Raw genomic sequence first — 110842 nt, forward strand, 5'->3', positions numbered from 1 at the left:
CCACAGATATTCTATCAGATTTTAAAAAGACTGTCGACAGTCACTTTGTCAACAGTCTGTTATGACTAGTCTATACTAGTCATTTTTTTTGAAAATTTACAAGAATTTGACATGAATATGATACAATATTCTTTAGTAGAAAGTAGGTGGAAGCATGTCTCCAGACCCGAGTTATTTTAATGATAAAAAAGTATATATGTTCGGAGGCATGGGATTTGTCTTCGTTTAAATATAAGGAGGACAAATTGTGTTAGAGTTTTTTAAAACATTTGAAGATGGAACTCGCAAGATTCAAGAACCAGAACCAGGGTGTTGGATCAATGCGATTGCACCTACAGAAGAAGAGAGAAGTTATTTAATTGAACAAATCGGTGTTTTGCCGGAGTTTGTGAAATCTTCACTGGATGAAGAAGAAAGTTCGCATATGGACTATGATGATGATTTTAGACAATTGTTGATCATCTTTGACTATCCAAGTGCTGAAAATGAAGATGATGATTCGATTGACTCTACATATTCTACTTTACCAATGGGAGTTGTTATTTTAAAAGGATATGTAGTGACAATTAGTTTATATGAAAACTGGAGTCTTTTAGAAATGTCACAAGGACGCATAAAAGGAATGGATACACGTCTGAAAACGAGATTCTTCTTGCTTTTGGCTTTGCGTATTTCGCAAAGATTCTTGATTTGTCTACGTCAAATCGATCGTTTATCGAGTCGTACAGAGACACGTTTACATCAATCTGTAGAAAATGATGAATTAATTGAAATGTTAGGTTTGGAAAAATCATTGGTTTATTTTTCAACCTCATTAAAATCGGATGAAGTAACATTAAATAAGATCATGCGTGGAAAGCAGATTCAATTGTATGAAGAAGATGAAGATTTATTGGAAGATGTGATGATTGAAATTCACCAGGCTATTGAGATGTGTAATATTTATTCAAATACAATGGCAGGTACCATGGATACATTTGCGAGCATCATTTCTAACAATATGAATATAGTTATGAATAAATTAACGGTAATTACGATTGTTATGGCAATTCCAAATATTATTTTTGGCTTTTATGGAATGAACGTACAACTGCCATTTCCATTTGTATGGTTCCCAAGTTTTGTTGCAATATTATCCTGTGTAATTGCAACAGCATATTTTTTCAAACACAACATGTTTAAGTAAGGGTTTGATGTTTTAAACCCTTTTTTCTTTGGGGTAAAAGAAAAAGAGCATATTCTAATTTTATTTTAGAATAATGCTCCTAGTGCTCCAAATAATCCCATGCTCGCAAGAGCCATGATAATACCTGCAAGTATGACGCCTAACATAACAGCTAAAACGCTTGATTTAAAATCCATATCCAAGATACTTGCGGCTAGTGTTCCAGTCCAGGCACCTGTTCCTGGTAATGGAATACCAACGAATAATAGTAGGGCAACAAATAATCCTTTACCAGCAGTGGCTTGTAATTTTTTTCCGCCCTTTTCTCCTTTTTCTAAACACCAAGTAAAGAATTTTCCGATAACGGGTTTATTGGCTCCCCATACTAAAATTTTTCTGGCAAAGAAATAAATAAAGGGAACAGGAATCATGTTTCCGATAATCGCAATTATATAATATTGTATAAATGGTAATCCCATTCCAGCGGCAATAGGAATGGCTCCACGAAGCTCAATTAGTGGTACCATTGATACAAAAAACACAATCAAGTATTTTTTTAACATTTAAAATCTCCTTTTTTGTAACATGTTAAAGTTTACCATTGATACAGTGAATTTACAATATTAGACAGATATTGAAATGTGTCTAGCACTGTTATATTGAAAGTGCTAAAAATAGTGTTATACTGAAGCCATAAAGGAGATGTTAATATGAAATGGTTTGATTCAGATTATGATTATATTGACGAGTTTACTACACAATGGAATGAAAGATATAGAAAGACAAAAAGAATGGGTATAATATTAAGTGTAGTATTGATTCTTATTGGAGTCTTATGCTTTGCATTTCCGGAAAAAGTATTTACGACCATTCAAATCATTGCGGCTATTGGCTTAATTGTTTGGGGTGCTTGTGAAATCTATTCGTATATCACAACAACATTCTTTTTTAGAGATGCGATGTGGCTAGCTAGTGGTATCTTGAATATTTTATTAGGCTGTTTATTATGTACAATGCCTGTCACAATTACTGTAAGTACTTTAACTTTCTTGTTTGCGTTTGTTTTATTGGTAAATGGGATTCAAAAGATTACTTGGGGTTCAAGATTAAGTTTCTTTAGAGTTATCGATACAAAATATTTAAGCTTAACTGGCTGGGTCAATTTATTGTTAGGTATTATTTTTCTAGTAATGCCATTTCAAAGTGCGTTAATCATCAATTATGTGATTGCAGTCTATTTAATTGTGGCTGGAATTAGCTTGTTGATTGAAATGGTTTCAATGAAAAAGATTTAAAAAGGGGTTTATATGGAAAATTTTAAGTTTTATGCACCAACAAAGGTTTATTTTGGAAAAAATGAAGAAAAAAATGTTGGAAAGATTCTAAAGGGATATCATCCAAAGAAAGTGTTGATTCATTATGGAGGAAACAGTGCAATCAAGTCGGGTCTATTGGATCGCGTAAAGAAAGCCTTGGAAGAAGAAAATATTGCCTATTGTTTATGTGGTGGAGTGGTTGCCAATCCATTACTTTCGAAGGTGAATGAAGGAATTGAGCTGTGTAAAAAAGAAGAAGTGGACTTTATCCTGGCTGTTGGTGGAGGCAGTGTTTTGGATTCAAGTAAAGGTATTGCGTATGGTGTTTATAATGAAGGCAATGTCTGGGATTATTATGCAAGAAAGAAAAAGGTAAAAGGGGCATTACCTATGGGATGTATTTTAACACTTTCGGCAACCGGTAGTGAAATGAGTAATTCGAGTGTTATCACCAATGAGGATGGAAATTTAAAAAGAGGTTTAAGTAGTGAATTTGGATATTTTAAATTTTCAATTTTAAATCCAGAATTAACATATACAGTTCCACAATATCAAACGATGTGTGGATGTACAGATATTATTATGCATACATTTGAAAGATATTTTACTCCATATGAAACATTGGATTTAGTAGATCAAATGGCTGAAAGCTTGGTTCGTACAGTTATTAAAAATGCGAAAATTCTTATGGAAAATCCAACAGATGAAAAGGCTCGTGCTGAAATTATGTGGGCAGGTAGTGTTTCACATAACGATATGACAGGAGATCGATCATTAGGGGATTGGGCTTGTCATCAATTAGAGCATGAATTGAGTGGAATGTTTAATGTAGCTCATGGTGCGGGGCTAGCAGCTATTTGGGATAGCTGGGCAAAACATGTATATATGGAAAATCCAACACGATTTGCCAAGCTTGGACATCGTGTATTTGGTTTGGATGATACAGATACATTGGCTTGCGCTTTAAATACAATTGAAAAGATGGAAGAATTCTTTAAATCAATTGGTATGCCTACAAGTATTCAGGAATTATTGAAGCGTAAATGTACAGAACCAGAATTATATGAATTAACTTACAAATGTAGTTTTGAACATACGCGATCAATTGGAAAATTTAAAGAATTAGGTGAAACGGATATGCTTGAAATTTATCGTATGGCAAATGAAAAGGAAGTCGATTGACTTCCTTGTTTTAGTTAAATAAGCTCTTTATGAAATTAATAATTTTGTCTAGCCATCCTTCAGATTGTGCTTTGTTGAAAAGACCAGATAGTTGATTTTTAAGACTGCCCGATAATTTGTTTAATTGATCTAAAACTTCTTGTGAATCAATAGCAGAAGTGTTTTGGTATTTCTTTGCGAATGCAATCAATTTATCAATGTCATCTTGAGAAATAATATCACTTAAATTAAATTTATTTAAAGCATCCTGTACAACTTGTTCAACTTGCTCTGCTGTTGCAGCGCTACCTTGATTTTGTTTGATTTCAGCAAGCTTTTGCTTAATTTCAACGATGGCTTGATCTAGATTGCTTGAATTAAAATTTGAGTTATCTGAATTGTTTTCAGCAATTTCATTTGTTGTTTCCAATTCATCTTGAGCAACTTGTGTACGATCCGCATCCAAAGTTTCACCGTTTGCCTCTAGTGCTTTATAAACACCTGTTAACGCGGATTCACCCGTTACTTTTGATACAGCGGCGACATCAATTTCAACATCACTGACACCTGCAGTAATAGCAGCGTTAGCATATTGATTTGAAGTGATTTTCGTGATGTTTTCTGGTGTAATGATCTTTACCTTTAGACCTGTTCCAGCATCTTGTTTTTGTACCATGACACTTGAAATCAAGATTAAATTATCAGCACCTGTAACACCGAGATATGTGAATAAATCATTCGCATCTACACTGGTTTCATATACGTTGTTTGTATCTTGGATATCAAACAATTCTCGTGTATTTTCGATTTGTTCATCATTTAGCCCGCTGCCATATACAACTGTGGGTTTACCCCATTTTTCATCTATAACCGAAGTGTCAATTGCGAATACGTTAGATGCGCTTGCAGAAACGCTCATAACAGCGGCAAGGGATACTCCTAACAATTTATTACATTTAAACATTTCTTTTTTCTCCTTTGAATAAATTTACTTTATAAGTGTATATTAACTTTAATTTTTGTGCAAAAGTTTTGAATCTTATGTGAAATTTTGTTATACTCATATGGTAAGTTAAAACTAACCGGAGGTGTGTCTATGCAGCTAACACAATCGCAAGAAGATTATTTAGAAACAATATATGTGTTGAAGTCTCAACAAGAACATGTGCGTGCTATTGATGTAGCCGCAGCTTTGGGGTTTTCAAAGCCTAGTGTTTCGCATGCTTTAAAGGATTTGAAAGAAAAAGAGTTGATATATACAGATAAAACGGGATATATCTTTTTCACAGAACAAGGACAAGTGAAAGCAAGTCAGGTGTATGAAAGACATATCTATTTTAAAAATCAATTGCTTCATGCTGGGGTAGAACCTGTGCTTGCAGAAGAAGAAGCTTGTCGAATGGAACATACAATAAGTGAGGAAAGCTTTAAAAAGCTAAAAGGAAATAAATGCGATCGCTCTTGTATTGATTGTAAGGGAGATGGATGTAAATGAAAAAAGCGCAGTTGCGCTTTTTTTAGTCTCTTCTTTGAGGAATGAATGGCATTAGTGCATCGGCTAATGAATGTAGGTTACGTGATTGGATGTATACTTTGCCGTTGCCGTGGAAGACATTGACTAAGCCTTCGCCAGTTGTAAATCCAAATGTTCCAGAAGCGATCTTGATTTCATAATCTAATGAATCATCCCATGCGACAACGTGTTCGTTATCAATTGTGATTGGGTGTGCATCGTCGACATTGATTTCCATGATGTCTCCGTATGCGTTGATTAAAAGGTCACCTTGGCCAGAGGTATGCATAACGAAGAATCCACCAGTTCCGCCAAATAAGGCTTTTCCTATATTTTGCGTTTTCATTTCATAAGCTACGCTTTGATCACAAGCTAGAAAAGCACCGTTATTTAAGTAATAGTGACATCCGGGTTGTACTTTTAAACATACGATTTTTCCTGGGATTGAAGGAGCAATACCTAATAATCCGTCGTAGCTTGTTCCGGTAGCTTCTGTGATAAACATACTTTCACCACTGGTTACACTACGTCCTATGGCGCCTAATACGCCTCCAAGACCTTTTTTACTACTGTTCATTTTTCCTTCAATCACAACATTGGACATGTATGCCATTGAGCCTCTTTCAATTTTTACTGTTTCATTGTTTTGTAGATTGATTTCTACGATTGGGCAATCTGAATCCCCTTTAATTTTGTAATCCATAATATAATCTCCTTTTATTACTTTTATTGTAACAAGTCTATGTGAAATTAACATTAAATTCCGAAAAAAATTAAATCGACATTTATAATGTCTGTATGAGAGATATTGTGTAGATAAAGGAGGTTGCACAAAATGAAAGGCAGAACGAAAAATTTATACAAATTAATTTACTTTAAAAAATAAAAAAATCGGTTTCCCTTATATAAAGGTCAAGCATTATTTTGTTGGATTGTAAAGTCTTGTTTTAGAAAAAAATATAAGTATACTTAAGATAGTCAATAAAAATAGTTGAACCTTCAACTATTTTAGGAGGAATTATATGAACGTTATTAAAAGAAGTGGAGAAGAAGTCATTTTTGATGCGTCGAAAATTGAAAATGCAATCAAAAAAGCAAATAAAGCAACAACACATAATCAAATGACAGATGAGTTGATTCATTCTGTTACGCAAAGTGTGATCGATAAATGTGAAAATTTAAAAAGAAGTCCAAATGTAGAAGAAATTCAAGATATGGTTGAGGGCGAATTGATGGAGCATCGTTGTTTTGCGGTAGCTCATAACTACATTACATATCGTTATGAGCGTGCATTGGTTCGTAAGGCAAATTCAACAGATAAACAAATCATGTCTTTGCTTGAGCGTAATAATGAAGAGGTAAAACAGGAAAACTCAAATAAGAACCCATTAGTAAACAGTGTTCAGCGTGATTATATGGCTGGGGAAGTTTCTAAGGATATCACAAAACGTTTCTTGTTGCCTCAAGATGTTATGGAAGCACATGAAAATGGTATTATTCATTTCCATGACTCAGATTACTTTGCACAGCACATGCACAATTGTTGTCTGGTAAACCTAGATGATATGCTTCAAAATGGAACTGTTATCTCTGAAACAATGATTGAAAAACCACATAGTTTCTCTACCGCATGTAATGTAGCTACACAAATCATTGCACAAGTCGCAAGTTCACAATATGGAGGACAAAGTATAACACTTTCTCATTTAGCTCCATTTGTGCAGGTTTCAAGAGAAAAAGCTCGTCGTGAAGTGAAAGAGGAATTGGAATCATTAAATCTTGATTCATCTGAAGATACAGTAAATAAAATGGCAGAAATGCGTGTTCGTAAAGAAATTGAAAAGGGTGTACAGATGATTCAGTATCAGGTCATTACTTTAATGACTACAAATGGACAAGCTCCATTTGTGACTGTATTTATGTATTTGAATGAGGTGCCTGAAGGACAAACACGTGATGACTTGGCTATTATTATTGAAGAAATGTTGAAACAAAGAATTAAGGGTGTTAAGAATGAAAAGGGTATTTGGATCACACCAGCATTCCCTAAATTGATTTATGTTCTTGAAGAGAACAATATTGAAGAAGATTCAAAATATTGGTATTTAACAGAATTAGCAGCTAAGTGTACCGCAAAACGTATGGTTCCAGATTATATTTCTGAAAAGAAAATGTTGGAACTAAAGGTAGATGCAAATGGAGAAGGACATTGTTATCCATGTATGGGATGTCGTTCATTCTTGACAACATACCTAGATGAAAATGGTAAACCAAAATATTATGGTCGTTTTAACCAAGGTGTTGTTACATTGAACTTAGTTGATGTAGCTTGTTCAAGTAAACATGATGAAGCTGCATTCTGGAGAATTATGGATGAAAGATTGGCTTTATGTAAAAAAGCATTGATGTGTCGTCATGAAAGATTATTAGGAACACCAAGCGATGTAGCTCCAATTTTATGGCAAAATGGTGCATTGGCTCGTTTGAAAAAGGGTGAACCAATCGATAAATTATTATATGGTGGATATTCTACAATTTCTTTAGGATATGCAGGATTATGCGAATGTGTATATTATATGACAGGGCACCCTCATACAGAGGAACCAGGAACTTCATTTGGATTAAAAGTTATGCAGTATCTAAATGAGGCGTGTGCTAAATGGAAGGCAGAAGAAAATATTGATTTTTCATTGTACGGAACGCCAATGGAATCAACAACATTTAAATTCTCTAAACATCTACAAGAGCGCTTTGGCATTATTCCACATGTAACAGATAAAAACTATATTACGAATAGTTATCATGTACATGTAACTGAAGAAATTGATGCGTTTACTAAATTAACTTTTGAATCGCAGTTCCAAAAACTTTCTCCAGGAGGAGCTATTAGCTATGTAGAAGTTCCAAATATGGAAAACAATATTGATGCAGTTTTAGCTATTATGAAACATATCTATAATCACATTATGTATGCAGAATTGAACACAAAATCAGATTATTGCCAGGTATGTGGATATACAGGAGAGATCAAAATTGTGGAAGATGAAAACCACAAATTAGTTTGGGAATGTCCAAACTGTGGAAATCGTGACCAGGAAAAAATGAATGTGGCACGTCGTACTTGTGGATATATTGGAACCCAGTTCTGGAACCAAGGTAGAACACAAGAAATAAAAGAAAGAGTATTGCATTTATAATCATTGGACAAAAGCCGGAGCAGGATATACTTTCTGGATCGGAAACTTTTTTGTTCAAAAAGCTTGGAATAAAACCCAAGTTCTCAATGTAAAAAGTATTATACTTGTAAGAGCTAGTATCCTAGCTCTTTTTCTTCAGGAGGCATTAATATGTATTATGGAAATATAAAAAAGAATGACATCGCAAATGGTAAAGGTGTGCGTGTAACACTGTTTGTATCGGGATGTACAAATCATTGTAAGAATTGTTTCCAACCAGAAACATGGAATTTTGATTATGGTAAGCCTTATACAAAAGCGACAGAGGATGAAGTCATTGAAGCTTTAAAGCCCAGTCATATTGCCGGCTTGACATTGTTGGGTGGAGAGCCATTTGAACCAGAAAACCAAAGAGAATTGGTCAAGCTTTTACGTCGTGTTCGCAAAGAATTACCTGAAAAGAATATTTGGTCTTTTACTGGATTTATTTTGGATCAGGATTTATTAGATGGTGGTAGAAAACATTGTGAAGTAACCGATGAAATGTTATCTTTATTAGATGTTTTAGTGGATGGTCCATTTAAAGAAGAAGAGAAAGATATTACACTAGCATTTCGTGGGTCAAGAAATCAAAGAGTGATTGATATGAAGAAATCCTTAGAAGAAAAGGAGATTGTATTGTATATGGAATAAGTTGGAAGTTGAATCTTCCAATTTTTTTATCAATTGTTAAGAAAATTTGATATAATGATTCCATGAACTATAGTGTGATTGTTTTAGCTGCAGGAAGAGGCAGCCGAACGAATTTAGATTACAACAAAGTATTTTATACTTTTGAAAATGGGCAAACTGTTCTGAATAAGAGTCTGTCTGTTTTTTTATCAGATGATGATTGTAAACAAGTTGTACTTGTTTGTGCAGATTATGAAAAGGATTATGTCACTGAAAAGTATCTGTATGATTCTCGAATTCAAATTGTAACAGGAGGAAAAACACGACAAGAAAGTGTATACAATGGATTACAGATTGTAAATCAGGATTACGTCATGATTCATGATGGGGCTAGACCTTTTGTTGAGAAGAAATGGATCTTTGAATTGAAACAAACATTAGAAACTGAAGATGCATGTTTATTAATGGTTCCAAGTGTGGATACTACTAAAATTGTTGTGAATGGCTATGTTAAGGAGTCGTTGGAAAGAAAGCTTGTATATCATGCACAGACTCCGCAATGCTTTAAAACAGATTTAATTAAGGAATGTCATCAAATCGCAAGAAATAAACAAGTAGAAGCAACGGATGATGCCCAGCTTGTAGAGTGGTTTGCGGATGTGAAAGTAAAAGTAGTATTATCAAGTTTCACAAATAAAAAAATAACTTTGCCAGAAGATTTAAAAGGATAGAATAGAGGTATAAAGATGGAATATTCAGCGTTGGTATTTGATGATTGTAATGAAGTAGAAGACACGTATGACATGCTGCTAGAAACAATTGATTTGTTTGCGAATGATGAAAATTGTACACAAATTGTTGTGAGCTGTAAAAGTGTATGGACATTAAGACTTGCGACTGCACCAAAAAACAAGGTGATGCTTGTACAGAGACCGGATCGTCCTTATGTTGCTTTATTGAATGGCTTAAAGGCTATTAAACAGGAAAATGTAGTTGTGACAGGAATTTCGACAAAACATACATCTGAAAATATTGACGAACTTCTAAATCATTTATCAAAGTATCCTGCTATACAATTTGATAAAGATTTACAGGCATTCGATACAAGATTATTGATGTTCTGTTTACAAAAGGCAATTGAATCCAATTTAGCAATTACATCTTATGCTGAGGCGGTTACACTTGCGGATACACCACTAGAATTTATTTAATGATACGGCGATTGTCGTATCATTTTTAATAAAACTTTAATAATTAAAAAATATAAAAGGTAGTACAATAAGAATATGCATAAAAAAAATACAGTAGAAGCCATAATCTCGAAAAGCTATCGTGAAATTATTCAGCAACATGTATTCACATTGTTTAATGGAATTAATGTGATTCTAGCCATTTTTGTCTTCTTTACTGGATCTTATCGCAATATGTTATTTATGATTACAGTAATCTTGAATATGCTGATTGGCTTGTTTCAAGAAATACGCTCGAAACATATGCTAGATAAGCTTTCCTTATTAAATCAGGCAAAGATTCACGTTCTTAAAGATAATCAAGAAGTTGAAGTTTATATTCAAGACGTAGAAGAAAAGGACATTCTTGTTCTTCATGCAGGGGATGAAATATGTTGTGATGGTCATATTTTGTCTGGAAACATTGAATGTAATGAATCGATGTTGACTGGTGAAAGTGATGCCATTTATAAAAAAGAAAATGATACATTGCTAAGTGGTAGTTTTGTGGTCTCAGGAAAATGTTATATGATGGCAGATAAAGTAGGACAGGATACCTATTCTTATTCAATCTTAAAGCATGCCAAACGATTTAAACGATATCCAAGTCAATTACGAGATTCTATTGATACCATTATTAAATGGTGCACCTATATCTTGATTCCACTTGGCTGTGCCTTATTTATCAAACAGCTTATTAAGACAAATTATACAACAGCTACATTGAATACCGTAGCTGCTGTTGTAGGTATGATTCCTGAAGGACTTGTATTTTTGACAAGTGTTGCCTTGGCAATCAGTTCGTTTAAGCTAGCTAAACAAGATGTTTTAGTGCAAGAACTCTATTGCATAGAAACATTGGCTCGTACGGATACATTGTGCCTAGATAAAACTGGTACATTAACGCAAGGAAAATTAAGTGTATGCCATGTAGAAGCCTTAGAAAAGGTAGATGGAATCATTGGGGATATGATGCAGGCTTTGCCCGATGATAACGCAACAGCCGTAGCATTGAGAACCTATTTTAACAAACAAAATCATAATAAAGTGATTTCATTTGTGCCTTTTTCCAGTCAAAGAAAATATTCAAGTGTTACATTTGAAGATGGGGAATATAAATTAGGGGCGTATTCTTATATCGCAAAAAATAAAAGTATTCGTGTTGAAAAACAAATCGAAGAGTATACAAAACAAGCCATGCGTGTGGTTGTATTAATGAAAAATGATTTTGTTCTGGCATATATATGTTTACGAGATGAATTAAGGCCAGATGCTAAGGATACGTTAAATTTCTTTAAAAAGCAGGGTGTTGATATAAAGCTGATTTCTGGGGATGATCCCAAAACAGTACAAGCCTTAGCTAAAAAAGCAGGTTTTGAATCTGAAAGTATAGATATGTCTTGTGTTCAAGATGTAGAATCTGTAGTTGATTCCTATTCTATTTTTGGACGTGTTACACCTGAACAAAAGAAAGAGCTCGTTCTGGCATTAAAGAAAAGAAACAAAACAGTTGCGATGACAGGGGATGGCGTAAATGATGTTATGGCTTTAAAAGAAGCAGATTGCTCCATTGCGATGGGAAGTGGTTCACAAGCATGTAAAAGTGTAGCTTCTTTGGTGCTGTTGGAAAATCAAATGAACGCATTACCTGTTATCTTATATCAAGGTAGATGTGTTATTAATAATATTCAAAGAACAGCTTCTTTGTTCTTAGTTAAAACATTGTTTTCCATTGGATTATCCTTATTAACACTTGTCTGTTTGAAGAATTATCCATTTAAACCCATCCAATTAACTTTGATTTCCGCTTTGGCAACAGGAATACCTAGCTTTATATTGACCTTAGAACCCAATGGAAGCATCGTGAAAGGCGATTTTTTAAAGAATGTTTTTTCAAAAGCCATTCCAGGAGCTGTCTGTGTTATTTTAAGTGTCATTGGAGTATCAATTGTAGGACATTTTGTACCAGTTTCTTCTAGTCAATATTCAACAATGTGTACCATCCTTGCCGGTGTGAATGCACTAGTCGTATTGATACGTGTCTGTGTGCCGATGACGACACTAAGAAAAACACTTGTCGTTGTGATGTGCTCTATTTTCTTATGTGCTATGGTACTATTTAAACATTTCTTCTACATAGTAAATTTAACATGGTATCAAGTTGTATATGTTGTGATCAATATATGTTTGATTCCATATATATTAAATGTAGTATCCTTTTGGGTAAAATATAAAATACGGAATTTTAAATAAAAAAAGTCTGGTATTCCAGACTTTTTGTCTATTCCCAGACTTCTTCCGCAATTTCTTTAACTAATTTCACTTTAGCCCATTGTTCTTCTTCAGTCATGACATTACCTTCTTCAGTAGAAGAAAAACCACACTGTGGACTTAGGCAAAGCTGTTCTTTTGGCACATATTTTTCTGCCTCTTTAATTCTATTCTTAACCTCATCTTTATTCTCTAATTCTGGAAATTTTGATGTGATCAAACCCAAAACAACCTTTTGATCTTTGACATAACGAAGTGGAGAAAAGTCTCCTGATCTTTCTGAATCATATTCTAGAAAGAATCCATCCACTTTACAATGACCAAATAAAATTTCTGCCACAGGTTCATAACCACCAGATGAGAACCATGTGGATCTGAAGTTCCCTCTACAGATATGCATTGTGATTGTCATATCTTCTGGCTTCGCCTCTAATGCAAGATTAATCATATCCACATAAGCTTTTGCGATTTCTTCTAAATCTAAGCCTCTTTCTTTATATGCTTTTCTTTTGTTTGCATCACAAAATTCACCCCAAGATGTATCATCTAGCTGTAAATATCTGCATCCGGCATCATAGAATGCACGAATAGCTTTTTGGTAAGCGTAGGCAATATCGTGATATAAGACGTTCATGTCTTGATAACAATCAATTGGTGTATATTCTTCACTACGCACGCAACAAATCAAATGTAACATAGATGGAGATGGAATAGTCATTTTACAAAGTGTGTCTTGCGCAATGCTTTTCAAATATTTGAAATGTTCTAAAAATGGATGATTTCCAAAATCAATTTTATCTACAATCTTTAATGTTGCAGCCTTTGGTTGATGCCCTTTAAAATGCACAGACCAATGATCAGCCTTAATTTCTTCTACGCCATCTAAATCGGCAAGAAAATCCAAATGCCAATATCGCCTTCTGAATTCTCCATCCGTAACGGCTTGAAGCCCTACTTCTTTTTCTTTTGTGACTAGCTCCTTGATGGCTTTATCTTCAACGGCTTTTAATTGTTGCGTATCAATCGTTCCATTCGCAAATTCTTCTCTAGCTTTTTTAAGGTAGTCAGGACGCAAAAAGCTTCCGACTACATCATATTTAAATGGTGCTTGTACTGTCATATTCAAATCCTCAACTTTCGTTGGGTTAAGTCTACCATATTTGTAGAGTATAGAATAATCAAAAAAATCTTTATGTTGTTATAGCTAAAAACTATAAAGAAAAAGTCTGGATTTCCAGACTTATCTTATCCCCAGACTTCTTCAGCAATTTCTTTGACTAATTTTACTTTAGCCCATTGCTGCTCTTCTGTTAGTTTATTTCCAATTTCACATGACGCAAAACCACATTGTGGACTTAGACATAAGTTTTCTAAAGGTACATATTGACTTGCTTCTTTAATACGAGCAATAACGGCATCTTTGTCTTCTAATTCAGCAGATTTTGTAGTGACTAAACCAAGAACAACTTTTTTATCTGATGTTATTTCTTTTAAAGGTTCAAATCCACCAGAACGAGCATCATCAAATTCTAAGAAGTACGCATGTACATTTTCTTTTGCGAATAAAGTTTTTGCGACGGCATCATAAGCACCACTTGAAGCATAAGTCGAGTGAAAGTTACCACGACATACATGGGTGTTGATAACTAAATCTTCTGGCTTTCCTTCAATGGCTAGATTGTTGATACGTAAGAATAACTCTTGCACCTTCAACAAACCATCTTGATCTGTTTGGAAGAATAAAGGTGCTTTTTCATCCACTAACATGCCCCAAGAACAATCATCGAATTGAATGCATCGACATCCTGCATCATATAATTGTTGAATAACTACTTTATAGCCATTCGCAATATCTTGAACCAATTCTTCTGTATCTGCATAATATTTTTTAGTATTTTCCATCGCAAAAGGAAGAATCATTTGTTCTAAAAACTGTGCAGGAGCTGGAATGGTTTGTTTGGCAATTGTGTTTTCATCTTCAAATTGCTTCACAAATTTAAAATGTTCAACAAATGGATGTGTCCCATTCACACCTACTTTTCCCGTAATATAAGTGTCATCAATCATGGCAGCCTCACCGTGGAATGGAAGGCCAGTCTTAGTTGGGGTATGAGATACGCCATCAAATCCCCACATGAAATCTAAGTGCCAAGTTGCACGTCTGAATTCTCCGTCGGTAATAACATGAAGTCCTGCTGCTTTTTCTTTTTGAATCAAATCTGTGATGCATGCATCTTCAATTTTTGTAAGTTCATCCTTTGTGATTTTTTTTGCCTCGAAATCTTTACGAGCCTGTTTCAATTTTTCAGGTCTTAAAAAGCTTCCGACTACATCATATTTATATGGTGTTTGTACTGTCATAATCAAATCCTCAACTTTCGTGTGTGTTCAGTCTATCATAATTGTAGAGTATAGAATAATTGAAATATTCTTTAGATTGTTATAACTAAAAGCTATAATAAAAGACCAAATTATTTGGTCTGTTCAATATATTGTATTAGGTGGTTTAAGTAATTTTTAGCCATACTTGATAATGAGCCGTCACATATATATCCAATTTCCATAACTTCATCACTTTCAAGAGGAATGGAAACAATATTGTCTCCATTTAGATCCGTACTTAAAATACCAGAAGAAATGGTATATCCATTCAATCCTATTAATAAATTAAATAAGGTAGCACGATCGGAAACAATAATACTCTTTTTCGAGGGTTGCGTACTATGTAATTCTTCTGAGAAGTAGAAGGAGTTGTTGATTCCTTGTTCATAAGTAAGTCGTGGATAGTTTTCTAAATCTTCCATCTTTACTGTTTTTTTTCTAGATAGAGGATTTGTCTTAGATACAAATACATGGGGCTTTGCTTCAAACAACTTTGTAAATGTTAGATGTTCTTTCTTTAAAATACTTCGAATGACTTCTTTATTGAAAAATGAAAGATAAAGAATGCCCAATTGGCTTCGATGATTTTTTACATCTTCAATAATATCATTGGTTCTTTGTTCTCTTAAAGAAAATTCATATTCATTTTGATTGTATTCTTTTACTAGAGCAACAAAGGCATTAACGACAAACGCATAATGCTGGCTCGAAATCGCAAATACAGTTCTGGCTGGTGCTGCGTTTTTGTATTGTTCTTCTAAAAGATTAGCTTGTTCAATGACTTGCCTTGCATAACCAAGAAATTTTTCGCCTTGTTCAGAAAGCAAGATTCCTTTGTTTGTACGTGTAAATAAACAGATGGACATTTCTTCTTCTAAATCATGAATGGATTTAGAAAGAGAAGGCTGAGATATATATAGGACTTTGGCTGCGGAATTAAAAGATCCAGATTCAACAACCTGGATCACGTAGCGCAATTGTTGCAACGTCATTAGTCAACAAGTGTGATTGTTTCAATCACTTGAGGATTTCTTGGACGGTCGTTGAAAGTTGTTGGAGTTTTTGCAATTTTATCTACATTTTCCATACCTTCAATAACTTTTCCAAACGCAGCATATTCACCATCTAAATGAGGAGCATCCTGGTGCATAATGAAGAATTGACTTCCAGCACTATTTGGATCCATAGCACGAGCCATAGATAAAACACCGCGAGTATGTTTTAAATCGTTTTTAAATCCATTGGATGCGAATTCACCATGAATTGTATATCCAGGTCCACCTGTACCATTTCCAATAGGGCATCCACCTTGAATCATAAATCCTTTAATGACACGGTGGAAAGTAAGCCCATCATAAAATTTCTTTTCGATTAAGTTCAAAAAGTTTTGAACTGTTTCAGGAGCAATCTCAGGATACAATTCAGCCTTGATTTGATCTCCATTTTTCATTGTGATTAAAATGTTTTTTGTTTCCATGTCTAATTTTCCTCTCTAATATATTGGATTGCGATACAACGTAAACCAGTATGTACGGCAATTACGGAACTAATATAGTTTATATGAATATTCTTTTCGGGTACACCCTTTTCGATAAAACATTTTTTAAAGTGATTGGCCCCCTCTAAAAAGTCTGAGTGAATAATATAAATATGTGTATGTTGTACATCAATCTTATCAATGATTGTATCCATCGCATATGCATCCGCTCTTTTTTCTGTACGCACCTTGTTTAATACATCAATTCTTCCTTCTGTACTTTTGTTTATATGTAAAACTGGATATATCTTTAATAAACCTGCAAGTGTAGCGGCCATAGGTGTTAATCGTCCGCCACGTTTTAAATGTTGAAGGTCTTTGACTAAAATCAAAGAATTTGAATCGTCAATGACAGGTTGAATGATGCTTAAAATCTCTTCGGAAGATTTATTCTTGTCAACAAGTTTTTTGATCCAAATGGCCACATGCTTTTCTAGTTCACACGTACTATAAAGATCAATAACATGAACATTCATTTCTAATTCGCGTGCAATACTTTGCATAGTTGATGCATTTGTAGATAATCCATTTGTCAATGGAACCGCAAAGACTGTATCATATTCTTTTTTCAGCTCTTCAAATAAATCATAGATTCTCTGGTATGCTACCATACTTGTTTTTGGCATTTTACCCTGCGCTAATTCTTTATATATATCCTGTGTAGAAATCTCAAGAGTATCTTGATAAGTTGTATCATCGATAGTGATCTGTAAAGGTAGCAGGTAGATACCTAATTCTTTTGCCTCTTCAAAAGATAGATTTGAACCTGTGTCTGTTACAACGGCAATTTTTTCCATTCTAGAATCCTCGAATGGTTTGGGCATCGATGTTTGTGATGATTTCAACTGCAAGCTTTACGGCGTTTTCATAGTCTTCTTGTGAACAAATGCCAAATGAGGCATGCGCAAAACGAACAGGAATACCAATGATAATGGTTGGTATGTTATAGCGATGTGTAATACCTGCGTTTGTTCCTCCACCTTTTCTTACACTTTCTTGAACAGGAATGTTCTTTTCGTGTGCTAAATCAATCGCATAACGCATAAAACGAGGGCTTGTGATGTAAGAACGATCGAACCAACGTAACATAGGACCTTTTTTCAAGGCAGATTGAATCATGTAGTCAGGTTCAAATGTATCATCACTAGGACAGCCTTCAAAACAAATCGCAATATTTGGATTTAATGTTTTAATAGCTGTATCCATACCTCTTTCACCAACTTCTTCTTGTGTTGTCAAAGTGGCTTCAATATTGTGATTTACATCCTTTAATTGGTGTAAAACATCTAAAACGGCTGCACATCCAATACGGCAGTCAAAAGCTTTACCTAAGAAAATTTTGTGAGCTTGATCATATTGACAAGTTACGGCAGGACACATAAAATTTCCAATTGAAATATGGAAATCTTCTTTTACTTCTTTATCACTTGTAGCACCTACATCGATAACTAAATCATCAAAGTCAACTTTTCCATTACGCTTTTCTTCGGATAAGAAATGAACAGGTTGGCTGGCGACAATACCCGTTACTTTTTCACCCTGATTATTTAAAATCCATACTTCACCAGATACGATATTTTTTGGATCCCATCCACCAAGTGGTAAAAAGCGAATTGTACCATTTGGTTTGATGGCCTGCACAATAAAACCAACTTCATCCGCATGGGCATCCAACAAAATTGTTGTTTCATGTTTTTGATCTTGTTTAAAGTGCATATACGTATTACGCATTGTATCGTCGTGAACGTCACAAATATCTTTGACATCTTCCACCGCAAGTTTAGACACTTCGTCTTCCATGCCACTTGGACCAAAGGCAGTAGATAAGTCAATAATTCGTTTTATTTTTGAATTCATATACATTTCCTCCATAAATTTGTTAATATTATAGCACAGATACATAATTGTGGATGTGATTCTAGTCAATTGAAAGAAAATGTATTTGGACAAAGGACTGGGATAATTGTATCTTACTCAAAAAGGAGATTTTAAATGAAAAAATTAATGTCAAAATTCCAATTTAGAAGTATATATAAAACAATCGTATTAACTTTAATTTTATGCTTTTTATACAACATCGCATACTTATTCATGAGTGCTTCAGACATGAATGTATATGTAAGACAAAGTCTAGAAGTTGGGTTGAGCTTATTATCAAGTCTAGGCTGCTATTTTATTTGTACAAGAATTTGGAAAAAGAAGAATTTTTCTTTTCAGACAATATTTAAAGTGCTATTGCTTCAAGCCATCTATATTTTAATTGTGAGTGGAATTCTTACAAATTTAGTGAATATCTGTACAAAGAATATGGGGTTAATGTTGGTATTGCAGCTTATGAGTGCATTTTGTTTAGTCGTAATGGTGCCGTTCCAATTGATTTTTTATTATGGTCTGATCCATGATAAAAATTTAAAAGAATTCATTCCTATGGCTATCAAGAAACATCAAAAATCGATGTTGAACTGGTATTGTACATTATTAATTTGCATTATTATATTTGATACAATGACAGGTGGCTTATTTAGTGCAGCTCAAGGCTTTAATGCACAAAGTATTTTGGTTGGATCTATGTATATGGGCAATCCAATGATGTCATGGATGATGTATTTATTTTTGGGTGTCAGTTTTTCATCCACTTTGGCATCGATGTTTACTTATTTATTTATGAATTTTTTAATGGGCTTTTTCTATTGCATTCTAGAATTAAATTATGTTTCATATGTAGGAAGTCTTTTAGATGCAGATTAATGAGTTAAAAATTACAAGTCGAAGACTAGGTTTACTTGTAAAGATGAATATTCTAACTGTAGAGGATCTGTTGAAATATTATCCTTTACGCTATGATACAGTTCAGATATTACCATATGCAGAGTGGAACGAAAAAGAAAACGTTGTATTCCAAGGCTTGATCTGTTCACCAGCTCGTGTGATTCGCTTGTCAAAGAATCGTTCAATGACAAAATTTAAGGTGATGTCATGGAATGAAGAATTGAATATTACTTTGTTTAATCGTCCTTGGCCATCTCAATTTGGCTTTGGTAAGACTGTTACGATTTTTGGACAATATCAAGGGAATAATAATGTGATAGCTACTACATATAATTTTAAACCACTTGATCAACAATTGGGTTTACATCCTGTATATCCATTGATTGAAGGACTGAAACAATCGGATATTCAGGCTATTATGAAGGAAGCTTTAAATCATGTGGATGTTATGCCTCAGCGAGTTCCTCAAAGATATATTGAAAAGTATAAATTGTTGGATATTTCTACAGCCTATAAGTGGATTCATTTTCCGGAAAATGAAAAGCAGCTGCATGCAGCGATTCGTACTTTAAAATATGAAGAATTTTTATGTTTTCAATGCGTAATGCAGTCGATGCATGAAAAAAAGGAAATCAAGAAGGCGAAAAAATTCCCAGTTCGTACAGTGAAAAAATGGATTTCAGATTTGCCTTTTGAATTAACGAAGGATCAGCTTTCGAGCATCGATGATATTCTATTGGATTTAAAAAGTACAAATGTTATGTTTAGACTTGTCCAAGGAGATGTTGGCTGTGGAAAAACTATCGTGGCTCAAATTAGTATGTTTGCCAATCAGCTGGCAGGGTATCAATCGGCATTGCTTGCGCCAACGGAAATTTTGGCAAGACAACATGTGGAAAACATGCATAAATTAGGCTTAGAAGCAACTTTATACGTATCAAGTTTACCTGTTAAAGAAAAAAAGGAAATATTAGAAAAGCTTGCGGATGGACACATTCAAAATGTAGTTGGAACTCATGCTCTATTTCAGGAAAATGTAGCCTTTCATAAATTAGGTTTAGTGATTGCGGATGAGCAGCAGCGTTTTGGTGTGAAACAAAGAAGATCTTTACTAGAAAAAGGTAAGTGTGTGGATTTTTTAATGATGTCCGCAACACCAATTCCTAGAACATACGCTCACTTTTTATATGGCGATATGGATATTAGTTCCATTCATACGATGCCTTCAGGAAGAAAGCCGGTTGTCACAAAGTATTTTAAAACCTCAAGTATGAAGCCTGTATTAAAGGATGTCTTAGACTTTATTCATGAAGGTAGACAATGCTACGTTGTGTGTCCAGCTATTGAAGAGAATGATGAATATAAAATGCGCAATGTCTTTGAAATCTATGAGGGAATGACAAAAACATTGAAGGATGTACGTATTGGTTTACTGCATGGAAAAATGTCGAGTCAGGAAAAAGAAGAAACAATGGATAAGTTTTCAAGACATGAATTAGATATATTGGTTTCGACTACGGTTATTGAGGTAGGAATCGATGTTGCGAATGCGAGTGTCATGGTTATTTATGATGCACATCGCTTTGGATTAAGTACGCTACATCAGTTAAGAGGGCGTGTAGCACGTGACAAAAAACAAGGCTATTGTTATTTATTGTCGGCTTCAAGTGATCCGCAGGCCGTTGAGCGTTTAAAAAAGATGGAAGAATTAAAAGATGGGTTTGAAGTATCCAATTATGATTTGCATATGCGAGGCCCAGGTGATATCTTAGGAATAAGACAGAGTGGAATGCCTTGTCTTGTGTTTGGTGATTTTGAAAAAGATCAGGCTATGATGGAAACGTGTATTCATGATGCGAAAGAGATCATACAAGATCAAGTGGATGTAGATCTATTGTTGTATATTTCAAAGGCAATTGAGAATGCGCAATATTTTGATTAGGAGTTTGAGAATGGATAAACAGAAAATTGAGAATAAAACAATATATTTTATCAGCTTATTAAGCATGGTATGTATCCTTGTTTTGATCGCATATTTCTTTTTTATGCGTAATGTTGAAATTGACATTATGGAAAATGCACAATATAGCTATGTAGGTGAAAATGGCAATGCGAGTGTTGCCGTTAATCCAAAACAAGGGGATTTAAACCAAAGAATGCAGGATTTTTTGAATTCTGTAAAGTATGAAGTGAGTCCGAATACGGATTTATCAAATGGAGATACCATTCATGTTACGGCAACCTATGATGAGGCTTTGGCCAATCAATACCATTACAAGCCTAAAAGTGTAGAGGCAGACGTTAAGGTGGAAGGACTTGCCAATCGATATAAGGCATTAGAGGATATTCCTAAGTTTTTGATTACAGATGGAAAAGATGCCGCTATTGAATATGTAAAGGACAATGATGATTCTATATATAGCTTGGAGGGTAAAAAAGAAAAGACGCCAAGTCTTGATAAAGTGAAGATTGTCTATTCTGCCTATTTAAAATCGAATCAAAAAAATAACAGTGATCGATTTGTATATATTGTGTATATGAATTATTCTTCAGAAGTTCTTTACTATATGGTTTGTATTCCAAATATCAATGATTCAAATGAAATTGATACGCATAATATATATGGAGAAAAGGCGTATCTTACTCAAGATGAATTGGATGGCAAGGATTTTGCAGAATATGTGAATCGTGTGTATTCATCGAAATATCAAATCGAGGAAAATAAATAAGAAGCCAAGCGGCTTCTTATTTTAGTTTATTCATTAATTCTTCAAAATCTGGTTTTTCAATTTCATGAAATTCAATCGTTACACTATCGTTTTCTTTATAACGAGGAATCAAGTGAACATGGAAATGATTCACACTTTGTCCGGCAGCTTCATGTACGTTAGTTAAAACGTTAATGCCATCGCAATGTAAAACAGTTTCTAATTTGTTAGCAAGCTTACTTGCGACTTCAAATACATGGTTGCGTGTTTCATCCGGACAATCTAAGAAAGAATCGCAGTGTTCTTTAGGGACAACTAGAGTGTGTCCATAAGAAGTTGGATTGATGTCTAGAAAAGCAATGACGCTTTCGTCTTCATAAATTTTATTGCTAGGAATTTCACCTTTAGCGATTGAACAAAAAATACACATAATTTAAAGTCCTCCTTATTTAAAATGATACATCGTTTTATAAAAAATGAAAAGCCAGACTAAGGGGGTGTCTGGCTCTTCAATAAGGGGATAGAAAATAGTATGAATACCATTAACTGATTTCATACCGGCAAGGTCTTCAAACTCCTTGCTTGTATAGAAGTATATCATAAGTTGTGTCAAATAAAATGTGAAAATTGTGGGAAAATATGTGATATTAAATAAAACTAGTAAACCACCCCCACTTTTGGTGCTTTTTTGTCTTTTTTTGGAAGAATGTATGAGCTTGTAAAGGATAAAAATGGGAAAATTTGGTTTTTTCATGAAATATAAATATTGAGAAGTAGATTTATGCTATAATGTAAACTAAGCGGAGGTTTTGAGATGATTGTAAAAACCATTCATGAAATAGCAAATATGATGCATGCAAGTGTGCATGGTGATATTGATGATACAAAAAAAATCCATGGTGTTGTGATTGATTCACGACAAGTGACAAAGGATGTTTTATATGTACCAATTATTGGTCAAAGAGTTGATGGACACACTTTTGCTAAACAAACAATAGAAGATGGTGCTTTGATTAGTTTGTGGCAAAAGGATCATCATCCATATCCAGATTTTCCCGTTATCTTAGTAGATGATACATTAAGGGCAATGCAAGAACTTGCGAAAGCCTATCTAGATGAATTACATCCATTAGTTATTGGAGTTACGGGATCTAATGGAAAAACAAGTTGTAAAGATATGTTATATAGTATTTTCTCACAGGAGAAAAAGACGCAGAAAACATTGGGAAATCGTAATAGTGAAATTGGCCTTCCATTAACTATTTTTGAGTTCGATGAAGATATAGAAGTAGCCATTTTAGAAATGGGAATGGAAAACAAGGGTGAGATTACTCAGCTTACATCGATTGCGCGATCAGATATTTCTGTGATTACATCCATTGGTTCGGCTCATATGGAAAATTTGGGCGGAAGAGTGCAGATTGCTCAGGCTAAATGTGAGATTTTAGAAGGCTTAAAAGACAATGGCTTATTTGTTTATAACTATGAAAGTAAAGAGATGCAAGAGGTGCTTCCTACATTAAATACGGGAAATAAAAAAATTGTTTCCTTTGGACATGGTGGAGATGTTTCTATCACAAGTTCAATTGAATATGGGAAGGATGGAATAGTTTTTAACTGCAATATTTTAGATGTGCCTGTACATTTACATGCGTTTGGTGATTTTCAGGCAATGAATGCATTGCCGTGTATCTATATCGCAAAGGCATGTCATCTTAAGGAAGAATCAATTCTTAATGGATTGGCGCACTTAGAAATGACTAAGATGCGTACACAGTTGATTCCAGTTCAGAATGCTTATATTTTAGATGATACATATAAATCGAATCCAGAAAGTGCAAAAGCAGCCATTGATACGCTGATGGTATTGCCGGCTAGAAAACATATCGCTATCTTATCGGATATGCTGGATTTGGGTAGTGAAGAAAAACAGTTGCATTATGATGTAGGTGAATATGCCAAAGAAAAGGGTGTAGATGCATTATACTGTACGGGGCCTCTTTCTAAAGAAACAAGCGATGGTTTTAATGGAAATTGGTATGAAACAAAAGATGAGATTTATGAAGCCGTTAAACCTTTATTAGAAGAAGATTGTGTGATTTTAATTAAGGGTTCAAGAGCGATGAAAATGGATACATTAGTAGATGCTTTTAGGGGGAATGACAATGAGTAAATTACGTTTAGGTGTCGTATTTGGAGGACAAAGTAGTGAATATTCTGTTTCATTACATTCAACAGCTTCCTTTTTACGTCAGATTCATGCAGACAATTATGAAATGACATTGATTGGTATCAATAAAAATGGACATTTCTATTTATATAACGGAGATATTGATTCAATTGAACATGATACATGGGAAAATGAAACAACATGTGTATCATGTGCATGGGTAAATGGGGGAATCATGCCTTTAGATGGTTCTAATTCAGTGATTGAGCTAGATTGTGTTTTCCCTGTATTACATGGAAAAAACGGAGAAGATGGATTGATTCAAGGTTTACTTGAATTAATGAATATCCACTATGTTGGCTGTGATGTTATGTCAAGTGCGATGTCTATGGATAAAGAAATCATGCATATTTTATGTAAGGAAGCAAATATTCCTTGTGCAGATTATGTTTGTTTACACGCAAATAAAGAAAATCCAACATTTGAACAAATTCAAGAAGAGATTCCATTGCCATGGATCGTAAAACCATGCAATGCGGGTAGTAGTTATGGTGTACATTTTGTCAACAACAAAGAAGAGTTCGAAAGTGCATGTAAAGATGCTTTCTTCTATGATGGTAGAGGCAAGATCTTAGTTGAAAAAGTAATTAAGGGCTTTGAGATTGGTTGTGCAGTCATGGGAAATGAAGAAATCTTTACAGGTTCAGTTGACGAAATTGAAATTACGGGTGGATTCTTTGATTTTGAAGGTAAGTACGAAATGAAAGGAGCCGCTATCTATTGTCCGGCTCGTATAAGTGAAGAAACTTTTAAACAAGCTCAGGATTTAGCGCGTAGAACATATATTGCCATGAATTGCTGTGGTATGGCACGTGTGGATATGTTTGTAACAGAAGATAAAGAAGTTGTATTAAATGAATTGAATACCATTCCAGGATTAACCGCAACATCTCGTTATCCATCAATGATGAAGGAAGCTGGTATTGAATTTGCGGATTTAATTGATAAGTTGATTGATTTGGCTATGCAAAGGACGATTGGAGCATGCTAGAAGCTTATAGTCGGGCTTGGACAGAAATCGATTATGATGCGATCAGTCATAATGTGAATGAGGTTCGAAAGCTTGTAAAGAAAACAAAAATTATGGGTATTGTCAAAGCTAATGCGTATGGCTTAGGTGATGTAGCCTGTGCGAAGGCTCTACAAAAATGTGGTGTGGATTATTTTGGCGTTTCAAGTGTAGATGAAGCTTTGAATTTAAGAAATGCAGGTATTCAGGATAATATTCTAATTTTAGGATATACACCAAGTATGCATTTTCATTATCTTCATGAACAAAACATTGTTCAATCTTTAGTATCGATTGAATATGCAAGAGAATTAAATCAATATGCTAAAGACAATGGAGTAAAGATTCGTTGTCATTGTAAAGTAGATACGGGTATGTGTCGTACTGGTATCGTATATCAACAACAAGATAAGCATATTGAGGATATCTATGAAGAATATCGTATGGAAAATCTATGTGTAGAAGGCATCTTCTCACATTTTCCAGTAAGTGATTGCTTAGATCAAGATTGTACAGAATTCACGACTCGACAAATTCAGCTTTTTGATGAAGTTGTTGAGTTACTAAAATCACAAGGTATTGATCCAGGTATTCGTCATATTCAAAATAGCTATGGAATCTTAAATTATCCAGAATTAGAATATGAATATTGTAGACCCGGATTACTTTATATGGGTGTGACAAGTGATGATCATATTGATATAAAGACCAATCCAGATTTTATTCCTATTATGTCCATGTATGCCAATGTGAGCTTAGTAAAATGGATCTATCCAGGTCAAAGTGTTAGCTATGGACGTCATTTTGTGGCTGAAAAACCAACAAAAGTCGCAACTATGAGTATTGGTTATGCGGATGGATTACCACGCTTATTATCGAATCAAGGATTTGAAGTATTGGTACATGGAAAAAGATGTAAATTGATTGGAAATCTATGCATGGATCAATGTATGATCGATGTTACGGATGTTGAAGATGTAAAAGAGGGCGATGTTGTTTGTATTGTGGGCCATCAGGGAAATGAAGTGGTTACAGTTGATCAAATTTCTCGTACGGCTAAGACAATCAATAATGAAACATTGACTTCGATTTCTTCGCGTGTTCCTAGATTAAAGGTGCGCTCATGAAAAGACAATATGCGTCAATTGATATAGCGCGTTATGTTTCAGCTTTATTGGTTGTATGCATTCATACATTTCCTTTTTTAGAAATATCTGAAACATTTAACACGTATTGGATTCATACTGTCTGTCGTTTGGCGGTTCCATTCTTTTTTACAACGAGTGGATTTTTCTTTTTTAGAAATTATGATGCGAAAAATGAACAAGCCAATTCGAATCGCTTAAAAAAAGCTTTGTTTCGTCTTTTAAGAATTTACTTGATTTGGACCGTCATATATTTGCCTTATACGATTTTTGATTATACGCACAATGGTTTTTATGTTACATATTTATTCACATATATAAGAGACTTTCTATTAAACGGAAGCTATTATCATCTATGGTTTTTACCAGCCTTGATGCTTGCAGATATTATTGTGTATTATTTGTATAAGAAAAAAGGCTTGAATTTCACATTAATGGTAACATTTGTATTATATTTTATAGGCTATTTGATTAATGTTTATACACCAATATGGGAAAGCTTACCTTGGATTTCATTCTTTTTTGGATTCTTCACAAAAGCATTTTCAACCGCAAGAAATGGAATTTTCTTTGGGCCTATGTTTATTGCGATAGGGTTGTTGCTGGCAAGAACTCGTCGTTTACCAAAAAAGGTGAGCCTTATTGGATTTTTGATTAGCTTTATATTATTATGCGTTGAAGTGATTTTATATAGTCGTCTTCACATTTTGCGAGATCTAACAAGTATGTATATTTGTTTGATTCCTGCTATTTATTTCTTAGTGAATTATTTATTAAAGGTGAACATGCCATATCGTAGAATGTATACGATTTTAAGACATGATTCATTAATGATTTATACTTCACATATTCTATTTGCGAAAATATTCTTGATATTGATGCCAAATGCTCATCTAGTTGTTTATTTCTTAACATTAGCATGTGCTCAATGTCTTGCTGGTTTTGTAACGCGTTATCAGGATCAATATCCGATTTTAAAGAAATTACTGTAAACTTATGATTCGATTATTTCAAGTGAAGTGTGCTCATGAAAGTGAAATTGAAGCACAGATCTTAAAAAAACTGCGAATCCGTAAAGAAGACCTTTTGCAGTGGCACGTACATAGAAAAAGTGTGGACGCACGTCACCAGAAGGTCTTATTTTCGTATGTCGTAGATTGTAAAGTAAAAAATGAAAAGAGACTTTTAAAGCTAAAAGATGTTTTACCAACGCCTGATGAAACATATCATCCTGTAAAAAGTGGCGAACATACTTTAACAGGACGTCCTGTTGTGGTTGGTTTTGGACCTGCAGGTATGTTTGCGGCATTGATTCTTGCACAAGCCGGCTATAAACCTATTATTTTGGAAAGAGGCTCTAAGGTGGATGTTCGTAAACAAAAGGTAGATACGTTCTGGGAAAGTGGAAAGTTGGATGAAGAGTGTAATGTTCAATTTGGTGAAGGTGGTGCTGGTGCTTTTAGTGATGGAAAGCTAACGACAAGATCAAAGGATTCCTTGTGTCGTAAAGTATTAGAAGAGCTTGTATCTTTTGGTGCCAAATCTGACATATTAATTGATCAGCATCCACATATTGGAACAGATGCCTTCTTATCTATTATTAAGCATTGTCGTGAAGAAATTGAACGATTGGGGGGAACTTTCTATTTTGATACGAAATTAGAGGATATCAAGGTAGAGGATGGTACCTTGAAACAAATCTATTTCAATCGTCAATGGACGGATTGTAATGCCTTAATTTTGGCAACAGGCCACAGTGCAAGTGATACCATTTTAATGCTTCATCAGCGTGGTATCCATGTTGAAAATAAACCTTTTGCGGTAGGCGTGCGTATTGAACATAAACAAAAATATATCAATGAAGCCATGTTGCATGAATATAGTCAGGATGAAAGATTGATTCCGGCACGTTATCAATTAACATACACAGCTTCCAATTCAAAGGGTGTATACACATTCTGTATGTGTCCAGGTGGATATGTTATTCCTAGTTCATGTCAAAAAGAACAATTGGTTGTGAATGGTATGTCTTATGCGAGTCGTAGTGGAGAAAATGCCAATAGTGCCTTGTTAGTACAAATTAATGACTCCGATTATGGAAATGAATTATTTGCAGGATTAAAATATCAGGAAGACTTAGAAAAAAAAGCATTCCAGATGGGACATGATTATAAGGCTTGTGTGCAATTGGCTAAGGATTATTTAGAAAATAAAGTATCCAATCAATTTGAGTCCGTGTTACCAACGTATTTTATTGGAACAACCTTCTGTGATTTGAATGATTTATTCTCTAATGAGGTAAATCTAGCTTTGCATGAGGCTTTAGTGCATTTTGAAAAGAAGGTACCAGGCTTTGTATCCAATGGCGCTATACTTAGTGCAGTGGAATCAAGAAGTAGCAGCAGTGTACGTTTGGTTCGTGATAAAGCTTGTGTTTCAAATATTCAAGGCTTATATCCAAGTGGAGAAGGCAGTGGATATGCGGGTGGCATTATGACAAGTGCTATTGATGGTATTCGTTGTGCTGAGCATTTGATTCAATTTTATGCGAAAGAGGAATTTTAGATGAATCTTTTTGCACCAGATTATTATGTAAAGAGTTTTAAAACTCTAGATCTTCAAAAATTACATGAAAATGGAATTCAGTTATTATTATGTGATATCGACAATACGTTGGTAGCTTATGATGAAGCGATTCCTAATCAAGATGTGGTTGATTTTGTTGAAAAGCTAAAGAAAAATGGAATTGAGATTGCATTATGCTCAAACTCTCCAAACGTAAGAGGGGAAGAATTTGGTAAGCATCTTTCAGTTTCTAATGTGTATACCTTTGCGTGTAAACCATTTCCATTCTGCTTTAAAAAGGCAATGAAAGATCATGGCTTAAAAGCCAATCAGATTGCCATATTAGGGGATCAGATGTATACCGATATACTAGGTGGAAATATTTGGGGCCTGTATACAATATTGACGGCTCCTATTGCGATAAAGGATCGAAATATCACAAAGGTATTTCGTTTCTTTGAAGAATTAATATATGGTTATTTAGAAAGAAAGAATATATTGAAACGAGGTGAATTTGATGACTAAATATTGTAAGGGTTGTGGTGTTTTACTACAAAATGAAGATGAGAAGGCACTTGGTTATGTGCCAACTTTAGATGCTTCTTATTGTCAAAGATGTTATCGTATTCGTCACTATGGAGATGTGACGATCAATATGCAGCAGGGAATTGAATCGAATGCAACATTAGAAAAAATCAATAAAATTGATGGTGTTGTATTTTGGGTTGTTGATTTATTTGCGTTTGAAGCAAATTTGATTTCGCGTTTGAATCAAAAGCTTCCTGGAAAAGATATTGTGATGGTTTTAACGAAGCGTGATGTCTTGCCTACGACTTTAACCGATGAAAAAATCATCAATTTTGTGAAGTATCGTCTTCATGAAGAAAATATTGTAGTGAAAGATATCGTAATTTGTGGTTATCTATTAAAGGAAAATGATAAATCTAGAGAGTATTCATCACGCATCGTAAATGCAATCTTAAAGTATCGTAAGAATCGAAATGTGATTTTTATGGGTGTTGCCAATGCAGGAAAATCTACTGTATTGAATCATTTATTGGCATCGAAAGATTTAACAACTTCTCAAAATCCAGGAACGACACTAGATTTAGTTCCAATTCCTTTTGAGGATTATACAATTTATGATACGCCAGGTATTGAGAATACACACTCTTTATTAACGCATTTACAACCTAAGGATTTAAAGACAGTTATTCCAACGAAGCCAATTCGTCCGTTTATTTCGCAAATTTTTGAAGATCAATCTTTTGCGGCTGCAGGTTTGGCAAGATTGGATGTTGTAGTGAGTGGTAAAGCAACTGTGGTTGGCTATTTCTCTCGTTCTTTATCTATTCATAGAGGAAAATTAAGCAATGCAGATGCGTTGTGGCAAAAACATTTAAATGGTATGTTAGTGCCTTGTGTAGACACTTCATTATTAACGATGCACACGTTTCATGCGCCTAATCTTGAGGGTGAAAAAATGGATGTTTGTATTCATGGTATTGGATGGTTCTGCATTAGTGGACAAGTAAAAGATGTATATGTAAAGGTACATAAAGGAATTCAGGTAACATTTAGAAAGGCGATGATTTAATGTTAACAAGTCAAAATAAAAAATATTTAAGAAAATTAGGAATGGATTATAGATCATTATTTCAGATTGGAAAAGATGGTTTAAGTGATAATTTAATGGATACTTTATCTGATTCATTAGAAGCACATGAATTAGTAAAATGTAATTTATTAAAGACATGTCCAGTGGATGTGCGTGAAGCAGCCATTGAGTGTGCAAGCGCAACTGGTAGTGAAGTAGTACATATTGTTGGACATACTTTCTTATTGTATAGAAGAAGTAAAGAAAATAAATTGGGGCTTAAAAAATGAGAATTGCCATTGTAGGAGGTTCTTTTGATCCTATCCACGATGGACATATTCAAATGGCCAATCAGGCCTTACAGTCATTAGGTGTAGATGAAGTATGGTTTATGCCTACGGCAAGTACACCTTTAAAGGATCATGAGTTAACTTTAAACCAGGAGCGTTTGGCTATGATTGATTTGGTGGTTAAACAAAATCCAAAATTTAAAGTATGTACAGTCGAATTGGAAAGATTGGGAAAAAGCTATACGTATGATACGTTAAAAGAATTGATTGAAACGTATCCAGAACATGAGTTTTATTGGATTATTGGCAACGATCAATTGGAGCAGTTTGACAAGTGGTATCATGCGGATGAGCTTGTGAAAATGGCACATTTTGTGTGCTTTGACAGAGATGGAGAGCTGGCAGAATCAAAATACGATATTATGTGTATGACTATGCCGGCTGTGCCTGTTTCAAGTTCAGAAATTCGTGTGGGAAATAAATTGAATTATTTACCAGAGGAAGTATTGCGATATATCTATCGTAATCGTTTGTATGTCAAAGAATTTGTAGCAGCTAGATTAACAGAAAAAAGATATGAGCATTCTTTGTCGGTTGCGAGACTTTGTGAAGAGTTTGCCTTGAACAATGGATATGATATGCACATTGCGTATTATATCGGTTTGTTTCATGATATAGCTAAGTATATGCCTAAGGATGAGATGTTGAAATGGATGGAGAGTGTATGTCCAGAAAATATGGAGTATCCTGTAGCTGTATGGCACGGATTTGTAGGAGCTGCCGTCACAAAGGAAATATTCTTAATAGATAATCCTATTATTTATAATGCGATTTATCACCATGTATTAGGTACGAGTCGAGATCCGTATGCGATGATGGTATTTTGCGCAGATAAATTAGACCCTTTACGTGGATATGATTCTTCTGAGTTGATTGAGACTTGTAAAAAGAATATTGAAAAAGGCTTTGATTTAGTAGTTCAACAAAATCGTGAATATTTAAAAAGAGGTTAAAAATGGAAATTTTAGATGTAGTAGTGCATGCAATCTGTGAAAAAAAAGCACAGGATGTACGTGTATATGATGTAACGAGCTTGACTCCTTTTATGGATTCTATGATTGTTTGTTCGACAACAAATATTCGTCAAAATAATGCGATTGCGCAAAATATCAAGGATCGCTTAAGAGAAGCTGGATATATGGGGGATATGCATATTGAAGGTGATTCAGGTTCAAAGTGGCTTTTGATCGACTTAAAAGAAGTTGTAGTGCATTTGTTTGTGAATGAGGAAAGGCAGGTTTATAATCTGGACCGTTTATATTCGGATGTTCCAGTAAAAACTTATGATTTATAATACGTTAGCACATTATTATGATGCTTTAGTTAAAGATGAAGAGGCATCTAGAGAATGGGTATCTTGGATTGAGAATGAACTTGCACCTTGTGATTGTCTAGAACTAGCGTGTGGTAGTGGTGAAATTACAGAGATGCTCGCAAAAAAAGGCTATACGATGACGGCACTTGATTTGAGTGAGGAAATGGTAAAGCAGGCTAAGAGTAAAAACTTAGAGGGTTCGATTCAATTTTTATGTCAGGATATGCGTGATCTTCATAATTTGGCATCATATTCTGGTATTTTCTGTTTGTGTGATAGCTTTAACTATATTTTAGAAAAAGAAGAAATTGATGCATTCTTTAATGAAGTTAGCCAGCATTTAAAGCCAAATGGTCTATTTTTCTTTGATACACATTCGATGGATCGTTTAGAAGAATTCGATTCTGAATATAATGAGACTGGTGCTTTTGAAGACGGTTGTCAATATCAATGGTCGATTATGGCTGAGGATGACTATGTCTATCAGGATTTTGCGTTTTATATGAAAGACAAGGTTGTTCAGGAGCATCATATTCAAAGAGTATATGATCCAAAATGGTTGAGTGAGACTTTATCAAAGTATTTTGATATTTTGAAGGTTACAACTGATTTTGATATTGAGGGTATTGCGCCTGGTGAAAAGTATTTTTATGTATGTAGAAAGAAGGTACAGGAATGATTGGTATTGTAGCGGCAATGGATGCTGAAATTCTTGAGTTTGAAAAGCGTATGGATTCTGTAGATCATACGAAGACAATTGCGGGATGTACATTGACATATGGAAAATGGCAAGGTAAAGATGTAGTTTTATGTAAGAGTGGTGTAGGTAAGGCTATGGCTGCGATGTCTTGTACGATTTTGTGTATGCAGGAAAATGTAGACAGTATTATTAATGTTGGTACAGCTGGTGGATTAACGCAGGATGAGCAAGTATTGGATATCGTAATCAGTGATAAGGTTGTACAGGCAGATTATGATACAAGTCCATTAGATGGTCCTTCTGGTATTGGATTGGTGTATAATAGTCATGAAAAATTAAGTCAAAGCTGTATTGAAGCTGCAAAGGATATGCAGATTCGTTATCATGTAGGAACGATTGCTTCTCAAGACTTGTTTATGTCTAGAGATGAGGATTTTGAAAAGTTGATGGAACGCTTTCCAGACTCAATTTGTTCAGAAATGGAGGCAGGCGCTATTGGTGCTGTCGCAACTAATTTCAACATTCCATTTGTGATTGTGCGTTGTTTAAGTGATGTCGTTCATCATAACGAAAATCCAATGGAATTCTCAACCTATGTTTCAAAGGCGAGTGCACAATCGGCAAAATTGATTGAAAACTGGTTGATGCGTATATAAAAAAGGAGGAGTAAGAATGGGGCTAAAGCGTAAACGTAAAAAACAGCATGGAACAATAACGACAATGGCATTGGTCATCATTCTTGTTCTTGTATTGATTTTGATTTGGTCTGAATTTATAAGTGGGCCGAATCGTGTTAAAGAGCAGATTTATGCGCAAAGAATTGAAAAGATAGAAAAAAAGAATAAGGATATTCAAGGAATAAGTGAACATATCTTTGCGTATACAACATATCAGGGATATGATGATACGACATTATATTGGTATAATGCGAAGTCGAATCTAATCACAACGCGCGATATTGATACTTTGAATTATAAAAAAGCCAAACGTATTGCGAAAAAGAGTTATAAAATCAAATGTGATTCCATTGTGCTAGGATATGGTTATAATAATCCAGTCTATGAGATTCGGGGATCTAATAAATTGATTCTTTTAGATTATGATAGCTTTGAGCGTGTGTATGAAAGGGAGATAAAATAATGGCAGATTTTGATTTTAATGCACCTTATGTCGATCGTAGAACTTGGATCATTGATCATTTGCAGGATTTGAGTTTAGAACCTAAAGAAATATTAGTCGTATTATTAATTGATTTTTTCAATCAGCAGCATATTTCTATTGATCACGAATTAATTAGTGAAAAGTTAAAAATTAGTGTAGATGAAGTGGAAGATATCTTTACTGAATTATCCGATAAAGGATATTTAACTTTAGATTATGCGAATGGTTCATTGATTTTTAATATTGAAGGTATTTTTGAACTCTCTAAAGCGAGTGATACTTCAATTGATCGTTCTTTATTAGAGCAATTTGAAATGGAATTTGCACGTCCACTTTCTTCATCTGAAATGCAAAGAATTATTGATATGGCAAGTATGTATGATGAACGTCGTGTAATTTGCGCGTTAAATGAAGCTGTATGCAATGAGGTTAGTGATTTAAATTACATCGAAAGAATCCTGCAGAATTGGCAACAAAAGGGCTTATCAACTGAGGATTTGGAGAATGGCAAGCGATGAATGCGAATGAAATTCTGGATGAAATGGAAAAGATCTTTCCGAATGCCAAGTGCGAATTGTATCATGAATCCCCATTTCAATTGATTGTTGCGGTCGTATTAAGTGCACAGACAACGGATGCGATGGTCAACAAGGTAACGCCAGCATTATTTAAGGCGTATCCTACGGCAGATAAAATGGCTGAAGCGGATGTTTCTGAATTAGAGCCATACATTAAAAGAATTGGATTGTATCGAAATAAGGCTCGTTCCATTTCCAATCTAAGTAAAGATTTAGTCAATAGATATCATGGTGAAGTACCATATACATACAAAGACTTAATGTCTTTAGCCGGTGTTGGTAGAAAGACGGCCAATGTTGTTCGTAGTGTTGCCTTTGATATTCCTAGCTTTGCGGTGGATACCCATGTCAATCGTGTCAGTAAGCGTTTGGGTTTAGCAAAATATAATGATTCGGTTGAAAAGGTTGAGGAAAAACTAAAACGTAAAATCGATCGTTCAAGATGGAATCAAGGACATCATGACTTTATATTTTTTGGTCGCTATCTTTGTCATTCAAGAAATCCAGAATGTGAAAGATGTCCTTTTAAAAGCTTTTGTAAGAAAGATAAATATGAGAAATAATAGCACTACACTTGTAGTGTTTTTCTATATATAGGAGAATAAGAATATGATTATAAACACAGAAATTGTGGATGCTTATTTAAATGGGGAAGATATTAGTAAATACTCATCTTTATTCATTTATAAGCAGGCCGATAGAAATATATTTCAAGAGCCTGAAAAAGATAAAGCAGAAATCGTTTCTAAGATAAAAGATGAAATCATACATCATGTGAATGATTTTGTTCCTTGCAACAAAAGAATTTGGGATATCTTGTTTAAAGATTGGCAAAATGATTTAGATAATATTGTCTTGGATTTAGTTGTAGGATGCAAAGAACCCAATGATGCGTTTGTACTTACAGATTTGAATGGAAGACACCATATGGTTTTTGATTTGTTGTGTTGGGAAAAGTATGTTGGAAAGATTTCATTATCTAAACTTTCGCAGAATCTTTTAACTCATGAATTATTTCATGTGCTGATTGGGAAGTATTATACAGATATTGAAGAAAGTGAACAATTTGGAAATTATATAAATAAACTCGATGCGATTACATTTAATGAAGGCTTTGCACATCTTGTATCCTATAATCAACAAGAAATTGATAGTGTTGAATGGGAAAAGTTAGAAGATGTTTATATTCAATCCATAAATAAAATGAAGTTAGCTTTAATGGAAACAAATCCACAATCACAAGAACAATACATTTATGAAGCCAACTTTGGAAATTATTATGATAAATATGCTTGTATGTGCGGAATGATTTATTTAGCTAAAGAGTGGCAATTAGGTGGATATGCTAAATTAAAGGAATTGTTTGATCAAGGGTATCATGGATTTGCGAGAAAGTGTATATGAAATAGATTTACATAGTAAAGGAAGTATGAATATGAAGATTATTAAAGTTATAAATGATGAAGAAAAAAAGAAAATCACAAGAGCTATATTAGAAGCGTTGCCTGAGTGGTTTGGGATTGCAGAAGCAAGAGAAGAATATATTCTTGATAGTGTAGGAAAAGATTTCTTTTGTGCTATAGAAAAGGATAAGGTTGTTGGATTTTTGTACCTTAAACAAACAGGTAAAGATACAGTTGAACTAGCTGTAATGGGTGTATTAAAAGAATATCATCGAAAAGGAATTGGAAGAGCATTATTTGAATACGCAAAGGAAAGTATAAAGAAAAGTGGATATTCGTTTATCCAGGTAAAAACAGTGAAGATGGGAATGTATGAAGATTATGATTGTACAAATCGATTTTATATTTCACTTGGATTTAAAGAATTTGAAGTCCTGAATTCGTTGTGGGATGAAAATAATCCTTGTCAAATCTATGTGATGGCATTGTAAAGTTGACAAATAGTTGGTAGAGCAACCGCAATGAATTACCGTATAATGATGGTGAAAAGGAGGAAATATGTATTATGAAGGCAACTGTATTTATAGCTTATATTCTTTTGTTGATGTATTTTGTAGTTGGTGTCGCATTCATATACTTATTTGTGTTGGTTGTTAGGGCATTAAAGAAATATATTAAATCTGAACCTGTTAGAAAAGAGAAAGCAGAGAGTGCAAAGTCACTTGGAGAAGTGATTAAAAGATATCGTACGCAACGTAAAATGACTCAAGAATTTGTGGCAGAGTCTTTAGGTGTTACAAGACAGGCTGTATCAAAATGGGAAAGTGGTGCATCGGATCCAAGTACAACGAATCTAATGGCTTTAGCTAAGCTATTTGGAGTCACTGCTGAAGAAATTTTAAAGGAAGTTAAATAAATTCTTCACTGATTGATAGATATCTATTGGCATAGATACTTTCTTTTTGCCATATGATGTCAAAGTCGTGTTGTAACTTAAAATCATCTAAAGTAATTTCTTTTAGTTCTTTTGATTTTAATTCTTTTTCTACTGCAATCTTATATAGGAAAGAGATTCCACAATCTTTCTTCAATAGATTCATGATGGTATGCATATTTTCTACTTGTGTATAATGTGTGAAATTTGAAATATGTAAACCATGGGCAATTAGGCTTTGTTCAAGAATGTTTCTTGTTCCAGAACCTTCTTCACGCACTAAAAGATGTTCAGATATTAGATCATGAATAGTATGGGGTTCTTTTGTAAACTGGTGAGATGTAGCACAGACGGCAATATAGTCTTCTGTGCTATATTTTATATGAGAATAGTTTTCTTTTGGATAATTTCCTTCGACAATGGCCATACTGATTTGTCCATGGTCAAGTAGTTCGAGCAGTTTAGATGTGTTGCCATAATGAAGGTGGATGTTGATTTCTGGATGATTTTGAATAAAGTTTGCCAATTTATCTACAATTGCATATTCACCGATGGTCATAGTTACTCCAATGGAGAGTGTTTCAATGTTGGATGTGATATTGTTGATTTCATTCATTAAGGCTTGTTCATTATTTTTCATTGTTAATAAATGTTTATATAGTATTTGACCAGAAGGAGTTAGTGATAACTCTTTATTTTTGTATGCAAATAATGTGGTATTGTATTGTTTTTCTAAGAAATGAATGTGTTGAGACACAGCAGGTTGAGTGATATTTAATTGTTTGGCGGCCGTTGTAAAATTTAAAGTCTTACATACAGTAAGAAATGTTTCTGTTCGATAATCTAGCATATGTACCTCTATTGATAAGAAAATATTATTATTCGATAGAATTATATAATTTTACCTTATCATTGTATAGTGATACAATTCTTCGCATGGAGGGAATTTTAAATGAATTTTGTAAATAAATATGGAAAAGGCATTTTGGTTTGTCTTTTGATTGCGATTCCATCATGGATCATTGGAAAGATGTTTCCGGTTATTGGTGGTGCTATCATCGCGATTCTTGCGGGTATGATTATTGCGATGTTTTGGAATGATAAAGGAAAAGCAGAAGCCGGTATAAAATGGACTTCTAAAGTGATTTTACAGACGGCTGTCGTATTACTTGGATTTGGGATGAATCTAGGTGTTATATTTGAAACAGGGAAACAGTCTTTACCAATCATTGTTTGTACAATTACTACTTCACTTGTGCTTGCGTGGATTATGAAGAAGGTTTTAAAAGTACCTTCAAATACTTCAATTCTTGTCGGTGTTGGTTCTTCTATTTGTGGTGGTTCTGCCATTGCGGCAACAGCCCCTGTAATTGATGCGGATGATGATGAGATTGCCCAATCTATCGCGGTTATCTTTTTCTTTAATGTACTTGCAGCTATTTTCTTTCCCATTCTAGGAAAAGCTTTGGGTTTTGATACCATGCATGGGGATGCGTTTGGTATTTTTGCAGGAACAGCCATCAATGATACATCAAGTGTAACAGCAGCGGCTTCAACTTGGGATAGTATGTGGAATTTAGGTAGTGCCACATTAAATAAGGCGGTAACAGTAAAATTAACTCGTACACTTGCGATTATTCCAATTACACTCGTCCTATCTTTTATTCGTGCTAAAAAAGAAAGACAAGCTTCAAACTTTAGTTTTAAACGTGCTTTTCCAATGTTTATACTTTATTTTATTTTGGCAGCTATTTTTACAACAATTTGTGTAAATGTTGGAGTAGACTCTAGTGTGTTTGCACCACTTAAAGAATTATCTAAGTTTTTGATCATTATGGCTATGGCAGCCATTGGACTTAACAGCAATGTAATTCAGTTGATCAAAACGGGTGGAAAGCCAATTGCGGTTGGTGCAACATGTTGGTGTGGCATCACAATTGTAAGTTTAGTGATGCAGCATGTGATGCATATTTGGTAAACTTTGAATTATAAAGAAAGCGTATCAATAAATTTTTGTGTGGCAATATTGGTTGCTCGACTTGCATCCTGGACAAGAAGAATATCTCGTTCAGGATTTTTAATATTTATGTGAATTTCAAAAATATCAGAATCTTTTGGATAGAATCCAATGCCAAGGTTGTGTTAGACTAAGGGAAGGATTGTTAAAAAGATTATGAATATGGGGCAAATATATGAAAAATAAAACCGAAATTAGTAAATATATTGCGTTAATATTGAGACATAAACCTGAAACAATTGGAATCAAATTGGACGAACATGGTTGGGCTAATGTTGAAGAACTCGTAAAAGGAATTAATGTACAATATAATTTCTCTAAAGATGATTTGAAAGAAATTGTTACTACTGATAATAAACAAAGATATTCATTTAATGATGATAAAACATTAATTAGGGCAAATCAGGGACATTCAATTTCTGTAGATGTAGAACTAAAAAAAGTCACTCCACCTGATATTCTTTGGCATGGAACCGCAGAAAAATATGTGCACTCTATTGAACGGGAGGGTTTGATTCCAAAGTCTAGATTATATGTTCATTTATCAAACGATATGGATACTGCAAAAAAAGTTGGTGCAAGGCATGGAAAAGTAGTGATTTTTCAGATTCACTCAAAACAAATGCATGAGGATGGGTATGAGTTTTATAAATCTGTAAATGGAGTCTGGCTGACAAAAAAAGTCCCACTGAATTATTTGCATAAATTAAAATAATGAGTGGCACTTTGGTAAACTTTGAATTATAAAGAAAGCGTATCAATAAATTTTTGTGTGGCAATATTGGTTGCACGACTTGCATCCTGGACAAGAAGAATTTTTCGTTCAGGATTTTTTATGTTAGTATGAATTTCAAAAATATCAGAATCCTTAGAAATTAATTCTTTAGGATAGAATCCAATGCCTAGATTGTGCTTGACTAATGGAAGTATTTGATCGGCGGTAGCCACTTCTAAATCGGTAGGAAAAGGGATTTGGTGATTTAAGAACAAGTTTGAATAATAGGTATATGTACTTGTGTTTTTGCCTAAGGTAATAAATGGATAATGCGAGATTTGTTGAATGTCTAGAATTTCATTGCTTAAGCTTTCATATTCTTTTCCACCAATTAATACTTCTTCAAAGGAATAGAGTGAAGTGGCATGTAATGGCTTTTTGATGTCTATTGGACTTGTGACAACCGCAATATCGACAATGCCTTTTTCTAAGGCGTCAACAGCTTGAATAGAGGAATGGTTGGATAATTTGATTTTGACTTGTGGATAGGCTTTGTGGAATTGTTCAAGTTTGGATAATAAAAAGATATTTAGAGCTGTTTCACTTACTCCAATTGATATATGTCCATGTTCTAAGGTTTTATTTGAAAGAATTTCGCTTTCTCCTTGGTAAAGTTGTTCAATCGCTATCGCAACATGTTCAAAGAGTTGTTCTCCTTCGGGCGTTAGGGTAATACCTGAATGGGAGCGTACTAAAAGTTTACATCCAAATTCACTTTCAATGTTGTTCATAGTTCGTGAGATATTGGGTTGGTTGTTATGAAGAATTTGAGCAGCTTTTGAAAAGCTTTTATATTTAGCTACATAATAGAAAATACGGTAATAGTCTAGTGTCATTGTATAACCTCCATATAATTTTTGTATAATATATATTTAAAATATATATTTCACATATTTTATAGGTGCTAGTATAATACATTTAGTCTGAGTAGGCAAGCCATCAAAACAGATACAAAGAGTGTGTTGAAGGAAGACTTCTTGTATCTGTTTGCCGAAAGGATTAGAAAAGAAGTGAGAATCATGCCAACAATTTTTCCTAGGGAAGAAAAGGCTGAGGCTTTGTTTGATAAAATTGCCAAGGATCCTAGAGCCTGTAAACGATTAATGGATGCCTTTTATGAAGGTATAGCCTGTGATGATGATTCAGGTGTAGAAGAGGAAAGGGTGCTTGTGGATAAACAAGTATTTACCAATGCTCTATTTACTGCATACAAGAATAAAGATTTATCGGCATTTTTAATGGCTGTATGTGGTAATAGTATGTTTGACTTATTGCGAAATGCATTTTTGATTCCATTACGATTTAATGATAAGGGAAAAGAGAACCCGATTCTTTTAAGTGATGAGGATGGAAATATTATAGAAAGTGATATTCATATTCCGGATTTAAAGAAGCATATGTTTAATAAAATAGTGAAGAAGAATTTGTATTTAGCGTATGGTTTTTTAGAGCAGCATAGCTTTAAGGAGGACATGTCCATTCAAACTATTCAAAATGAATCGCATTTAGGTATCTTAGTTGTCCAAGAAATGCCTGAAGAGGTTCATGAAAAGTTAAGTGATGCACAAATCTATTCTGGTTTGTGGGATTCTATGATGAAACTAGAAGATTTATTATATAATGCGTTTTTCTATTGTGGGGATTTTAAAGGAAAATATTGTGTAGGTGTATTCTTACCATTTACACATTTTGAACATAATTTAGAGAAGAATATTGAAGTTTCAAATGGTATCTTATATGAATGTGTACAAAAAATGCTGGGTGATTAAACTCAGCATTTTTATGTGCAATAACGAAATGAGGGATCGGTTATGATACGGGCAAATATAAGTCCCATTGGAAGGGCCAAAACAATCAACAAAGATTGAATAAACCAATTTGCTCCAATTGACATGGTGGAGGTAAGTTCGAGATTATAAATAGCCCTATACATATATAGGCCTGGAACCATAATCACAATGGATGGTACGGTTATGGCGATTCTAGGATATCCTGTATTTCCTTTGATCATGGAGGCGAGTAATCCAGCAGTTAGTGCGCCAATAAAGGCTGCGGCTGCAGCAGGTAAAGATAAATCGACAAGTGTTAGTCGTAAAGTGTTTGCGATGGCTCCAATGCATCCGGCACTAGCGGCTATTTTTTTGGAGCTGTTAAACATAATGGAGAATCCGAATACGCCTCCAAAACTGGTTAATAGTCTTAGAAGTAATTTTGCTGACGTTGGAATATGTAGTTTCACAAAGTCTACCGGTTGAAGATGTAAGACTAAAGCGCAGATCCAAGCAGTAAGTGTGGCAGCTAAAATAATGATAATGGCATAGGCTAGTCTTTCTAAACCGGATCGTAAATCTAATTTAGCTAAGTCAATACCGCTTGTAATGAAGGGAAAGCCTGGAATGATGAAAAGCATAGAACAGATGTATCCGGCTTCGTGTTGTGTGGCTATACCAAAACAAGCTTCTAAGAAATTAAATAATAAGGCATACGCAAGACATGCCAAAGAAACACTGGCAGCTACATTTAAGAATAAGGTGTAGTTATGTTTGATCAGTTTCATTCTAAGTGTATTGCCTAGTCCTGCACCCACAAAGGCACAAAGCATTTCAATGGGGCCCCCTCCAAGTAGAAAGGTAAAGCAACTACATGCAAGTGCTGCAGCAAGTCCTAGAATAATAGGGGAGTAGCTGGAGTGAATACTTTCGATTTGATCCAATTGATTGTGTATTTCGTTGCATGTGCATGTTTTACATTCGTCTTTAAAGTGATAGACAAAGTCTTCCATACGAGCAAGTTTGGATGTATTTACACTTGTATTATGTAAAGACAAGGATTGGGCGTGAGATTCAATGCCGTCAATGCATGTGTAGGAAATATTTGTGAGTCCAATGTCGGCAATGCATGTAATATTTAATTCACTGGCAATGGTGTTCATTGAACTTCTAACTCTCCAGGCACCTGTACCACAGGCTAGAAGCATCAATCCAATTCTTCCTATAACGGAGGATTTTTCTGTAAGACTTGCATTTTCAATCTTAACTTTTGAATCTTTTTTTGTATATTCATGCCATGGAATCTCCATGTGGTTATTCATAAAATCATCTCCTATATCATTTATATATAATGAACATAGTATATATATATATTCGACATTTAATTCCATGAATAGTATAGTCAACTAAAAAAAGAAGTCAAATTAATCGACTTCTTTATGAATCCATGTCATTAATACTTTAACGATATAGGCCTTTTGTCTAGGGCCTAGTGGCTGATTTGGCTTGATCTTATGCCATTTGCATAAACATTGTCTACAACAACAGCCAGTAGCGTGTTGGGCAATGAATATGGGATGTCCTTTGAATGGTGTTTGTTTACCGTCGTTGGGTATATAGGCTGGAGCCAATCTTTTTTCGACAAAATCTATCGCATGTTTTTCAATGGTATCCATTCCTTTGGCTTGTATATAATCTACATCTTTTTGTTTCAGATGAAAACTGCTCCTAAATTTGGAGTGGGATAAGCGATTAAAAAGTTGTTCAAACCATTCGGATTCTGTCATAACTGCTCCTTATATATAATAAAAAAAACCAGCATTGCTGGTTTTATAATCAAGTGGCGCCTGAAACAAGACTCGAACTTGTGACCTGCCGGTTAACAGCCGGATGCTCTACCGACTGAGCTATTCAGGCATTTGTTTTTCACTTGACTGCCTAAACATAATACCAAAAGAATTAGAGTTATGCAAGCACTTTTTTTATTTTTTTAGACAAACTTTTTATTTAGAAATAAAAAAACCAGCTAAGCTGGTTTCATAATCAAGTGGCGCCTGAAACAAGACTCGAACTTGTGACCTGCCGGTTAACAGCCGGATGCTCTACCGACTGAGCTATTCAGGCATTTGCTTTTCACTTGATGCCTGTATATAATACCAAAAGATGTTGTGTTATGCAAGTACTTTTTATAAAATTATGATATATTATTTTTTAAATGGAGGGATGGACTATGTTAGATGCGATTGTAATGGATATGGATGGAACTTTATTGGATCCAAATAATAAAATTTTACCTGAGACAAAGGAAGCTTTGATAGAATGTCAAAAGCAGGGGACAAAGCTAGTACTTGCGAGTGGAAGAAGTTATACAAGATTATTGCCATATGCCAAGGAATTAGAGATGGATGTATATGGTGGCTATTTGTTAGAGGTTGATGGAATTGCATATTATGATGTTCAAAAGGATGAGCGTCATGTTTTAAAACAGATGTATAAGGAAGATGTTGAGCCTGTCTTTGCGTATTTGATGCATAAAAATTGTGAAACGATGGCTGTGTTTAATGATGGATTATTTGATTATATTCCAGATCATATTATGGAAAAGAAAAAAGCATTAAGAAATTCACAAGAATATCCAGAGGATTTTCCTTGGACGGGTGGTCCTTGGTCTTGGCTTGCAGATATGCGTGATGGCTATCCTAAGATTACTTATATTAAGGATCTTAGTGAAATTCAATATCCTGTAAATAAAATTCAGACAATTGAGGATGAAGAGGTTACTACGCAGTTGGCTTTGGATATTCAAAATGAATTTAAAGATCAATATGAAGTGTTCCGTACTTGTCCTAGAGAACTTGAAGTATTACCTAAAGGATATAGTAAGGGAGCTACTTTAGTTCGTATGATGGATATGTTTGGCTGGGATAAGGATAAAGTTTTCACATTTGGAGATGGCGAAAATGATGTGAGTATGTTTGGTGTTGTAACTCATAGTTTTGCGATGGGACAGGCTATGGATTATGTAAAAGAAAAAGCAGCTCATGTGACCAAGTCCAATGTAGAACAGGGTATTGTGGCTGCTTTAAAGGATTTTAATATTTTGTGATATAGCTAACGACAAGCTTCATTGTGTTTTCTACACCATCATAGTGTGTTCTTTCCATTCCGTGGCTTGCATGAACACCAGGGCCAATCAAGGCTCCTTTGATGTCGTTGCCACCGCGTAATGCGGCACTGACATCTGAACCATATTGTGGGTAGATATCAACGGCATAATTAAGCTTGTTTTCTTTTGATAGTTCAACTAGACGTGTAATCATTTCATAGTCGTATGGTCCGCTTGAATCTTTCGCACAGATTGAAACGTCTTGTTCTGTACAAGCAAGATCTGTACCGATACATCCCATGTCTACGGCTAATAATTCTTCAACTTCTTCTGGAAGACAACTTGCTCCATGACCAACTTCTTCATATGTACTAAACATAATGACTAAGTCTCTTTGAGGTGTGATGTTGTTATCTTTTAAGTATTTTAGTACGCACATTAAGGCTGTAGCTGAAATTTTATCGTCTAGGAATCTAGATTTAATAAATCCACTTTCTGTAATCTGTGTTTTTGTATCAATACATACAAAGTCTCCGTTGCAGATACCTAATTTTTCAACATCTGCTTTTGAGTGAACAACTTCGTCGATACGAACTTCCATTGTATCTTCTTTTCTTTCTAATGTAGAAGCATCTGGATATACGTGAACGCTTGGAGAACAAGAAAGAATTGTTCCTGTATACACCTTTCCATCACGAGTATAGATTTTACAATATTCTCCGTCTAATGTTGGTAAGCATGGGCCTCCGACTTTAGTAATGGCAAGCTTTCCGTTGTCTTTGATGGAACGAACCATAAGTCCTAATGTATCTAAGTGAGCACTCAATCCTAATGTGTGTTCAGAATCTTTTCCATCTACATAGATCAACAAGTTTCCTTTTTGGTTACGTCCTGTTGTATATCCTAATTTTTTAGCTTCTTCGTCCATGAAGTCAATGGCTCTTTTTGTGTATCCTGTTGGTGAATCAATGTTCAAAACTTGTTTGGCAATGTCACAAACATATTCTTTATCAAATGGTTGCATTTTTAAAACTCCTCCTGTATGTATTATACGCTTTTATACAAATTCTAAACAATGTATTAAACTTTTTTTTGAAAATTGTGCTATTGTACAGAAAAAGGAGGCTAATTGTATGGAAGTAAATGTAAGAGAAGAAAGTTTGAAGGATTTATTTAAACAGTTTCAAGTGGAACATAATGAAAATTGTAAGACAGTATTTATTGATAATAATGATCCAGAATTAGAGAATTATTTAAAAACAGATTATATTGTATATTTACATATGGTGGATAAGGAAGTAAGACATCTTGATTTGAGTAAAGTAAATACGATATTTGTGAATAAAGAGTATGCGAGTAATTTAGAAAATGGAATTCAGGATGAACAGAGAATTCTAGAACTTTTATTAAAGAAATATCCGAATCTTAGAGCCGTTTTAATTACCGATAAAAAAGGTGCTTATTATAAAGACAAGGATCTATTGATCTATCAAAAGGAGCTTACGCCAAACTTTGATAAAGACTTATTCTTAGTGAAATATATGGCTTCAGAATTAAAGGGAAATTCAGAAATGACATCTTTATATCGAGGTGTAAATCAGTAAGTTGATATTTATTATCTTTCTCGTTATAATACAAATACAGAAAAGACTACTAGATATGGTGGTCACTCTGGATTAGGTAGAAGCGCTAATCCCGTTGTGAGTGGGTGGTTAGCGCTTTTTGTTTTCTTCATGAATAATAATGATAACTCGTATGAGTTGTAAAATAGCTATTAAAACAATAGTTACATCAATATTAACTTGAGTTTGCATACGCCTATTCCTCCATCCCGGGGATCGAAAGTCTCAAGGATTTGTCCAGAGGAAACCACCTGCCATATCTAGTAGCAATATCTATTCTAAATGTCCAATGTGAAAAAGACATTAAACCTCAAAATTTTTTTAAAATACATGTGTAAATCGGTAAGTTGATATTTATCATCTTTCTCGTTATAATACATGTACAGAAAAGACTACTAGATATGGTGGTCACTCTGGATATTGCGAGAGCGCTAAATCCTTTGTGAGAGGTGGTTAGCGCTTTTTGTTTTCTTCATGAATAATAATGATCACTCGCACGAGTTGTACAATAGCTATTAAGACAATAGTTACATCAATATTAATTTGAATTTGCATACGCCTATTCCTCCATCCCGGGGATCGAAAGTCTCAAGGATTTTCCAGAGGAAACCACCTGCCATATCTAGTAGCAATTTCAATTATAAATGTCCAATGTGAAAAAGACATTAACTCTCAATACTTTTTGAAAAACTTAAAATTAACCTATGATGATGTTGAATAACGTCTTTTGCGGTGCAAAGGTGAAATATAACTTAAAAACATAAATTCTGCTTTATATAAAGTGTATGCTGCGAGCATACATTTTTGTTTTTTATATAGAAATTTATAGGAAACGGCTTTCATAAGTGATATAATGCATATAACATAATCACTTTATGGAGGGTATTGAAATGGATAATAAGTATGTATTAGGCCTGGATATTGGAATTACGTCAATAGGTTGGTCAATAATTGATGTAGTTAGGGGAAAACTATTAGATATGGGAGTTCATATGTTTGAACAGGCAATCCCTGCTCAAGAAGCAAGATTAAATCGTTCGGCAAGAAGAACATTGAGAAGAAGAAATTGGAGAAAGAAACAATTAAAGAATGCGTTTGTAGAATTTGGATTGATTTCAAAAGAGGAATTAAATCAAAGAGACTATTTGAGTTATACTGCAAATTCAGATACATTTTCTCGTCCTGAAGAGGATACGGTTTACCATTTAAGATTGAAAGCGTTGAAGGAACAAGTATCTTTAAGAGAACTTTTGTTGTGTCTATATAATATTTGTGGGACTCGTGGACATTTTTTGATGGAGAATATTAATTTTGCTTCTAGTGAACCAATTACTTTTGAATTCTTTGTTGAACAGTTTTATGAGTTTACTCATGCATATGTTAATTTTGAAGGAGATACAAAAGAATTTGAGCAGACAATACTAAAACCAATCTTTGAAAAAGGGAAAGTAAAGTCTAATGAATTAAAATCTTTGTTAAAGGATGAATATACAGTAGAAGCTGAGGATAATGATGCATTACTGGAAATTTTAAAATTGATTTGTGGATTTAAATGTGATTTGAAGAAAATTAGTGAGTCTGTTGTACTTGTTCAAGAGGATAAGACAAAAGATTCTGTAAAATTAGACGAGTTGTTGAAATTGGATAATCTAAATGAATTCTTAAACAATGCGGTGGAGCTTCATGATGTGATTGCAGTTTCTCAGATTTTAAAGGATCATAATTATATTTGTGAAGTGGCTGTAGAAAAATTAAATGAAGTTCTTAAAGTTCAAAAATTAGAACATTCGGATCCAGATAAATATAAAGAAGAAAAGAAGATAATTCAGAGTAAAATGAGTAAGGCGATTGGAGAACGTTTACGTGTTGTAAAGAATATGGAGAATAAATATCCAAATGGCTTGTATGTAAAAGAAGCTAGTGATATTTTGCATAAACAACAACAATTTTATCCCGATTTGATTACTGATAATTTCATTGAAGCATGCATTTCAACGATTAAAGCACGTATTCCTTACTATATTGGACCTTTGTCTTCACAAGCTAAAAATAGTTGGATCAATCGAAAAGATGGAACTTTTAAGTATGGATATGAGTATTGTAAGGATGCTTTAGTTAATGAAGAAGAGAGCATTCAAAATTGGAAATTAAATATGATTTCGCATTGTACATATTTACCTGAAGAATATGCACTTCCAAAAGGATCGTTTATTGCAGAGACATTTAGCTTATTAAACGAATTGAATATTCTTACTGCAATTGATAAGGATGAAAACCGATATTATTTAACTCGTAAAGATAAATTAAAAGTATTTGATGAATTATTCTTGAAGCGTACAGATTATGTTTCGCATAAAGAAGTTGCACAACTATTAGATTTAAAATCTTTTGGTCCTAAAGATTCTCATAAGGCTGGTAAGTTTAAAAATAGATATACTTTATATCAGAATATAATTAGTGTATTTCCTCAATTTGAATTGCATTCTATTATTGATTTATTTGATGAGAATGAGAAAGAAAAAGTTAACAAAATTGAAGATATTATTTTGAATTTAAACTTATTTGATGAAGAACAATCAAAAGTAAATTATTTTACTAAGAAGTTGAATTTGGATAATGAAGACGCGAAGAAATTAGCTAGATGTAAATCAAATGGATTTTATGCGTTCTCTAAACAATTTATTATGGAAACTAAGATGAATGTGGATGGAGAAACATTGCTTGAGGAAATGTTTAGGGATAATACGGAAAATCAAAAGAATGAACAGATGACTTTGATTACTGAAGCAACGGACTTGGATGGAAATCGAATTAATTTTGATTCTAACAAGTATATGACTTTATTAAGGGATACGAAGAAGTTGTCTATTGATTTATTGATACAAGATGGTAAACCATTTATTCCAATTGCTAGACCTGTAATAAGAGCTTTAAATGAATGTTTTAAGCTATATGAAGAAGTTGTTAATACTTATGGAGTTCCTGATCGAGTTGTGATTGAAACGGCAAGAGATTTGAAAGATAGTGCTCATGATGGTGATGAACCAGCCAAGCATTTTGATCAAATGAAAAATTTGTATGATTACTTAACTAAACAAATGAAGGAGCAGAAGAAAAAAGCTAAGCTTTCAAAACAATATATGGAAGACTGGGATGTTATTGAGCCTTATTTAGAAAAGAATAAACGTAAAGTTGAACTATATATTCGTCAAAATGGTCGTGACATGGTTACTGGTGATGAGATCGATATTCAAAAATTAGAAAATTATGAAATGGATCATATTTTACCTCGTGGCTTTGGTGATAATTCCATGGATAACTTGATGTTGATAAAAAAAGAAATCAATGGAAAAAAGGCAGATAGACTTCCATTGGAATATATCGAAGCTGAAACTGTAACGAACAAAGCTGGTAAGCGTATTATTTCGAGTGATTTTAAACGAAGATGTTATGAGTTGAATGAAATGAAATTGATTTCAGATAAAAAATTAAAACGTTTATTACTAGCAACTACAGATGAAGCTATGGGATTTATTAATCGTAATTTAGTGGATACTCGTTATATTATTCGTGAATTGATGGCTATTTTAAGAGCTTATAATCAAGTGAATAATTATGATACTCATATTGTTTCTTTACGTTCTTCATTTACAACTGTTTATAGAAATGCGTTTAACATGAAGAAAAATCGTAATATTGGGGATCAACACCATGCTCATGATGCTTCAATTGTTGCGATTGCAGATATGGTCTTATCAACATATTATCCAAATTATGATGAACGTGGTAATAATAAGTATTATCAAGAATTCTTGAAGAGAATGAAGGAAACACAAGAACCGGATAGTGATAAATCAGAAAATCAGAAACTATATAATTTCATAAGATATGCCTATAACAAACGTTTTGCCAACTTCCCAAATGATAATGATTCATTGGTTTCTCAAGTAAAGGCTACAGTACCTTTATATTCTTTAAAAGCAGAGAAAAACTACAAAGGTGCATTCTTTGATGCAACAATTTATCCACAGAAAGATAAAAAGAAGAATATTGCTAGAGAAAAAGGTGTGTTGGGTCTTTTAGGTGTGAATAATGATAAACGTATCTATAGTTCGATTAACTGTGTTGCAGTAGATTTCTATAAATATGTGAAGAAGAATGGAAGAAAAGCATATGTTGGTATACAAATCCCTAAACTTATTGTAAATAACAATGGTGAAATTAATAAAGAACAATATGTTAAGTTAATAAAAGATTACTATAAAGTGCCTGAATTATTAGATGAGAATGGAAATGTGAAGGAATATTATTTCCGTATGCGTGTATTTAAAAATGATTTATTTTATGAGACAGAGTCTAATACAATTTTAAAATTCGGTATAGGTACAATAACTAGAAAGATTTTAGAGCCTAGCCATGTGTATTGTTTTAGTTATAATGATATCTATAAAGATTTAAATTATTTGAAGAGAGAATTAGCGGATAAATTTGATTTTAAAGAATATATAGTGAATCCAACTGGGCATCACAAATTTACTGATTATACAATCGATGAACTGTTGGAATTTTGCTTAGATAATTATTTGGATTTTGATAATCCAGAAAAACAAACGAAATTAGTGGTTAATAAATTTATGGAGATGATGAATAAGCAAAAATCTAAAGAAGGAAAAATTGGTTATCAATGGTTTTTAGAAACTATTGTTTATTTGAATTTGATTGTTAATAGAGAATGTTCTCCATTAGATCGATATAGACCTGGTACAGATATTGTGAAAAAGAAGAATAATGAAGATGCACAATATATCAAAATTAAATCAAGTATTCTAGGTATTCGTTACACATATAATGAAAACGGTAAGTTATTAATATCAGGTCCTAGAAAGGCTCCTGGAAAGTATTCTAAGATTAAAAAGGAAAAGTTTTCTTGGAAAATTTGTAGCGACGTGCTACAATAGGTGTGTCAAATAATACAAATGAATTTAGTCTGGAAGAATAAGATTTAAATTCGAAAACTATTAGAGATAGCTAATTGTGGCTATCTCATTTTATTATAGTTTTTTAATATGGGCTGGAAAACAGTAGTAATTGGAACTGAGTGTACAGTGTCATTAACATTAAATCGAATGAAAATTACAATAGGAAATGAATATCAAAATATACCATTATGTGATTTGGATACAGTGATTTTTTCACATGATCGAATTACAATGACAATTCCTATGTTGTCAAAATTGGTAGAGAATAATATTAATGTAATAATTTGTGATTCAAAGAATGATCCAATTGGTATATTTCAACCGTTTAACAATCATTCTTTGGTGTTTAAGCAATTGAATAAACAAATTAATTGGAAAATAACTCGTAAGAAGAAATTATGGAAATTTATAGTAGAACAAAAAATACAATCTGAAATAGATGTGTTGGATTTGATTTACGAGGATTGTGATGAATTAGAAACTTTAATTGGCTATAAGAATTCAGTTTATAACGATGATCAAACAAATCGAGAAGCGGTGAGTGCAAAGTGTTATTTTGGAAAGATGTTTGGAACAAAGTTTTATAGAGATGATAAGAATGATGTAAGAAATTTTGCGCTGAATTATGGATATAAGATTCTAGCTAGCTATATTTCAAAATGTATAACAGCTAGAGGATTATTAACTCAGTTAGGAATTCATCATATTGGCGAATCGAATGCTTTTAATTTAACGTATGATTTTATAGAGCCATTACGAGTAATAGTAGATGTATGGGTTGAAGAAAATATTAAAGATAGTTTCAGCGTAGCACAAAAACAAGAATTGATTGAATTGTTAGAAACGAAAATTTATATAGATAAAAAATGGATGCGGTTAAAAGATGCGGTTGAAGATTTAATTGATTCTTATATTGGTTTCTTGAATGAAAAATCAGATGATATTTTGAAGATTGATTATTCAAAAGGAATTCGTTATGGAGGGGAGTAGTAGATTTGTGCGATTAGTATTATTCTTTGATCTACCCCAAGAAACGAAAACAGATCAAAGACATTACAGACAATTTGTAAAATATTTAAAAACTGAAGGATTTATACGAATCCAATATTCAGTTTATGCAAAATTATGCATAAATAATGACTCGGCTAAAACGATTCAAAAAAGACTGAAAAACAATGTTCCTGATAATGGGGATATACGATATTTAATAATAACTGAGAGGCAATATCAAAACATTGTGAATATGAATAGTAATTATACTTTACAAGAAAATATTACGACCACAGATCGTACTTTAATTATAGGAGGACTAAATAGTGAAAATAATACATGAGGAATCTGTCTACTTGATTCCAGAAGATAATAATATAGTAGTATTAGCAGGTGCTAAACAAAAAGATATAATAGATTGTTTTACAAATCAATTCGTTAAAAAGAAAAGAAATTATTGTAAAGTATTAGATTCTGAAAATCAGCCAGTTAAACCAACAGAACTTAATTTCATTTATTATCCATATGGTAGTGATATTAATTCTAATTTTGAATTTGGAGCAAAATCTATATTCAATATTGAAACTACAAATCTCATACAAGAAAATGAAAATGATTTTAAAGCATTTGAATTGATTAGAGAAGGACTTAGAAGCTTAACAACTGATCATGGCATGTATAAATTGAGAGAAATATTAACAAGAAATATGCAATGTAATATCGATTTTGAAATGTCTGATTTTAATATTTCTAAGTTTATATCAATGCTAGATATAAATGTAGATGATATTTCAGCAGATAAACAATACATTATGGTTTACAACTTGTTATTGTTTGTGAGTAGAAATCAATATAATGTTGTATATATTGATTTTCCAATTACACAAACCGTATTAAAATGGATGAAATCGTTTGATCAAGATAATATGATGTTTCTCTTGAATAATGATTATATGGCATGTGATTCTTATCAAGAATTAGAAAAATTTGCCATGTTGATTGTTTCTAATAAAGATTACATTGAAAAATATGAATATGATTTAAACCAATTTAATAACATTTCCTATATACAAAATCCTTATACTATGCTTCATAAGCAACAACAAACAGAAAAAAATATTCGATTAATGGAACAATTTGAAGATAAAAATACAACTTTTTATCTAACTTTTAATGATACATATACTCAAGATATACTGTAAATAAAGCACAATTATGCTATAATAAGGCCGACAGTTCTTGAGGATTGAATTTATTTGTATTATTTGAACGGTTCTGTTCGTTCGCGTTCAAAATGGCAGTTCTTGAGGATTGAATTTATTTGTATTATTTGAACTGGGGTTCAAAGGGGTGAAACCCCTGCCCGTTCTTGAGGATTGAATTTATTTGTATTATTTGAACACTAGTAAAAAAATAAACGAGTTAGTTGGGTTCTTGAGGATTGAATTTATTTGTATTATTTGAACTATATGAATGTCATATGATTGAAGCCGTTAGTTCTTGAGGATTGAATTTATTTGTATTATTTGAACATGCCAGCCCCTTTTCTAAAATTATTTTCGTTCTTGAGGATTGAATTTATTTGTATTATTTGAACCAGACGAGGTGATTGCGGGTGCTTGGGGAAGTTCTTGAGGATTGAATTTATTTGTATTATTTGAACTATTGAGATGTGCCTTCCTGTGTTGGTCAGTTCTTGAGGATTGAATTTATTTGTATTATTTGAACCCGAAAAAACTGGAATTGTCAAGGGTTTAGTTCTTGAGGATTGAATTTATTTGTATTATTTGAACAGTACCGTCACCAACAGCACCGAAATTTTCGTTCTTGAGGATTGAATTTATTTGTATTATTTGAACAACACGGGGTTATGGTATTCAATTGAAATGTTCTTGAGGATTGAATTTATTTGTATTATTTGAACATCTTTTCCACTATCACGCTTTATGAAAGGTTCTTGAGGATTGAATTTATTTGTATTATTTGAACATTCATGCAGTAACTACATCAAATTTATCGGTTCTTGAGGATTGAATTTATTTGTATTATTTGAACATAGTGGAGCTACTGAAAATGATCTTACGGGTTCTTGAGGATTGAATTTATTTGTATTATTTGAACTTTATGCTTATGACATACAGACACTCTCGGTTCTTGAGGATTGAATTTATTTGTATTATTTGAACACGTGAAACAGTAGAGATAGAAGGTCGTGAGTTCTTGAGGATTGAATTTATTTGTATTATTTGAACTTTTCTAATTCTTCTTCAACGCTTTTCATGTTCTTGAGGATTGAATTTATTTGTATTATTTGAACGAATATGATAGATATTGTCAATTACATTCAGTTCTTGAGGATTGAATTTATTTGTATTATTTGAACAGCAATAGTTGTGATATCTTTCTTTGCTGGTTCTTGAGGATTGAATTTATTTGTATTATTTGAACCCTTGATTGATTGGTCTAATACAGGTCTTGTTCTTGAGGATTGAATTTATTTGTATTATTTGAACAGATGTAGAAAAGAGGTAGCAAAGCTACCGTTCTTGAGGATTGATTTTATTTGTATTATTTGAACTTCCTTTTGAATTAACTGGATACTTAGTGCGTTTTTGAGGATTAGACAATAAAAAGAAATATTGCTACTTCTTAGGTGTTACATTAACTACCACATACTCACATATACCCTCTGTTCTTATTGGAAACCCCCAGCCAACAAGGCCTGAACTTATGATTTTTTTAGTGCTTGAATGTTTCTTTGCCGTAATTACCCGCAAAATCGGGTTGTAAATGGTAAGAATAAGAGAGTGGAAACATTTGTCCGTTATGAGTATGTCCACTGAGTTGAAGGTCAACGTTGTTTTTAATGTTTTCTTTTGTTCTTTGTGGTTGATGGTCTAGGACGATGTTGTAGGTTTTGTTTGTAAGGTTGTAGTTCTTTGTTTTCTTTCGGTTTTTGTTTGTGTAGTCTTTTCTTCCAATAAGGATAATGTTATTTAAATGTACTTCTTGATCATTTAGAATGGTAATGTTGTTTTTTGTGATTACTTGATTGAGCTTGGTTCTTGTGAATTTTGTCTTGTTTTCGTGATTACCATATACAAAATAAACAGGGGCTACTTTAGTAAGTCTTCCGAGTTGTTTAAATAGGATTTCCATATCTTCTTTGGATGTGGATTCATCCACGAAGTCTCCACCAAGTAGATAGAAATTTGGTTTTACTTTTAATAATGTATTTGTGATTTTTTTTTAATCTTTCTGGATTATTCGCATTGGGATAGTGGACATCCAAAATGAAACAAATCTTAGTTGGAGTTATGTTTTTTTCTGTTTTTAGATTATATGTGGTTTGATGGGTCGTATACATATTGACATAGCCAAATGTTACGATGGATGTGGATATGATAGCTGAAAGGATTATGCAGATGATTGGTTTTCTTTTTTGAATACGATTACTAATACTAGTAAACAGAATAATGTATGTATAGCCCACATGGCTTGATACGTACGCATATTTCAACAATTTAATAGTAATGCGATACAGATGGCGTATCGTATTTTTTGTTGAGTTTATTCTTTAACAGTTGATTTAATAGGATGCATAACACTATTTCTAAAGTGAGGATTCCCATTTGAAGATAGATTATACTATCACTTCCTTTTGTTCTTATCTTACAGCATTGTTAGAAAGATTTCCTGGCTTATGCAGTATAATAAAATGGGTGAGATTATGTATAAAGTATTGATTGTAGAAGATGATGAACTCATCTCAAAAAAGTTAGAATCGTTTCTTGAATCTTGGAATTATTCAGTTTGTCGAGTTACTGATTTTTATAATGTGATGGATGCATTTCATTCCTTTAATCCAGACTTAGTATTAATGGATATAACACTGCCTTATTTGAATGGATATTTGTGGACGGAAAAGATTCGTGAAGAATCAAAGGTACCTATTATCTTTATTTCAAGTGCTACAGACAATATGAGTATTGTGATGGCTATCTCTAAAGGTGCCGATGATTTTGTATGCAAGCCATTTGATTTAAATGTTCTAGCTGCTAAAATCACAGCTATATTAAGACGTAGCTATGACTTTGTATCCAATCATAATATTCTTGAATATCAGGGTGTACGCTTTAATTTAGATGATAATACAGTAAGTTTTCAATCTTCTCAAATTGAACTGAGTAAGAATGAGGCTAAGATACTTCGACTGCTCATGGAAAAGAAGGGAACGATTGTATCTCGAGATAGTTTAATGGAATATTTGTGGAAGACAGATTTTTATGTGGATGAAAATGCATTAAGTGTAAATGTGAATCGTTTGCGCAAGAAGTTAGAGAGTATTGGCATTGTGGATTTTATCCAAACAAAAAAGGGATTGGGATATAAGATATGAAATTATTTATTCATTATTTAAAAGATCGATGTTTGTTTATAGTTATATATGCTTTTAGTCTTTTGACATGTTATGTTGTATTTAAACTCTATAATTTAGAACTTGAAGCTTTTACATATGCATTCATGATTTTATGTGTTTTGTTGGTGGTATGTTTCTTTTGGGATTACCACAAATATTATAAGAAACACCAAACCTTATTAACACTTCAATCCAATAGTAATGTTTCTTTGTCTTGTGATCTTCAAGATTCTTCATTGATGGGAGAGGATTATCATAAAATCTTAGTGGCTATGAAAGACTATCATGATGAATATGTTATTTCTTCAGAAAGTAAAATGCATGATCTAGAAGATTATTTTACGATGTGGGTACATCAGGCTAAGCTTCCCATTGCTGCTATGAAATTGTTGCTTGAAGATGAGAATTTGAGTCGTAGTGAAATTAAGCTGCAGTTATTACGCATGGATCAATATACAGATATGGTTTTAGCATATCTACGCTTGAATAGTACGCATACCGATTTCTTATTTAAAGAATTAGATTTAGATGATTTAATTCGCCAATCCATTCGTCGTTTTTCCACAGAATTTATTCGTAAACACATTCAGTTGAATTTTAAAGAAACCGGGGATGTTATATTGAGTGATGAAAAGTGGCTTGTGTTTGTGTTGGAACAGATTCTTTCGAATAGTCTTAAATATACAAATGAAAATGGTTCTATATCTATATATATGAAGACTAAACATGTCTTAGTTATTGAAGATACTGGTATTGGTATTAGTGCAAGTGATCTAAATCGTGTATTTGAAAAGGGATATACAGGTATGAATGGACGTAGCGATAAAACAGCCAGTGGCTTAGGTCTATATTTATGTAAGAATATTTTAGATATGTTGAATCATAAAATAACGATTGAATCGAGTGTTGGTAAAGGGACTTGTGTATTCCTTGATCTTACGCATTTTGAAGGAAGAATCGAGTAATCTTACAATCTTGTAAGATGAGTGTTAGCTGAATCGATGGCTGCATTTTTGAATTCTTTGTAGAATTTTGGTGTACATGGAGGTAATGAATATGGCATTATTGGAAGTAAAAAATTTGAAAAAAGTATATACAACAAGATTTACACAGAATCAAGTACAGGCATTGACCAACGTAAACTTTAGTGTGAATAAAGGTGAATATGTCGCTATTATGGGAGAGTCTGGTTCGGGTAAGACAACATTATTAAATATCTTGGCGGCTTTAGATAAACCAACAAGTGGACAAGTTTTATTACATGGTAAGGATATTACGCATATTTCAGAAAAGGAAATTGCAAACTTTCGAAGAGAACATTTAGGCTTTGTATTTCAAGATTTTAACTTATTAGATAATTTTAATAATCGCGATAATATTTTCTTGCCTTTGGTTTTAAGTAAGAAAAAATATCCAGAAATGAAAAAACGATTGGAACCTATCGCAAAACAACTAGGTATTGAGAGTATTTTAGATAAGTTTCCATATGAAATTAGTGGGGGACAAAAACAGCGTGTAGCTGTTGCTCGTGCCATCATCACAAATCCAGATCTAATTTTGGCGGATGAGCCAACAGGAGCATTGGATTCAAAGAGTACAGAGGAACTTTTACATCTATTTGGAACCATCAATGCGAATCAACAAACAATCGTGATGGTAACTCATTCGACAAAGGCGGCTAGCCATGCTTCTCGCGTATTATTTATTAAGGATGGAAAGATCTTCCATGAAATTTATAAGGGAAATAAAAATTTAGATCAGATGTATCAATGTATTAGTGATACGTTGACACTACTAGCTACAGGTGGTGTTCATCATGAGTAGAGCTTTCTATTTAAATTTAGCTGTAGATAATTTGAAGAAGAATGCGCGCACCATCATTCCTTATATATTAACGAGTGTCTTAACGACAATGATGTTGTATATGGTCGTTTCTTTGGCAAATAATCCGCATTTAAATGAAATCGTAGGAGGAACTTCTATAAAGCAGTTATTAGGCTTTGGCACTGTGATTATTGAAATCTTTGCGTTTATCTTCTTGTTCTATACACATAGCTTTTTAATTAAAAGAAGACAAAAAGAATTCGCATTATTCTCTATATTGGGAATGGAAAAGAAACACTTAGCTCGCGTCTTGTTTTATGAGACATTAATAACTCTACTTGTTTCATTAATTTTAGGAATTGGATTAGGTGTTTTATTGGATAAAGCGATGTTCTTAATAATCGCAAAAATGATTGGTGCAGATATTGTACTCGGCTTCTACTTTTCTTTTTTTGGCATGAGACAATGCGCTCTTGTGATTGGATTGATTTATGTATTGATCTATTTCTATTCTATGATTCGTATTCATATTTCAAGTCCGATTGAATTACTTCATTCCAATCATATGGGCGAAAAAGAGCCTAAGGCCAAATGGTTTCTTTCCATTGTTGGTATTCTTTGTCTAGGTATTGGATACTATTTATCAATTACGACTAAAAATCCTTTAAGCGCACTCTACGTCTTTTTTGTGGCTGTAGTACTTGTCATTATTGGAACCTATTTATTATTTACATCGATTTCGGTCACTTTCTTAAAATTAATGAAGAAAAACAAGAATTACTATTATAAGACGAATCACTTTATTAGTATTTCTGGCATGATGTATCGTATGAAACAAAATGCCGTAGGACTAGCCAATATTTGTATTCTTTCAACAATGGTTTTAGTGATGTTGTCTACAACCCTTAGCATGTGGTCAAGTATTGATCGTGTTGTGGATTCACAATATTCAAGAGATTTTATTGGAAGTGGATATGGGGATGCAGCCAATATTGATTTTGATGAAATGAGTGAAGAATTAATTCGTATGGGCATTGTTCCAAAGAATCTTCTTGCGTATAAAGAACTAAGTTATGCTGGATATTTAAAGAATGGAGCTTTGATTACGGATTATCGTAATGAGGGCATGAATGCCGTAAATGAGATTCAAGAATTTTATTGTCTTCCATTAAAAGATATTCAAGATTATGAAAATATTAAGGGGTCTTTAAAGCCAAATGAAATTTATGTATATTCTAATGTAGAGAAGGTTAAGGAGAAGACTTTATCTTTATTTGGAAAAGAATATGTTGTAAAGAAACAATTGGATCACTTGAAGATGGATGAAAATAATCCGAATGTGACAGAGCATTATTATATTATTGTGGATTCAGAAAAGACTTTAGAAACGATGCAACAAGATCAATTGAATGTATATAATGATAATGCGAGTACAATATATGCGAGTTATTCATTTGATTGTGATGCGAATGATCGTAAGGTGATTGAAAAGTTAACTCAGAATGGAAATATAAATAATTTTATTTGGACAAATAAATCGGATCAGAAACAAGGCTTGATTGAATTATATGCAGGAATCTTATTTATTGGAATCTTCTTAAGCTTCTTATTTATCATGGCAACCATTCTAATTATGTACTACAAACAAATTACTGAAGGCTATGAAGATAAGGATCGTTTTGAAATTATGCAAAAAGTGGGCCTAGAACAAAGTGATGTAAAGAAGGCTATTCACTCGCAAGTATTAACCGTATTCTTTATGCCTTTACTTGTTGCAGGCATTCATATAAGCTTTGCGTATCCAATGATTGAAAAGCTACTTCATTTGCTGTTTGTGAGTGATGCATGGCTTTATATTCGAACAACTGCTATGTGTTTTGTGGCTTTTGCGCTAGTCTACATTGTGATTTATGTATTAACTTCAAAAGTTTATTATGGAATTGTAAAAAGAAATGCTTAATTGGATATTAGGATTTATCTTGATTGGATTATTTATCTATATATATTATGTGAATCACCATGGAATTTAGTACTCGATTAGAGTACTATTTTTTTAGGTGATATATATGTTTATAAATGGATTTGACATCTTGTGGGATGAAATTGATGATTATGTGGCCGATATTAAAAGTATTCGAAGTATCGATCAATTCACCTTTACTAAGCCCGTAACTTTCTTTTGCGGAGAAAATGGAAGTGGTAAATCGACCTTATTAGAGGCTCTTGCGATTAAAAATGGATTGAATCCAGAAGGTGGAACAAAAAACTATCATTTTTCTACGTATGATTCATATTCTAGTTTGCATAAACATATGCGTTTGTGGCGCTCTAGGAAACCGGATTGGATGTATTTCTTGCGCGCAGAAAGCTTTTATAATGTTGCGACAAAAGAAATGGAATATAGTGGTGTTTTTTCTGAAAGATATCATGATCAATCACATGGTCAAAGTTTCTTTTCTGTATTGATGAAACAAACAAATAAAAATGGATTATACTTTCTAGATGAACCAGAGGCAGCTTTGTCTTGTCAGAATCAATTGGCATTATTATACTTGATTGAGGAATGTGTGAAACAAAATTGTCAATTTATCATTGCGACACATTCACCTATATTATTGGGTTTTCCCAATGCACAAATCTTATCATTTGATGAAGATAAGGTAGAAGAAGTGGATTATAAATCTACGTCTAGCTATCAAACAATGAAATTATTTTTGGATCGGTATGATTATTTTGTGAAAGATATCCAAGAGAATAATGATGGAGGGGTATTGTGATTAAATTAATTGCGATTGGAAAGAATAAGGATAAGGCGTTACAGTCTTTAGAGAAAGAATATATCAAGCGTTTGTCGGCTTTTTGTAAGTTTACTGAAATGGAAGTCAAGGATGAAGCAAATGAGCATGTTTCTAGAGAAGCTGAGGTTTTTCTTGTTAAGGAAAAAGAGGGGAATCGTGTTCTAGAAAAATTATCGGATCAAGATTTTGTGGTATTACTTGATCTTCATGGAAAGATGATTGATTCTGAGACATTTGCGAAGAATTTGGATATGTGGCAAATGAAGTATTCAAATATTGTTTTTGTGATTGCGGGAAGTCTAGGACCGAGTGAAAAATTAGTTTCTAGAGCGAATTATCGTTGGAAATTATCGGACCTTACTTTTACGCATTTAATGACGCGTGTCTTGATGTTGGAACAGATTTATCGTGGTTTTATGATCAATAATGGTCGTAATTACCACAAGTAAGTGATGTAAGCGCTTTTTGTGAAATATTTTACTTGTGAAAAACTAGTCAATCAATTTATGTAGTGATATAATGGATGTGCAAAAAAAATGACAGTAGGAGGAATATACATGACAAAGAGAACTGTTAAAGACCTTGATGTAGCTGGAAAAAAGGTCATCGTACGTTGTGATTTTAACGTGCCAAGAAAAGATGGTGTTATCACTGATGATAACCGTATCGTAATGGCTTTACCTACAATTAAATATTTAGTAGAAAACAAAGCTAAAGTTATTTTGATGTCTCACTTAGGAAAAGTTAAGACTGAAGAAGACAAGGCTAAAAACAACTTGGAATGCGTAGCCGTACGTTTACAAGAATTGTTACCAGAAGTAAAAGTATCTTTCTGCCCAGTAACTCGTGGTGAAGAATTAGAAAACGCTGTTAATGCATTAGCTGATGGAGAAATCGTGTTAATGCAAAATACTCGTTACGAAAAAGGCGAAAGCAAAAACGATCCTGAATTAGGTGCATATTGGGCTAGCTTAGGTGAAGTATTCGTTGAAGATGCATTCGGATCTGTTCACCGTGCTCACGCTTCTACTGTAGGTATCCCTACAAATATTAAAGAAAATGGATTAGGATTCTTAGTAGAAAAAGAAGTTACAATGTTAGGAAAAGCTGTTGATGAACCAGCTCACCCATTCGTAGCTATCATCGGTGGATCTAAAGTATCTAGTAAAATCGATGTTGTTGACAACTTGTTGAAAAAAGCTGATAAAGTTATCATCGGTGGTGGAATGGCTTATACATTCTCTAAAGCTGTTGGTGGTTCAATCGGTACTTCATTAGTTGAAGATGACAAATTAGATTTAGCTAAGGAATATTTAGAAAAAGCTGGAGACAAATTAGTTCTTCCTGTAGATAACGTAATCGCTGATGCTTTCAGTGAAGAAGCTAACACTTCTGTTGCAGACGCTGGACAAATTCCTGATGGATGGATGGGATTAGATATTGGTCCTAAATCAGTTGAATTGTTCAAAGAAACTATAGCAGGTGCTAAAACAGTAGTATGGAATGGACCTATGGGTGTATTCGAAATGCCTAAATTCGCTAAAGGTACTGAAGAAGTATGTAAAGCAATCTCTGAATTACCAGATGCTATTACAGTAATCGGTGGTGGAGATTCTGCTGCTGCTGCAAAACAATTAGGATATGCAGACAAGTTCTCTCACGTTTCAACTGGTGGTGGAGCTAGTTTGGAATATATGGAAGGTAAAACATTACCTGGTATCGCTATTATCAGCGAAAAGTAATAAGGAGATGTATTTAAAATGAGAAAACCTATTATCGTTGGAAACTGGAAAATGAATAAAAACAACGCTGAAACAAAAGCTTTCTTTGAAGCTGTTGATGGTGTTGCTGCTAGCGAAAATGCTACTTATGGAATTGGATGTCCATTTACTGATTTAAGAACTGCATTGGATCACGCTAAAAACTTAGTTGTAGCTGCTGAAAACTGCCACTTTGAAGACAATGGCGCTTTCACTGGTGAAGTTAGTGTTCCTATGTTAGAGGAAATGGGAGTTAAATACTGCATTATCGGTCACTCTGAACGTCGTGAAATGTTTGGTGATACTGATGAAACAGTTAACAAAAAAGCAAAACGTTTAATTAAAGCTGGAATCACTCCAATCTTATGTGTTGGTGAAACTGAAGCTGATTACGATGCAGGAAACTCAGAAAAAGTAATTCGTGAAGAATTGGCTGGTTCTTTAGCTGATTTATGTCCAAAATGTGTTGGTGAAATGGTTATTGCCTACGAACCAATCTGGGCTATCGGAACAGGAAAATCTGCTTCTGTAGAAATCGCTGAAAACTGCTGTAAAATTGTACGTGACCAAGTTAAGGTTATGTATGGTGAAGAAGCTGCTGAAAAAGTACGTATCCAATATGGTGGAAGTGTTAAACCTAACAACATCGTTGAATATATGGCTCAACCAGATATCGATGGTGCGTTAATTGGTGGTGCTAGTTTAAAAGAAGATAGCTTCACAGAAATCATTGAAAAAACTAAATAGTTGATGATAAATCAGGCCTCTTTGAGGCCTTTTATTTTTAGTTAAATCTAACCGAAAATAAAATTTAGGGTTGTTTGTGAGTTTGTTTCGTGGTAAACTAATCATGAACTATTTTTAATAGGGGGTAGAATATAATGAACTTTGTAGAAAATAATGGTAAAAAAGTCGCGGCGATTCTTTGTGTAGCATCTGCATTCCCTGTTGTAGCAACAGTTGTTGCAGCTAAGGAAGAACCAGGATGGCACGGTGATCGTTACGTGAATGAAGATAAAACTGTAGCTAAAGGATGGCAAGAAATCGAAGGAAAATCATATTATTTTTCAGAAAATGGAACAGTTAATTCTTCAAAGACTGAAAAGGCAACTACAGCTAGCGTTTCAAGTAACATTACAGGGAAAGTGAAAGAAACAGTAGCTACAGCTAGTCAAGAAGCAGTAAAAGAAGTAGTGGAAGAAAAAGCAGCAGAAGTTGTCGAAACTCCAGCTGAAACAACAGAAGCTCCTGCAGATACAACAGAAGCTCCAGCAGAAACACCTGCTCCAGAACAAACTGAAACTCCAGCTCCTGAGCAAACTGTAACACCTGCTCCAGAACAGACTGAGACTCCAGATCCTGAGCAAACTGTAACACCTGCTCCAGAACAAACTGTAACTCCAGCTCCTGAGCAAACTGTAACACCTGCTCCAGAACAAACTGTAACTCCAGCACCTGAGCAAACTGTAACACCTGCTCCAGAACAGACTGAGACTCCAGCACCTGAGCAAACTACAACACCTACAGCTACAACTTTAGGTCAGAGAATCTCTGCTGAGGCACAAAAATTAGTTGGTGTAACTGATGGTTTATGGTGTACACAAGTAGTACAACAAGCATTGGCTAATGCTGGTGTAAGTGATGCTTACCAATTATGGCCAGATCAATATTGTGGTCAATACGGATATTACACAGATAGTCCTGCAGAAGGTGACTTGATCTATTACAACAATGGTGGACGTGGTGTGGATCACATCGCAATCTACATTGGTAACGGACAAGCAGTTCATGGAAACTATGATGGTAAAACTGTAATTGCCAGTGCAACTTCACAATATTTAGCTTCACCTCAATACATCCGTGTTAACAGATAATTTGAAACTATAAGCTTGGCTTTGCCAGGCTTTTTTTTTAGTGTATAATACATAGTAGTTTTGGAGGCAAAATTTATGAATGAAGCTTATAAAAATCTGATCGAAAGAAGAAGTATTAGAAAATATAATAACACAAAGGTGAGTCATGATTTGATGGAAAAAATTGTTCGTGCCGGACAATTTGCACCAAGTGGAATGAATCGCCAAATCTATGCCTTTGTAGTAGTGGAAGATGAAGAATTAGTCGCACGACTTTCTAAAATGAATGCAGATGCAATGAATTCATCATCGGATCCATTTTATGGGGCAAAGAGCTTAATTATTGTTTTTGCGGATACAAATGCTCCAACCTATTTATATGATGGAGCTCTGGCAATGGGGAATTTAATGAATGCTGCCAATGCGTTAGGGGTTGATTCATGTTGGATTCACCGTGCAAAAGAAGTTTTTGAAACTCCAGAAGGTAAAGAGATGAAAAAAACTTGGGGCTTGCCAGAATCCTATGAAGGGATTGGACATTGTATTTTAGGCTATCGCGAGGAAGAACCAGATAAACGCGCTCAAAGAACTTCTAAGGTGATTTATGCATAACATACGTATTGGACAAGCAGTTGATATCCATCAGCTTGTAGAGGGACGCAAATTGATTCTAGGTGGTGTTGAAATTGAACACACAAAAGGCTTGTTAGGACATTCTGATGCGGATGTATTAGCACATGCGATTGGAGAAAGTATTTTAGGAGCTCTTGCCTTAGGTGATTTAGGAAAGCATTTTCCGGATACAGATCCTAAATATAAAGGGGCAAATAGTTTAGTATTATTAGGTCATATCTATGATATGATGGATGAAATGGGATATCAGATTGGAAATGTGGATGCGACAATTTTAGCAGAAAGACCTAAAATGGCACCACATATTATGGCTATGCGAACAAATATTGCGAATGTTTTACATTGTGATATTGTCGACATTTCTATCAAGGCTACGCGCGGAGAAAAACTAGGCTTTGTAGGAAATGAAGAAGGAATCGTTAGTTTAAGTGTTTGTGTGTTGGAGAAAAAAGCATGAGAGTTGTTATTCAAAGAGCGAAAAATGCAAAATGTATAGTAGACGGTTTGATTACGGGTCAAATTGATTATGGATATTGTATATTTGTTGGTTTTAATAATGAGGATACAGATGAAATCATTGATAAAATGATTCATAAAATATTATTTTTACGTATTTTCGAAGATGAAAATGGAAAAATGAATAAATCCATCCAGGATGTAAAAGGAAGTATTTTATCTATATCACAATTTACCTTATATGCGGATTGTAAAAAGGGAAATCGCCCAAGCTTTACTAATGCAGGGAAACCAGATTTGGCGACTTCACTCTATGATCAATTTAATCAAAAAATTAAAGATCAAGGTATTCATATAGAAACTGGAATATTTGGGGCAGATATGAAGATAGAATTGTTAAATGATGGTCCTGTGACGATTGTATTAGATTCGAAGGAGTTGTTTTAATGGAAATTATATACGGAAATACGCTTGCCGACAGAATGAAGGGGTCAATGAAACAAAAAATTGATGATATTCAAGCTGAAGGGACAAGACTACCTTTATTAAGTGTAGTTCTTGTGGGAAATAATCCTGCAAGTATGTCTTATGTTCGTGGAAAAGAAAAAGCATGTTCATCGATTGGGATGCTTCAAAAAACGATTCATCTAGATGAAAATGTATCTCAAAAAGAATTGAGTGATGTGATTACAAGCTTAAACTTGGATCCTGAAGTGGATGGAATCTTAGTTCAAATGCCTTTGCCTGAGCATTTAGATGAGACGGCAGCACTTGAATTGATTGATCCACAAAAGGATGTGGATGGATTACACCCAATGAATGCCGGATGCTTATTGACAAATCGTCCTGGCTTTATTCCTTGTACACCACAAGGAGTTATGGCTATGCTAGATTCGATTGGATATAAAGACCTTTCTGGTAAGCGGGCTGTTGTGTGTGGAAGAAGTAATTTAGTTGGAAAACCTGTTGCGTTATTGCTTCAAAATCGCAATGCGACAGTCACAATTGTCCATTCTAAAACACCAAATATTGAGGAAATTGCTTCGCAAGCAGATATATTAATTGTAGCGATGGGAGTTGCGAAAATGGTTAATGAGAACTGGGTAAAAGAAGGAGCTGTTGTGATCGATGTAGGTATCAATCGTGTAGAAGGAAAGCTTGTAGGAGATTGTGATTTTGACTCTGTAGCCAAAAAGGCAAGCTTCGTAAGTCCAGTGCCAAAAGGGGTTGGACCAATGACCGTTTGTATGTTATTATCGAATACGCTGGATGCATATTATATGCATATGCAAGGAGAATAATTATGGAATATGGATTAAATGATATTGTAGAAATGAAGAAAGAGCATCCTTGTCATAAGTCCAAAGAATGGAAAATTATTCGTATGGGTGCTGATATAAGAATTAAATGTTTAGGCTGTGGAGCCAGTGTTTTGATGCCTAGACAAAAATTTGAAAAGAAACTAAAAAAAGTAATTAGACACGAAGAAGAATAGAGAGGATGTATTAAAATATGCCATTAACTGCTGGAATTGTTGGTCTTCCTAATGTTGGAAAGTCAACTTTATTTAACGCAATCACAAAATCACAGGTGGAAGCTGCAAACTATCCATTTGCGACAATCCAACCAAACGTAGGAGTTGTAGAAGTTCCGGATTATCGTATTGATCGTCTTGTAGAAATTTTCAACCCTAAAAAGACAATCTACACAACTTTTGAATTTACAGATATTGCAGGATTAGTAAAGGGTGCAAGTCAAGGTGAAGGATTAGGAAACCAGTTCTTATCAAACATTCGTTTAACGGACGCGATTTGTCACGTTGTACGTTGCTTCGATAATCCCGATATTACACATGTTGAAAATAGTGTGGATCCAATTCGTGATATTGAAATCATTAACTTAGAACTTACTTTAGCTGACTTACAAACCATTGAAAACCGTCGTAGTAAGATTGAGCGTAAGGCTAAGACAAATAAGGATAAAGAATCATTAGATGAATTGGCATTGTTGGATCGTCTTCAATCTGTTTTGGAAGAGGGAAAACCAGCTCGTTCTTTGGAATTAAATGAAGAAGAACAAATTTTAATGAAGGGATACAATCTTTTGACTGCAAAACCTATGATTTATGTTGCCAACCTAGATGATGAAGGAATTATGGATCCAGATGCATGTGAATACTACAATCAGGTTAAAGAATATGCGCAAAGTCAAAATAATCAGGTTGTTGCCTTATGTGCACAAATGGAAGAAGAATTGTCTGGATTAGACAAAGAAGAAAAGGATGCTTTCTTGGAAGAGCTTGGTGTTGAAACTTCTGGATTGGATCAATTAATTCAAAAGGCTTACTCTGTATTGGATTTATGTACATTCTTAACAGCTGGAGAAGATGAATGTCGTGCATGGACATTTAAAAAAGGTATGAAGGCTCCAGATTGTGCCGGTGTTATCCACACAGACTTTAAAAAAGGCTTTATCCGTGCTGAAGTATATCGCTTTGATGATATTGATGAGCTTGGTAGTGAATTAGCTATTAAAGAAGCAGGACGCTTACGTCTAGAAGGAAAGGATTATGTCGTTCAAGATGGCGATGTAATGCACTTTAGATTTAATGTTTAGTATTTCAGATATAATCTATTTAGCAATTGGAGTTATTCTGTCCATGTCCATTCATGAAGTAGCACATGGCTTGGTTTCTTATTGGATGGGAGATCCGACTGCTAAACTGGAAGGAAGGCTAAGTTTAAACCCATTTAAACACATTGATTGGGCTGGACTTGTTTGTCTATTGTTCTTTGGTTTTGGATGGGCAAAACCAGTACCGATTGATTCACGTTATTATAAAGATGCGAAAACTGGAATTATTTGGACAAGTTTTGCAGGTCCCGTTGCCAATTTTCTTTTAAGTTTTATTTGTGTGTTCCTATTTTATGCATTATATAAATTTGCACCACAATTCATATTTACGGCTGCCGGAAACTTTATTTCATCTGTATTATCCTATACAGGATTGATTTCGACTGGATTTGGAATCTTCAACTTAATTCCAATTCCACCGTTGGATGGGTCAAAGGTTGTATTTTCTTTCTTGCCAGATGATAAATATTACAAATTTATTGAAGGGGCACCATGGATGAATTTTCTATTTATTGCGTTGATTTTTACAGGTGTTTTAAATTCGCCTTTAGGTATGTTACGTACACAAATGATTAGCTTTTTTGAAATGGTCGCAAAGATGATTTTAGGTTTCTAAAGTCATCTTTTTTCATTTTTTGGTAATAGGATGAAAAAATAATACTGAAAATTATAAAAATATATACATTTAACTAAAAATTAACACAAATTTAATATTGTTTTGACATTGTTTTTATTGCATAATAAAGACGTCGCAATATGATGTGTGTATTGTGTTAAAAATTGAAAATATTCATTTTATAAAGGAGTTCAAGATGGAAATAGTTACAATGGTCTTATCATTACTAGGAGGCATTGCGTTATTTTTGTTCGGTATGTCTCTAATGGGGGATGGACTAAAAAGTGTAGCCGGAAATAAGTTAGAAGCATTCTTATACAAAATGACAAACACAAGCCTAAAAGGTGTTGCTCTTGGTGCAGGTGTTACTTCAGTTATACAATCTAGTAGTGCTACGACAGTAATGGTCATTGGTTTTGTTAACTCAGGTATGATGAAACTAAGACAAGCAATCGGTATTATTATGGGGGCCAATATTGGTACAAGTATTACCGGATGGATTTTGTGTTTATCGTATGTTGGTGGATCCAATGGAATCGCAAGCTTATTCTCAACTGCAACAATTACGACTTTATTTGCGTTTATCGGTATTTGTTTAAAAACATTTGGAAAACGTACAACGCATAAAAATGTTGGAAATATCATGCTTGGATTTGCGATTTTAATGACAGGTATGCAACAGATGAGTGGTGCCGTTTCACCTTTAAGAACAAACGAAACATTCATTAGTATGCTTACAATGTTCTCTAATCCAGTTATGGGTATTTTGGTTGGTATTTGTTTTACGGCGGTTTTACAAAGTGCAAGTGCTGCCATTGGTATTTTACAAGCATTATCTATGACTGGTTCATTGACATTTGCCGCAGCCTTCCCAATTAACTTAGGTATTGGTATCGGTGCTGCATGTCCCGTATTGATTTCGGCATTAAGTGCAAACAAGAATGGTAAACGTACGGCATTAGAGTATTTGATCAATGACTTATTTGGTATGATTATCTGGTCAATCTTATTCTATGGATCGAATGTATTTATGCATTATGATTTTGTAAATAAGGTGATGTCTCCAGTGAATATCGCATTAATGAATACAGTGATTCGTTGTGGAAATGTATTGGCATTATTCTGGTTCATTCCTCAAATTGAAAAATTGTTGATGCGTTTGATTAAGGACAGTCCAGAAGATTTGGCAGAACAAGCAGACTTTGACTTATTAGAAGAACGTTTGATTCCTTATCCTGCCTTAGCCATTGCACAATGTCATCGTGTTATGAATGGTATGGCTAAAAAGGTTCGTAATAACGTGAATCGTTCTATGAACTTGATCAATGAATTTAGACCTGAAAAATATGAAAAGGTTCACCGTAAAGAAATTTTGATTGATAAATATGAAGCGCGTTTAGGATCTTATTTGATGTTACTGACAAAGCAAGCATTAAATACAGAACAAACTCGTCAAGCCTCTTTATATCTTCACACAATTAGTGACTTTGAAAGAATTGGTGATCATGCGGCAGATATTGCGGAAATGTCAAAGAGTCTTAATGAAAACCGTATGGAAATGTCAGAAGCGGCTATGGATGAGTTAAATTTAGTTATGGAAGCCGTTCGTGAATCTATGAATATGACGTACCATGCCTATCTAGATGATGATTTGAATTTAGCAAGACGTGTTTCACCATTAGGTATTGTGATTCGTGGACTTTGTGATGAAATGAAATTACGTCACGTTGAACGTTTGTCACAAGGAAATTGCGGATTGGAAGAAGGAACTGTATTTAATGATTTATTAAATAGCTTAAACCGTATTGCCACACACTGTGCAAGTAGTATGGTAGCGTTGATTAAGATTCGTGAAAAAGACACTGATATTCATATCCATGATTCTAAGGTATATGCGATCGATGGAGATGATTATAAAGCAACGTTAGCTGAATACCATGAAAAATATGATCTTGGGCAAAGAGAAGGTCGTATTGTTAGTATGGAAGACGAACAAGTTGAATAAAACGATAAAGGCCTGAGAAATCAGGCCTTTGATGTATTAATTTGTATATTACATTTATCGCTGATGGAAAAAGTATTAAAATAAGCTTCTTCTAAAGGAATCCATTGATGAATAAAGTTATTGATCATATTTGGATTTCTTTTTTTTAGTCTTAAAATTTGTTCCTCTTTATCTAATGTCAGAAAAATAGAGAAATCATAATACTTTTGAAGGTCAGGATGCATGGAATAGGATCCTTCAATGATATTCATTGGTTTATATGGAATCAAAATAGAAGGCTGTATAGACATGGTGGAACAATCAAATTTACTGAATTTTACATCTTCATATCTAGATAAGGGAATTAATATTTCTTCTTTAAAGCGTTCATGATCCACATTTTCTCCAGGCCTTGCAAGTCTTTCCTTCGTCCTTTGATGTGGCTGCAAGAAAAAGTCATCCATAGAAAAGACGTTACAGTCATATATTTCAGATAGTAAATGGGCTAATGTTGTTTTTCCCGAAGCGCAACGACCGTCAATAGAAATAATGGAAGGGTGGTTGTTGTCTATATATTTGAAAAGTTCTAAAAAAGGAACAAACTTCTTATGAATCAAACGATACGATGGATGATACAACTGATTGAATGTATTTGAATGATGCATGGCTGGATATCCATCTTCTTTCCATTTTAAAAGAATGGCTTTTGATTCTTCTAATGAAAAGGGAAGCTCTTTATTTGAAATTAAGTCGATAAGAACATTGGTTTTATCTTCTAATTTATCTTTTGCGTTTAAGTTAGGCATAGCCGATCGAATAAATAAGGAAGCCAGTGTACTTGCACTTAAGCCATAGCTTAGAGGAAGTCGTATATAGTCTCCATCCAATTCTTCAATAGAACTTGAAGGGTTTATCGGTTCCTTTTCAATACGTTTCTTAACCGCATCATAATCTGAAATTAAGTGTTCACAGCCATAACTGCTTTGATAAATAAATTTTAGAATATCCTGTAGCTCAAGCTTAGGATATGTTTTATATTGATTGAATATATATTCTTTTGTGTTCATAGACTGATTTTAACATATTCTAGATTTATGTATATATAGATAAAAACTATAACAGGTGCATATTATTAAATATTATCAATAATCACTTGAAAATGATAAAATAAATTCATCGGAGGAAATTTACTTATGTTGAATATTAAATATGATATTGTAGGTTCTTTTTTAAGACCTGCTGAAATTAAAGAGGCTCGTGCCAAATTTAATAATAATGAGATTACATATGAACAATTACGTGATGTAGAGGATGAACAAATCGCAAAATTAGTTGCGAAGGAAGTACAGCACGGATTGAAGTTTGTGACAGATGGAGAATTCCGTCGTCGTTGGTGGCATTTGGATTGGTTAAAAGAATTTGATGGTTTTACCACAAAACATTTAGATAAATTTATCAATGGTAGAAACAATCATATTGAATTGGGTATGATTGAAGGAAAGATTTCTTATGATCCAAATAAAGCACATAAAGAAATGTATGCTTGGGATTTCTTGAAGAATGAAGCGAGTAAATATGGTGTTCAGGCAAAGAAATGTATTTCAGGACCAAATATGATTTTGATTGATCACTTTTTACAATTAGGAATCAAGGATACACCTTATTATGGTACAGATATTGAAGCTGTTATTGAAGATATTGGACAAGCATATCAAGCTGCCATTCGCAATTTCTATAACCATGGTTGTCGCTATATTCAAATTGATGATACATCGTGGACATATATGATTGATGATACTTTTGTTTCAAAAGTAGAAGGTTTAGGATACACAAAAGCACAAGTGTTGGATTGGTTTGTTCGTGTAAGCACAAAGGCATTAGAAAATCGTCCAGAAGATATGCAGATTGCGACACACTTCTGTAAAGGAAACTTTAAGGGAAATCCATTGTTCCATGGATTCTATGATACAATCGCAAAATCGGTTGCGAGCATTCCTTATGATGGCTATTTTGTAGAGTATGACGATGCACGTAGTGGAACTTTTGATCCTTGGGCTGTTTTAAAGGGGACAGACCGTACATTTGTGGCTGGCCTGATTTCAACTAAGCGTCCTGAATTAGAAGAACACGATGCGATTAAAGCGCGTTATGAGCAAGCGAAGGCTGTTGTAGGTGATAATATTGCTCTTTCTCCACAATGTGGATTTGCCTCTGTAGAAGAGGGCAACTGCATTGATGAGGAAACACAATGGAAAAAGATTGATTTATTGGTATCTTGCCAAGACTTTATTTAAGAGAAATCGTTTGATTTCTCTTTTTTTCATAAAAAAAGGAACAATTACTTGTTCCCATAATATGATTTTAAGAAAGATTCTTTAAATTCTTTGAATGTACCATCTAAAATGGCCTGTCTAGCCTGTTCTGTTAAACGAATGATAAAGCGAAGATTATGCATCGAAGCCAATTCAAAATATTTTGCGGATTCATTGCGATCCTGTGATTTCCAAAGTCGTCTTAACTCACCTAAAGTAATCTTGCTTTGGCATGTTGGACAATCACATCCTTTATCAATCAATAAATCACTGTCTCTATATTTTGATAAGTTGATAGGACCATGCATTGTATACAGTCTTCCATGTCTTGCTTCTCTTGTAGGAGCTACACAATCAAATGTATCAGCACCGTTTTCTGTACCAATCAAAATGTCATCAGGATGCGATAGACCTAATAAGTGTCTTGGTTTATTTTCAGGTAATTCTTCGTTACACCAAGTTAAGATATCGCCTAGTGTTTCTTTTAGAAAAGCTCCACCTAAGCCGTAACCATCAAAATCCATTTGAGCATACTTTTTACAAGTTGATCTTCTAAGATCTTCCCAACGACCACCTTGGATAACACCATATAAAGATTGGTGGTAACCTAAATCGTCACAATGCTTTTTATGTTCATCTAGACTTCTTTTTGCCCAACGCTCTGTTCTTGCCAAAGATTCAACGTTATATTCATAGGTATCGGCTAGAGAAGTTAATTCATCGTATGCCATATGGATATCGGCTCCAATGCGACATTGAATCTGCATGCTTTCTTCGGGACCGATAAAGTCTTCCTGACCTGTAAATGGATCGTGGAAATGAACGCCATCTTCTGTTACGTGAGCTAAACGCTTTTCTTCTTCTGTGTTTTTCATATTGTCTTCACGTTTCATGCTGACAACTTTACCGCAGCCAGAACCTAAAGACATAACCTGGAATCCACCTGAATCCGTTAAGGTTGGTCCGTTCCATTTTGACCATGCAGATAGGCCGCCATTTTCAGCAATTTCTGGTGAGATGTTTCGTAAATGATATCCATTACTTAACATGGCTTGTGCATTAATGCTCTTTAATTCTTCCATAGAAACAAAGCGAACTTCACCATGCGTTCCTACACACATGAATGCAGGTGTTTTAATATCTCCATGAGGTGTATGTATAATTCCGGCTCTGCCTAAATGGCCAGGAATTCTTTTTTCTATTTCAAAATAAAATTTATTGTCATTTTTATATTCCATAAATTCCTCCAACTTCTTTATTTTAACATAGATTAGCGTCGTCTTATATAGAATATTACACTGAGTATACCGATGATGCCGGCAATATAGCCAATGGACTGAATGTTAAGTATATTGATGGTTTGTCCACCAATAAAAGATCCTAGTCCGATACCTAGATTGAAAATACCAGAGAAAATCGACATGGCGATTGAACTTGTTTGTTCGTTTGTCACAAGGATTGTTTCGGATTGGCAGGCCACATTAAATGCAGTTGAGCTCATGCCCCATACAACACAAATCAGCAGTAGCGTAATAATAGATGCTGTGCTTGGTTTTAGTACAAATAGAACGATTGTAAGGCAGAATAGGGAAATTAAGATAAATCTTTTTCTGTTTAGATTGTAGAATTTAGAGAATAAATAGCTTCCGCCAATGCCAGCCACTCCAAATAAAGAAAGAACAAGTGTGATAGAATTGTTGGATAGTTTTGCGACTTGTGCAAGAAAAGGTTCAATATAGCTATAGGCTGTATAATAGGCACTCGCAAATAATAAGGATATCCCATAGATTGTGATGAGTTGTTTATTTTTAAGTAAGTCAGGTAATTCATTTAATGTAAAGGCTTGTGTAGTTTGAAGTTTTGGAAGATAAATGGTTTGGAAAATCAAAAGTAGAACACTTATGATTCCTACCATTAAAAATGTAATTCGCCAACCAATTAAAAGTCCGATCATTCTTCCTAGTGGTAAGCCGACAATCATTGCGACACTTGTTCCTGTGACAATCATGCTCATCGCAAATTCACGCTTATCTTCATGAACAAGTCTAACAGCTACGACGCTTGCGATTGACCAAAAGATGGCGTGGGCACAAGCAACTACAAGTCTTCCTATTATTAATAAAGGAAAGCTAAAGGCGATAGCACTAATGCCTTGTCCTAGGGCAAAAAGGAAAAGTGTTGTGAGTAGTATCTTCTTATAGCTATATTTAGAAGCTAAAATCATAAGTGGTAAAGAAAGCAGCATAACAGCCCAGGAATAAATGGTGATCATAGTACCGGCAGTTGTTTGTGTGATATGGAAAGTCTGGGCAATGTCAGTCAATAGGCCGATGGGCATAAATTCAGAAGTATTAAAGATAAAAGCGGCTATTGTCATTCCTATAAGTGGAAGCCATTGTTTCTTATTCATAATAAAATCATCCTTTCAAAAAAAACGTATATTATTTTAGCACATGTCTTATTGAAAACCATATTTTTTCTTTCTATAATATATATCGGTGATAAATGATGAAAAAAATAATTTGGATTGCGACAAGTAATGCGCATAAGGTAGAAGAATTTCAAGCAATGTTGAAGGATTGTGAAATTAAATGTTTAAAGGACTTAGATCATAAAATCAATATTATTGAAGATGGTACAACATTTGAAGAAAATGCGTTGATCAAAGCTCGTACTTTATTTAATGAACTACATGAACCAGTTATTAGCGATGATTCTGGTTTGGAAGTGGATGCGATGGATAAAAAGCCAGGTGTCTATTCGGCTCGTTTTCTTGGTGAAGATACAAGCTATGATATTAAGAATCAATATATTATAGATCAGGTAGAAGGAAAAACACGTACGGCTCGTTATGTGTGTGTCATCGCATATATTGATGAGAATGGAGAAGAACATGTATATCGTGGAGAATGTGAAGGCTTGATTCACGATAAGCTAGAGGGAGAGAATGGATTTGGGTATGATCCAATCTTCTATTATCCGCCATTCAACACAACACTTGCCAATGTGAGTGAAGAAAAGAAAAATAGTGTATCGCATCGTGGTGTAGCGTTAGAAAAATTTTTAAAGGATTGGAGTAAATAATTATGTTGCACGTTGTATTGTATGAGCCTGAGATTCCACAGAATACAGGTAATATTATTCGAACTTGTATGGCTACAGGTTCCCGTTTACATTTAATTGAACCATTGGGCTTTTCATTGGATGAAAAACACTTACGTCGTTCAGGAATGGATTATATTAAGGATGCAGATATTCATATCCATAAAGATTGGGATGCGTTTGTGGCTGAAAATCCAAGCGAGCATTACTATTTTATGACTCGTTATGGTAAAAAGGCTCCGAGTGAATTTGATTTCACAAAAGAAGAAGGAGATATCTATCTAGTATTAGGAAAAGAGAGTACAGGTGTAGATAAAAAGATTCTTCAAGAACATTTAGATACTTGTATGCGTCTTCCTATGGTTGCGAACGCAAGAAGTTTAAATCTATCCAATTGTGCTGCCATTATTGTATATGAAGTGTTACGTCAGCTTGAGTATCCAGGCTTGAGTACGCATGAAGAATTAAAGGGAGAGGATTGGCTTGAAAATCTTAAGGTCGATTGATAAATATTTAGATTCGTTTGAAAAGCGGATCTTTCTTTTTATTTTGTTTATAACTTTTTATTGGTTATGGCAGAATATTTGGCAGCTACTTTTATTTTTTAAATTGATTTTTATAACAGATTACGAGAGTTTATTTAATTTGCAGGCAAAATTAAGTGCATATGAATCCAGTGTGTTTATTCGCATTATATATTGTGTGATTTCTAACCCGTCATTGACGATGCAAATGATTCTAAATTGTATAACTACGATAGACATTTTGGGATTCTTTGGGTTGATGTGTTTCATTAAAAGATATAAGAAAATTGTTTTTTTGATGCTATTTAAATATGTATGGTGTTTGTTTTGGCTTATAAAAGGGCTAAATTCAATGAGTGTGTATTTGGTAATTAATTGCTTAAAATGGCTTTCTTTAGGCGCTTTTTTAAGCGTGGGGATGATGTTATTTTTTTGGTTGTATCAAATGATTGGAGATATTCTTGAATTTGGTAAAAGTGTTCATGAATCGTAGACAACAATGTACATTTTAAGAATTGTGTGTATTTTTTTATAAAATCACATAATATACCACAATTCAAATTGATATCCTTTAAATAAAGGAGATTAAGAATTTTTTAAGAATTGAATTACTAAAAAGTGCAAATGTTTTTTTGGCGAAAATTTGCATCAAAAATGAATCCATGTTAAATTTCAGATGTTGTAACGAAGAGGTGATATGATGAATTTTATAGAAAAGCACAGTAAAATTTTAGCCGTCAGCCTATGTTTATTAACTTCAGGACCAATTGTTTCGACAATGTATGCGAAAGAAGTTCAACCTGGATGGCATGGTGAAGGCGCAGATCGTTATTATGTTTTAAAATCAAATCGTCAAGCAGCTACTGGTTTAACAAAAATCGATGATCAACTTTATTATTTCAATAATAAAGGGGAAATGCAGTTTGGATGGCAGACTGTTTCAAATGAAACTTACTATTTCTTAAAAGACGGAACTGCAGCAACAGGTTCTGTAACAATTCAGGGAAGTGAGTATAATTTCCAAAAGGAAGGTGTCCTTCTTCATGGTTGGAGTGATGATGGTAAATCATTCTACGATGAAAATGGAAACAAAACTTCAACAAACTGGGTTGAAGAAGATGGTGTTAAATATTATTTTGATGCCGATGGAAATTGTGTAACAGGATGGCAGGAAATCGATGGCCAGAAGTATTTCTTCGGTGAAGATGGAAAGATGGCTACAGGTCAATTTGAAGTAGACGGAAAAACATATTTCACTCAAGAAGACGGTATCTTCCGTACAGGATGGCAAGAGATCAACGGTCAAAAATTGTATTATGCAGATAATGGTGAAGTTACTAAAAATCAAATTGTTGAAATTGAAGGTACTAAATATGCTTTCGATGAAAACGGTGACTTAATTAAAAATGCAGAAAAAGATGGATACAAAACAGATGAAAATGGTGTTGCGACAGAAGTAACTCCTTCTCAAGAGGAAACTAAAGCAACAGAACAAGCTCCAGCTCAAAACACAACAACAACTACTCAGGCTCCAGCACAAAATACAACAACAAGTGCTCCAGCTCAAAGTACAACAACTACTACACAGGCTCCAGCTCAGAGTGCCCCAGCACAAAGTGCTCCAGTACAAAATACTCCAGCACAGAATGCGCCTGTAGCTACTCCAAGCGTTAGCAATTCTGCGATTGCTTCTGCTGCATTAGCACAAGTTGGTGTTACACAGGATTGTACAATGTTAGTAACAAATTCTTTAAGAGCTGTTGGAATTAACTTCCACGGTTGGCCAGAAGATTATTTGAGTTTAGGTACTATTACATCAAGTCCAGTTGCAGGTGACATTATTGTTTATTCAGGACATGTCGCAATTTATATTGGAAACGGACAAGCAGTTCATGGCGGATGGAACGGATGCCAAACAGTTGTAAGTTCAGTTTCTTGTGCAAACGCATTGATCGCATATGTACATGTAGGCTAGAATTCAATTCTAGCCTTTTTTTTTATTTTGATGTAAAATCATTAATATATTTTCAGGAGGTTTTTTCTATGAACTATATACAAACGCAAAAATTCAGTGATGTCTATGTTTCTTGTAAAACAATGTTGCCTTTTAAACGAAACACGATAAGTGCTTTAAATGTGCTTGTGTATATGATGAAGGCAAAAACTGAAAAGATGGATTCTAAACAAAAATTAGCTTCTACGCTCAATTTGGCTTATGGTACAAAGGTTTCATATGGCTTAACTTCTTATGGGGATCTTGTGACTTTAGATGTACGCTTTCAATTTGTCAGACCCGATTGGATTGAGGATACTAGCTATGTAAATAAAATTAAAGAAATTATGAATCAGGTTTTATTTCATTCGGTTTTGGATGAGGAAAATTTTAAAGAATCTGTTTACCTTTTAAAAAATAGATTGTTGGCACAAATGGATGATCCAGCCAATATGTCGTGTATGTATGCATTTCAAATGGCACATGATTTACATTCGATTTCCATTCCTGTGCAGGGTGATTTAAAGGATTTAGAGACACTGACATTAAAAGATGTCAAATCTGTGTATGAACTTTATATGGATATGGCTAAGCATTTCTATATTTGTGGGAATATCACCCAAGATTTATATGAATATATTGATTCATTCGATTCACATTGTGCGTGTATTTCAGAAAGAACCTTATTGCCTCGCGTAGAAACAAGTTACAAGACATTTGAAAAGGATATTTCGCAAACATGTATTTCACAGGTATATTCAACAGGTGTGGATATTTCAAGCGATGATTATGAGGCTCAATGCCTTTTGAGCAGTATTCTAGGACAAAGTCAAAAGAATCTTTTGTTTGATGAGATTCGTGAGAAAAATAGTTTATGTTATTCGATTAGCTCTTCTTTGATTCGTTTTGATGGAGCTTTGCTTATTCATACAGGTGTTAATCGTAAGGATGTAAATAAGGTGTTGAATTTGATTGAAACACAAATGGATCGCCTATTAAATATGGATTATGATGATCATTATTTAGAAATTGCGAAGATGGATTTTAAGAATCGTATTATCAGTGGTTTGGATCATCCTCTATCATTGATTGCACAAGCCTTTTTAGATGATTTGTTGCATCGTGATATAACACCAGAACAAAGAATTGAACGTATTATGCAGGTGACAAAGGAAGATATTTCGCGTGTTGCCTTACAAATGAATTTGGCGTCAGTGGCCATCGTTGCGGAGAAAGAAAATGAATTATAATTTGAATATCAAAAAGGAAACCTTATCGAATGGACTACAGGTGATATTAGTCCATAAACCAGATTATCATAAATCCCTATTTCTTTTGGGTGCTAAGGTAGGGGGTTTTGACATTGAACAAAATGTAGATGGATCTCTTGTCCATTATAAAAGCGGTCTTGCCCATTATTTAGAACATCAAATGTTTTATTTAGATGGAGAAGATGTGAGTGATTTATTTGCAAATTTACAATGTGTGACAAACGCATATACATCATATACAGAAACGGCGTTCTATTTTTCAACAACGGCAGATATAAAGAAGCCTCTGAAGCTGTTATTTGATTTTGTTGAGAATTTGGATGTGACAAATGAGACAATTGAAAAGGAAAAAGGAATCATATTAAGTGAATATGATATGTATCAACAGTCGCCTGAACAGCGCTTGTTTAAAGAAACATTAGTTTCGCTTTATAAATATCATCCAATGAAGATTGATGTACTTGGATCAAAAGAAGATATTCAAGCTATGAATATAGAGGATTTAAGGCAATTTTATGAGCTAAACTATGATCCTAGTAAACTATGTTTAGTGGGGGTTACAGGTAAAGATCTAGATGAAATCACAGATTGGATTTATGAATGTCAAAAAGATGTTGAAAGTAAGTTAAATAAAAAAATTGAACGTGTTATTCCTGAAGAACCGGAAGAAGTAAATCGTGAAATTTTTGAGGATACAATGGATATTCACCAGCCTTTTGTATGTGTCGCTTATAAGATGAAGCCTTGTGCAGATAAAATGGAAGCCTTTGAAAAGGATTTTGCGGTGAATACATGGCTAGATTCAGTGTTAGGGCCTTTGAATCCTAACTTTCAAGAATGGCTTGATCAAAGAATATTTACGCAGTTTGTAGGGGCAGAGGCTGATTTTACAACGGATCATAGCTATATTCTTTTTTATGCACAAACAACAAATCCCAATGCGTTTATTGAACTTGTGAAAGACTTGGTTAAACATACGTCGCTTTCTAGTGAGGACTATCAGTCTTTACATGCACAAGCTGTTGCGAATAATCTAAGGGGGTTGGATCATTTTGATGGTTTGGCCAATGACTTATTAAGAAGTCACTTTGAGGGGCAGGACTATGTGGAAAGCTTGAATTGCATTCAAAATATGCGATTGGAGCAGGTAAAAGAATATATTTGTGATTTAGACTTCTCGCATATGTGTGTGACAAAAATTCTTCCAAATGAGTCTATCTGATCTAATTTAGCTTTTTTTGGTTAAATTAGATGCTAAAAATACATGATTTATATGAAAAAGAACGACCTATAGAGCAGATAGGTCGTTTGTTTTATAGTATGGATATTTTGTACAATACAAAGGAAAGAAGGATGGTGATGAAAATGGTGGTCAGATTTGAAGGAGGATAACTAAATTATGAATACGTTTAGCATAGTGGGAAAGATTACGGATATGCCAATTTTAAAGGAAACGACAAATGGATTGAAGACTTGTGAGCTTCCATTGCGTGTGCAGCGTAATTTTCCAAACTCAGAAGGTATTTATGAAAATGATGATATGGTCATTGAGGTATGGAGAGGGCTTGCGGAAACGGTGAGTGCTTCTTGTAAGATAGGTGATTATGTAGGCATCAATGGGCGTATGTATTCACGTAAATACCAGAAAGATGACAGGGTCTACTTGAATTATGGTTTTGTTGCTGAAAAAGTAGATTTCTTGCGTTAGCAAATAGATAGAAATACATGAATTAAAAAAACATCCACAAAAAAAAGAAGCGAAATCTCGCTTCTTTCTTGTTTTATGTCAACTATTAACGGTTGTAGAATTCTACTACTAACAATTCGTTGATTTCTTGAGCTTGGAATAATTCTTTACGTTCTGGGTAACGAACATAAGTTCCTTTTTTAGCATCTTTGTTAACTTCTACGAAATCAACTGTAGCTGTTGCAGCTTCTAAAGCTTCATTAATAACGCTTAAGTTTTTAGCGCGTTCACGAATTTCAATAACTTGACCTGGTTTTACTTGGTAACTAGGGATATCTACCTTTTTACCATCTACTAATACGTGTCCGTGGTTTACTAACTGACGGCTAGCACGACGAGTACGTGCAAATCCCATACGATATACGATGTTATCTAAACGAGATTCCAACATTACTAAGAAGTTTTCACCAGCAGCACCAGCTTTTTTACTTGCTTTTAAGTAAGTGTTGTAGAATTGTTTTTCACTTAATTGGTAAGTGTGACGAATTCTTTGTTTTTCTTGTAATTGTAAACCGTAGTTTGTTAATTTTGGACGACGAGCACTTCCGTGTTGTCCAGGGATTGTGTTACGACGAGTTAATTCTTCACCAGTTTCTAACACTGAGAATCCAAGACGGCGTGACTTCTTCCAAACGCTTCCTGTGTTTCTTGACATAATTTTTCCTCCTATTGTTTTATATCATTCACAAAACAATAACAGTACAAATCTTTAAAGGCTGTGTTAACAATGATATTTTCCGCTATCAGCTATTAGCTTACTCATATCGCGTATAGGCTGTAACGCATATCCTTTAACTTTGTATGCTGCTATCAATTTATGCCTATGTATCATATCAAAGAACATGAATAAAATCAAGAAAATGGTGCAATGATTTTGAAGTTTTGCTATAATAAGAATGGTTTGCAAGGAGGTACCACTATGGATAGTGTTTTGAATTTCTTTCGATCAGTATACGCCTTTATTCGAAATCAACTTTCTGTGACTGTAATCATCTATCTTTGTATAGCGATTTTGGTCTTGATTTTGATTTGGATCATTATGCGTATGATCAAACGTAAAAAGGCGGCAAAGCGTCTTTCAGATCTTGAAATTGAAATGAATGAAATTCGTAACAATTCCTTGGCCTACAAATTCAACAAAGCATCTGCATTCGCAAGAGTTAACGATGATATCATGGACAAAGTGAAAAGCTTGAATCCAAAATATGAAAGTTGTCAACAAAACTTAAGTGCCTGCGATGATTTGTTCAATGAAGCAGATGATTATGTTTCTAGACATCGTCTTCGTAAATCAATGAGAGCGATGGATGACTTAGAAACAATGATGGATGAAACAAAGGAAAGAATCCGTATTGTTACACAGTCTTTAGATCACATTCTAGCTCGTGAAACAGAAGTTCGTGAATCAGCAAATGCTTTGAAGGAACGTTTCCGCAATGTGAAGACTGTTTATCAGGACAATCGTTCTTCATTCTATGGATCTGTTGATTATGTAGATTCATGCTTAGAGGAAATTGAAAATGAATTCTCTAATTTTGAAGAATGGATGTTTGCTTCTGAATTTAACAAGGCAAAGGAAGAACAAGAAAAAATCTCAAAAATGGTGGATGAGATCAGCTCTAAAATTGCAGCCTTCCCTGGACTATATGAAAAGGCCAAAAATGTATTGCCTCGTGCAATGAATGAGGTTCGTTTGCATGTTAAGGAATTACAAGAAAAGGATATTGACTTATCTTATTTACAACCAGAAGAAAAATTAGCAACCATTCAAAGTGCACTGTCTAGTTCAATTGATCAATTGGATTCCGGTGAATTTGAATTGGCGCAAGAAAATTTGGAAGTCATTGGCGATCATATTCTTGCATTGCAGGATGATGTGACAAATGAAAAACAAGCATATGAAGAAATTCATGTAAGTCTTCAATCGAATTTAGATATCGTTAATGTCATTGGCCAGGAACTTGAAGAAATCATGGCGCTTTATGCCAATATCAAAGACCGTTTTGGTTTAGAAGATTGGACACACCGCTTCTCTTTGGCAAAGATTCAAATGGAAGACTTAGAAAATCGTCGTGATGAAATTCAAAAGGAATTGAAACAAAATCAACGTCCTAGTGTAGATGTAGTTCATGGTTATCGTAAATTTTCAGAAGATGTTAATGAATTCCACGATCAAGTCAAGGATATGAAAGAGATGTTAGTGGGTGCAAGCAGTGATGAATCACGTGCTAAAAAACAATTGACAAAATTACAGTTGATTTTAAATGAAGTACGTCTAAATACAGTTACACGTCATTTGCCTAGTATCTCATCTCAATTTTCTGCAGATTTAAAAGAAGGCGAACGCTTGATTCAACGTGTTCGTGTAGTGTTGGATCACTCACCATTAGATGTACAAACATTAAATGCAGATTTGCAGGATGCCATCGACTTTGTATATAAGTTATACAATAACGCAAACAATCTAGTCGGTGTTGCCGTTATGGTAGAAAATGCGATTGTGTTTGGGAACCGTTTCCGTAGTACGCATGCACAAATGGATTCGGATTTAACTCGTGCAGAGCTATGTTTCCAAAATGGAGAATATACTCGTGCACTTAAGATTGCGATTCAGGCAATCGAAAACATGCACCCAGGAATTTATGAGAAGCTAGTAGCTCAAAAAGATCCTGCTGTCATGAATCAGGTGCAGTAATGATTTATTTTGATAATGCTTCGACAACCTCTGTACGTACAGAGGTTCGTCGTGTTTATGGGCAAATGTTAGAAACTTGTTATGGCAACCCAGATAGTTTGCATGCGGCTGGGCGTCAGGCAAGTTCGCTCATGGAAAAAAGTCGATCAAACATTGCTTCTATGCTTCATGTGGATCCAAGTGAAATTATCTTTACTTCGGCTGCAAGTGAATCCAATACGCTAGCTATTGTTGGATATGCTTTGGCAAATGAACATAGGGGTCATCATGTTCTAACAAGTAATGTCGAACATTCGAGTGTTCGTCATGCGATGGAGTTTTTAAAACGTTTTGGCTTTGAAGTTGAATTTCTTCCTATCAATGAAGAAGGAATCATCACACCTGAATGTTTAAAGGCTCATATGCGTAAAGATACGATTTTAGTTTCTGTTATGCATGTAAATAATGAAATGGGAGCAATTAATCCTATTTTAGATTTAGAGAAGATTGTTCATCAAAATCCTACGTGCGTATTTCATGTGGATTGTGTTCAGAGCTTTTCAAAAATTGATATTCCATTTGAAAAATTAGATATGGCTACGATCTCAGCACATAAGATTCATGGCTTAAAGGGAAGTGCCATTTTAATGAAGAAAAAGAAGATTCAGCTTGTTCCAATCATTCAAGGTGGACAGCAGGAACAAGGACTTCGTGGAGGAACTGAAAATGCACCGGCCAATATTGTTTTGGCAAAAACGATTCGTTTAGCTTTAGAAGAACAGTCTAAGTCGTATGCGCATGTTTTGAAAATCAATCAATATTTGCGTGAGGAATTAGCAAAAATCAATGGTGCACATGTACATTCGCCAAAAGATGCGATTCCTTATATTCTTAATATTTCATTTGATCAAATCACAAGTGAAGTATTATTGAATGCATTGGATCAAAAGGGGATTTGTGTATCCGCAAAAAGTACTTGTTCTTCTCAGAACACAAATGCTTCTGAAGTATTGTTGGCTATGCATAAATCAGAATTTGATGCGACACATGGAATTCGTTTATCTTTTTCTTATGAGAATACTTTAGAAGAGGCAAAATATTTTATACAAACATGTAAGGAGATTATAGAGAATTATGGCTTATCGTTATAATCATATCTTGATTCGTTATGGCGAATTGAGTTTAAAAGGAAAAAACCGTAACAACTTTATTAAGGCACTTTATGACAACGTTCGTAAGGCTTTAAAAGCATTCCCAACATTAGAATTTGAAAAACAACATGATCGTATGTATATTTACCTTCATGATGAGGATTCAAAACAAGTGAGTGATATCTTAGCTAAGGTATTCGGAATTTCATCTTTTTCATTGGCTATCAAAGTAGAGCCGGATTTAGATCAAATTATTGATGCTTGTTATGAATCTTTAGATCTAACAACACCAAAAACATTTAAGGTGGCTGCACGTCGTAGTGATAAGCTATTCCCTTATATTTCAGATGAAATCAATCGTAAGGTTGCGACTAAGATTTTAAAGAATAGTGACTGGAAGGTTGATGTGCATAATCCAGATGTGAAGATTGTGATTGAAGTACATCAGGATGCAGCTTATATTATGACGGATCGTGTACAAGGTGCTGGTGGATATCCAGTTGGTGTTGGTGGAAAAGCTATGGTCTTATTAAGTGGAGGAATCGATTCACCGGTTGCCTGCTACTTGATGATGAAGCGTGGTGTACACATTGAATGTATTCACTATGCATCACCTCCATATACTTCACAAAATGCACAGGAAAAAGTGATGGAACTGGCAAGACTTGTATCTGGCTATCAGGGTGATGTTTTAGTCCATGTTGTTCCATTTACAGATCTTCAATTGGCTATTTATCAAAATGCAGATGAAAGCTATGCGATTACTTTGATGCGTCGTATGATGATGCGTATTGCGACAGGATTAGCTAAGAAAAGACATGCGCAGGCTATCGCAACAGGAGAATCCATTGGACAGGTTGCTAGTCAAACATTAGAGAGTATGCTTGCAATCAACGATGTCACAAATATGCCAATTATTCGTCCAGTTGTTTGTATGGATAAAGTTGAGATTATTGATCTTTCTAAAAAGATTGGAACCTATGAAACAAGTATTCTTCCTTATGAAGATTGTTGTACGATCTTTACACCGAAGAATCCAGTCACAAAGCCTCGTGTTGATAAGTGTGAAAAATATGAGGCAAAATGGGATTTTGACAAGATGGTACAAGAATGTATAGATAATACAGAGGATATTTGGGTACATCCAGTTAAAGCTGAAGAAGATTTATTCTAAGAGAAGTGAAAATTAAACACTTCTCTTTTTCTTTTATGTTATAATCTTTTTATGTTGATATGTCCGGTGTGTAAAGAAAAACTAATAAAAGAGAATAAAACATTTCGATGCGAAAATAATCATTCTTTTGATTGTGCCAAACAAGGCTATGTGAACTTATCTCGCAAACAAACAAAGAATCATGGAGACAATGCTTTAATGGTCAAAGCGCGTACGGATTTTTTAGAGAAAGATTATTATGATTTTATGCGGCAATATGTAAAGGAAAAGGCCAAAGGATCTATTTATTTGGATGCTGGCTGTGGTCAAGGGTACTATACAAAAGAGATTGGTACAAACTTTGATCAAAGCTATGGAATTGATTTAAGTAAAGAAGCCATTCTTCATGCTTCTAAACAAGATAAACATACGCAATATATTGTGGGTAGTTTATTTGATATGCCATTTTCGAATGCGAGTATAGATTGTGTCACTAGTATATTTGTGCCTTTAGGCCAAGATGAAATCTATAGGGTTTTAAAAGAAAATGGATATTGGATCGTAGTGGGTCCAGGTCCTAAGCATTGTTTTGAATTAAAAGAAGTATTGTATGACACACCATACGATAATGAAATGCCTGAAATACAGAAACAATATGAATTGGTAAGCCAAAAAATTATTCAGGAAAAAAAGATGGTAGATGACGTATGGTCTTTACTAGAAATGACGCCATATCGATATAAGACGAGTCAAGCAGGACTTGAACGTGTAAAACAATTAGAAAGGTTAGAGGTTACGTTTGAATTTGTCGTAACTGTGTACAAAAAAATATGAAAACAACAATAAAAAAATGGGGAATCAATGGAGAGGGAATCGCATTCCATGAAGGTAAGCCTGTATTTATTCAAAATGCTATTCCGGATGAAGTCATTGAATTCGATATTAAAAGTGATGAAAATACATATCTTGTTGGAGAAATGACTCGTTTAGTTGAACCTAGTTCAAAAAGACGTTATCCATTATGTCCAATTTGGAAAGAATGCGGTGGATGTGCCTTGATGCACGTGAAATATCCGGCTCAATGTAAGATGAAAGAGGGAAACCTAAAAGAGACTTTAATAAAATACGCAGATTATAATGGACGAATCTTACCAATCTTAAAGAATCCCGAACCTTTGTCATATCGTAATAGCTGTAAGCTTCCTTTTGGAGAAGAATATGGTGAGTTATATACAGGAATGTATGAGCGTGACACAAATCATTTCCAAAAGATGGAAAGATGTTATGTACACTCAAAACTTTTAGAACAAACTCGTCAAGCTGTTTTAAAAATTATGAATGAACATCATTTAAAGATGTATGATGACAAGAAGAAAACGGGATATCGTACTTTAGTTATGAAGGAATTTGATTCTAAGATTCAAATTATTTTTGTGACAGGTAAAGAAGATCTTACTGAAGAATTTATTCATGATGTAACTCAATTAGAGGGTGTTATTTCTATTTGGCAAAGTGTAAAAACAGAAACAAAGCGTGAGATTTTTGGTGATATGCGCTTTATTTGGGGAGAAGAAAAGATGCATCTTCAATTAGAAGATATTCAATTGTCTTTACTTCCACGCTCATTTTTCCAGTTAAACACAAAACAATCGGTTAATCTTTATAATGTAGTTAAGGATTGGATGCCAAAATCAAAGACAACAGTTGAAGCATATAGTGGTATTGGTGCCATCAGTTTATTTGTGAAAGATAAGGCACAAGAAATTATTGGTGTTGAATCCATTCAGGATGCGGTAGATAATGCTAATGAAAATGCGATGTTGAATCATGCAGACAATGTATCTTTCATTTGTGAAGATGCGGGTAGTGCATTAGCACATTTGGTACAAGAAAAAGAAGTGGATACATTGATTGTGGATCCTCCTCGTTCTGGTTTGGATGATACAATGAAGGAAACAATTCTAAAATCAAAGATCAAAACAATGATTTATGTTTCTTGCAATCCAGCTACTTTGGCAAAAGACTTGGGTGTATTAAAAAAGGAATATCGTATTGTCAAGATTCAGCCTGTGGATATGTTTAGTCAAACACCTCATGTAGAAAGTGTTACATTATTAGTGCGTAATGATGACTATAGACCAAGACGTCGTTTTGATGATCGAAAAGATCGTGACTACAAACCAAGAAGACGTTTTGAGGATGATAAACCAAGAAGACGTTTTGATAATCGAAAAGATGGTGACTTCAAACCTAGACGAAGATTTGACGATGATAAGCCAAGACGTCGTTTTGATGAGCGAAAAGATGGTGAATACAAACCTAGACGCAGATTTGACGATGATCGTAAACCAAAGCGTTTTTCAGATGATAAACCAAATCGCAGATACGGAAAATAGACATACAAGGATTTCAGATATGAACTGAAGTCCTTTTCTTATTGGATTCTTGTTAAGTATACCTAACTAAAAAAGTTCACAAATTAACTAAATCGATAGTTTTATGTTAACAAATGCGTTATAATGATGATAGCGCATTCTTTTTATTTTTTAATTCATAATAATATACAAAAAAAGAGATAGGCTTTTTGCGTCTATTTGTGAGTAAAATAACAAGAATCTATGAGGAGGAGTTAAGAAAATGAATAATTTTCCACATTTATTTGAACCAATTGAAATTGGAAAGACAACAGTAAAAAACCGTATTTTTATGCCACCTATTTCAACAAACATGGCCGATAAAGGATATGTTACAGATGATTTAGTGGCACACTATTCTGCACGTGCAAAAGGTGGAGTAGGACTTATCGTTACTGAAGTAGTAACAGTAGAACCAACTTATGTATATCTTCCAGGAGATATGTCGATTTATGATGATAGTTTTATTCCAGGATGGAAAAAACTAGTGGATGGTGTACACCAATATGGAACTAAAATTTTGGCACAATTGTTCCACCCAGCTTATATGGCATTCCCAGTTCCAGGAACACCTCAATTGATTGCACCTAGCTGTGTTGGTCCTTATTACGCAAAAAGTGCACCTAGACCAGCAACAATCGAAGAATTACATACAATCGTAGATCAATTTGGACAAGCTGCACACCGTGTACAGGTTGCTGGCGGTGATGGAGTTGAAATTCAATGTGCTCATGCCCACGGATTATTAGGTGGTTTCTTAACGCCTTTATATAATAAACGTACAGATGAATATGGTGGAAATATTGATGGACGTTTACGCTTATGCTTAGAAGTTATTGCATCTGTTCGTAAATATTGTGGAGATGACTTCATTATCGATGTTCGTATTAGTGGTGATGAATATAGTGAAGGTGGATTGACATTAAATGATCAAATCTATGTTTGTAAGCAATTAGAAAAAGCCGGAGTTGACTTTATACACGTATCTGGTGGAAACACAATTAAACGTGGATCAAGTATGCCAGCCCCAGGTACAAGTCCAGCACCTCACGCTCACTCAAGTGAAGAAATTAAAAAACATGTAAATATTCCAGTTGCGACTGTAGCTCGTATCAATGAACCATGGATTGCCGAAGAATTAATCGCAAATGAAAAATGTGACATGTGTATGATTGGACGTCCAAACTTATGTGACAGTGAATTCGCAAATAAAGCGTTCGAAGGTAAAGTAGACGATATTCGTCCATGTATTGGATGTGGTCGTTGTTTAACAGGTATCATGATGGGTAAACGTATTTCTTGTACAGTAAATCCAAGTGTTGAAGATGATACGATTGAAAAAGCTTCTGACAAGAAAAAAGTATTAGTTATCGGTGGTGGTCCTGCTGGTATGGAAGCGGCTTATGTGGCTAAAAAACGTGGTCATGAAGTTGTTCTTTGCGAAAAATCAAATGAACTTGGTGGACAATTACGTCTTGCGGCTGTTCCAATCGCAAAACAAGAATTGTGTAAAGTTATTAAATTTATGATTCGTCGTTTAGATAATGAAGGTATTGAAGTTCGCTTGAATACAGAAGTCACAAAGGAAATGCTTGAAAATGAATTTAAAGATTATGAAATCATTTGTTCAAGTGGAGCTACACCAAAGGAAATTCCACCATTCAAAGTATTTAATAACTGGATGACTGCAGATGATGTATTATCAGGAAAGAAATATCCAGGACGTAACATTGTTATATTAGGTGGAGGAAGTGTTGGTTGTGAAACTGCCGATTATTTAGCACCATTAATCAATGACTTATTCCCAATGAATCGTAAGATTACATTATTAGAAATGACAAATAATTTAATGCCTGGTGAAGGTGGAGCTGCAAAATCTAGATTGACTCAAAGATTGATGCAGAAAGGTGTTCGCATCGAATTAAATGCACAAGTAACAAGTGTGGATGAAAATACGATTACGTATGTAAAAGAGGGTGTTGAACACAAAATTACAGAAGCGGATACTTTAATTTTCGCTGTCGGATATGCACCTAAGAAAGTGGAAGTAGAAGGTGAAAATGTACACTATATTGGTGATTGTGAAAAAGTGGGAACTTTAAAAGATGCGATCACAAATGCACATGAAATTGCGAAAAATATCTAGGAGAAAATATGACAAGCAAATTATTACAACCAATCCAAGTTGGTAACTTAACATTTAAAAACAGAATTATGTTTCCCCCTTTAACAACCGGATATGAAGAAAGAGATGGATCGATTGGACCTCGCTCATTAGCTTTCTATACAAGACTTGCCAAAGGTGGTTGTTCTTATATCGTTATTGGTGACGTAGCTCCTGTTCGTACGGCAAGTCCTACACCAAAATTGTATGATGAATCACAAATTGAAATGTATAAAAAGTTGGCAGATGCCTTACATGAACACGATTGTAAAGTAGCCTTACAATTGTTCCATCCAGAATATGATGTTCAAGGTGTAGGAAAAATGATCATGGAAGCTGGTATTGCTGGTCAATTGGCGGCAAAGGCGAAGGCTGCTAATGATTTAGAAGAGGCTGAAAAACAACAAAAAATCTGTGATGAAAAGACGAAGGGTGCATACGCAAAATTACATCATGATATGCAGCACTTTGTGACAGAGGCTAGTGTTGAACAATTAACAGCTATTAAAAATAGTATTGCTGAATGTGCTAGAAAAGCACAAAAAGCAGGTATTGATGCGATTGAAATTCATGGTGACCGTCTACTAGGTTCATTATGTTCAACATTATTGAATCATCGTGCAGATAACTATGGTGGTAGTTTAGAAAATCGTACACGCTACGCATTAGAAGTTTTACAAGCTATCAAAGAAGCCGCTCCTGGAATGATGGTTGAATATAAACTTCCAATCATCACTGTAAATCCAGATGGATCTTTACGTGGTAAAGGTGGTTTATTAGAAGATGAAGCTGTAGAATTTGCGAAAATGTTAGATGCAGCTGGAATCGATATGATTCAAGTGGCTCAAGCTAACCACACAGGAAACATGGGTGATACAATTCCACCAATGGGTGCCGTTCCTTATAACTGGACTTTGGGTGCTTGTGAAAAAGTAAAGGCTGTTGTACATTGTCCAGTTGCGACTGTTGGTCGTGTTGTCAGTGTGGAAGCTGGTGAAAAGATTCTAGAAGATGGTACAGCTGACATGATTGGTTATGGTAGAAGTTTATTAACAGATCCAGATATTGCCAATAAAGTACAAACAGGTGAATGCATCCGTGAATGCTTGAACTGTAATAAAGGTTGTGTAGATGCCATCCAATCTCGTCGTTACTTAAGCTGTGTATTAAATGCAGAAAATGGAGATGAAGAAACAATCTTCATTAAACCATGTACAGAAACGAAGAATGTCGCAATCGTTGGTGCAGGTCTTGCGGGTTTAGAAGCGGCTCGTGTAGCTTATAAACGTGGACATACAGTAACTGTATTTGAAAAATCAAATCGTTTAGGTGGACAAATCAATATCGCATCGGTTCCTCCAAGAAAAGACGAAATTTTACGTTCTGTTCAATACTATGAAAAATTCTTGCCTGGTAAAGTGGACATTCAATTAAACCATGAACCAACAATGGAAGAATTGAATGGTTTTGATCATGTAATCTTGGCAATTGGTGCTCACAATATGGATCTTCCTATGCCTGTAGAAAATTCAAATGTTGTATCAAGCTGGGATATCTTAAATGGTCAAGAAGTATCTGGTAAATGTGTAGTATTAGGTGGAGGTTTAGTTGGTGCTGAAACGGCTGAATATTTGGCAAATAAAGGTCTAGAAGTATCAATCGTTGAAATGATGGATAAAATTGCAGCACAAGAATCTGAAACTGTATTGCCATTGATGGAAGCTGATTTTGAAGAACACAATGTTCAAAAATTTGTGAATACACGTGTTAGTGAAATTAAAGATAATGTCATCTATGCAGTAAATACTAAGGATGAAACAAATGTTGAAATTGCAGCAGATACAATTGTGAATGCATTGGGTTCTAAAAAGAATGTATTTGATGATAGTCAATTAAGTGTTCCATTTACTTATGTAGGGGACTGCAGTGGTGAAAGAACGGCGGATATCGCAAGTGCTATTCGTACAGGATATAAGGCTGCCAATGAAATCTAAGAGGGTGTGAAAACACCTTCTTTTTTTGATGTAAAAATGACCGTTGTTCATAAATATATAAATTATATATAATATATATCTCAAAACGGTATAAAAATAATGACCATAGCTCATAAAATTTTACATATTTGAAAATTTGTCTATTAAAAATATATTTTTAAAGAACTAGAATGAAACTATAAATGAAAAGGGAGGAAGAGTTATGAATTTTAGTTCTTTACAGAGTAGTGTTCAAAAGTTTGGTATGAATCAGGCATTGAAGTATTTGGAGAAGGATCCAGAAACAAATATTCCTAAATTAATGAATTTAGTAGATAAGGTTATGCCAGAAGGTTGGTATGGTTCACAGCGTAAATTGATTCGTGAACAAATTGATGAAAAAGGTGTTTGGTATGACTACATTTTAAAGTTGTATGATTTGGATGCAGGCGTTCGTCAGGCTGTATTTAAAAACTTTATTTTTAATGCAACACTAAATGGTAGTACAAAACAAGAGGAATTGTCTGAAAAATATAATTGTAATATTCCTTGGGCCGTATTATTAGATCCAACATCTGCATGTAATTTACATTGTACGGGTTGTTGGGCAGCTGAATATGGACACCAATTAAATTTATCTTTAGACGATATTGATTCGATCATCCGTCAAGGAAAAGAATTAGGTACTTACATGTATATTTATACGGGTGGAGAACCTTTAACACGTAAAAAGGATGTCATTAAGATTTGTGAGATGCACCCCGATTGTGCTTTCTTATCTTTCACAAATGGTACATTGATCGATGAAGAGTTCTGTCAGGATATGTTGCGTGTGAAAAACTTTGTGCCAGCTATTAGTTTGGAAGGTTTTGAAACAGCCAATGATTCTCGACGTGGTGAGGGCTGCTTCAACAATGTAAAGCGTGCTATGGATTTGTTAAAGAAACACAAATTGCCTTTTGGAATTAGTACTTGTTATACAAGTGTAAATTATAAAGATATCGCAAGTGATGAATTCTTTGATTTAATGATTGATTCAGGTGCTTTATTCTGCTGGTTCTTCCACTATATGCCAGTTGGAAATGGAGCTGCGAAAGAATTGCTTCCAACACCAGAACAAAGAGCATATGTATATCATCAAATTCGTAAGTTCAGAAGTGAAAAACCAATTTTTACTATGGATTTCCAAAATGATGCACAATATGTTGGTGGATGTATTGCCGGAGGAAGAAGATATCTACATATCAATGCCAAGGGTGATGTAGAACCATGTGTATTCATTCATTATTCAAACTGTAATATCCACGATACGACATTACTCGATGCACTTAGATCTCCTTTGTTCCAGGCTTATCATGATAATCAACCATTTAATGAAAATATGTTAAGACCTTGTCCAATGTTAGAAAACGCTGGGCGAATTCAAGAATTAGTGAAACAAAGTAAAGCGGTCAATACAGACTATGAATCACCAGAAGATGTGGATCACTTGTTGGAAAAGACAGTTCCATATGCAAAAAATTGGAAGCCAATGGCAGATAAACTTTGGAATGAACAAAAGAAGTAGACAAATTGAAGAAATAAGTATAAAATTTTCAGCTAAGAAGGAGGGATGTTATGAAGAAAAATAATAAGCGTTTTTCGGGAATATCCAAACTTCCAAATGGAAATACTTCAAATAAAATTGTTCCTGGATGTATTGTCCTTGAAGGAGGTGCCTTTCGAGGATTGTATACATCGGGTGTTCTGGATGCTTTGATGCAGTTTGAAATCAATATGCAGTGTACAGTAGGTACAAGTGCAGGTGCTTTAAATGGCTTTAATTATGTGGCAGGTCAAATTGGTCGTAGTGCAAGAATCAATTTAGGGTATCGTCATGATTCTCGATATGTGGGTTTAGAAGCTTTCAAAAACAATAAGGGAATCATTGGTTTTGATTTTTTGATGAAAGGTACTCAATATTTTGATCCATTAAATACGCCTCGTTTTATGAATCCAACGCGGGATTTTATTGCAGTATGTACGAATTGTAAAACGGGAAGACCTGAATATTTTAGTAAGAATAAAATGCAAGATATTTTTAAGGCTGTTCAAGCCAGTGCAACCATGCCTTATGTTTCAAAGATGGTTGAAATTGGGGATGGTTTATATTTAGATGGTGGATGCAGCGATAAGATAGCGTATCAATGGGCATTGGATCATGATTACGAAAAGATTATTGTGGTTCGTACACGTCAAAGAGAGTATCGAAAGAGTGAAACAAATCCTTTGGTTCAAAAAATGACGAAAAGATTATATGCAGGTTTTCCAGCTTTAGAACAGAAGTTGGAGTCTATGAATTATGACTACAACAAGCAGTGTGATGAATTAGCAAGACTTGAAAATGAAGGTAGAATCTTTACCATTGCTCCAAGTAAGCCTGTGAATGTATCGCGTGTAGAGGGAGATGTGGATAAACTCGCCGATCTTTACTACATGGGATATTTGGATGGCTTAAATCAGATCCAAAGAGTAAAAGAATATTTAGAAATTGATTAAGAGGCAATGCCTCTTTTTCATTTTGTGTTAGAATAAAGGCAGGTGATTTTTATGGTACAAGAAAAACAACAAGAAATTGTAAATGAATTATTAAATTATATGGATACTTTAGAAGATGGTAGTGAAGTCAGTACTTGGGATTTAATGGATGAAGTATTTAACTATCAGCGTTTTAATGATGGATATTGTTTTAATGATTTTAAGATCAGTGAAGAAGAATTTATTGCGATCGATTCATTATTAAAGGAAAGCGCAATGAAAGAGGGATTCTTTATTGATGACTCGATCTATCAAGATGTGATTGGTGCTTTTCCGTTTAGTTTGACATTTGTAGTAAGGAAATAGGTATGGAAAGATTAGAAACATTGATTCAAGAATTATATAAAGAAGGAACTCGAGAAAAGAATATGGAGGTTCTTTCGCATATTCGTAAATTGGCAAAAGAAAAAAAACAATTTATTATTCCTGTCGGTGATGCGAATGGAGAAAAAGTTTATCGAAGATTATCTTTAGATGATGGTCAAGATGTATTTGTCGCATTCACAACACAAGCTCAAGTGGATTTGGGTCAGACTACTGAAACATTAAATCAAAGTGTGATGGATGTATTAAATATGGTGCATGATACACAAGGTGTAAGTGGAGTTGTATTAAATCCTTGGAAGGATTCGTATTTTTTACCGAAAGTTTTGATTGAAATGATTTTGGATAATAAGAATCTAGAGAGTGAAATTAAAGTGGTAAAAGGAGATATCACTACTTTTGATGGAGATTGTATTGTTAATGCAGCCAATGAATCGCTTTTAGGTGGCGGTGGAGTAGATGGTGCTATTCATAGAGCAGCAGGACCTAAGTTATTAGAAGAATGTAAATTATTAAATGGGTGTCAAACAGGTCAGGCCAAGATTACTAAAGGGTATGATTTAAAGGTAAAGTATGTGATTCATACTGTGGGTCCGATTTATTCGGGTAAACATGAAGATGAGCATATGTTAAGAGATTGTTATTGGAATAGTTTGAGTTTAGCTCGTAAGTATGATATTCATACGATCGCATTTCCAGCTATTTCATGTGGAGTTTATGGCTATCCTGTAGAAAAGGCAGTGCCACTTGTATTAAAAACGATAGCGGATTGGTTGGATGCGAATAGTGATTATACAATGAAAATCAGTTTGTATTGTTTTGATGAAGAAACGACAAAGGAATATCAGAAATATACAACGTATCAGGGAGAGTAGTCTTCCTGATTTTTTATTATCTATTTAGAAAAAAATTCTAAATAGAGTTGAAATAATATTTAAAAGGTATATAATCTATTTAGAAATATTTCTAAATAGGTGGTGGTATTTTGTTTGAAAAAACGTTTAAAGCGCTAGGTGCGCCAGTACGAAGAGACATATTGAACTTATTAAAGAAAGGCAAGATGTCAGCTGGAGATATTGCGAGTCATTTTGATATGTCTCAGGCAACTGTTTCTTATCACTTATCCTTATTAAAGGATGCGGGTTTGATTAGTGAAGAGAAGGATAAAAATTTTATCTTCTATCAAATTAACGCATCGGTATTTGAGGAGATGTTGTGTTATTTTAAGTCTTTTTTAGGAGGGAATGAAGATGTTGAAAAATAAATGGTTTCAATTTAGTTTAGCTTTGTTTGTGATTCCTTTGGTGTTGAATCTAGTTTTCTATAATCAACTTCCAGATGTTGTACCAACACACTTTGATGTAAATGGACAAGTCAATGGTACAATGCCTAAGTTTATGGGTTTATTTGGTATGTTGTTTTTGTGCTTGGCAATTCATGTGTTTACTTGTTTTGTGACGGTAAAAGATCCAAAGCGAAATAATATTCCAGACTTCATGATGAATATTTTATTTATGATTTGTCCAGTTGTATGTATTGTGGCAAGTATGACAATTATTTATTTTGGTTTGGGCTATTCGTTTGATGTCGGCTTTGTGATGAATATTCTAGTAGGTGTATTACTGATTGTATTAGGAAATTATTTGCCGAAAGTAAAACGGAATTATGCGATTGGCATTAAAACTTCGTGGGCATTAAATAGTGATGAAAACTGGGTGTTGTCAAATCGTGTGGGTGGCTATTGTATGGTGATAGCTGGAATCTTATATATAGTACTTGGATTACTTGGTTATATGACAATGGGAATTGTTGTGATTCTTGTAGCGACTATTATTCCGTGTATCTATAGTTATATATTATTTAAGCGAGGAGTTTAGTTTCCTCGCTTGATTTCGTTTTGGATGCATTTGAATAAGACTTGAATCGTTTCACTAATCATTTTCTTCGTTTGACTATCCATGTTCTGAATGGATTTGATCATTTCAACTATATCGATATTCTTTCTTAAATCTTTTGGATTTTCATAATCTGAAAAGATAGAGTAAATGGTATCAATAACTTGTTTGCGTGTATTGACATCAATGGATTTAAGCCATTTTGATAGTGTGGATTGTGTATGCTTGGAGAGTTGATCATTTTGTTCTAGATAGATAAAGTCTCCGTTTTCAACACACCAAGTAAATGGATCGTGTTGAAGAATAGAGATGGCATTACTTTGAATGATTTGATAATTATTTGTTTCTTCAAGTAATAATCCAATAACACTGGATTGAGGAATAGTCTTATACACTTTAATATCGGTTTGATAAGGTGTAAGAAATCCAGGCCCATCATGGTTGTATATACAAGAAATTGGATTGTGTGTATGGATACTTGCATAAAGGGCAAGATTTGCTCCTTTTGAGTGTCCTCCTAAGATCAGATTGTGTTTTGTCTGATAGTTATTCACATAGTTTAAGGCAGAAATTTGACTTGGAATGTTTTCTTGAAAACATAGATTGAAGTCTTCCTTCCATCCTACAAAACTAGCATCGGTTCCTCTAAAGGCAATGTAGTCTGTTTGGTTGGGTAAATGAAAAGTCATAGCACAGAATTGTTTTTCATTATCTTTGTCAAAATTAGTTTGTAGATGAGAAATGGTAATGGCTTCATAGCGAAGGGAGTGTATGAATTGAATAAAGAGTTCTTCATTTAATTCAGGTACTCGGGTATCAATGCATAAAGTATCAATCTCATTTTCAAATTCACTTAATAAATGGACTTCGGATTCAATATCAATGCTTGAGTTTTCAAATTTAATATAGGAAATTTGTGAGAGAATTAAAGAGTCCACATTATTAAATGGATATTCTTCAACGGTTAAATTCCCGTATTCTTTGATGTAGTCAATGATGTTTTTCATAGCTTCATTGTAGTGCATAAATACATTTATTGAAATATGTTCATCGTGATTTTTAAAATAATCCAAGTTCGTATACAATAAGGTTAGTGAAGGTGGATTGTATATGTTGATATTTGGAATTTTGTGTATTTGTCTGAGTTTAGATGTATTTGTATGTGCACTAGAACAGGGGGCTACAATTCGTAATATTCGCTTTTCAAAAGCATTGGTTTATGGATTGATTTTTGCGCTTTGCAGTTCAGGTATGTTTTTATTAGGACACGGGATGTCCACATATATTTTTGGACGTCCGTTGGCAACATTGAATAAATATGTTGCGATATTTGTCTTTTTGATTCTTGGAAATGGAATGGTCATTTATAGCTTTAAGCGTGGAAAGTTTGTGGAAAGACTACAAGAGTTTGATACAAAACAAATTATTAAATTGGCTCTTATTGGAGGACTAGACTGTTTCTTTGTTGGAGTTGGCTGTTATTATATGAATCTTCCTTATTTGATGGAGTCTTTAGTCTTATTTTTAATTGTACTTGCTGGCTATATGATTCATTTTTATATTGGATATTATAATGGGGCCGAATATCAAAAAGCTTATTATCTTCTTTGTGGGGTGGTATGCTTATTTATGAGCTTATCATTAATTTTTAAGTTAATTCGATTGTAGAGGTGATTTCATGACATTTAATGAAAAAGTGACAATGAAAGATCTTCTGAGCGAAGGATTATATATTTTGATGCAAAAAAAGCCTTTTGAAAAAATTACAATCAAACAGATTTGTGATAAAACGGGCGTTATTCGTGGAACATTTTATAATCACTTTATGGATAAGTATGAGGCTTTAGAATACTTGATTCATCGTATGTTTTATAAAGGGATTGAGCATGAATCAAATCCTCAAATTATAAAGCATATCTTTCAGACTGTAAGTGATAATCGTGATTTCTTTAAGTCTTGTTATAGAATTACGGGGCAGAATGGTTTTGAAGATTTAATGAGTAATGTGTTTAAAGAAATATTTAGAAATGTATTTTCTTATTTAGATGTGAGTGGGATGGATTCAAGGTTTACAGTGGATTTTTTAGTGGATTATTATGCGAATGATTTATTGTACTTTTTAAAGTATTGGATTCAACATAATTTTGAGCCGGATGTAGAAACATATTATGCCAAGATAGATGTTTTATTTAAAAACAATATTAAAGAATTAAATATTCGATATATGGATAAATCTTAAATTGACAAATTGTGTATTGTCTAGTAGGATAAAAGCGTATAAAAAGGCAATGAAGAGGGCGAGTACCTTTTAGAAATACTTTAGAGAGCTTTTGGCTGGTGAAAAAAAGCGTAGGACTAATTGGGAATAAAGACTTGGAGCTATTTGTATTTCCTGCATTAAAGGAAGCGCTGTTTATAGACAGTGACTAAGGCTAGACAAAGTGATTTGTCTGGTAAATTAGGGTGGTAACACGAGCACTTCGTCCCTTTGTGGCAAGTGCCTTTTTTTATGGATAAAAGAAAAAGGAGAAAACAATGGAAAAGTTAACGCAACAAGAACAAGTTCGTCGTCAGAAGATGCAAGATCTAATTGACATGGGTATTGATCCATTTGGATCTCGTTATGATCGTACTTCAAATTCGGGTATTATCAAATCATCTTATGAAGACAAGACAAAAGAAGAATTAGATGAATTACAAGTAACAGTTAAAATTGCAGGTCGTATCATGACTAAACGTCGTCAGGGTAAGGCTGGTTTCATGAATATTCAAGATCGCGAAGGACAAATTCAGATCTATGTTCGTAAAGATGAAATTGGTGATGATCAATATGAAATCTTTAAGAAAAATGACATTGGAGATATCGTAGGTATTGAAGGTACTGTTATGAAGACAGATCATGGGCAATTATCTGTTCGTGCTAAAAACTATACACACCTTTCAAAATCACTTCGTCCTTTACCAGAAAAATTCCATGGATTAACAGATGTTGAAGAGCGTTTCCGTCGTCGTTATGTAGACTTGATCATGAATCCAGAAGCTAAGCGTATTGCACTAACAAGACCAAAAATTATTCGTGCAATCCAACACTATTTGGATGGTCAAGGTTTAGTTGAAGTTGAAACTCCAGTAATGCAGCCAATCTTAGGTGGTGCAAGTGCTAGACCATTCGTGACTCACCACAATGCATTAAATATGGACTTCTACTTGCGTATTGCGACTGAATTACCATTAAAACGTTTGATTGTTGGTGGTTTAGAAGGTGTTTATGAAATTGGACGTCTATTCCGTAATGAAGGAATGGATGCGATGCATAACCCAGAATTTACTACAGTTGAAGCGTATGTTGCTTATAGTGATTTACACGGAATGATGGACTTGATTGAAGGTTTATTTGATTCAGTAGCTAATGAAGTATTGGGTACGACAGATATTACTTATCAAGGAACAGAATTATCATTAAAGGCTCCTTTCAAACGTATTCACATGGTTGATGCGATTAAAGAAGCTTGTGGTGTAGATTTCTGGCAAGATATGAGTTATGAAGAAGCTGTTAAATTGGCTGAGGAACATGATATTGAAGTTGAAAAGATCCATAATACAGTTGGACACATCATCAACTTATTCTTCGAAAAATATGTTGAAGAAACAATTGTACAACCAACATTTGTATATGGTCACCCAACATCAATTTCTCCATTAGCTAAGAAGAATACGAAGGATCCTAGATTTGCGGATCGTTACGAATTATTCATTTGTGGACACGAATATGCGAATGCATTCTCTGAATTAAATGATCCAATTGATCAAAGAGAACGTTTTGAAAAACAATTAGAACTTCGTGAATTAGGTGATGATGAAGCTAACGAAGTCGATACAGATTATGTAGAAGCATTGGAATATGGTCTTCCTCCAACTGGTGGTGTAGGACTTGGAATTGATCGTTTCGTAATGTTATTAACAGATCAAAGAACAATTCGTGAAGTATTATTATTCCCTCACATGAAGAATAATAATTCAAATTAAAAATTGTTATAAATAGGTTGAATGTCAATAAAAGCTTTACATAAAGGATATTAAATGGATGTATACTGTTGAAGATTGATACAGATACATCTAGAAAAGACCCGATTAAAGACCCGAAAATAGAATTTAGGACCCGAAAAAGACCCGAAAAAAAGAGGAAGTTGGTAGCTTCCTCTTTTCTGTTACTACATTACGTAGTCTTATCGCAATCAGAGTATATCACGAAATATAGATTTTATGTAAGAATATTATTCACTTTTAGTTTATTCTTGTGTTTTGATAATATATTTCAAAATTTTATCTTTTAATTCTCTAGCATTTTTTACATACTGATGATAATCAAGATTAAAACGAGTCACACTTCCTTCATGAAATGGAATCCATATTTCTTTTTTATCTTTTTGAATGATATTTAATCCAACGATACATTGCTCATTTCCGTTAATTAAACTTCCTGACATAAATGTAGCCATTGAATTTAATAATTGTGATTTTATAGCTTGTCGAACAGGCAATGTTTTCACTTCAATTTTTTCAATAGACTCAATTTTTAATAATTCTTCTCCATTAAAATAGAGTTTAGATCCTTTAATACTGCATAATTTTTCCATACTATTTCCTTTAATTGATTTTGTTTTTATCTAACCAATTTATAAGCCTTTCTTCCAAATCATTCCATTCAGATAAATCTAACTCATTAGTAAATTTTCCATCAGTAAATTTATAAATACTAGGGTAATATTGTAAAGATGGTAATATAGATGTTATATAGTCAATGTCATTATCATTTTTTGTTTTTACTGTATATTCGTATATCGTAATACTATTCTCTGTAACTAAATCTTCTTCAATTGAACGTAATTCAAGACAATAAGGGCATTGTTCTAAAGAAATTTGTAATATAAAATCTTCTTTATTTTCTATTAACTTTTCTAGTTGATTTATATTTATTTCTTCAATCATTATCACAAGAAAAACATTTAAAATATTCTTTTTTAAAGTCATATTTGTCTTGCTATCTTTTTTTAATTACTATCAAAATAACGATACAGAATATTGAGGAGTAACTACATTAACAAAACCTGATTGAAGACATTTCCATTTACCTGCAACATTCATCGTATTATTATTGACAATATATCTTTCTAACAAACTAAAACCAGTTCCCCACACTTCTACTGAAAAACTACAATTTGTTACATGATCTACTCCAGTGCCAGCAACAACATAACAACGAATCGTTCCTTTGGAACCATGTAAAACATCTCCAAAATAATAAGTAGCTGAGTTGCTGTTCCATCCTGATGATCTAGGTTTAACTGCATTATTTTCAACTTTTACAACTGTCGCACCTGCATCGAACGCTTTTTGAGCTTCCATTTTTACTTCTAACTCATTATTCAAATCAGCATAAACTATAGCAAACCCATCTTCACTAATTTTAATATTATTTTCCTGTGCCTAAATGGATGTTGCTCCTATTAAGGAAAATGAAATACATATTGCCATGAATAATCTAAATAATTTGTTTGTTTTCATATAGTTAGCTCCATGATTAATTAAAATTTTTGTTAAGTTTTGATAACTGTATACCACATATTCTCATCCCTTTCTTTAAAAAATTTATCACCACATCTTCATACTAAAAAATTTTTTAATCCATTTCTAGTCTTATAAAAAATATTTATTTTTGCTATAATTTAAAAGTAAGAAAAAAGGAATCAACTGTATTCCTTTTTTTATTCGGCTTTTATTGTTTAATGACGGGTTCTTTTTTTTATTTGCTTCATCAAAGTATTTATAAATGACAGCGCAACAATAATTTTTATGATTTCGAAGATGATTTATAAATTTGAAACATTCACGATGGTGTAAACTTACCACCAAGAAAGATGATGGGTATTAATTCTGAAGGTATGTTGATTTCAGCTGTTCATGAAGAAGATGGTCATGAATGCTTGAACTTATTGATGGTTGATGACAATATTCCTGCAGGAGCTAAGCTTTACTAGGATAAAAAAATTAGTAATTTTTGGTTGTAAATTTACGCATTTACGCCAAACTTACGCCCAACTTACGCCAAAAAATTAAGAAGAAAAAGATGGTTACACTAGTAAAGTGAAGCATTTTGTATTGAATTAAACAAAGAGCAACTCTCTGAAAAGTGAGTTGCTCATTTTTGTTATTAAATTTTGAGAAAAATAATATAGCAACTAATTTAATACAACACAGATAATATGACACCCTTTTTAATGTTGATGGGTTACTGATATCATTGAACTTTCAACGTTTGATTTTAAATGACACCTTTTTTAATGTGTCTTTCAAAATATAAGTGAAAAATACGCTATACATGTGTTTTGAATATAGTAATTGTGTGTTATTGAGGTTAAACGCAGTAAAATATAACATATTGGTATTATAAAAGTTGCTATTTCCAAAAAAAGACGCCGAAAAATAGACGGTTGTCATTAAAAAAGGTTATCATATAGACACTAATGCCATTAAAAAAGTTGCGATATCGATAAAAAGGCGGCTTAATTGGCAGTTAGTATTATTAAAGTTGTCATTATGCCTAAATAGACATTAATAAAGTTGCTATATTCGCTATAAATAGTTCTAAATGCGATTGGTTATCATGGGAATATATTCCTTTTATAGTAAAGTGCTTTATATAAAGGGTAATAAATAAAATTAAGAGGATTGGTGCACCTTAAATGCACCTTTTGGATAACTTCATCAACAATTTTGCTTGGCTTAAACGCTGAGTTTTTTTGATTTAAGTAGCAGATACCTTAGGCGAGCTATAAATGTTATAGAAATTTGTTTTTTAGTCTTAGATGTCATATATAAATGCATGTTTTTAGTATTGTTTCATTATTGTTGAAGTGGTTTTATCAGTTCTAAAACATCAATCCAGATGATAATATTTTATAAAATCTTTTACATTTTCTTCATCATACTCATATTTTTGGCCTTGAAAATCATTTGGATAACTTACATATTCAGATAATTCTTCTAAATGACCATCTTCAGAATAATAAACAATTCGTCCATATTGGTACTCTCCACGATTATCATCTCCACCATATTCAACTAATACCATATTTCCATTTTCTGTAGAAATTATATTTGGAAAATATAAATCAGTTAAATTTTTGCTTGCAGATACCGTAAAAAATGCCTTAGAAACGTTATTTAATCTATTTTTTTCCATTGGATCATATTTACTAATAATTTTAACTGGTAAGGAATATGTACCTTTATTTCCTGCACTGTCCTTTACACTATATTCAATATGGTAATCGCCTTCTTGGTGCTGTACAATATCAGATTTAATCTGTTTGATTTTCTTTGATATATCACCATCTACATTATCCACGGCTTTTAAGGAAAGTAATAAACGGTCGAAGTCAATAGTTTTGTTAACTTCAAATGTTGGGTTTTCATCCGAGCAAGTAATTACCGGTTTTGTTTTATCTTTTTTTATTCTCTTTTTTTGTTTTTCTTCTTCTTTTTGTTTCTTTGCCAGTGCTTCATCAACACGATTGCTTTTTGTATCTGTACAAGCACACATAGTTATACCTAGCAAAATAATTAAACCTACATTAAAAATCTTATACATATCAAAATTCTCCTATTTTTAAGTAATTTACAATACTATACTAGCATATTAATCAGTATTAAAGTTATATCTATTAAAAAAATTGAATCAATGATATAATGAAACCAACTTAGGAAAGAGGTTACAAATATGAAATTATTACACAAATTTATGGCTGCAACACTTGCAGTCTCCTTGCTAGCAGGATGCTCATCAGAGCCAAAAAAAGAGGGACCACCATCTGATAAAGATTTTATTTTAAATGTATCAAAAGGATTGGAAGCACGATGGGAATTGGCAGATAATGAGGATACAGATAGTTATTCAAGTGCGGAATTACAAAAAGCATATACAAAATTTCTAAAAGCTGAAACAGATGCTGTTGGGAAAGAAAGCAAATACAAATTTAAAGATAAAGATTTGAAAAAAGTTGCTGATACATATTATAAAGGACTTAAATTACAAGAAGAAGGAATTCAATATGCTGGAACTGATGATTATACAAACCAAGAAAAAACGTGGGAATTAGGATATAACTACAGAGCTTTAGCTATTCACGAATTCGAAAAAGATTATGGATTGACTGTAAATTCAAAATATAAGAGCGATTTAGATGATTTTCTTTCTCAATATTCTGTTGCCAAAAAGGAAGTTGCTATTCAAGAATTTGTAGATAATTTACAAGAATCAATCCAATATACAAAAGATGAAAGTCAAAGTGATGAATACACAACATATTATTCAACAATCATTGAAAACACAACTGAATATACAATTGATTCGCTTTCAATCCAGTTAGATTTTCTTGATGGTTCAGGTGTTATTTTATATCAAGGAGATGATTATGTTTCAAATTTAGCCGCTGGATCAAAAATTCAAAGTACAGTTTATTATGATGCTGAAAAAGGAGAACCATCTACTTTAAGACCAATAATTACTGTATATTATAATTAAGATAATGAATTTAAAGATATGTTATACAAAGGACAAAAATTTTTGTCCTTTTTGATTACTATTTTTGACATATAAACATACAAATAAATTTACATGCATCTATATAATAAGATTGAATATTTAGTAAAGTAGGGAGGTTTTATTAATGGAAATTATTGATTTACAGATTAATGCTTATATAAGTATTGATCACGCAAACTACAAGATAAAGCCAAAACTTCATATACTCTAAGCACAAGGAGGTTGAAGTTTGGTTATGAACAACAGTGGAGCTTGAAGGTTATCCGCCTGCGGATACAAATGATCAAAACTATCATTGTGAAATTTGTATAGCCGGGAATAAAAAAGGCGAGTCATAAGTATAGCAACTGCGAGTTGCTAGTTTTAGATAATGCGTGAGACTATAATAAAGGTGTAAGGGAGGTACTTCATAATGGATACAAAACAGGTTATACTTGAACTTCGTACTCAAAAGCGAATGTCGCAGGATGAGCTTGCAGAAAAGGTTTTTGTAAGTCGTCAGGCAGTTTCACGTTGGGAAAACGGAGAAACAGTTCCGAATACGGAAACATTGAAATTGCTGTCAAAAGTATTCGATGTTTCTATAAATACACTTTTAGGCTCACCGAGAAAGCTTGTTTGTCAATGCTGCGGCATGCCGCTTGAAGATGATGATATTATCGGACACAATCACGATGGTTCTTTCAACGAGGACTATTGTAAGTGGTGTTATGCCGACGGAACGTATACTTACAATGATATGGACGATTTGATTGAAGTTTGTGTTAAGAATATGGTAAGTGAGAATTTCACGGAGGAACAAGCCCGTTCTTATATGAAAGAGCTGCTTCCTACTTTAGATTACTGGAAGAAATATGATGAGCTTAGTGATAATGGTCAATTTGAGGAATTCAAGAAAAAGTTAATCAATGAAATTAACGAATTGAATGTTGACGGAATGCCAAAGGTGGAAAAATTGAATGCCCTTGTGGGAAAGTACGTGAATCTTGAGTACCAGCTTCCGAATGGGCAAGCGGTTAAGTTTTTGAATGAGGCAAAGACATATCTAGGCAATCAGCTTGAATGTGAATACGGCGGCGATAGATGTTTCGGCGTTGTTGCAGATATGGATTTTATTCTTATTTGCACTTATGAAGAAGACGGTAAAAATCCGGAACTTGTATTGTATAAGAAAAGATGAGAATAGAGAAAAATAGTAAGCCATTGGAGTTAATGATTTTAGTGCAAGCAATAAAAATTCGCATAATTAGTACGATGTATGGGGAGTCCTGAAATATGGATTGCCCATTTTTAAAGCAAACAGAAATACAAATCGGAATACCTCCTGGTTGAAAACAATGAACATAACGAAATAATTATAAACGGTTATATCAGACATAAAAAAAGATAATGAATCAGGAATGAAATAATTGCATTTCATAGACCCCTAGAAAATTTGGATACCCTGATAAAGGAAGTTGTTTTTTTTAGTTACATGAATTTTAAAATCTTATGAGGAATTGAAGAAAAAGTTAATAATATAAAGTATAATAACTGTGAAAGGAATTGATAGAATGAAATTGTTACCGACAGGAATTGAAAATTTTAAGATGATGATTGATAAAAGTGCATATTATGTAGATAAGACAAATTTCATTGAAGATGTATTAAATGAACAAGTCGTTTTATATACAAGACCTCGAAGATTTGGTAAAACACTGAATATGTCGATGCTTTATTATTTCTTTTCAATCAAAGAAAAGGAGAACGCTTATTTATTTGATGACTTAAATATTTCGAAGAATAAGGATGCTTTAAAGGTTCAAAATAAATATCCAACGATTTTTATTTCTTTAAAGGAAATGAAAAATTTAACTTTTGATGCGCAAATTTCATCTTTTTCAAATGTGATTTATGAATTGTTAGAGAAAAACTTAGAAATATTATCTTCTGATCAATTGTCGGATACAACTAAAGATATTTTAAATAAATTGCATAATCGTTCATCTAGTATTGAAGATTTAAAAATTTCATTGAGAGTCATAACGAATGCGCTATATACATATTATCAACAAAAAGTTATTGTTCTAATCGATGAGTATGATGTTCCTTTACAGGCTGCCTATCAAAATAATTATTATGAAGAAATGGTTGAGTTTTTAAGAAGTGTTTTTTCTTCAGCACTCAAAACGAATGATGCTTTAGAAAAAGGTGTTATGACTGGATGCCTTCGTATTTCTAAGGAAAGTATTTTTACAGGGTTGAATAATTTTACTGCTTATTCCGTTTTAAATAATATTAGTAGTGAATTTTTTGGATTTACTGAATTGGAAGTTAAACAGTTGTTAAAAGATTATAATCTATCAGAAAAGATGGATGAAGTAAAAGAATGGTATGATGGATATCAATTTGGCAATAAAGAAATCTATAATCCATGGAGTACACTTATGTATGTTAAAAATATAACGCAAGATGTGTCTTTTAAACCAATTTCTTTTTGGGCAAATACTAGTGGAAATGATATTGTTGTTAAGTATATTCAAAATGGGGATAAAAAATTACGCAAGGAGTTTGATTTATTAATGAATGGTCAATCCCTTATTAAATATATCAAGCCTGAACTTACGTATCGTGAAATGGATAATATCAATAATATTTATAGCTTTCTATTACTAACTGGATATTTAAAGGTCATTAAAGATAGGGGAGAAAACCAATACGAATTGATTATCCCGAATAAGGAAGTTTATGAAATCTATAAACAATCCTTCATGTCATATTTTGAAGATTATACAACAAGCAAGAAAAATGAGCTTTATCAAGAACTTGTGGACGGAGATGCAAAAAAAGTAAATCTATTGTTGAATGATATACTATTAAGAAGTATTAGTTATTTTGATAATCAAGAATCCTTTTATCATGGATTTCTAGTTGGATTGTTGAATGATTATGAGGTGGTATCCAATAGAGAATCCGGAAATGGTAGATTTGATGTATGCGTTTTACCAGAAAACATACTTGGAACAGTGGTGCTTATTGAGTGTAAATATTCAATAAGTGAAGATGATTTGATTGATGATGCCAAAGAAGGCGCAAGACAAATTGTTGAAAAAAAATATCTTGAAGAACATAGATTTAAAAAATATGAAAATGCAATTGGCTATGGAATATCGTTTTATAAGAAACAGTGTTATGTAGTCAAAATGTAGTTGGAAAGACTGCAATTGTGATTGTAACCTTACCACCAAAGGAAAATAAAACAAAATAAGAGTAGAGAGTGTATGGTGTGATACAACTTCTACTCTTTTTTTTGCTCAATTTCCTTAAAATTATCAAATGATAACGTGATGTTAGCATATAAATAGGACTAGTCAAAAAGAGAAAATTTACACCAGTGGTACAATAGAAAGAGGATGATCTACAGACAAAGGAAGGCAAAAGAAAATGGCAAATAAAAAGAAACAGTTTGATCAAGAATTTAAACAAAATGCAGTCAATTATTGCTTAACACATCCGGAACTAAGTCGTAAAGAATGTGCGAGAAATTTAGGTGTTGGAGATAGCACTTTATATAGATGGAAGCAAGAAGCTAAAGCCAATAACAACCAGGCAACATTTAAGGGTTCAGGGAATCTAACAGAGACCGAGCTTGAAAACAGGCGTTTAAAGCGTGAATTAAAGGATACGCAAGATGCTCTTGAAATTCTAAAAAAAGCCATCAGCATTCTGGGAGAATAACACAAGTTCTGTACTGTCTTGTTTCTGAAGAGTCTAAAGTCGACAAAGACTTTTCAGTGACTGGAGTGCTAAGTAAGCTACATTTGTCAAAATCAGGATATTACAATTATCTGCATCGAAAGCC

108 protein-coding genes, 2 tRNA genes, 3 pseudogenes, 1 CRISPR repeat array and 1 other annotated feature are annotated in these 110842 nt (G+C 33.8%); of the genes and pseudogenes, 85 read left to right on the forward strand and 28 right to left on the reverse strand.

What is annotated here, in order from left to right; translation table 11 throughout:
- Window positions 1-247 precede the first annotated feature (247 nt).
- Window positions 248-1186, forward strand: a complete 939-nt coding sequence (locus DWY01_RS03265) for a magnesium transporter CorA family protein (protein ID WP_117993085.1) — start codon at window positions 248-250, stop codon at window positions 1184-1186.
- Between the two features lie 65 nt (window positions 1187-1251).
- Here DWY01_RS03265 and DWY01_RS03270 read toward each other — a convergent pair whose 3' ends face one another.
- Window positions 1252-1728: a small multi-drug export protein gene (locus DWY01_RS03270; protein WP_117993087.1), complete on the reverse strand. Its 477-nt coding sequence runs from the start codon at window positions 1726-1728 to the stop codon at window positions 1252-1254.
- A 147-nt stretch (window positions 1729-1875) separates the two neighbouring features.
- Between DWY01_RS03270 and DWY01_RS03275 the strand changes: the two genes are divergently transcribed.
- Together DWY01_RS03275 and DWY01_RS03280 are read left to right on the forward strand one after the other, a co-directional pair.
- The gene (locus DWY01_RS03275) at window positions 1876-2460 is read left to right on the forward strand and encodes an HdeD family acid-resistance protein (RefSeq protein WP_117993089.1); all 585 of its coding nucleotides are present in this window, start codon (window positions 1876-1878) and stop codon (window positions 2458-2460) included.
- A gap of 12 nt (window positions 2461-2472) precedes the next feature.
- Window positions 2473-3510 (forward strand): annotated as a pseudogene (locus tag DWY01_RS03280) (iron-containing alcohol dehydrogenase); the annotation flags it as partial.
- A gap of 44 nt (window positions 3511-3554) precedes the next feature.
- Here DWY01_RS03280 and DWY01_RS11950 read toward each other — a convergent pair.
- Window positions 3555-3629: a hypothetical protein gene (locus DWY01_RS11950; protein ID WP_371412812.1), complete on the reverse strand. Its 75-nt coding sequence runs from the start codon at window positions 3627-3629 to the stop codon at window positions 3555-3557.
- Window positions 3630-3673: 44 nt separating this feature from the next.
- The gene (locus tag DWY01_RS03285; RefSeq protein WP_117993094.1) at window positions 3674-4606 is read right to left on the reverse strand and encodes a DUF1002 domain-containing protein; all 933 of its coding nucleotides are present in this window, start codon (window positions 4604-4606) and stop codon (window positions 3674-3676) included.
- Between the two features lie 132 nt (window positions 4607-4738).
- Between DWY01_RS03285 and DWY01_RS03290 the strand changes: the two genes are divergently transcribed.
- A complete protein-coding gene (locus DWY01_RS03290) occupies window positions 4739-5137 on the forward strand; it encodes a metal-dependent transcriptional regulator (RefSeq protein ID WP_117993097.1) in 399 nt (132 codons plus the stop codon).
- Between the two features lie 22 nt (window positions 5138-5159).
- Here the strand turns inward: DWY01_RS03290 and DWY01_RS03295 are convergent, their stop codons facing one another.
- A complete protein-coding gene (locus tag DWY01_RS03295; protein ID WP_117993099.1) occupies window positions 5160-5858 on the reverse strand; it encodes a TIGR00266 family protein in 699 nt (232 codons plus the stop codon).
- A gap of 319 nt (window positions 5859-6177) precedes the next feature.
- On the opposite strand from DWY01_RS03295, the gene nrdD reads away from it, so the two are divergent.
- The 5 genes from nrdD (at window position 6178) to DWY01_RS03320 (ending at window position 12485) form a co-directional block, all read left to right on the forward strand.
- Entirely contained in the window at window positions 6178-8352 is a 2175-nt protein-coding gene (gene nrdD / locus DWY01_RS03300) for an anaerobic ribonucleoside-triphosphate reductase (protein ID WP_117993102.1), read from the forward strand.
- Window positions 8353-8502: 150 nt separating this feature from the next.
- Window positions 8503-9024 (forward strand): anaerobic ribonucleoside-triphosphate reductase activating protein, encoded by a 522-nt coding sequence (gene nrdG, locus DWY01_RS03305; RefSeq protein WP_117993104.1) that lies wholly within the window; start codon window positions 8503-8505, stop codon window positions 9022-9024.
- Between the two features lie 62 nt (window positions 9025-9086).
- On the forward strand, window positions 9087-9734 hold the full coding sequence (gene ispD / locus DWY01_RS03310) for a 2-C-methyl-D-erythritol 4-phosphate cytidylyltransferase (RefSeq protein WP_117993107.1): 648 nt from the start codon (window positions 9087-9089) through the stop codon (window positions 9732-9734).
- A gap of 15 nt (window positions 9735-9749) precedes the next feature.
- Window positions 9750-10214: a hypothetical protein gene (locus DWY01_RS03315; RefSeq protein ID WP_117993110.1), complete on the forward strand. Its 465-nt coding sequence runs from the start codon at window positions 9750-9752 to the stop codon at window positions 10212-10214.
- Between the two features lie 75 nt (window positions 10215-10289).
- The gene (locus tag DWY01_RS03320) at window positions 10290-12485 is read left to right on the forward strand and encodes an HAD-IC family P-type ATPase (protein WP_117993113.1); all 2196 of its coding nucleotides are present in this window, start codon (window positions 10290-10292) and stop codon (window positions 12483-12485) included.
- A 28-nt stretch (window positions 12486-12513) separates the two neighbouring features.
- Here DWY01_RS03320 and DWY01_RS03325 read toward each other — a convergent pair whose 3' ends face one another.
- The 6 genes from DWY01_RS03325 to DWY01_RS03350 all read right to left on the reverse strand — a co-directional run bounded on the left by DWY01_RS03325 (window position 12514) and on the right by DWY01_RS03350 (window position 18279).
- On the reverse strand, window positions 12514-13623 hold the full coding sequence (locus DWY01_RS03325) for a 5-methyltetrahydropteroyltriglutamate--homocysteine S-methyltransferase (protein ID WP_117993115.1): 1110 nt from the start codon (window positions 13621-13623) through the stop codon (window positions 12514-12516).
- A 125-nt stretch (window positions 13624-13748) separates the two neighbouring features.
- Window positions 13749-14864, reverse strand: a complete 1116-nt coding sequence (locus DWY01_RS03330) for a 5-methyltetrahydropteroyltriglutamate--homocysteine S-methyltransferase (protein ID WP_117993118.1) — start codon at window positions 14862-14864, stop codon at window positions 13749-13751.
- Between the two features lie 110 nt (window positions 14865-14974).
- Window positions 14975-15877 carry a LysR family transcriptional regulator gene (locus tag DWY01_RS03335; protein WP_117993121.1) on the reverse strand — a complete coding sequence of 301 codons (903 nt, stop codon included), beginning with the start codon at window positions 15875-15877 and terminating at the stop codon, window positions 14975-14977.
- Window positions 15877-16362, reverse strand: a complete 486-nt coding sequence (locus DWY01_RS03340; RefSeq protein WP_117993123.1) for a peptidylprolyl isomerase — start codon at window positions 16360-16362, stop codon at window positions 15877-15879. The genes DWY01_RS03335 and DWY01_RS03340 overlap by 1 nt, the downstream gene beginning before the upstream one ends.
- A 2-nt stretch (window positions 16363-16364) precedes the next feature.
- Window positions 16365-17219 (reverse strand): DegV family protein, encoded by an 855-nt coding sequence (locus DWY01_RS03345; RefSeq protein ID WP_158553645.1) that lies wholly within the window; start codon window positions 17217-17219, stop codon window positions 16365-16367.
- Window position 17220: 1 nt separating this feature from the next.
- Window positions 17221-18279, reverse strand: a complete 1059-nt coding sequence (locus DWY01_RS03350; protein ID WP_117993128.1) for a M42 family metallopeptidase — start codon at window positions 18277-18279, stop codon at window positions 17221-17223.
- A gap of 135 nt (window positions 18280-18414) precedes the next feature.
- On the opposite strand from DWY01_RS03350, the gene DWY01_RS03355 reads away from it, so the two are divergent.
- The 3 genes from DWY01_RS03355 to DWY01_RS03365 are packed head-to-tail and all read left to right on the forward strand — an operon-like array spanning window position 18415 to window position 21920.
- Window positions 18415-19170, forward strand: coding sequence for a hypothetical protein (locus DWY01_RS03355; protein WP_117993131.1), 756 nt, complete (start codon window positions 18415-18417; stop codon window positions 19168-19170).
- Window positions 19160-21133, forward strand: a complete 1974-nt coding sequence (gene recG, locus DWY01_RS03360) for an ATP-dependent DNA helicase RecG (protein WP_117993133.1) — start codon at window positions 19160-19162, stop codon at window positions 21131-21133. Before DWY01_RS03355 ends, recG begins: the two co-directional genes overlap by 11 nt.
- Window positions 21134-21143: 10 nt before the next feature.
- Window positions 21144-21920 carry a hypothetical protein gene (locus tag DWY01_RS03365; protein WP_117993135.1) on the forward strand — a complete coding sequence of 259 codons (777 nt, stop codon included), beginning with the start codon at window positions 21144-21146 and terminating at the stop codon, window positions 21918-21920.
- Between the two features lie 16 nt (window positions 21921-21936).
- Here the strand turns inward: DWY01_RS03365 and DWY01_RS03370 are convergent, their stop codons facing one another.
- Complete coding sequence (locus DWY01_RS03370; protein ID WP_117993138.1) at window positions 21937-22329, reverse strand: HIT family protein; 393 nt, start codon at window positions 22327-22329, stop codon at window positions 21937-21939.
- A gap of 384 nt (window positions 22330-22713) precedes the next feature.
- Between DWY01_RS03370 and murF the strand changes: the two genes are divergently transcribed.
- The 18 genes from murF (at window position 22714) to DWY01_RS03460 (ending at window position 36868) form a co-directional block, all read left to right on the forward strand.
- Window positions 22714-24072, forward strand: coding sequence for a UDP-N-acetylmuramoyl-tripeptide--D-alanyl-D-alanine ligase (gene murF, locus DWY01_RS03375; protein ID WP_117993141.1), 1359 nt, complete (start codon window positions 22714-22716; stop codon window positions 24070-24072).
- On the forward strand, window positions 24065-25120 hold the full coding sequence (locus DWY01_RS03380) for a D-alanine--D-alanine ligase family protein (RefSeq protein ID WP_117993144.1): 1056 nt from the start codon (window positions 24065-24067) through the stop codon (window positions 25118-25120). The genes murF and DWY01_RS03380 overlap by 8 nt, the downstream gene beginning before the upstream one ends.
- Complete coding sequence (alr, locus tag DWY01_RS03385; RefSeq protein WP_117993146.1) at window positions 25114-26265, forward strand: alanine racemase; 1152 nt, start codon at window positions 25114-25116, stop codon at window positions 26263-26265. The genes DWY01_RS03380 and alr overlap by 7 nt, the downstream gene beginning before the upstream one ends.
- On the forward strand, window positions 26262-27275 hold the full coding sequence (locus DWY01_RS03390; protein ID WP_117993149.1) for an acyltransferase: 1014 nt from the start codon (window positions 26262-26264) through the stop codon (window positions 27273-27275). The genes alr and DWY01_RS03390 overlap by 4 nt, the downstream gene beginning before the upstream one ends.
- 4 nt (window positions 27276-27279) lie before the next feature.
- Window positions 27280-28848, forward strand: coding sequence for an NAD(P)/FAD-dependent oxidoreductase (locus tag DWY01_RS03395; RefSeq protein ID WP_117993152.1), 1569 nt, complete (start codon window positions 27280-27282; stop codon window positions 28846-28848).
- A complete protein-coding gene (locus DWY01_RS03400) occupies window positions 28849-29373 on the forward strand; it encodes a YqeG family HAD IIIA-type phosphatase (RefSeq protein WP_117993155.1) in 525 nt (174 codons plus the stop codon). It abuts the gene before it with no gap.
- Window positions 29366-30445, forward strand: coding sequence for a GTPase (locus DWY01_RS03405; RefSeq protein WP_117993157.1), 1080 nt, complete (start codon window positions 29366-29368; stop codon window positions 30443-30445). The genes DWY01_RS03400 and DWY01_RS03405 overlap by 8 nt, the downstream gene beginning before the upstream one ends.
- Window positions 30445-30735, forward strand: coding sequence for a YhbY family RNA-binding protein (locus DWY01_RS03410; protein WP_117993160.1), 291 nt, complete (start codon window positions 30445-30447; stop codon window positions 30733-30735). Before DWY01_RS03405 ends, DWY01_RS03410 begins: the two co-directional genes overlap by 1 nt.
- Window positions 30732-31748 carry a nicotinate-nucleotide adenylyltransferase gene (locus DWY01_RS03415; RefSeq protein WP_117993162.1) on the forward strand — a complete coding sequence of 339 codons (1017 nt, stop codon included), beginning with the start codon at window positions 30732-30734 and terminating at the stop codon, window positions 31746-31748. The genes DWY01_RS03410 and DWY01_RS03415 overlap by 4 nt, the downstream gene beginning before the upstream one ends.
- A gap of 2 nt (window positions 31749-31750) precedes the next feature.
- Entirely contained in the window at window positions 31751-32089 is a 339-nt protein-coding gene (gene rsfS, locus DWY01_RS03420; protein ID WP_117993165.1) for a ribosome silencing factor, read from the forward strand.
- Window positions 32079-32789: a class I SAM-dependent methyltransferase gene (locus DWY01_RS03425; RefSeq protein ID WP_117993167.1), complete on the forward strand. Its 711-nt coding sequence runs from the start codon at window positions 32079-32081 to the stop codon at window positions 32787-32789. The genes rsfS and DWY01_RS03425 overlap by 11 nt, the downstream gene beginning before the upstream one ends.
- Window positions 32786-33466 (forward strand): 5'-methylthioadenosine/adenosylhomocysteine nucleosidase, encoded by a 681-nt coding sequence (locus DWY01_RS03430; RefSeq protein WP_117993170.1) that lies wholly within the window; start codon window positions 32786-32788, stop codon window positions 33464-33466. Before DWY01_RS03425 ends, DWY01_RS03430 begins: the two co-directional genes overlap by 4 nt.
- A 16-nt stretch (window positions 33467-33482) precedes the next feature.
- Window positions 33483-33950 carry a hypothetical protein gene (locus DWY01_RS03435; protein ID WP_117993172.1) on the forward strand — a complete coding sequence of 156 codons (468 nt, stop codon included), beginning with the start codon at window positions 33483-33485 and terminating at the stop codon, window positions 33948-33950.
- Entirely contained in the window at window positions 33950-34489 is a 540-nt protein-coding gene (locus DWY01_RS03440; protein ID WP_117993174.1) for a DnaD domain-containing protein, read from the forward strand. The genes DWY01_RS03435 and DWY01_RS03440 overlap by 1 nt, the downstream gene beginning before the upstream one ends.
- The gene (gene nth, locus DWY01_RS03445) at window positions 34486-35112 is read left to right on the forward strand and encodes an endonuclease III (RefSeq protein WP_117993177.1); all 627 of its coding nucleotides are present in this window, start codon (window positions 34486-34488) and stop codon (window positions 35110-35112) included. Before DWY01_RS03440 ends, nth begins: the two co-directional genes overlap by 4 nt.
- A gap of 46 nt (window positions 35113-35158) precedes the next feature.
- A complete protein-coding gene (locus DWY01_RS03450) occupies window positions 35159-35953 on the forward strand; it encodes a DUF5700 domain-containing putative Zn-dependent protease (protein ID WP_117993179.1) in 795 nt (264 codons plus the stop codon).
- A 31-nt stretch (window positions 35954-35984) separates the two neighbouring features.
- Complete coding sequence (locus DWY01_RS03455) at window positions 35985-36443, forward strand: GNAT family N-acetyltransferase (RefSeq protein ID WP_117993351.1); 459 nt, start codon at window positions 35985-35987, stop codon at window positions 36441-36443.
- A gap of 74 nt (window positions 36444-36517) precedes the next feature.
- Window positions 36518-36868, forward strand: coding sequence for a helix-turn-helix transcriptional regulator (locus DWY01_RS03460; protein WP_117993182.1), 351 nt, complete (start codon window positions 36518-36520; stop codon window positions 36866-36868).
- Here DWY01_RS03460 and DWY01_RS03465 read toward each other — a convergent pair.
- Entirely contained in the window at window positions 36861-37736 is an 876-nt protein-coding gene (locus tag DWY01_RS03465; RefSeq protein WP_117993184.1) for a LysR family transcriptional regulator, read from the reverse strand. The two genes, DWY01_RS03460 and DWY01_RS03465, sit on opposite strands and share 8 nt — an antisense overlap.
- A 102-nt stretch (window positions 37737-37838) precedes the next feature.
- On the opposite strand from DWY01_RS03465, the gene DWY01_RS03470 reads away from it, so the two are divergent.
- Both DWY01_RS03470 and DWY01_RS03475 read left to right on the forward strand, forming a co-directional pair.
- Window positions 37839-38864 (forward strand): YeiH family protein, encoded by a 1026-nt coding sequence (locus DWY01_RS03470; RefSeq protein ID WP_117993186.1) that lies wholly within the window; start codon window positions 37839-37841, stop codon window positions 38862-38864.
- A 214-nt stretch (window positions 38865-39078) separates the two neighbouring features.
- The gene (locus DWY01_RS03475; RefSeq protein WP_117993188.1) at window positions 39079-39618 is read left to right on the forward strand and encodes an RNA 2'-phosphotransferase; all 540 of its coding nucleotides are present in this window, start codon (window positions 39079-39081) and stop codon (window positions 39616-39618) included.
- Window positions 39619-39644: 26 nt separating this feature from the next.
- Here the strand turns inward: DWY01_RS03475 and DWY01_RS03480 are convergent, their stop codons facing one another.
- Entirely contained in the window at window positions 39645-40514 is an 870-nt protein-coding gene (locus DWY01_RS03480) for a LysR family transcriptional regulator (RefSeq protein WP_117993191.1), read from the reverse strand.
- Between the two features lie 183 nt (window positions 40515-40697).
- On the opposite strand from DWY01_RS03480, the gene DWY01_RS03485 reads away from it, so the two are divergent.
- On the forward strand, window positions 40698-41447 hold the full coding sequence (locus DWY01_RS03485) for a DUF4866 family protein (protein WP_117993193.1): 750 nt from the start codon (window positions 40698-40700) through the stop codon (window positions 41445-41447).
- Between the two features lie 11 nt (window positions 41448-41458).
- On the opposite strand, the gene DWY01_RS03490 is transcribed toward DWY01_RS03485, so the two are convergent.
- The 4 genes from DWY01_RS03490 to DWY01_RS03505 all read right to left on the reverse strand — a co-directional run bounded on the left by DWY01_RS03490 (window position 41459) and on the right by DWY01_RS03505 (window position 43571).
- A complete protein-coding gene (locus tag DWY01_RS03490) occupies window positions 41459-42769 on the reverse strand; it encodes a threonine/serine exporter ThrE family protein (RefSeq protein WP_117993196.1) in 1311 nt (436 codons plus the stop codon).
- A gap of 102 nt (window positions 42770-42871) precedes the next feature.
- Window positions 42872-43234 carry a DUF4186 domain-containing protein gene (locus tag DWY01_RS03495; protein WP_117993198.1) on the reverse strand — a complete coding sequence of 121 codons (363 nt, stop codon included), beginning with the start codon at window positions 43232-43234 and terminating at the stop codon, window positions 42872-42874.
- Window positions 43235-43288: 54 nt separating this feature from the next.
- Window positions 43289-43364, reverse strand: a tRNA-Asn gene (locus DWY01_RS03500).
- Between the two features lie 131 nt (window positions 43365-43495).
- Window positions 43496-43571: transfer RNA gene (locus DWY01_RS03505), tRNA-Asn, on the reverse strand.
- Window positions 43572-43677: 106 nt separating this feature from the next.
- Between DWY01_RS03505 and DWY01_RS03510 the strand changes: the two genes are divergently transcribed.
- Window positions 43678-44553: a Cof-type HAD-IIB family hydrolase gene (locus DWY01_RS03510; RefSeq protein WP_117993201.1), complete on the forward strand. Its 876-nt coding sequence runs from the start codon at window positions 43678-43680 to the stop codon at window positions 44551-44553.
- On the opposite strand, the gene DWY01_RS03515 is transcribed toward DWY01_RS03510, so the two are convergent.
- Entirely contained in the window at window positions 44540-45577 is a 1038-nt protein-coding gene (locus DWY01_RS03515; RefSeq protein WP_117993204.1) for a M42 family metallopeptidase, read from the reverse strand. The genes DWY01_RS03510 and DWY01_RS03515 overlap by 14 nt on opposite strands.
- Before the next feature lie 109 nt (window positions 45578-45686).
- Here DWY01_RS03515 and DWY01_RS03520 point away from each other — a divergent pair, with 109 nt between their 5' ends.
- From DWY01_RS03520 to DWY01_RS03540, 5 genes are all read left to right on the forward strand, one after another.
- The gene (locus DWY01_RS03520) at window positions 45687-46157 is read left to right on the forward strand and encodes a hypothetical protein (RefSeq protein ID WP_147332153.1); all 471 of its coding nucleotides are present in this window, start codon (window positions 45687-45689) and stop codon (window positions 46155-46157) included.
- A 908-nt stretch (window positions 46158-47065) separates the two neighbouring features.
- Window positions 47066-51133: a type II CRISPR RNA-guided endonuclease Cas9 gene (cas9, locus tag DWY01_RS03525; RefSeq protein ID WP_158553646.1), complete on the forward strand. Its 4068-nt coding sequence runs from the start codon at window positions 47066-47068 to the stop codon at window positions 51131-51133.
- 108 nt (window positions 51134-51241) lie between these two features.
- Entirely contained in the window at window positions 51242-52144 is a 903-nt protein-coding gene (gene cas1 / locus DWY01_RS03530; RefSeq protein ID WP_117993213.1) for a type II CRISPR-associated endonuclease Cas1, read from the forward strand.
- A 7-nt stretch (window positions 52145-52151) separates the two neighbouring features.
- Window positions 52152-52487, forward strand: a complete 336-nt coding sequence (gene cas2 / locus DWY01_RS03535; protein ID WP_158553647.1) for a CRISPR-associated endonuclease Cas2 — start codon at window positions 52152-52154, stop codon at window positions 52485-52487.
- Window positions 52471-53346, forward strand: coding sequence for a hypothetical protein (locus tag DWY01_RS03540; RefSeq protein WP_117993218.1), 876 nt, complete (start codon window positions 52471-52473; stop codon window positions 53344-53346). The genes cas2 and DWY01_RS03540 overlap by 17 nt, the downstream gene beginning before the upstream one ends.
- A gap of 33 nt (window positions 53347-53379) precedes the next feature.
- A CRISPR array of direct repeats spans window positions 53380-54722; the repeat unit is 36 nt; unit sequence GTTCTTGAGGATTGAATTTATTTGTATTATTTGAAC.
- A gap of 161 nt (window positions 54723-54883) precedes the next feature.
- On the opposite strand, the gene DWY01_RS03545 is transcribed toward DWY01_RS03540, so the two are convergent.
- Window positions 54884-55387, reverse strand: a complete 504-nt coding sequence (locus tag DWY01_RS03545) for a metallophosphoesterase (protein ID WP_117993221.1) — start codon at window positions 55385-55387, stop codon at window positions 54884-54886.
- Window positions 55388-55874: 487 nt separating this feature from the next.
- On the opposite strand from DWY01_RS03545, the gene DWY01_RS03550 reads away from it, so the two are divergent.
- The 17 genes from DWY01_RS03550 (at window position 55875) to DWY01_RS03630 (ending at window position 71143) form a co-directional block, all read left to right on the forward strand.
- Window positions 55875-56543: a response regulator transcription factor gene (locus DWY01_RS03550; RefSeq protein WP_117993353.1), complete on the forward strand. Its 669-nt coding sequence runs from the start codon at window positions 55875-55877 to the stop codon at window positions 56541-56543.
- The gene (locus DWY01_RS03555) at window positions 56540-57529 is read left to right on the forward strand and encodes a HAMP domain-containing sensor histidine kinase (protein ID WP_117993224.1); all 990 of its coding nucleotides are present in this window, start codon (window positions 56540-56542) and stop codon (window positions 57527-57529) included. Before DWY01_RS03550 ends, DWY01_RS03555 begins: the two co-directional genes overlap by 4 nt.
- 91 nt (window positions 57530-57620) lie before the next feature.
- Window positions 57621-58388 carry an ABC transporter ATP-binding protein gene (locus DWY01_RS03560; RefSeq protein ID WP_117993227.1) on the forward strand — a complete coding sequence of 256 codons (768 nt, stop codon included), beginning with the start codon at window positions 57621-57623 and terminating at the stop codon, window positions 58386-58388.
- Window positions 58381-60348 (forward strand): ABC transporter permease, encoded by a 1968-nt coding sequence (locus DWY01_RS03565; RefSeq protein ID WP_117993229.1) that lies wholly within the window; start codon window positions 58381-58383, stop codon window positions 60346-60348. Before DWY01_RS03560 ends, DWY01_RS03565 begins: the two co-directional genes overlap by 8 nt.
- Before the next feature lie 106 nt (window positions 60349-60454).
- Window positions 60455-61165: an AAA family ATPase gene (locus DWY01_RS03570; RefSeq protein WP_117993232.1), complete on the forward strand. Its 711-nt coding sequence runs from the start codon at window positions 60455-60457 to the stop codon at window positions 61163-61165.
- Complete coding sequence (locus DWY01_RS03575) at window positions 61162-61635, forward strand: 23S rRNA (pseudouridine(1915)-N(3))-methyltransferase RlmH (RefSeq protein ID WP_117993234.1); 474 nt, start codon at window positions 61162-61164, stop codon at window positions 61633-61635. The genes DWY01_RS03570 and DWY01_RS03575 overlap by 4 nt, the downstream gene beginning before the upstream one ends.
- A gap of 102 nt (window positions 61636-61737) precedes the next feature.
- Entirely contained in the window at window positions 61738-62928 is a 1191-nt protein-coding gene (pgk, locus tag DWY01_RS03580; protein ID WP_305775247.1) for a phosphoglycerate kinase, read from the forward strand.
- Between the two features lie 18 nt (window positions 62929-62946).
- Window positions 62947-63693 (forward strand): triose-phosphate isomerase, encoded by a 747-nt coding sequence (gene tpiA, locus DWY01_RS03585; RefSeq protein ID WP_117993238.1) that lies wholly within the window; start codon window positions 62947-62949, stop codon window positions 63691-63693.
- A 134-nt stretch (window positions 63694-63827) separates the two neighbouring features.
- On the forward strand, window positions 63828-64820 hold the full coding sequence (locus DWY01_RS03590) for an NlpC/P60 family protein (RefSeq protein ID WP_117993241.1): 993 nt from the start codon (window positions 63828-63830) through the stop codon (window positions 64818-64820).
- A gap of 75 nt (window positions 64821-64895) precedes the next feature.
- A complete protein-coding gene (locus tag DWY01_RS03595; RefSeq protein ID WP_117993243.1) occupies window positions 64896-65411 on the forward strand; it encodes a nitroreductase in 516 nt (171 codons plus the stop codon).
- A 1-nt stretch (window position 65412) separates the two neighbouring features.
- Window positions 65413-65889 carry a 2-C-methyl-D-erythritol 2,4-cyclodiphosphate synthase gene (gene ispF / locus DWY01_RS03600; RefSeq protein WP_305775248.1) on the forward strand — a complete coding sequence of 159 codons (477 nt, stop codon included), beginning with the start codon at window positions 65413-65415 and terminating at the stop codon, window positions 65887-65889.
- Window positions 65886-66335 (forward strand): D-aminoacyl-tRNA deacylase, encoded by a 450-nt coding sequence (dtd, locus tag DWY01_RS03605; RefSeq protein ID WP_117993248.1) that lies wholly within the window; start codon window positions 65886-65888, stop codon window positions 66333-66335. The genes ispF and dtd overlap by 4 nt, the downstream gene beginning before the upstream one ends.
- Window positions 66335-67189: a bifunctional methylenetetrahydrofolate dehydrogenase/methenyltetrahydrofolate cyclohydrolase FolD gene (gene folD, locus DWY01_RS03610; RefSeq protein ID WP_117993251.1), complete on the forward strand. Its 855-nt coding sequence runs from the start codon at window positions 66335-66337 to the stop codon at window positions 67187-67189. Before dtd ends, folD begins: the two co-directional genes overlap by 1 nt.
- A 2-nt stretch (window positions 67190-67191) precedes the next feature.
- Window positions 67192-67383, forward strand: coding sequence for a DUF951 domain-containing protein (locus tag DWY01_RS03615; RefSeq protein WP_117993253.1), 192 nt, complete (start codon window positions 67192-67194; stop codon window positions 67381-67383).
- Between the two features lie 17 nt (window positions 67384-67400).
- Complete coding sequence (gene ychF / locus DWY01_RS03620) at window positions 67401-68504, forward strand: redox-regulated ATPase YchF (protein ID WP_117993255.1); 1104 nt, start codon at window positions 67401-67403, stop codon at window positions 68502-68504.
- Window positions 68497-69138: a site-2 protease family protein gene (locus tag DWY01_RS03625; protein WP_117993258.1), complete on the forward strand. Its 642-nt coding sequence runs from the start codon at window positions 68497-68499 to the stop codon at window positions 69136-69138. Before ychF ends, DWY01_RS03625 begins: the two co-directional genes overlap by 8 nt.
- 196 nt (window positions 69139-69334) lie before the next feature.
- Window positions 69335-71143 (forward strand): Na/Pi cotransporter family protein, encoded by a 1809-nt coding sequence (locus DWY01_RS03630; RefSeq protein ID WP_117993260.1) that lies wholly within the window; start codon window positions 69335-69337, stop codon window positions 71141-71143.
- Between the two features lie 20 nt (window positions 71144-71163).
- On the opposite strand, the gene DWY01_RS03635 is transcribed toward DWY01_RS03630, so the two are convergent.
- The gene (locus tag DWY01_RS03635; protein WP_117993263.1) at window positions 71164-72189 is read right to left on the reverse strand and encodes a uridine kinase; all 1026 of its coding nucleotides are present in this window, start codon (window positions 72187-72189) and stop codon (window positions 71164-71166) included.
- Window positions 72190-72315: 126 nt separating this feature from the next.
- On the opposite strand from DWY01_RS03635, the gene DWY01_RS03640 reads away from it, so the two are divergent.
- On the forward strand, window positions 72316-73416 hold the full coding sequence (locus tag DWY01_RS03640) for a methionine synthase (protein WP_117993266.1): 1101 nt from the start codon (window positions 72316-72318) through the stop codon (window positions 73414-73416).
- 44 nt (window positions 73417-73460) lie between these two features.
- Here DWY01_RS03640 and tgt read toward each other — a convergent pair whose 3' ends face one another.
- Both tgt and DWY01_RS03650 read right to left on the reverse strand, forming a co-directional pair.
- Window positions 73461-74672, reverse strand: a complete 1212-nt coding sequence (gene tgt / locus DWY01_RS03645; RefSeq protein WP_117993268.1) for a tRNA guanosine(34) transglycosylase Tgt — start codon at window positions 74670-74672, stop codon at window positions 73461-73463.
- A 32-nt stretch (window positions 74673-74704) separates the two neighbouring features.
- Entirely contained in the window at window positions 74705-75844 is a 1140-nt protein-coding gene (locus DWY01_RS03650) for an MFS transporter (protein WP_117993271.1), read from the reverse strand.
- 98 nt (window positions 75845-75942) lie between these two features.
- Between DWY01_RS03650 and rdgB the strand changes: the two genes are divergently transcribed.
- From rdgB to DWY01_RS03685, 6 genes are all read left to right on the forward strand, one after another.
- Window positions 75943-76518 (forward strand): RdgB/HAM1 family non-canonical purine NTP pyrophosphatase, encoded by a 576-nt coding sequence (rdgB, locus tag DWY01_RS03655; protein ID WP_117993273.1) that lies wholly within the window; start codon window positions 75943-75945, stop codon window positions 76516-76518.
- Between the two features lie 2 nt (window positions 76519-76520).
- On the forward strand, window positions 76521-77042 hold the full coding sequence (locus tag DWY01_RS03660; protein WP_117993275.1) for a tRNA (cytidine(34)-2'-O)-methyltransferase: 522 nt from the start codon (window positions 76521-76523) through the stop codon (window positions 77040-77042).
- A 715-nt stretch (window positions 77043-77757) separates the two neighbouring features.
- Window positions 77758-79035 carry an NlpC/P60 family protein gene (locus DWY01_RS03670; protein WP_117993280.1) on the forward strand — a complete coding sequence of 426 codons (1278 nt, stop codon included), beginning with the start codon at window positions 77758-77760 and terminating at the stop codon, window positions 79033-79035.
- A gap of 68 nt (window positions 79036-79103) precedes the next feature.
- Window positions 79104-80303 (forward strand): pitrilysin family protein, encoded by a 1200-nt coding sequence (locus tag DWY01_RS03675; protein WP_158553649.1) that lies wholly within the window; start codon window positions 79104-79106, stop codon window positions 80301-80303.
- Window positions 80293-81546: an EF-P 5-aminopentanol modification-associated protein YfmH gene (gene yfmH, locus DWY01_RS03680; RefSeq protein ID WP_117993282.1), complete on the forward strand. Its 1254-nt coding sequence runs from the start codon at window positions 80293-80295 to the stop codon at window positions 81544-81546. Before DWY01_RS03675 ends, yfmH begins: the two co-directional genes overlap by 11 nt.
- A gap of 177 nt (window positions 81547-81723) precedes the next feature.
- Window positions 81724-82032 carry a single-stranded DNA-binding protein gene (locus DWY01_RS03685; RefSeq protein ID WP_117993285.1) on the forward strand — a complete coding sequence of 103 codons (309 nt, stop codon included), beginning with the start codon at window positions 81724-81726 and terminating at the stop codon, window positions 82030-82032.
- Between the two features lie 85 nt (window positions 82033-82117).
- On the opposite strand, the gene rpsD is transcribed toward DWY01_RS03685, so the two are convergent.
- Entirely contained in the window at window positions 82118-82726 is a 609-nt protein-coding gene (rpsD, locus tag DWY01_RS03690) for a 30S ribosomal protein S4 (RefSeq protein WP_117993287.1), read from the reverse strand.
- A 264-nt stretch (window positions 82727-82990) separates the two neighbouring features.
- Here rpsD and DWY01_RS03695 point away from each other — a divergent pair, with 264 nt between their 5' ends.
- The 14 genes and pseudogenes from DWY01_RS03695 to DWY01_RS03755 all read left to right on the forward strand — a co-directional run bounded on the left by DWY01_RS03695 (window position 82991) and on the right by DWY01_RS03755 (window position 98378).
- Window positions 82991-84766, forward strand: a complete 1776-nt coding sequence (locus DWY01_RS03695; RefSeq protein ID WP_199519857.1) for a septation ring formation regulator EzrA — start codon at window positions 82991-82993, stop codon at window positions 84764-84766.
- Window positions 84766-85896 (forward strand): cysteine desulfurase family protein, encoded by a 1131-nt coding sequence (locus DWY01_RS03700; RefSeq protein ID WP_117993292.1) that lies wholly within the window; start codon window positions 84766-84768, stop codon window positions 85894-85896. Before DWY01_RS03695 ends, DWY01_RS03700 begins: the two co-directional genes overlap by 1 nt.
- Window positions 85880-87070 carry a tRNA uracil 4-sulfurtransferase ThiI gene (thiI, locus tag DWY01_RS03705; protein WP_117993295.1) on the forward strand — a complete coding sequence of 397 codons (1191 nt, stop codon included), beginning with the start codon at window positions 85880-85882 and terminating at the stop codon, window positions 87068-87070. The genes DWY01_RS03700 and thiI overlap by 17 nt, the downstream gene beginning before the upstream one ends.
- A gap of 66 nt (window positions 87071-87136) precedes the next feature.
- The gene (locus DWY01_RS03710; RefSeq protein ID WP_199519858.1) at window positions 87137-87883 is read left to right on the forward strand and encodes a methyltransferase domain-containing protein; all 747 of its coding nucleotides are present in this window, start codon (window positions 87137-87139) and stop codon (window positions 87881-87883) included.
- The gene (rlmD, locus tag DWY01_RS03715; RefSeq protein WP_199519859.1) at window positions 87880-89445 is read left to right on the forward strand and encodes a 23S rRNA (uracil(1939)-C(5))-methyltransferase RlmD; all 1566 of its coding nucleotides are present in this window, start codon (window positions 87880-87882) and stop codon (window positions 89443-89445) included. The genes DWY01_RS03710 and rlmD overlap by 4 nt, the downstream gene beginning before the upstream one ends.
- A gap of 241 nt (window positions 89446-89686) precedes the next feature.
- The gene (locus tag DWY01_RS03720) at window positions 89687-91609 is read left to right on the forward strand and encodes an FAD-dependent oxidoreductase (RefSeq protein WP_117993299.1); all 1923 of its coding nucleotides are present in this window, start codon (window positions 89687-89689) and stop codon (window positions 91607-91609) included.
- Window positions 91610-91617: 8 nt separating this feature from the next.
- Window positions 91618-93621 carry a bilirubin reductase, long form gene (gene bilR / locus DWY01_RS03725; RefSeq protein ID WP_117993302.1) on the forward strand — a complete coding sequence of 668 codons (2004 nt, stop codon included), beginning with the start codon at window positions 91618-91620 and terminating at the stop codon, window positions 93619-93621.
- Window positions 93622-93823: 202 nt separating this feature from the next.
- Complete coding sequence (locus tag DWY01_RS03730) at window positions 93824-95167, forward strand: radical SAM protein (RefSeq protein ID WP_117993304.1); 1344 nt, start codon at window positions 93824-93826, stop codon at window positions 95165-95167.
- Between the two features lie 50 nt (window positions 95168-95217).
- Entirely contained in the window at window positions 95218-96138 is a 921-nt protein-coding gene (locus DWY01_RS03735) for a patatin family protein (RefSeq protein WP_117993306.1), read from the forward strand.
- A 51-nt stretch (window positions 96139-96189) separates the two neighbouring features.
- Window positions 96190-96483: a hypothetical protein gene (locus tag DWY01_RS03740; RefSeq protein WP_117993309.1), complete on the forward strand. Its 294-nt coding sequence runs from the start codon at window positions 96190-96192 to the stop codon at window positions 96481-96483.
- A 2-nt stretch (window positions 96484-96485) separates the two neighbouring features.
- Window positions 96486-96824: pseudogene (locus DWY01_RS11775) on the forward strand (SseB family protein); the annotation flags it as partial.
- A 12-nt stretch (window positions 96825-96836) separates the two neighbouring features.
- A complete protein-coding gene (locus tag DWY01_RS11780) occupies window positions 96837-97376 on the forward strand; it encodes an O-acetyl-ADP-ribose deacetylase (protein ID WP_243001958.1) in 540 nt (179 codons plus the stop codon).
- A 107-nt stretch (window positions 97377-97483) separates the two neighbouring features.
- The gene (locus DWY01_RS03750) at window positions 97484-97765 is read left to right on the forward strand and encodes an autorepressor SdpR family transcription factor (RefSeq protein WP_117993313.1); all 282 of its coding nucleotides are present in this window, start codon (window positions 97484-97486) and stop codon (window positions 97763-97765) included.
- Window positions 97752-98378, forward strand: coding sequence for an SdpI family protein (locus DWY01_RS03755; protein WP_199519860.1), 627 nt, complete (start codon window positions 97752-97754; stop codon window positions 98376-98378). Before DWY01_RS03750 ends, DWY01_RS03755 begins: the two co-directional genes overlap by 14 nt.
- Here DWY01_RS03755 and DWY01_RS03760 read toward each other — a convergent pair.
- Window positions 98375-99469: an Mbeg1-like protein gene (locus tag DWY01_RS03760; RefSeq protein ID WP_147332154.1), complete on the reverse strand. Its 1095-nt coding sequence runs from the start codon at window positions 99467-99469 to the stop codon at window positions 98375-98377. The two genes, DWY01_RS03755 and DWY01_RS03760, sit on opposite strands and share 4 nt — an antisense overlap.
- A 37-nt stretch (window positions 99470-99506) precedes the next feature.
- On the opposite strand from DWY01_RS03760, the gene DWY01_RS03765 reads away from it, so the two are divergent.
- The 3 genes from DWY01_RS03765 to lysS all read left to right on the forward strand — a co-directional run bounded on the left by DWY01_RS03765 (window position 99507) and on the right by lysS (window position 102422).
- Window positions 99507-100064: a manganese efflux pump gene (locus tag DWY01_RS03765; RefSeq protein WP_117993321.1), complete on the forward strand. Its 558-nt coding sequence runs from the start codon at window positions 99507-99509 to the stop codon at window positions 100062-100064.
- A gap of 10 nt (window positions 100065-100074) precedes the next feature.
- Entirely contained in the window at window positions 100075-100635 is a 561-nt protein-coding gene (locus DWY01_RS03770; protein WP_117993323.1) for a TetR/AcrR family transcriptional regulator C-terminal domain-containing protein, read from the forward strand.
- A 40-nt stretch (window positions 100636-100675) separates the two neighbouring features.
- Window positions 100676-100887, forward strand: a binding site (T-box leader).
- A 44-nt stretch (window positions 100888-100931) separates the two neighbouring features.
- Window positions 100932-102422, forward strand: a complete 1491-nt coding sequence (gene lysS, locus DWY01_RS03775; RefSeq protein ID WP_117993326.1) for a lysine--tRNA ligase — start codon at window positions 100932-100934, stop codon at window positions 102420-102422.
- Window positions 102423-102685: 263 nt separating this feature from the next.
- Here the strand turns inward: lysS and DWY01_RS03780 are convergent, their stop codons facing one another.
- The 3 genes from DWY01_RS03780 to DWY01_RS03790 are packed head-to-tail and all read right to left on the reverse strand — an operon-like array spanning window position 102686 to window position 103802.
- Complete coding sequence (locus tag DWY01_RS03780) at window positions 102686-103033, reverse strand: hypothetical protein (RefSeq protein WP_117993329.1); 348 nt, start codon at window positions 103031-103033, stop codon at window positions 102686-102688.
- Between the two features lie 10 nt (window positions 103034-103043).
- Window positions 103044-103427, reverse strand: a complete 384-nt coding sequence (locus DWY01_RS03785; protein WP_117993332.1) for a hypothetical protein — start codon at window positions 103425-103427, stop codon at window positions 103044-103046.
- A gap of 30 nt (window positions 103428-103457) precedes the next feature.
- The gene (locus DWY01_RS03790) at window positions 103458-103802 is read right to left on the reverse strand and encodes a hypothetical protein (RefSeq protein ID WP_117993335.1); all 345 of its coding nucleotides are present in this window, start codon (window positions 103800-103802) and stop codon (window positions 103458-103460) included.
- Window positions 103803-104296: 494 nt separating this feature from the next.
- On the opposite strand from DWY01_RS03790, the pseudogene DWY01_RS03795 reads away from it, so the two are divergent.
- A pseudogene (locus DWY01_RS03795) lies at window positions 104297-104434 on the forward strand (hypothetical protein); the annotation flags it as partial.
- A gap of 899 nt (window positions 104435-105333) precedes the next feature.
- On the opposite strand, the gene DWY01_RS03800 reads toward DWY01_RS03795, so the two are convergent.
- Window positions 105334-106047, reverse strand: a complete 714-nt coding sequence (locus tag DWY01_RS03800; RefSeq protein ID WP_117993338.1) for an immunoglobulin-like domain-containing protein — start codon at window positions 106045-106047, stop codon at window positions 105334-105336.
- 129 nt (window positions 106048-106176) lie between these two features.
- On the opposite strand from DWY01_RS03800, the gene DWY01_RS03805 reads away from it, so the two are divergent.
- The 4 genes from DWY01_RS03805 (at window position 106177) to DWY01_RS03820 (ending at window position 110718) form a co-directional block, all read left to right on the forward strand.
- A complete protein-coding gene (locus DWY01_RS03805) occupies window positions 106177-106980 on the forward strand; it encodes an FxLYD domain-containing protein (RefSeq protein WP_117993340.1) in 804 nt (267 codons plus the stop codon).
- Window positions 106981-107413: 433 nt separating this feature from the next.
- A complete protein-coding gene (locus DWY01_RS03810; protein WP_117993343.1) occupies window positions 107414-108181 on the forward strand; it encodes a zinc ribbon domain-containing protein in 768 nt (255 codons plus the stop codon).
- 373 nt (window positions 108182-108554) lie between these two features.
- Window positions 108555-110189 carry an AAA family ATPase gene (locus DWY01_RS03815; RefSeq protein ID WP_117993346.1) on the forward strand — a complete coding sequence of 545 codons (1635 nt, stop codon included), beginning with the start codon at window positions 108555-108557 and terminating at the stop codon, window positions 110187-110189.
- A 235-nt stretch (window positions 110190-110424) separates the two neighbouring features.
- On the forward strand, window positions 110425-110718 hold the full coding sequence (locus DWY01_RS03820; protein WP_117993349.1) for a transposase: 294 nt from the start codon (window positions 110425-110427) through the stop codon (window positions 110716-110718).
- Window positions 110719-110842 lie beyond the last annotated feature (124 nt).

Source organism: Eubacterium sp. AF22-8LB (genome assembly GCF_003458715.1).
In the GTDB taxonomy this organism is placed as follows: Bacteria; Bacillota_I; Bacilli_A; order Erysipelotrichales; family Erysipelotrichaceae; genus Holdemanella.

What these genes read in the sequence shown, in the direction of transcription:
- DWY01_RS03270 (WP_117993087.1), bottom strand. Translation starts at nt 1,728, where the DNA reads ATGTTAAAAAAATACTTGATTGTGTTTTTTGTATCAATGGTACCACTA.
- DWY01_RS03275 (WP_117993089.1), top strand. Translation starts at nt 1,876, where the DNA reads ATGAAATGGTTTGATTCAGATTATGATTATATTGACGAGTTTACTACA.
- DWY01_RS03285 (WP_117993094.1), bottom strand. Translation starts at nt 4,606, where the DNA reads ATGTTTAAATGTAATAAATTGTTAGGAGTATCCCTTGCCGCTGTTATG.
- DWY01_RS03290 (WP_117993097.1), top strand. Translation starts at nt 4,739, where the DNA reads ATGCAGCTAACACAATCGCAAGAAGATTATTTAGAAACAATATATGTG.
- DWY01_RS03295 (WP_117993099.1), bottom strand. Translation starts at nt 5,858, where the DNA reads ATGGATTACAAAATTAAAGGGGATTCAGATTGCCCAATCGTAGAAATC.
- nrdD (WP_117993102.1), top strand. Translation starts at nt 6,178, where the DNA reads ATGAACGTTATTAAAAGAAGTGGAGAAGAAGTCATTTTTGATGCGTCG.
- nrdG (WP_117993104.1), top strand. Translation starts at nt 8,503, where the DNA reads ATGTATTATGGAAATATAAAAAAGAATGACATCGCAAATGGTAAAGGT.
- ispD (WP_117993107.1), top strand. Translation starts at nt 9,087, where the DNA reads ATGAACTATAGTGTGATTGTTTTAGCTGCAGGAAGAGGCAGCCGAACG.
- DWY01_RS03315 (WP_117993110.1), top strand. Translation starts at nt 9,750, where the DNA reads ATGGAATATTCAGCGTTGGTATTTGATGATTGTAATGAAGTAGAAGAC.
- DWY01_RS03320 (WP_117993113.1), top strand. Translation starts at nt 10,290, where the DNA reads ATGCATAAAAAAAATACAGTAGAAGCCATAATCTCGAAAAGCTATCGT.
- DWY01_RS03325 (WP_117993115.1), bottom strand. Translation starts at nt 13,623, where the DNA reads ATGACAGTACAAGCACCATTTAAATATGATGTAGTCGGAAGCTTTTTG.
- DWY01_RS03330 (WP_117993118.1), bottom strand. Translation starts at nt 14,864, where the DNA reads ATGACAGTACAAACACCATATAAATATGATGTAGTCGGAAGCTTTTTA.
- DWY01_RS03335 (WP_117993121.1), bottom strand. Translation starts at nt 15,877, where the DNA reads ATGACGTTGCAACAATTGCGCTACGTGATCCAGGTTGTTGAATCTGGA.
- DWY01_RS03340 (WP_117993123.1), bottom strand. Translation starts at nt 16,362, where the DNA reads ATGGAAACAAAAAACATTTTAATCACAATGAAAAATGGAGATCAAATC.
- DWY01_RS03345 (WP_158553645.1), bottom strand. Translation starts at nt 17,219, where the DNA reads ATGGAAAAAATTGCCGTTGTAACAGACACAGGTTCAAATCTATCTTTT.
- DWY01_RS03350 (WP_117993128.1), bottom strand. Translation starts at nt 18,279, where the DNA reads ATGAATTCAAAAATAAAACGAATTATTGACTTATCTACTGCCTTTGGT.
- DWY01_RS03355 (WP_117993131.1), top strand. Translation starts at nt 18,415, where the DNA reads ATGAAAAAATTAATGTCAAAATTCCAATTTAGAAGTATATATAAAACA.
- recG (WP_117993133.1), top strand. Translation starts at nt 19,160, where the DNA reads ATGCAGATTAATGAGTTAAAAATTACAAGTCGAAGACTAGGTTTACTT.
- DWY01_RS03365 (WP_117993135.1), top strand. Translation starts at nt 21,144, where the DNA reads ATGGATAAACAGAAAATTGAGAATAAAACAATATATTTTATCAGCTTA.
- DWY01_RS03370 (WP_117993138.1), bottom strand. Translation starts at nt 22,329, where the DNA reads ATGTGTATTTTTTGTTCAATCGCTAAAGGTGAAATTCCTAGCAATAAA.
- murF (WP_117993141.1), top strand. Translation starts at nt 22,714, where the DNA reads ATGATTGTAAAAACCATTCATGAAATAGCAAATATGATGCATGCAAGT.
- DWY01_RS03380 (WP_117993144.1), top strand. Translation starts at nt 24,065, where the DNA reads ATGAGTAAATTACGTTTAGGTGTCGTATTTGGAGGACAAAGTAGTGAA.
- alr (WP_117993146.1), top strand. Translation starts at nt 25,114, where the DNA reads ATGCTAGAAGCTTATAGTCGGGCTTGGACAGAAATCGATTATGATGCG.
- DWY01_RS03390 (WP_117993149.1), top strand. Translation starts at nt 26,262, where the DNA reads ATGAAAAGACAATATGCGTCAATTGATATAGCGCGTTATGTTTCAGCT.
- DWY01_RS03395 (WP_117993152.1), top strand. Translation starts at nt 27,280, where the DNA reads ATGATTCGATTATTTCAAGTGAAGTGTGCTCATGAAAGTGAAATTGAA.
- DWY01_RS03400 (WP_117993155.1), top strand. Translation starts at nt 28,849, where the DNA reads ATGAATCTTTTTGCACCAGATTATTATGTAAAGAGTTTTAAAACTCTA.
- DWY01_RS03405 (WP_117993157.1), top strand. Translation starts at nt 29,366, where the DNA reads ATGACTAAATATTGTAAGGGTTGTGGTGTTTTACTACAAAATGAAGAT.
- DWY01_RS03410 (WP_117993160.1), top strand. Translation starts at nt 30,445, where the DNA reads ATGTTAACAAGTCAAAATAAAAAATATTTAAGAAAATTAGGAATGGAT.
- DWY01_RS03415 (WP_117993162.1), top strand. Translation starts at nt 30,732, where the DNA reads ATGAGAATTGCCATTGTAGGAGGTTCTTTTGATCCTATCCACGATGGA.
- rsfS (WP_117993165.1), top strand. Translation starts at nt 31,751, where the DNA reads ATGGAAATTTTAGATGTAGTAGTGCATGCAATCTGTGAAAAAAAAGCA.
- DWY01_RS03425 (WP_117993167.1), top strand. Translation starts at nt 32,079, where the DNA reads ATGATTTATAATACGTTAGCACATTATTATGATGCTTTAGTTAAAGAT.
- DWY01_RS03430 (WP_117993170.1), top strand. Translation starts at nt 32,786, where the DNA reads ATGATTGGTATTGTAGCGGCAATGGATGCTGAAATTCTTGAGTTTGAA.
- DWY01_RS03435 (WP_117993172.1), top strand. Translation starts at nt 33,483, where the DNA reads ATGGGGCTAAAGCGTAAACGTAAAAAACAGCATGGAACAATAACGACA.
- DWY01_RS03440 (WP_117993174.1), top strand. Translation starts at nt 33,950, where the DNA reads ATGGCAGATTTTGATTTTAATGCACCTTATGTCGATCGTAGAACTTGG.
- nth (WP_117993177.1), top strand. Translation starts at nt 34,486, where the DNA reads ATGAATGCGAATGAAATTCTGGATGAAATGGAAAAGATCTTTCCGAAT.
- DWY01_RS03450 (WP_117993179.1), top strand. Translation starts at nt 35,159, where the DNA reads ATGATTATAAACACAGAAATTGTGGATGCTTATTTAAATGGGGAAGAT.
- DWY01_RS03455 (WP_117993351.1), top strand. Translation starts at nt 35,985, where the DNA reads ATGAAGATTATTAAAGTTATAAATGATGAAGAAAAAAAGAAAATCACA.
- DWY01_RS03460 (WP_117993182.1), top strand. Translation starts at nt 36,518, where the DNA reads ATGAAGGCAACTGTATTTATAGCTTATATTCTTTTGTTGATGTATTTT.
- DWY01_RS03465 (WP_117993184.1), bottom strand. Translation starts at nt 37,736, where the DNA reads ATGCTAGATTATCGAACAGAAACATTTCTTACTGTATGTAAGACTTTA.
- DWY01_RS03470 (WP_117993186.1), top strand. Translation starts at nt 37,839, where the DNA reads ATGAATTTTGTAAATAAATATGGAAAAGGCATTTTGGTTTGTCTTTTG.
- DWY01_RS03475 (WP_117993188.1), top strand. Translation starts at nt 39,079, where the DNA reads ATGAAAAATAAAACCGAAATTAGTAAATATATTGCGTTAATATTGAGA.
- DWY01_RS03480 (WP_117993191.1), bottom strand. Translation starts at nt 40,514, where the DNA reads ATGACACTAGACTATTACCGTATTTTCTATTATGTAGCTAAATATAAA.
- DWY01_RS03485 (WP_117993193.1), top strand. Translation starts at nt 40,698, where the DNA reads ATGCCAACAATTTTTCCTAGGGAAGAAAAGGCTGAGGCTTTGTTTGAT.
- DWY01_RS03490 (WP_117993196.1), bottom strand. Translation starts at nt 42,769, where the DNA reads ATGAATAACCACATGGAGATTCCATGGCATGAATATACAAAAAAAGAT.
- DWY01_RS03495 (WP_117993198.1), bottom strand. Translation starts at nt 43,234, where the DNA reads ATGACAGAATCCGAATGGTTTGAACAACTTTTTAATCGCTTATCCCAC.
- DWY01_RS03510 (WP_117993201.1), top strand. Translation starts at nt 43,678, where the DNA reads ATGTTAGATGCGATTGTAATGGATATGGATGGAACTTTATTGGATCCA.
- DWY01_RS03515 (WP_117993204.1), bottom strand. Translation starts at nt 45,577, where the DNA reads ATGCAACCATTTGATAAAGAATATGTTTGTGACATTGCCAAACAAGTT.
- DWY01_RS03520 (WP_147332153.1), top strand. Translation starts at nt 45,687, where the DNA reads ATGGAAGTAAATGTAAGAGAAGAAAGTTTGAAGGATTTATTTAAACAG.
- cas9 (WP_158553646.1), top strand. Translation starts at nt 47,066, where the DNA reads ATGGATAATAAGTATGTATTAGGCCTGGATATTGGAATTACGTCAATA.
- cas1 (WP_117993213.1), top strand. Translation starts at nt 51,242, where the DNA reads ATGGGCTGGAAAACAGTAGTAATTGGAACTGAGTGTACAGTGTCATTA.
- DWY01_RS03550 (WP_117993353.1), top strand. Translation starts at nt 55,875, where the DNA reads ATGTATAAAGTATTGATTGTAGAAGATGATGAACTCATCTCAAAAAAG.
- DWY01_RS03555 (WP_117993224.1), top strand. Translation starts at nt 56,540, where the DNA reads ATGAAATTATTTATTCATTATTTAAAAGATCGATGTTTGTTTATAGTT.
- DWY01_RS03560 (WP_117993227.1), top strand. Translation starts at nt 57,621, where the DNA reads ATGGCATTATTGGAAGTAAAAAATTTGAAAAAAGTATATACAACAAGA.
- DWY01_RS03565 (WP_117993229.1), top strand. Translation starts at nt 58,381, where the DNA reads ATGAGTAGAGCTTTCTATTTAAATTTAGCTGTAGATAATTTGAAGAAG.
- DWY01_RS03570 (WP_117993232.1), top strand. Translation starts at nt 60,455, where the DNA reads ATGTTTATAAATGGATTTGACATCTTGTGGGATGAAATTGATGATTAT.
- tpiA (WP_117993238.1), top strand. Translation starts at nt 62,947, where the DNA reads ATGAGAAAACCTATTATCGTTGGAAACTGGAAAATGAATAAAAACAAC.
- DWY01_RS03590 (WP_117993241.1), top strand. Translation starts at nt 63,828, where the DNA reads ATGAACTTTGTAGAAAATAATGGTAAAAAAGTCGCGGCGATTCTTTGT.
- DWY01_RS03595 (WP_117993243.1), top strand. Translation starts at nt 64,896, where the DNA reads ATGAATGAAGCTTATAAAAATCTGATCGAAAGAAGAAGTATTAGAAAA.
- dtd (WP_117993248.1), top strand. Translation starts at nt 65,886, where the DNA reads ATGAGAGTTGTTATTCAAAGAGCGAAAAATGCAAAATGTATAGTAGAC.
- folD (WP_117993251.1), top strand. Translation starts at nt 66,335, where the DNA reads ATGGAAATTATATACGGAAATACGCTTGCCGACAGAATGAAGGGGTCA.
- DWY01_RS03615 (WP_117993253.1), top strand. Translation starts at nt 67,192, where the DNA reads ATGGAATATGGATTAAATGATATTGTAGAAATGAAGAAAGAGCATCCT.
- ychF (WP_117993255.1), top strand. Translation starts at nt 67,401, where the DNA reads ATGCCATTAACTGCTGGAATTGTTGGTCTTCCTAATGTTGGAAAGTCA.
- DWY01_RS03625 (WP_117993258.1), top strand. Translation starts at nt 68,497, where the DNA reads ATGTTTAGTATTTCAGATATAATCTATTTAGCAATTGGAGTTATTCTG.
- DWY01_RS03630 (WP_117993260.1), top strand. Translation starts at nt 69,335, where the DNA reads ATGGAAATAGTTACAATGGTCTTATCATTACTAGGAGGCATTGCGTTA.
- DWY01_RS03635 (WP_117993263.1), bottom strand. Translation starts at nt 72,189, where the DNA reads ATGAACACAAAAGAATATATATTCAATCAATATAAAACATATCCTAAG.
- DWY01_RS03640 (WP_117993266.1), top strand. Translation starts at nt 72,316, where the DNA reads ATGTTGAATATTAAATATGATATTGTAGGTTCTTTTTTAAGACCTGCT.
- tgt (WP_117993268.1), bottom strand. Translation starts at nt 74,672, where the DNA reads ATGGAATATAAAAATGACAATAAATTTTATTTTGAAATAGAAAAAAGA.
- DWY01_RS03650 (WP_117993271.1), bottom strand. Translation starts at nt 75,844, where the DNA reads ATGAATAAGAAACAATGGCTTCCACTTATAGGAATGACAATAGCCGCT.
- rdgB (WP_117993273.1), top strand. Translation starts at nt 75,943, where the DNA reads ATGAAAAAAATAATTTGGATTGCGACAAGTAATGCGCATAAGGTAGAA.
- DWY01_RS03660 (WP_117993275.1), top strand. Translation starts at nt 76,521, where the DNA reads ATGTTGCACGTTGTATTGTATGAGCCTGAGATTCCACAGAATACAGGT.
- DWY01_RS03670 (WP_117993280.1), top strand. Translation starts at nt 77,758, where the DNA reads ATGATGAATTTTATAGAAAAGCACAGTAAAATTTTAGCCGTCAGCCTA.
- DWY01_RS03675 (WP_158553649.1), top strand. Translation starts at nt 79,104, where the DNA reads ATGAACTATATACAAACGCAAAAATTCAGTGATGTCTATGTTTCTTGT.
- yfmH (WP_117993282.1), top strand. Translation starts at nt 80,293, where the DNA reads ATGAATTATAATTTGAATATCAAAAAGGAAACCTTATCGAATGGACTA.
- DWY01_RS03685 (WP_117993285.1), top strand. Translation starts at nt 81,724, where the DNA reads ATGAATACGTTTAGCATAGTGGGAAAGATTACGGATATGCCAATTTTA.
- rpsD (WP_117993287.1), bottom strand. Translation starts at nt 82,726, where the DNA reads ATGTCAAGAAACACAGGAAGCGTTTGGAAGAAGTCACGCCGTCTTGGA.
- DWY01_RS03695 (WP_199519857.1), top strand. Translation starts at nt 82,991, where the DNA reads ATGGATAGTGTTTTGAATTTCTTTCGATCAGTATACGCCTTTATTCGA.
- DWY01_RS03700 (WP_117993292.1), top strand. Translation starts at nt 84,766, where the DNA reads ATGATTTATTTTGATAATGCTTCGACAACCTCTGTACGTACAGAGGTT.
- thiI (WP_117993295.1), top strand. Translation starts at nt 85,880, where the DNA reads ATGGCTTATCGTTATAATCATATCTTGATTCGTTATGGCGAATTGAGT.
- rlmD (WP_199519859.1), top strand. Translation starts at nt 87,880, where the DNA reads ATGAAAACAACAATAAAAAAATGGGGAATCAATGGAGAGGGAATCGCA.
- DWY01_RS03720 (WP_117993299.1), top strand. Translation starts at nt 89,687, where the DNA reads ATGAATAATTTTCCACATTTATTTGAACCAATTGAAATTGGAAAGACA.
- bilR (WP_117993302.1), top strand. Translation starts at nt 91,618, where the DNA reads ATGACAAGCAAATTATTACAACCAATCCAAGTTGGTAACTTAACATTT.
- DWY01_RS03730 (WP_117993304.1), top strand. Translation starts at nt 93,824, where the DNA reads ATGAATTTTAGTTCTTTACAGAGTAGTGTTCAAAAGTTTGGTATGAAT.
- DWY01_RS03735 (WP_117993306.1), top strand. Translation starts at nt 95,218, where the DNA reads ATGAAGAAAAATAATAAGCGTTTTTCGGGAATATCCAAACTTCCAAAT.
- DWY01_RS03740 (WP_117993309.1), top strand. Translation starts at nt 96,190, where the DNA reads ATGGTACAAGAAAAACAACAAGAAATTGTAAATGAATTATTAAATTAT.
- DWY01_RS11780 (WP_243001958.1), top strand. Translation starts at nt 96,837, where the DNA reads ATGATTTTGGATAATAAGAATCTAGAGAGTGAAATTAAAGTGGTAAAA.
- DWY01_RS03755 (WP_199519860.1), top strand. Translation starts at nt 97,752, where the DNA reads ATGTTGAAAAATAAATGGTTTCAATTTAGTTTAGCTTTGTTTGTGATT.
- DWY01_RS03765 (WP_117993321.1), top strand. Translation starts at nt 99,507, where the DNA reads ATGTTGATATTTGGAATTTTGTGTATTTGTCTGAGTTTAGATGTATTT.
- DWY01_RS03770 (WP_117993323.1), top strand. Translation starts at nt 100,075, where the DNA reads ATGACATTTAATGAAAAAGTGACAATGAAAGATCTTCTGAGCGAAGGA.
- lysS (WP_117993326.1), top strand. Translation starts at nt 100,932, where the DNA reads ATGGAAAAGTTAACGCAACAAGAACAAGTTCGTCGTCAGAAGATGCAA.
- DWY01_RS03780 (WP_117993329.1), bottom strand. Translation starts at nt 103,033, where the DNA reads ATGGAAAAATTATGCAGTATTAAAGGATCTAAACTCTATTTTAATGGA.
- DWY01_RS03785 (WP_117993332.1), bottom strand. Translation starts at nt 103,427, where the DNA reads ATGACTTTAAAAAAGAATATTTTAAATGTTTTTCTTGTGATAATGATT.
- DWY01_RS03790 (WP_117993335.1), bottom strand. Translation starts at nt 103,802, where the DNA reads ATGGAAGCTCAAAAAGCGTTCGATGCAGGTGCGACAGTTGTAAAAGTT.
- DWY01_RS03800 (WP_117993338.1), bottom strand. Translation starts at nt 106,047, where the DNA reads ATGTATAAGATTTTTAATGTAGGTTTAATTATTTTGCTAGGTATAACT.
- DWY01_RS03805 (WP_117993340.1), top strand. Translation starts at nt 106,177, where the DNA reads ATGAAATTATTACACAAATTTATGGCTGCAACACTTGCAGTCTCCTTG.
- DWY01_RS03810 (WP_117993343.1), top strand. Translation starts at nt 107,414, where the DNA reads ATGGATACAAAACAGGTTATACTTGAACTTCGTACTCAAAAGCGAATG.
- DWY01_RS03815 (WP_117993346.1), top strand. Translation starts at nt 108,555, where the DNA reads ATGAAATTGTTACCGACAGGAATTGAAAATTTTAAGATGATGATTGAT.
- DWY01_RS03820 (WP_117993349.1), top strand. Translation starts at nt 110,425, where the DNA reads ATGGCAAATAAAAAGAAACAGTTTGATCAAGAATTTAAACAAAATGCA.